Source organism: Arthrobacter sp. DNA4, from assembly GCF_024362385.1.
In the GTDB taxonomy this organism is placed as follows: Bacteria; Actinomycetota; Actinomycetes; order Actinomycetales; family Micrococcaceae; genus Arthrobacter.
Genome location: NZ_CP101466.1, coordinates 3,135,674 through 3,249,677 on the forward strand (window position 1 = coordinate 3,135,674; position 114,004 = coordinate 3,249,677).

The 114,004-nt window shown below is 65.6% G+C and carries 105 protein-coding genes, 1 tRNA gene and 3 pseudogenes (2 of these 109 cut by a window edge); 55 read left to right on the plus strand and 54 right to left on the minus strand.

Going from position 1 to position 114,004, the window contains the following annotated elements; translation table 11 throughout:
• Positions 1-279, plus strand: the 3' portion of a protein-coding gene (locus tag NMQ03_RS14390; protein WP_255172746.1) for a DUF805 domain-containing protein. The gene continues 246 nt to the left of window position 1, outside the view; only the last 279 of its 525 coding nucleotides appear in the window; the start codon falls outside the window, past its left edge; it ends in the stop codon at positions 277-279.
• Between the two features lie 84 nt (positions 280-363).
• Here NMQ03_RS14390 and ychF read toward each other — a convergent pair whose 3' ends face one another.
• The gene (gene ychF, locus NMQ03_RS14395) at positions 364-1,449 is read right to left on the minus strand and encodes a redox-regulated ATPase YchF (protein ID WP_159631466.1); all 1,086 of its coding nucleotides are present in this window, start codon (positions 1,447-1,449) and stop codon (positions 364-366) included.
• Positions 1,450-1,539: 90 nt separating this feature from the next.
• Between ychF and NMQ03_RS14400 the strand changes: the two genes are divergently transcribed.
• Complete coding sequence (locus NMQ03_RS14400) at positions 1,540-2,769, plus strand: DNA recombination protein RmuC (protein ID WP_255172747.1); 1,230 nt, start codon at positions 1,540-1,542, stop codon at positions 2,767-2,769.
• 94 nt (positions 2,770-2,863) lie between these two features.
• On the opposite strand, the gene NMQ03_RS14405 is transcribed toward NMQ03_RS14400, so the two are convergent.
• Entirely contained in the window at positions 2,864-3,943 is a 1,080-nt protein-coding gene (locus tag NMQ03_RS14405; RefSeq protein WP_255172748.1) for a 4-hydroxy-3-methylbut-2-enyl diphosphate reductase, read from the minus strand.
• Between the two features lie 9 nt (positions 3,944-3,952).
• A complete protein-coding gene (locus NMQ03_RS14410) occupies positions 3,953-4,804 on the minus strand; it encodes a hypothetical protein (RefSeq protein WP_255172749.1) in 852 nt (283 codons plus the stop codon).
• A gap of 161 nt (positions 4,805-4,965) precedes the next feature.
• Here NMQ03_RS14410 and xseA point away from each other — a divergent pair, with 161 nt between their 5' ends.
• Together xseA and NMQ03_RS14420 are read left to right on the plus strand one after the other, a co-directional pair.
• Positions 4,966-6,318, plus strand: a complete 1,353-nt coding sequence (gene xseA / locus NMQ03_RS14415) for an exodeoxyribonuclease VII large subunit (RefSeq protein ID WP_255172750.1) — start codon at positions 4,966-4,968, stop codon at positions 6,316-6,318.
• Positions 6,315-6,533 carry an exodeoxyribonuclease VII small subunit gene (locus NMQ03_RS14420; protein ID WP_056334565.1) on the plus strand — a complete coding sequence of 73 codons (219 nt, stop codon included), beginning with the start codon at positions 6,315-6,317 and terminating at the stop codon, positions 6,531-6,533. The genes xseA and NMQ03_RS14420 overlap by 4 nt, the downstream gene beginning before the upstream one ends.
• A gap of 77 nt (positions 6,534-6,610) precedes the next feature.
• Here NMQ03_RS14420 and NMQ03_RS14425 read toward each other — a convergent pair whose 3' ends face one another.
• The 6 genes from NMQ03_RS14425 to NMQ03_RS14450 all read right to left on the minus strand — a co-directional run bounded on the left by NMQ03_RS14425 (position 6,611) and on the right by NMQ03_RS14450 (position 12,409).
• Entirely contained in the window at positions 6,611-7,465 is an 855-nt protein-coding gene (locus tag NMQ03_RS14425) for a PPK2 family polyphosphate kinase (RefSeq protein ID WP_255172751.1), read from the minus strand.
• 51 nt (positions 7,466-7,516) lie between these two features.
• Entirely contained in the window at positions 7,517-8,737 is a 1,221-nt protein-coding gene (locus NMQ03_RS14430) for a pyridoxal phosphate-dependent aminotransferase (protein WP_255172752.1), read from the minus strand.
• Positions 8,738-8,878: 141 nt separating this feature from the next.
• The gene (locus tag NMQ03_RS14435; protein ID WP_255172753.1) at positions 8,879-9,841 is read right to left on the minus strand and encodes an ABC transporter substrate-binding protein; all 963 of its coding nucleotides are present in this window, start codon (positions 9,839-9,841) and stop codon (positions 8,879-8,881) included.
• The gene (locus NMQ03_RS14440) at positions 9,838-10,584 is read right to left on the minus strand and encodes an ABC transporter permease (protein ID WP_255172754.1); all 747 of its coding nucleotides are present in this window, start codon (positions 10,582-10,584) and stop codon (positions 9,838-9,840) included. Before NMQ03_RS14440 ends, NMQ03_RS14435 begins: the two co-directional genes overlap by 4 nt.
• Positions 10,581-11,309: an ABC transporter permease gene (locus tag NMQ03_RS14445; RefSeq protein WP_255172755.1), complete on the minus strand. Its 729-nt coding sequence runs from the start codon at positions 11,307-11,309 to the stop codon at positions 10,581-10,583. The genes NMQ03_RS14440 and NMQ03_RS14445 overlap by 4 nt, the downstream gene beginning before the upstream one ends.
• Positions 11,309-12,409, minus strand: coding sequence for an ABC transporter ATP-binding protein (locus tag NMQ03_RS14450; protein ID WP_303693487.1), 1,101 nt, complete (start codon positions 12,407-12,409; stop codon positions 11,309-11,311). The genes NMQ03_RS14445 and NMQ03_RS14450 overlap by 1 nt, the downstream gene beginning before the upstream one ends.
• A gap of 238 nt (positions 12,410-12,647) precedes the next feature.
• Between NMQ03_RS14450 and NMQ03_RS14455 the strand changes: the two genes are divergently transcribed.
• The gene (locus NMQ03_RS14455; RefSeq protein WP_255172756.1) at positions 12,648-13,667 is read left to right on the plus strand and encodes a pirin family protein; all 1,020 of its coding nucleotides are present in this window, start codon (positions 12,648-12,650) and stop codon (positions 13,665-13,667) included.
• Here NMQ03_RS14455 and NMQ03_RS14460 read toward each other — a convergent pair.
• Positions 13,664-14,614: an N-acetylglucosamine kinase gene (locus NMQ03_RS14460; protein WP_255172757.1), complete on the minus strand. Its 951-nt coding sequence runs from the start codon at positions 14,612-14,614 to the stop codon at positions 13,664-13,666. The two genes, NMQ03_RS14455 and NMQ03_RS14460, sit on opposite strands and share 4 nt — an antisense overlap.
• Positions 14,615-14,699: 85 nt before the next feature.
• Positions 14,700-15,674, minus strand: coding sequence for a LysR family transcriptional regulator (locus NMQ03_RS14465; RefSeq protein WP_255172758.1), 975 nt, complete (start codon positions 15,672-15,674; stop codon positions 14,700-14,702).
• A 99-nt stretch (positions 15,675-15,773) separates the two neighbouring features.
• On the opposite strand from NMQ03_RS14465, the gene NMQ03_RS14470 reads away from it, so the two are divergent.
• Both NMQ03_RS14470 and NMQ03_RS14475 read left to right on the plus strand, forming a co-directional pair.
• Entirely contained in the window at positions 15,774-17,012 is a 1,239-nt protein-coding gene (locus NMQ03_RS14470) for an MFS transporter (protein WP_255172759.1), read from the plus strand.
• Positions 17,013-17,151: 139 nt separating this feature from the next.
• A complete protein-coding gene (locus NMQ03_RS14475; RefSeq protein ID WP_026265760.1) occupies positions 17,152-17,655 on the plus strand; it encodes an Lrp/AsnC family transcriptional regulator in 504 nt (167 codons plus the stop codon).
• 28 nt (positions 17,656-17,683) lie between these two features.
• On the opposite strand, the gene NMQ03_RS14480 is transcribed toward NMQ03_RS14475, so the two are convergent.
• Positions 17,684-18,931 (minus strand): MFS transporter, encoded by a 1,248-nt coding sequence (locus tag NMQ03_RS14480; RefSeq protein WP_255172760.1) that lies wholly within the window; start codon positions 18,929-18,931, stop codon positions 17,684-17,686.
• Between the two features lie 169 nt (positions 18,932-19,100).
• Between NMQ03_RS14480 and NMQ03_RS14485 the strand changes: the two genes are divergently transcribed.
• Complete coding sequence (locus NMQ03_RS14485; protein WP_255172761.1) at positions 19,101-19,592, plus strand: Lrp/AsnC family transcriptional regulator; 492 nt, start codon at positions 19,101-19,103, stop codon at positions 19,590-19,592.
• On the plus strand, positions 19,593-20,588 hold the full coding sequence (gene corA / locus NMQ03_RS14490) for a magnesium/cobalt transporter CorA (RefSeq protein ID WP_255172762.1): 996 nt from the start codon (positions 19,593-19,595) through the stop codon (positions 20,586-20,588).
• On the opposite strand, the gene NMQ03_RS14495 is transcribed toward corA, so the two are convergent.
• From NMQ03_RS14495 to NMQ03_RS14505, 3 genes are all read right to left on the minus strand, one after another.
• Positions 20,585-21,322, minus strand: a complete 738-nt coding sequence (locus tag NMQ03_RS14495) for a Pr6Pr family membrane protein (protein WP_255172763.1) — start codon at positions 21,320-21,322, stop codon at positions 20,585-20,587. The two genes, corA and NMQ03_RS14495, sit on opposite strands and share 4 nt — an antisense overlap.
• A gap of 103 nt (positions 21,323-21,425) precedes the next feature.
• Positions 21,426-21,578, minus strand: coding sequence for a hypothetical protein (locus tag NMQ03_RS14500; RefSeq protein ID WP_018760353.1), 153 nt, complete (start codon positions 21,576-21,578; stop codon positions 21,426-21,428).
• Between the two features lie 122 nt (positions 21,579-21,700).
• The gene (locus NMQ03_RS14505) at positions 21,701-24,175 is read right to left on the minus strand and encodes a PEP/pyruvate-binding domain-containing protein (protein ID WP_255172764.1); all 2,475 of its coding nucleotides are present in this window, start codon (positions 24,173-24,175) and stop codon (positions 21,701-21,703) included.
• Positions 24,176-24,353: 178 nt separating this feature from the next.
• On the opposite strand from NMQ03_RS14505, the gene NMQ03_RS14510 reads away from it, so the two are divergent.
• Entirely contained in the window at positions 24,354-25,430 is a 1,077-nt protein-coding gene (locus tag NMQ03_RS14510) for a DUF2235 domain-containing protein (protein ID WP_255172765.1), read from the plus strand.
• 43 nt (positions 25,431-25,473) lie between these two features.
• Here NMQ03_RS14510 and NMQ03_RS14515 read toward each other — a convergent pair.
• From NMQ03_RS14515 to galU, 4 genes are all read right to left on the minus strand, one after another.
• Positions 25,474-25,549: transfer RNA gene (locus tag NMQ03_RS14515), tRNA-Ala, on the minus strand.
• A 132-nt stretch (positions 25,550-25,681) separates the two neighbouring features.
• Complete coding sequence (locus NMQ03_RS14520; RefSeq protein ID WP_255172766.1) at positions 25,682-26,623, minus strand: hypothetical protein; 942 nt, start codon at positions 26,621-26,623, stop codon at positions 25,682-25,684.
• Between the two features lie 81 nt (positions 26,624-26,704).
• Positions 26,705-27,280 carry a GNAT family N-acetyltransferase gene (locus NMQ03_RS14525; RefSeq protein ID WP_255172767.1) on the minus strand — a complete coding sequence of 192 codons (576 nt, stop codon included), beginning with the start codon at positions 27,278-27,280 and terminating at the stop codon, positions 26,705-26,707.
• 49 nt (positions 27,281-27,329) lie between these two features.
• On the minus strand, positions 27,330-28,235 hold the full coding sequence (gene galU, locus NMQ03_RS14530) for a UTP--glucose-1-phosphate uridylyltransferase GalU (protein WP_255172768.1): 906 nt from the start codon (positions 28,233-28,235) through the stop codon (positions 27,330-27,332).
• Positions 28,236-28,338: 103 nt separating this feature from the next.
• Between galU and NMQ03_RS14535 the strand changes: the two are divergent.
• The 3 genes and pseudogenes from NMQ03_RS14535 (at position 28,339) to NMQ03_RS14545 (ending at position 30,176) form a co-directional block, all read left to right on the plus strand.
• A pseudogene (locus NMQ03_RS14535) lies at positions 28,339-28,954 on the plus strand (5-formyltetrahydrofolate cyclo-ligase).
• A 111-nt stretch (positions 28,955-29,065) separates the two neighbouring features.
• Positions 29,066-29,338: an FmdB family zinc ribbon protein gene (locus NMQ03_RS14540; RefSeq protein ID WP_255172769.1), complete on the plus strand. Its 273-nt coding sequence runs from the start codon at positions 29,066-29,068 to the stop codon at positions 29,336-29,338.
• Between the two features lie 220 nt (positions 29,339-29,558).
• Positions 29,559-30,176, plus strand: coding sequence for a Flp pilus assembly protein CpaB (locus tag NMQ03_RS14545; protein WP_255172770.1), 618 nt, complete (start codon positions 29,559-29,561; stop codon positions 30,174-30,176).
• Positions 30,177-30,187: 11 nt separating this feature from the next.
• Here NMQ03_RS14545 and NMQ03_RS14550 read toward each other — a convergent pair whose 3' ends face one another.
• From NMQ03_RS14550 to NMQ03_RS14580, 7 genes are all read right to left on the minus strand, one after another.
• The gene (locus NMQ03_RS14550) at positions 30,188-34,387 is read right to left on the minus strand and encodes a DUF4011 domain-containing protein (RefSeq protein WP_255172771.1); all 4,200 of its coding nucleotides are present in this window, start codon (positions 34,385-34,387) and stop codon (positions 30,188-30,190) included.
• A 129-nt stretch (positions 34,388-34,516) separates the two neighbouring features.
• Positions 34,517-36,106, minus strand: coding sequence for a glutamine-hydrolyzing GMP synthase (gene guaA, locus NMQ03_RS14555; RefSeq protein WP_159631439.1), 1,590 nt, complete (start codon positions 36,104-36,106; stop codon positions 34,517-34,519).
• A gap of 103 nt (positions 36,107-36,209) precedes the next feature.
• On the minus strand, positions 36,210-36,716 hold the full coding sequence (locus tag NMQ03_RS14560; protein WP_255172772.1) for a DUF3817 domain-containing protein: 507 nt from the start codon (positions 36,714-36,716) through the stop codon (positions 36,210-36,212).
• Positions 36,713-37,597 carry an SURF1 family protein gene (locus NMQ03_RS14565; protein WP_255172773.1) on the minus strand — a complete coding sequence of 295 codons (885 nt, stop codon included), beginning with the start codon at positions 37,595-37,597 and terminating at the stop codon, positions 36,713-36,715. Before NMQ03_RS14565 ends, NMQ03_RS14560 begins: the two co-directional genes overlap by 4 nt.
• 80 nt (positions 37,598-37,677) lie before the next feature.
• Positions 37,678-38,166 carry a PTS sugar transporter subunit IIA gene (locus tag NMQ03_RS14570; RefSeq protein ID WP_255172774.1) on the minus strand — a complete coding sequence of 163 codons (489 nt, stop codon included), beginning with the start codon at positions 38,164-38,166 and terminating at the stop codon, positions 37,678-37,680.
• 38 nt (positions 38,167-38,204) lie between these two features.
• Positions 38,205-39,944 carry a glycerol-3-phosphate dehydrogenase/oxidase gene (locus NMQ03_RS14575; RefSeq protein WP_255172775.1) on the minus strand — a complete coding sequence of 580 codons (1,740 nt, stop codon included), beginning with the start codon at positions 39,942-39,944 and terminating at the stop codon, positions 38,205-38,207.
• A 104-nt stretch (positions 39,945-40,048) separates the two neighbouring features.
• Positions 40,049-41,185 carry a GuaB3 family IMP dehydrogenase-related protein gene (locus tag NMQ03_RS14580; RefSeq protein WP_255172776.1) on the minus strand — a complete coding sequence of 379 codons (1,137 nt, stop codon included), beginning with the start codon at positions 41,183-41,185 and terminating at the stop codon, positions 40,049-40,051.
• 163 nt (positions 41,186-41,348) lie between these two features.
• Between NMQ03_RS14580 and NMQ03_RS14585 the strand changes: the two genes are divergently transcribed.
• The 6 genes from NMQ03_RS14585 to NMQ03_RS14610 all read left to right on the plus strand — a co-directional run bounded on the left by NMQ03_RS14585 (position 41,349) and on the right by NMQ03_RS14610 (position 45,367).
• On the plus strand, positions 41,349-42,242 hold the full coding sequence (locus NMQ03_RS14585; RefSeq protein ID WP_255172777.1) for a WXG100 family type VII secretion target: 894 nt from the start codon (positions 41,349-41,351) through the stop codon (positions 42,240-42,242).
• A 52-nt stretch (positions 42,243-42,294) separates the two neighbouring features.
• Positions 42,295-42,927, plus strand: coding sequence for a hypothetical protein (locus NMQ03_RS14590; RefSeq protein ID WP_255172778.1), 633 nt, complete (start codon positions 42,295-42,297; stop codon positions 42,925-42,927).
• Positions 42,924-43,571, plus strand: a complete 648-nt coding sequence (locus tag NMQ03_RS14595; protein ID WP_255172779.1) for a hypothetical protein — start codon at positions 42,924-42,926, stop codon at positions 43,569-43,571. The genes NMQ03_RS14590 and NMQ03_RS14595 overlap by 4 nt, the downstream gene beginning before the upstream one ends.
• A gap of 29 nt (positions 43,572-43,600) precedes the next feature.
• Entirely contained in the window at positions 43,601-44,218 is a 618-nt protein-coding gene (locus NMQ03_RS14600) for a hypothetical protein (RefSeq protein ID WP_255172780.1), read from the plus strand.
• 70 nt (positions 44,219-44,288) lie between these two features.
• The gene (locus NMQ03_RS14605; protein ID WP_255172781.1) at positions 44,289-44,855 is read left to right on the plus strand and encodes a hypothetical protein; all 567 of its coding nucleotides are present in this window, start codon (positions 44,289-44,291) and stop codon (positions 44,853-44,855) included.
• 173 nt (positions 44,856-45,028) lie between these two features.
• Positions 45,029-45,367, plus strand: a complete 339-nt coding sequence (locus NMQ03_RS14610) for a hypothetical protein (RefSeq protein ID WP_255172782.1) — start codon at positions 45,029-45,031, stop codon at positions 45,365-45,367.
• Positions 45,368-45,402: 35 nt separating this feature from the next.
• On the opposite strand, the gene NMQ03_RS14615 is transcribed toward NMQ03_RS14610, so the two are convergent.
• From NMQ03_RS14615 to NMQ03_RS14630, 5 genes and pseudogenes are all read right to left on the minus strand, one after another.
• Complete coding sequence (locus NMQ03_RS14615) at positions 45,403-47,262, minus strand: ABC transporter ATP-binding protein (RefSeq protein WP_255172783.1); 1,860 nt, start codon at positions 47,260-47,262, stop codon at positions 45,403-45,405.
• 27 nt (positions 47,263-47,289) lie between these two features.
• A complete protein-coding gene (locus tag NMQ03_RS21225; RefSeq protein ID WP_369693185.1) occupies positions 47,290-47,949 on the minus strand; it encodes an HNH endonuclease signature motif containing protein in 660 nt (219 codons plus the stop codon).
• Positions 47,950-48,059: 110 nt separating this feature from the next.
• Positions 48,060-48,803 (minus strand): annotated as a pseudogene (locus NMQ03_RS21230) (DUF222 domain-containing protein); the annotation flags it as partial.
• 128 nt (positions 48,804-48,931) lie between these two features.
• On the minus strand, positions 48,932-50,443 hold the full coding sequence (guaB, locus tag NMQ03_RS14625) for an IMP dehydrogenase (protein ID WP_159631427.1): 1,512 nt from the start codon (positions 50,441-50,443) through the stop codon (positions 48,932-48,934).
• Between the two features lie 223 nt (positions 50,444-50,666).
• Positions 50,667-52,739: an acyltransferase family protein gene (locus NMQ03_RS14630; protein ID WP_255175622.1), complete on the minus strand. Its 2,073-nt coding sequence runs from the start codon at positions 52,737-52,739 to the stop codon at positions 50,667-50,669.
• Positions 52,740-52,863: 124 nt separating this feature from the next.
• On the opposite strand from NMQ03_RS14630, the gene NMQ03_RS14635 reads away from it, so the two are divergent.
• Positions 52,864-53,832: a DUF389 domain-containing protein gene (locus tag NMQ03_RS14635; protein WP_255172784.1), complete on the plus strand. Its 969-nt coding sequence runs from the start codon at positions 52,864-52,866 to the stop codon at positions 53,830-53,832.
• A 9-nt stretch (positions 53,833-53,841) separates the two neighbouring features.
• On the opposite strand, the gene NMQ03_RS14640 is transcribed toward NMQ03_RS14635, so the two are convergent.
• Positions 53,842-55,365 (minus strand): ATP-dependent DNA ligase, encoded by a 1,524-nt coding sequence (locus tag NMQ03_RS14640; protein WP_255172785.1) that lies wholly within the window; start codon positions 55,363-55,365, stop codon positions 53,842-53,844.
• 70 nt (positions 55,366-55,435) lie between these two features.
• On the opposite strand from NMQ03_RS14640, the gene NMQ03_RS14645 reads away from it, so the two are divergent.
• Positions 55,436-56,038 (plus strand): dihydrofolate reductase family protein, encoded by a 603-nt coding sequence (locus NMQ03_RS14645; RefSeq protein ID WP_255175623.1) that lies wholly within the window; start codon positions 55,436-55,438, stop codon positions 56,036-56,038.
• Positions 56,039-56,129: 91 nt separating this feature from the next.
• On the opposite strand, the gene groL is transcribed toward NMQ03_RS14645, so the two are convergent.
• The 3 genes from groL to NMQ03_RS14660 all read right to left on the minus strand — a co-directional run bounded on the left by groL (position 56,130) and on the right by NMQ03_RS14660 (position 58,748).
• Positions 56,130-57,740 carry a chaperonin GroEL gene (gene groL, locus NMQ03_RS14650; RefSeq protein ID WP_255172786.1) on the minus strand — a complete coding sequence of 537 codons (1,611 nt, stop codon included), beginning with the start codon at positions 57,738-57,740 and terminating at the stop codon, positions 56,130-56,132.
• Positions 57,741-57,819: 79 nt separating this feature from the next.
• On the minus strand, positions 57,820-58,113 hold the full coding sequence (gene groES / locus NMQ03_RS14655) for a co-chaperone GroES (RefSeq protein WP_003805290.1): 294 nt from the start codon (positions 58,111-58,113) through the stop codon (positions 57,820-57,822).
• Between the two features lie 254 nt (positions 58,114-58,367).
• Entirely contained in the window at positions 58,368-58,748 is a 381-nt protein-coding gene (locus NMQ03_RS14660; RefSeq protein WP_255172787.1) for a hypothetical protein, read from the minus strand.
• A gap of 54 nt (positions 58,749-58,802) precedes the next feature.
• Between NMQ03_RS14660 and NMQ03_RS14665 the strand changes: the two genes are divergently transcribed.
• Positions 58,803-60,041 carry a class I SAM-dependent methyltransferase gene (locus NMQ03_RS14665; protein ID WP_255172788.1) on the plus strand — a complete coding sequence of 413 codons (1,239 nt, stop codon included), beginning with the start codon at positions 58,803-58,805 and terminating at the stop codon, positions 60,039-60,041.
• A 6-nt stretch (positions 60,042-60,047) separates the two neighbouring features.
• Here the strand turns inward: NMQ03_RS14665 and NMQ03_RS14670 are convergent, their stop codons facing one another.
• Together NMQ03_RS14670 and NMQ03_RS14675 are read right to left on the minus strand one after the other, a co-directional pair.
• Positions 60,048-60,845, minus strand: a complete 798-nt coding sequence (locus tag NMQ03_RS14670; protein ID WP_255175624.1) for a shikimate 5-dehydrogenase — start codon at positions 60,843-60,845, stop codon at positions 60,048-60,050.
• Between the two features lie 64 nt (positions 60,846-60,909).
• A complete protein-coding gene (locus NMQ03_RS14675) occupies positions 60,910-62,358 on the minus strand; it encodes a glycoside hydrolase family 3 N-terminal domain-containing protein (RefSeq protein WP_255175625.1) in 1,449 nt (482 codons plus the stop codon).
• Positions 62,359-62,732: 374 nt separating this feature from the next.
• On the opposite strand from NMQ03_RS14675, the gene NMQ03_RS14680 reads away from it, so the two are divergent.
• Both NMQ03_RS14680 and NMQ03_RS14685 read left to right on the plus strand, forming a co-directional pair.
• A complete protein-coding gene (locus NMQ03_RS14680; protein WP_255172789.1) occupies positions 62,733-63,878 on the plus strand; it encodes a glutamate--cysteine ligase in 1,146 nt (381 codons plus the stop codon).
• A 171-nt stretch (positions 63,879-64,049) separates the two neighbouring features.
• Entirely contained in the window at positions 64,050-64,727 is a 678-nt protein-coding gene (locus NMQ03_RS14685) for a CPBP family intramembrane glutamic endopeptidase (RefSeq protein ID WP_255172790.1), read from the plus strand.
• 11 nt (positions 64,728-64,738) lie between these two features.
• Here NMQ03_RS14685 and tsaD read toward each other — a convergent pair whose 3' ends face one another.
• Genes tsaD through NMQ03_RS14715 form a run of 6 tightly spaced genes read right to left on the minus strand, consistent with a single transcriptional unit; the run spans position 64,739 to position 69,977 of the window.
• Positions 64,739-65,830, minus strand: a complete 1,092-nt coding sequence (tsaD, locus tag NMQ03_RS14690; protein ID WP_255172791.1) for a tRNA (adenosine(37)-N6)-threonylcarbamoyltransferase complex transferase subunit TsaD — start codon at positions 65,828-65,830, stop codon at positions 64,739-64,741.
• Entirely contained in the window at positions 65,827-66,297 is a 471-nt protein-coding gene (gene rimI / locus NMQ03_RS14695; protein WP_255175626.1) for a ribosomal protein S18-alanine N-acetyltransferase, read from the minus strand. Before rimI ends, tsaD begins: the two co-directional genes overlap by 4 nt.
• 44 nt (positions 66,298-66,341) lie before the next feature.
• Positions 66,342-67,013, minus strand: a complete 672-nt coding sequence (gene tsaB / locus NMQ03_RS14700) for a tRNA (adenosine(37)-N6)-threonylcarbamoyltransferase complex dimerization subunit type 1 TsaB (RefSeq protein WP_255172792.1) — start codon at positions 67,011-67,013, stop codon at positions 66,342-66,344.
• Positions 67,007-67,594, minus strand: coding sequence for a tRNA (adenosine(37)-N6)-threonylcarbamoyltransferase complex ATPase subunit type 1 TsaE (gene tsaE, locus NMQ03_RS14705; RefSeq protein ID WP_255172793.1), 588 nt, complete (start codon positions 67,592-67,594; stop codon positions 67,007-67,009). Before tsaE ends, tsaB begins: the two co-directional genes overlap by 7 nt.
• Positions 67,591-68,829 (minus strand): alanine racemase, encoded by a 1,239-nt coding sequence (gene alr / locus NMQ03_RS14710; protein ID WP_255172794.1) that lies wholly within the window; start codon positions 68,827-68,829, stop codon positions 67,591-67,593. Before alr ends, tsaE begins: the two co-directional genes overlap by 4 nt.
• 56 nt (positions 68,830-68,885) lie before the next feature.
• Complete coding sequence (locus NMQ03_RS14715; protein ID WP_255172795.1) at positions 68,886-69,977, minus strand: carbohydrate kinase family protein; 1,092 nt, start codon at positions 69,975-69,977, stop codon at positions 68,886-68,888.
• Between the two features lie 91 nt (positions 69,978-70,068).
• On the opposite strand from NMQ03_RS14715, the gene NMQ03_RS14720 reads away from it, so the two are divergent.
• The 4 genes from NMQ03_RS14720 (at position 70,069) to NMQ03_RS21235 (ending at position 75,659) form a co-directional block, all read left to right on the plus strand.
• The gene (locus NMQ03_RS14720; RefSeq protein ID WP_255172796.1) at positions 70,069-71,481 is read left to right on the plus strand and encodes a 6-phospho-beta-glucosidase; all 1,413 of its coding nucleotides are present in this window, start codon (positions 70,069-70,071) and stop codon (positions 71,479-71,481) included.
• Positions 71,482-71,557: 76 nt separating this feature from the next.
• Positions 71,558-72,823 carry a D-inositol-3-phosphate glycosyltransferase gene (gene mshA / locus NMQ03_RS14725; protein WP_255172797.1) on the plus strand — a complete coding sequence of 422 codons (1,266 nt, stop codon included), beginning with the start codon at positions 71,558-71,560 and terminating at the stop codon, positions 72,821-72,823.
• 117 nt (positions 72,824-72,940) lie between these two features.
• Positions 72,941-74,617: a formate--tetrahydrofolate ligase gene (locus tag NMQ03_RS14730; protein ID WP_255172798.1), complete on the plus strand. Its 1,677-nt coding sequence runs from the start codon at positions 72,941-72,943 to the stop codon at positions 74,615-74,617.
• A 484-nt stretch (positions 74,618-75,101) separates the two neighbouring features.
• A complete protein-coding gene (locus NMQ03_RS21235) occupies positions 75,102-75,659 on the plus strand; it encodes an endonuclease domain-containing protein (protein ID WP_369693186.1) in 558 nt (185 codons plus the stop codon).
• An 82-nt stretch (positions 75,660-75,741) separates the two neighbouring features.
• Here NMQ03_RS21235 and NMQ03_RS14740 read toward each other — a convergent pair whose 3' ends face one another.
• The 8 genes and pseudogenes from NMQ03_RS14740 to glmS all read right to left on the minus strand — a co-directional run bounded on the left by NMQ03_RS14740 (position 75,742) and on the right by glmS (position 88,544).
• The gene (locus NMQ03_RS14740; RefSeq protein ID WP_141159814.1) at positions 75,742-76,827 is read right to left on the minus strand and encodes an inositol-3-phosphate synthase; all 1,086 of its coding nucleotides are present in this window, start codon (positions 76,825-76,827) and stop codon (positions 75,742-75,744) included.
• A 162-nt stretch (positions 76,828-76,989) separates the two neighbouring features.
• Complete coding sequence (gene mgrA, locus NMQ03_RS14745) at positions 76,990-78,030, minus strand: L-glyceraldehyde 3-phosphate reductase (RefSeq protein ID WP_255172800.1); 1,041 nt, start codon at positions 78,028-78,030, stop codon at positions 76,990-76,992.
• Positions 78,027-79,817 (minus strand): malto-oligosyltrehalose trehalohydrolase, encoded by a 1,791-nt coding sequence (gene treZ, locus NMQ03_RS14750; protein WP_255172801.1) that lies wholly within the window; start codon positions 79,815-79,817, stop codon positions 78,027-78,029. Before treZ ends, mgrA begins: the two co-directional genes overlap by 4 nt.
• A complete protein-coding gene (treY, locus tag NMQ03_RS14755) occupies positions 79,814-82,141 on the minus strand; it encodes a malto-oligosyltrehalose synthase (RefSeq protein ID WP_255172802.1) in 2,328 nt (775 codons plus the stop codon). Before treY ends, treZ begins: the two co-directional genes overlap by 4 nt.
• The gene (glgX, locus tag NMQ03_RS14760; RefSeq protein ID WP_255172803.1) at positions 82,138-84,396 is read right to left on the minus strand and encodes a glycogen debranching protein GlgX; all 2,259 of its coding nucleotides are present in this window, start codon (positions 84,394-84,396) and stop codon (positions 82,138-82,140) included. Before glgX ends, treY begins: the two co-directional genes overlap by 4 nt.
• A gap of 69 nt (positions 84,397-84,465) precedes the next feature.
• Positions 84,466-86,047 (minus strand): annotated as a pseudogene (locus tag NMQ03_RS14765) (NAD(P)H-hydrate epimerase).
• Between the two features lie 15 nt (positions 86,048-86,062).
• The gene (locus tag NMQ03_RS14770) at positions 86,063-86,410 is read right to left on the minus strand and encodes a holo-ACP synthase (RefSeq protein ID WP_159631405.1); all 348 of its coding nucleotides are present in this window, start codon (positions 86,408-86,410) and stop codon (positions 86,063-86,065) included.
• Between the two features lie 241 nt (positions 86,411-86,651).
• Entirely contained in the window at positions 86,652-88,544 is a 1,893-nt protein-coding gene (gene glmS, locus NMQ03_RS14775; RefSeq protein ID WP_255172804.1) for a glutamine--fructose-6-phosphate transaminase (isomerizing), read from the minus strand.
• Positions 88,545-88,649: 105 nt separating this feature from the next.
• Between glmS and coaA the strand changes: the two genes are divergently transcribed.
• Genes coaA through mscL form a run of 3 tightly spaced genes read left to right on the plus strand, consistent with a single transcriptional unit; the run spans position 88,650 to position 90,937 of the window.
• Positions 88,650-89,645 carry a type I pantothenate kinase gene (gene coaA, locus NMQ03_RS14780; protein ID WP_255172805.1) on the plus strand — a complete coding sequence of 332 codons (996 nt, stop codon included), beginning with the start codon at positions 88,650-88,652 and terminating at the stop codon, positions 89,643-89,645.
• 5 nt (positions 89,646-89,650) lie between these two features.
• Complete coding sequence (locus tag NMQ03_RS14785; protein WP_255172806.1) at positions 89,651-90,508, plus strand: D-alanyl-D-alanine carboxypeptidase family protein; 858 nt, start codon at positions 89,651-89,653, stop codon at positions 90,506-90,508.
• A 24-nt stretch (positions 90,509-90,532) separates the two neighbouring features.
• The gene (mscL, locus tag NMQ03_RS14790) at positions 90,533-90,937 is read left to right on the plus strand and encodes a large conductance mechanosensitive channel protein MscL (protein ID WP_255172807.1); all 405 of its coding nucleotides are present in this window, start codon (positions 90,533-90,535) and stop codon (positions 90,935-90,937) included.
• Positions 90,938-90,999: 62 nt separating this feature from the next.
• On the opposite strand, the gene glmM is transcribed toward mscL, so the two are convergent.
• The gene (glmM, locus tag NMQ03_RS14795) at positions 91,000-92,361 is read right to left on the minus strand and encodes a phosphoglucosamine mutase (RefSeq protein WP_255172808.1); all 1,362 of its coding nucleotides are present in this window, start codon (positions 92,359-92,361) and stop codon (positions 91,000-91,002) included.
• A 184-nt stretch (positions 92,362-92,545) separates the two neighbouring features.
• Between glmM and NMQ03_RS14800 the strand changes: the two genes are divergently transcribed.
• The 4 genes from NMQ03_RS14800 to NMQ03_RS14815 are packed head-to-tail and all read left to right on the plus strand — an operon-like array spanning position 92,546 to position 97,678.
• Positions 92,546-93,790: a bifunctional glycosyltransferase family 2/GtrA family protein gene (locus NMQ03_RS14800; protein WP_255172809.1), complete on the plus strand. Its 1,245-nt coding sequence runs from the start codon at positions 92,546-92,548 to the stop codon at positions 93,788-93,790.
• Complete coding sequence (locus NMQ03_RS14805) at positions 93,787-95,760, plus strand: glycosyltransferase family 39 protein (protein ID WP_255172810.1); 1,974 nt, start codon at positions 93,787-93,789, stop codon at positions 95,758-95,760. The genes NMQ03_RS14800 and NMQ03_RS14805 overlap by 4 nt, the downstream gene beginning before the upstream one ends.
• Positions 95,761-95,770: 10 nt before the next feature.
• The gene (locus NMQ03_RS14810) at positions 95,771-97,060 is read left to right on the plus strand and encodes a glycosyltransferase family 39 protein (RefSeq protein WP_255172811.1); all 1,290 of its coding nucleotides are present in this window, start codon (positions 95,771-95,773) and stop codon (positions 97,058-97,060) included.
• 6 nt (positions 97,061-97,066) lie between these two features.
• A complete protein-coding gene (locus NMQ03_RS14815; protein ID WP_255172812.1) occupies positions 97,067-97,678 on the plus strand; it encodes a hypothetical protein in 612 nt (203 codons plus the stop codon).
• A 65-nt stretch (positions 97,679-97,743) separates the two neighbouring features.
• Here the strand turns inward: NMQ03_RS14815 and rpsI are convergent, their stop codons facing one another.
• Together rpsI and rplM are read right to left on the minus strand one after the other, a co-directional pair.
• The gene (rpsI, locus tag NMQ03_RS14820; protein WP_175316342.1) at positions 97,744-98,247 is read right to left on the minus strand and encodes a 30S ribosomal protein S9; all 504 of its coding nucleotides are present in this window, start codon (positions 98,245-98,247) and stop codon (positions 97,744-97,746) included.
• A 38-nt stretch (positions 98,248-98,285) separates the two neighbouring features.
• Positions 98,286-98,729 carry a 50S ribosomal protein L13 gene (gene rplM / locus NMQ03_RS14825; RefSeq protein ID WP_015937805.1) on the minus strand — a complete coding sequence of 148 codons (444 nt, stop codon included), beginning with the start codon at positions 98,727-98,729 and terminating at the stop codon, positions 98,286-98,288.
• 264 nt (positions 98,730-98,993) lie between these two features.
• Between rplM and NMQ03_RS14830 the strand changes: the two genes are divergently transcribed.
• From NMQ03_RS14830 to NMQ03_RS14925, 20 genes are all read left to right on the plus strand, one after another.
• A complete protein-coding gene (locus tag NMQ03_RS14830; RefSeq protein WP_255172813.1) occupies positions 98,994-99,689 on the plus strand; it encodes a prepilin peptidase in 696 nt (231 codons plus the stop codon).
• 279 nt (positions 99,690-99,968) lie between these two features.
• Complete coding sequence (locus NMQ03_RS14835; protein WP_255172814.1) at positions 99,969-100,169, plus strand: Flp family type IVb pilin; 201 nt, start codon at positions 99,969-99,971, stop codon at positions 100,167-100,169.
• 23 nt (positions 100,170-100,192) lie between these two features.
• Positions 100,193-100,393, plus strand: coding sequence for a Flp family type IVb pilin (locus tag NMQ03_RS14840; RefSeq protein ID WP_369693187.1), 201 nt, complete (start codon positions 100,193-100,195; stop codon positions 100,391-100,393).
• A gap of 82 nt (positions 100,394-100,475) precedes the next feature.
• On the plus strand, positions 100,476-100,874 hold the full coding sequence (locus tag NMQ03_RS14845; RefSeq protein ID WP_255172815.1) for a TadE/TadG family type IV pilus assembly protein: 399 nt from the start codon (positions 100,476-100,478) through the stop codon (positions 100,872-100,874).
• A complete protein-coding gene (locus NMQ03_RS14850) occupies positions 100,862-101,827 on the plus strand; it encodes a TadE/TadG family type IV pilus assembly protein (protein ID WP_255172816.1) in 966 nt (321 codons plus the stop codon). The genes NMQ03_RS14845 and NMQ03_RS14850 overlap by 13 nt, the downstream gene beginning before the upstream one ends.
• 19 nt (positions 101,828-101,846) lie before the next feature.
• On the plus strand, positions 101,847-102,617 hold the full coding sequence (locus NMQ03_RS14855; protein WP_255172817.1) for a Flp pilus assembly protein CpaB: 771 nt from the start codon (positions 101,847-101,849) through the stop codon (positions 102,615-102,617).
• Positions 102,614-103,813 carry an AAA family ATPase gene (locus NMQ03_RS14860; protein ID WP_255172818.1) on the plus strand — a complete coding sequence of 400 codons (1,200 nt, stop codon included), beginning with the start codon at positions 102,614-102,616 and terminating at the stop codon, positions 103,811-103,813. The genes NMQ03_RS14855 and NMQ03_RS14860 overlap by 4 nt, the downstream gene beginning before the upstream one ends.
• Before the next feature lie 128 nt (positions 103,814-103,941).
• Positions 103,942-105,255, plus strand: coding sequence for a CpaF family protein (locus NMQ03_RS14865; RefSeq protein WP_255175628.1), 1,314 nt, complete (start codon positions 103,942-103,944; stop codon positions 105,253-105,255).
• On the plus strand, positions 105,256-105,522 hold the full coding sequence (locus tag NMQ03_RS14870; RefSeq protein ID WP_255172819.1) for a hypothetical protein: 267 nt from the start codon (positions 105,256-105,258) through the stop codon (positions 105,520-105,522).
• Positions 105,523-105,537: 15 nt separating this feature from the next.
• Positions 105,538-106,170, plus strand: a complete 633-nt coding sequence (locus NMQ03_RS14875; protein WP_255172820.1) for a type II secretion system F family protein — start codon at positions 105,538-105,540, stop codon at positions 106,168-106,170.
• A gap of 49 nt (positions 106,171-106,219) precedes the next feature.
• Positions 106,220-107,092, plus strand: coding sequence for a type II secretion system F family protein (locus tag NMQ03_RS14880; RefSeq protein WP_255172821.1), 873 nt, complete (start codon positions 106,220-106,222; stop codon positions 107,090-107,092).
• A gap of 8 nt (positions 107,093-107,100) precedes the next feature.
• Positions 107,101-107,313, plus strand: a complete 213-nt coding sequence (locus NMQ03_RS14885) for a Flp family type IVb pilin (RefSeq protein ID WP_255172822.1) — start codon at positions 107,101-107,103, stop codon at positions 107,311-107,313.
• Positions 107,314-107,576: 263 nt separating this feature from the next.
• On the plus strand, positions 107,577-107,780 hold the full coding sequence (locus NMQ03_RS14890; protein ID WP_255172823.1) for a Flp family type IVb pilin: 204 nt from the start codon (positions 107,577-107,579) through the stop codon (positions 107,778-107,780).
• Positions 107,781-107,866: 86 nt separating this feature from the next.
• Positions 107,867-108,238 (plus strand): TadE/TadG family type IV pilus assembly protein, encoded by a 372-nt coding sequence (locus tag NMQ03_RS14895; protein ID WP_255172824.1) that lies wholly within the window; start codon positions 107,867-107,869, stop codon positions 108,236-108,238.
• Positions 108,226-109,275 carry a TadE/TadG family type IV pilus assembly protein gene (locus NMQ03_RS14900; protein ID WP_255172825.1) on the plus strand — a complete coding sequence of 350 codons (1,050 nt, stop codon included), beginning with the start codon at positions 108,226-108,228 and terminating at the stop codon, positions 109,273-109,275. The genes NMQ03_RS14895 and NMQ03_RS14900 overlap by 13 nt, the downstream gene beginning before the upstream one ends.
• Before the next feature lie 23 nt (positions 109,276-109,298).
• Positions 109,299-110,048 (plus strand): Flp pilus assembly protein CpaB, encoded by a 750-nt coding sequence (locus NMQ03_RS14905; protein ID WP_255172826.1) that lies wholly within the window; start codon positions 109,299-109,301, stop codon positions 110,046-110,048.
• On the plus strand, positions 110,045-111,238 hold the full coding sequence (locus tag NMQ03_RS14910) for an AAA family ATPase (RefSeq protein WP_255172827.1): 1,194 nt from the start codon (positions 110,045-110,047) through the stop codon (positions 111,236-111,238). The genes NMQ03_RS14905 and NMQ03_RS14910 overlap by 4 nt, the downstream gene beginning before the upstream one ends.
• Positions 111,238-112,722: a CpaF family protein gene (locus tag NMQ03_RS14915; RefSeq protein ID WP_255172828.1), complete on the plus strand. Its 1,485-nt coding sequence runs from the start codon at positions 111,238-111,240 to the stop codon at positions 112,720-112,722. Before NMQ03_RS14910 ends, NMQ03_RS14915 begins: the two co-directional genes overlap by 1 nt.
• Before the next feature lie 10 nt (positions 112,723-112,732).
• Entirely contained in the window at positions 112,733-113,665 is a 933-nt protein-coding gene (locus NMQ03_RS14920; protein WP_255172829.1) for a type II secretion system F family protein, read from the plus strand.
• A gap of 7 nt (positions 113,666-113,672) precedes the next feature.
• Positions 113,673-114,004 carry the beginning of a type II secretion system F family protein gene (locus NMQ03_RS14925; protein WP_255172830.1) on the plus strand. It continues 553 nt past the right edge of the window, so only the first 332 of its 885 coding nucleotides appear in the window; the start codon lies at positions 113,673-113,675; the stop codon falls past the right edge of the window.

Consider the following 114,004-nt stretch of genomic DNA (forward strand, 5'->3'; position numbering starts at 1 on the left):
GGTTTGTGGTTTCTCGCCACCGTTGTCCCGTCACTCGCGGTGGCGTCCCGGCGCCTCCACGACGTGAACCTCAGCGCCTGGATGCTGCTGCTCGCCCTCATCCCCGTGCTTGGATGGATTGTGCTCATCGTGCTGCTCGCACAGCGGGAGAACCCGTATGGCCAGCGTTTCGACAAGTACCCTGCACCGGAGCGTGGGCAGGCATCATCCGCTCCCCCGTCCTGGCCTCAGCAGCAGCCTCCCTACCCGCCAGGTCCCGCGGGTCCGACCGGGCCGTAGGCCAGGGCAGACCTCCGGCAGTTTTTCGGCCTGGACAGTAGCCAGCATGATTCCGGGGCGGCAGTGCGCCTGTTCCTGCGGAAATCAGACGTTGAAGCGGAACTCCACCACGTCGCCGTCGGCCATGACGTATTCCTTGCCTTCGATCCGGACTTTGCCGCGGGATTTCGCCTCAGCCATGGATCCGGCGTCCACAAGGTCGTCGAAGGAGACTACTTCGGCCTTGATGAAGCCGCGCTGGAAGTCTGAGTGGATGACGCCGGCTGCCTGCGGTGCCGTGTCACCCTGCCGGATGGTCCAGGCTCGCGCTTCCTTGGGGCCCGCCGTGAGGTAGGTCTGCAGCCCCAGGGTGTGGAAGCCCACGCGTGCCAGCTGGTCCAGGCCGGATTCGTCCTGGCCGTTCATCTCCAGCATCTCGCGCGCCTCTTCCTCGTCCAGCTCCACAAGGTCGGCCTCGAGTTTGGCGTCAAGGAAGATACAGTCTGCCGGGGCAACCATGGCGCGCAGTTCTTCCTGCTTTTCCGGGCTGCCCAGGATGCCTTCGTCGGCATTGAACACGTAGATGAAGGGCTTGGCAGTCAGCAGGCCCAGCTCCTTGAGGTGTTCCATCTCCAGTTTGTCGCTCTTGATGGAGGAGTAGATGGTGTCTCCCCGCTCCAGCACCGCCTGCGCTGCCTTGATGGCGGCGAGCTCGGCGGCTTCCCGCTTCTTGATCTTGACTTCTTTTTCGATCCGCGGGATGGCTTTTTCGATGGTCTGCAGGTCCGCGAGGATCAACTCGGTGTTGATCGTCTCCATGTCCGAGCGGGGATCCACCTTGCCGTCGACGTGGATTACGTCGGGGTCATCGAAGACCCGGACAACTTCGGCGATGGCTTCAGCTTCGCGGATATTGGCCAGGAACTGGTTGCCAAGCCCCTCCCCCTCCGATGCGCCCTTCACGATGCCGGCGATGTCGACGAAGGATACCGCGGCGGGCAGGACGCGCTGGGAGCCGAAGATCCCGGCGAGCTTCTGCAGCCTGGGGTCCGGGAGGTTCACGACGCCGACATTGGGTTCGATGGTGGCGAACGGATAGTTCGCGGCCAGGACCTGGTTGCGGGTGAGCGCGTTGAACAGGGTTGATTTGCCGACGTTGGGCAGTCCGACGATGCCAATAGTAAGAGCCACGAGGATTGATTCTACCCGCCGGACCCCGCCGCCCTGTACCCGGGAATGTCACTGCCCATGATTGTCAGAGCCCCGTGCAACAGTGAAGCCATGGATGCTTTTGCCTTGATTCTGGCCCTCTTCATGCTGCTGCTCGGTGCGCTTGCCGGCGCTGCAGCCACCTATTTCTCATTGCGCCGGAACTCGCACGCCCTGGAGTCGGACTTCGACCAGGTGTCGTCCCGCCTGTCCGATGTCACGGCGCAGCTGGCAGCGGCCGACGCCGAGCGGCGGCTTTTGGCCGCACAGAACCGTGAGCTGGGTGAGGCCCGGACACAGGACGGCAGCGTGCTGCGTGCCCTGGCGCCCGTGGCCGAGAAGCTGTCCGCGGTGCAGCAGCAGGTGGCACTGCTGGAGCGGGACCGGGTTGAGCAGTACGGCCAACTGGCCCAGCAGCTGCAGGAGGCCAGGCTGTCCGATGAACAGCTCATCCGTTCCACGCATGCCCTGGAATCGGCGCTGCGTTCCAACAGCGCCAGAGGCCAGTGGGGCGAGGTGCAGCTCCGGCGCGTAGTGGAGGCTGCCGGCATGCTCCGCCACGTCGACTTCGTCGAGCAGGTCCACAGCGCAGGCCACGACTCAGCTGTGCGGCCGGATCTGGTGGTGCAGCTGCCGGGTGAAAAGCAACTGGTGGTGGACGCAAAAGTCCCGTTGTCGTCCTACCTTGAGGCACAGGAACTGGACGCGGTGGACCCCCGCCTGGCACGGGCCGCCGGGCCACAGTCGGCAAACGACGGCCGGAACCGGCAGGCCCTGCTGGCGGCACACGCCAAGGCGCTGAGGGCGCACGTCGACGCGCTGGGTACCAAGAAATACTGGGACATCCCCGGGAACTCCCCGGAACTGGTGGTCTGCTTCATCCCGGCCGAATCCATCCTCGCAGCGGCATTGACTGCTGACGCCGGACTCCTGGATCACGCGCTGTCACGCAACGTTGTCCTTGCGTCACCGAGCACCCTCCTGGCCGTGCTGAAGTCCGTGGCGTTCACGTGGCGCCAGGACGTCCTGACGGACAGTGCACGCGAGCTCTTCGAACTTGCGCGGCAGCTGTACGACCGGATGGGCACGCTGGGCGAGAATGTCACCAAGCTGGGATCGTCACTGAAGACCTCAGTGGACCGTTACAACGCCATGGTTGGCACACTGGAAGCCAGGGTCCTGCCCACAGCGCGGAAGCTCAACAGCCTGGAGGAGTCCGGCCTGGTTGCACCTTCGCTGGTGGAAGTTACCCCGCGGGCGTTGGTGGCACCGGAACTGCAGGGCGACGACGAAGCGGCCTGAGACGGCCGCCGGCATGCGGAAAGGGCCGGGCAGCGTGGTGGCTGCCCGGCCCCTTCCGTTGAGATGTGGTGACGGTTGAAATGTGATCGCGGTTTTAGCTGCGGGACCGGCGTCCGCCCAGCGCGCGGCTGACATCGCCGGCCTGCTTCAGGGTGGCCCGGAGTTCCTTGGGCAGCGAGAAGAGGAGGTCTTCCTCGGCCGTAACCACTTCCTCCACGGCTCCGTAGCCGTAATCAGCCAGCAGCCGCAGCACGTCCTGCACCAGCACCTCGGGAACGGATGCCCCCGAGGTCACACCCACGGTTGCGACGCCTTCAAACCACGCCTCGTCAACCTCGTTGGCGAAATCCACCCGGTACGAGGCCTTGGCACCGTATTCGAGCGCCACCTCCACCAGCCGGACAGAGTTGGACGAGTTGGCCGAACCCACCACGATCACCAGGTCCGCCTTGGGCGCAATTTTTTTGATGGCCACCTGGCGGTTGGTGGTGGCGTAGCAGATGTCGTCGCTGGGCGGATCCTGCAGGGTGGGGAACCGTTCCTTGAGCAGCCGGACGGTCTCCATGGTCTCGTCCACGCTCAGCGTGGTCTGCGAAAGCCAGATGACCTTTTCGGGGTCGCGGACAGTGACCTGGTCCACTTCGTGCGGGCCATTAATGATCTGGATGTGCTCCGGCGCCTCCCCTGAGGTGCCTTCCACTTCCTCATGGCCGTCGTGGCCGATCAGGAGGATATCGAAATCGTCCTTTGCGAAGCGGACGGCTTCCTTGTGCACTTTGGTGACCAGGGGGCACGTGGCGTCAATGGTGCGCAGGCCCCGGGTTTCGGCGGACTCGACCACTGCCGGGGACACTCCGTGGGCGGAGAAGATCACGAGGGCACCTTCGGGTACTTCGTCCGTTTCGTCCACGAAGATGGCGCCCTTTTCCTCCAGCGAGCTGACCACGTGGACGTTGTGGACAATCTGCTTGCGGACATACACGGGCGGCCCGTAGTGTTCCAGCGCCTTTTCGACCGCGATCACGGCCCGGTCAACGCCTGCGCAGTATCCGCGGGGAGCGGCCAGCAGCACCTTCTTGGTTCCGTTTACGGGGGCTGCGGCTGCTACCTCCTCAGGCGAGCGGCGCCTGCGCGGAATGGTTGGCATCGAAAGGGATACAGCCGAGGTGGTCATTCCTCCATGTTACCGGCTGGTCCCCACCCGTTTCCGGGATGCGAACAACGTCACAATGCCCACCGCCACCAGGACGCCACCGGCAACCCCGGCCGCGGCGATCCACGTTTGGAAGTCCGCGCCGGCAGCGGCAAGGAAATGGTCACGGAACATGTTGGCCACCGCATTGCCGGTGTCCGTGGCCTGGGCGCGGGCTGACCCCAGCTGCAGTCCCAGCCCCCACAGCCCCGCGAGCGCCAGTCCCCCAAGGCCGGCGGCCAGCAGCACCGTCCCGCGGCGGCGTGCCGCCACGAGCGCCAGCAGGAACGCTACGGCCGACCCGATGGCCAGGATGTAGCCCATGGGCGCGTAGGTGGCCAGCCGTTCAGTCCACTCCTTTTGCGCAGGCTGGCCTACATTGATCAGCGTCTGTTCCGGCGGGTCGAGGGGAAGCCTGGTGGTGCGGGAGATCTCCTCCGAGCCCAGGGCAACCAGCGGGGCAACGTCGAGGGTCAGGGACGACGCCGACGCTCCTCCCTGGGATGCCGCGGCAGGATCGGCAAAGCTGAGGCGGTGGCTTCTGCGGAGGGTCTCCTCCCAGGCCGCCGGATAGCCGGGCAACCCGGTCAGTGACTCCGCCGCCTTTTCAAGCATTGGCTCCACCAGACCCGAGAGGAACCCGGGAACCGCCCCGGTATCAATCGTTCCCACTGCGGCGGCGGCCAGCTTCTTTTGAAATTCCGTGTCCCTGCCAAGTGGAGCTGCAAGACGGACGAAGCCGTCTTCCTGGACGATGTTGCGGTCCACCCAGATGGCGGGAACGGCAACGGCGGCGAGGAGTATGCCCAGCACGGTGGCGATGGCAGAGATAAAAGTGCGCACAACAGGTCCTTAGGGGTTGGGGGCCTTATCCCATCCTAGGCAGGGTCCAGGGGCTGCCCCTGTCAGTCCCCGGTGCTAGACCTTATGGATAAGGTTGATTGACCGCCCACGACAGTTGAAGGACCGCATGCCCGCAGCACCAGCCTCCCACCGGCGTCCGCATGTCTGACCAGGCCTCGTTACCGGGTACTGCCCCCACTACGTTGCTTACCACCGCGGCGGAAACCAGCCCGGACAACCCGTGGCCGCTGCAGCTGCTGTCGCAGAAGCTCAAGGCCCACATCGACCGCACCCCGTCGGCGTGGGTTGAAGGCCAGGTCATTGAACTGAACCGGCGCGGGACCAACGCCTACATCACGCTTCGGGACGTGGACGCGGAGGTGTCGCTGCCGGCTTCCGTCTGGACCAAGGTCCTGGAGCGGCAGAACCTTCCACTGGAGCGCGGATCACGGGTGGTGGCCCTGCTGAAACCGGAGTTCTGGCTGAAGACGGGCCGGCTGAACATGCTGGTGCGGGACATCCGGCCGGTCGGACTGGGTGACCTGCTGGCCCGGATTGAGCGGCTGCGCCAGGCCCTCGCGGCTGAGGGTCTTTTCGCCGATTCCCGGAAGAAGCGGCTGCCCCTGCTGCCGCACCGCATCGGCCTGATCACGGGTCGGGATTCGGACGCCAAGAAGGACATCCTTCGCAACGCGGCCCTCCGGTGGCCGGCGGTGGAGTTCGAGATCCGCGAGGTGGCCGTCCAGGGAAACACGGCCGTGTCCCAAATAGTCCGTGCCCTGCGTGAGCTGGACGCCCGGCCTGAGGTGGATGTCATCGTCATCGCCCGGGGCGGCGGGGCACTGGAGGATCTCTTGCCCTTTAACAGCGAGGAGCTGATCCGTGCCGTGGCCGCGGCCAACACGCCCGTCGTGAGCGCCATTGGCCATGAGGCGGACCGCCCGCTGCTGGATTACGTCGCCGATCTCCGGGCCTCCACCCCCACCGACGCCGCGAAGCGGATCGTGCCGGAGGTATCCGAGGAACTTGCCGGGGTGCGCCAGGCGCGGGAACAGCTGCGGCGCTGCGTGGAACGGCTGGTGGACCGGGAGTCGGACCGGCTGGCGGCACTGCATTCGCGGCCCGTCATGGCGGCGCCCGAGGGCATGGTCTCCGTCCGGGGCGAGGAAATCGAACGGCTGCTGCGGCGCTCCTCCGCCGCGGTGAGCTCCACGGTGGTGCGGGCAGCGGACCAGCTGGAGCATCTGAAAGCCCAGGTCCGCGCGCTCTCACCGCAGAAGACCCTGGACCGGGGGTACGCCGTCGTCGAACTGGCAGGAGACCAGGCCGCACGGATCGCCGAGGCCGGCCACGCCGTCGTCCGCAGGCCCGCCGAAGCACCTGCAGGTGCCCCCTTGTCCATCCGTGTGGCGGAGGGACGCTTCGGGGCCACCTCCACCGGCCCTGCGGAGTCCACCAGGGCACCGCACCCAGGAAACCCAGACCAGCACCAGGAAGTGGAAGAGAAGGCATGACCGAACAGAAACCAGAATCCGACGTTGCCGCGCTGAGCTATGAGGAGGCCCGGGAGCAGCTCATCGCCGTGGTGGGCAGGCTGGAGGCCGGAGGGGCAAGCCTGGAAGAATCCCTGGCCTTGTGGGAGCGCGGCGAGGCACTGGCCGCGCGGTGCGAGGAGTGGCTCGAGGGAGCACGGAAGCGGTTGGCCGCTGCCCGCGACCAGCCGCTGTAAACAACCGCCGGACCAGGCCAGCCCTTGGGACCGCGGCTTTGTACCGGGCCACACTGCTCCGGCCCCAGGGCCCGGGCTCAGGAACGGGCTACGAGCTCCCGTTCGATGTCGACGTCGAATTCAGCCTTGGGCCACTCCAGGCGGAAATCGGACAGCGCCGACATCACCAATTGCTGCACGGCGATGCGGGCGAACCATTTCTTGTTGGCGGGAACCACGTACCATGGGGCAATCGCTGAACTGGTCTCTTCGAAGGCGGCCTGGTAGGCGGCCATGTAGTCATCCCAAAAGGCCCGTTCCTTCAGGTCGCCACTGCTGTATTTCCAGTGCTTGGCAGGGTTGTCCAAGCGGGCCAGCAGCCGGGATTTCTGCTCATCCTTGCTGATGTTGAGCATCACTTTGATGATCTTGGTGCCGGCGTCGGTTTGGCGGGCTTCGAATTCGTTAATGGCCCGGTAGCGCCGGTTGATTTCTTCCGGGGTGGCCCAGTTGTGGACGCGGTGGATGAGGACGTCCTCGTAGTGGGAGCGGTCAAAGATCCCTACCATCCCGGCTGCGGGGACCTCCTTCTCGATACGCCAGAGGAAATCGTAGGACTTCTCCTGCTCGGTGGGGGCCTTGAACGCCTTGAACTGGACGCCCTGGGGGTCCATGGTGGCCATGACGTGGTTGACGATTCCGCCCTTGCTTACTGTATCCATGGCCTGGAGGACCAAGAGGATCCGTTTCTTGCCGCCGACCCGTGATTCGGCGAACAGCTGTTCCTGCAGCTCCGACAGCGTCCCGTCCATCTCAGCCAGCAACGCCTCGCCGTCGGCCTTGTTGCCGCTGTAACCCGGAGTGGCGTCCGGGTCCACCGCGGCCAAGGAAAATCCCTTTCCAACGCGCAGGGTCTCAGACGGATGCTGGTCGAAGCCAACGACGCGGGCCATGGGGTTCCTCTCCGCAGGGGGTACACGGGCCCGGTGGCCCGTGAGCACAGGCTAGTTCCCCTGGTACCTGCTTAGGAAGTCCCCCATGCGCCCGATAGCCTCTTCGATGTCCTTCACGTTGGGCAGCGTCACCATGCGGAAGTGGTCCGGGCGCACCCAGTTGAAGGCACGGCCATGCGATACCAGGATCTTCTGTTCCCTCAGGAGGTCAAGGACAAATTTCTCGTCATCCCGGATGTGGTAGACCTCGGGGTCAAGCCGCGGGAACAGGTACAGGGCGCCTTTGGCCTGCTGAGTGCTGACTCCGGGAATGGCGTTCAGCATGTCGTAGGCCTTGTTGCGCTGCTCCAGCAGCTTACCGCCCGGGAGGATGAGGTCGTTGATGCTCTGGTAGCCACCCAATGCCGTCTGGATGGCGTGCTGGGCCGGCACATTGGCGCACAGGCGCATGTTGGCCAGGAGGTTGATGCCTTCCAGGTAGTCGGCGGCATCCTTCTTGGGTCCTGAAATGGCCATCCAGCCTGCCCGGTAACCGCAGACGCGGTAGGCCTTGGACAACCCGCTGAAGGTCAGGCACAGGACGTGGTCGCCGGTGAGGCTTACCAGGTTCACGTGGACGGCGTCCTCGTACAGGATCTTTTCGTAGATCTCGTCGGCAAATATCACCAGGCCGTGCTTTTCGGCCAGGGCCACGATGCGCTTCAGGGTCTGTTCCGGGTACACAGCGCCGGTGGGGTTGTTCGGGTTGATGACCACGATGCCCTTGGTGCGGGGTGTGATCTTGGCTTCCAGGTCCTCCAGGTCAGGCTGCCAGCCGGACTCTTCATCGCAGAGGTAGTGCACCGGCTTGCCGCCGGCGAGCGCCACGGACGCTGTCCAGAGCGGGTAGTCCGGCGTGGGGATGAGCACCTCGTCGCCTGAGTCCAGCAGCGCCATCAGGGACATGGTGATGAGCTCGCTGACACCGTTGCCCAGGTAGATGTCGTCAACGTGGATGTTCTGGATTCCGCGGGTCTGGTAGTACTGCGAGACGGCGGTGCGCGCCGAAAAGATGCCACGCGAATCGCTGTAGCCCTGGGCGTGGGGCAGGTGGCGGATCATGTCCACGAGGATGGCGTCCGGTGCCTCGAAGCCAAACGGCGCCGGGTTCCCGATGTTCAGCTTGAGGATCCTGTGGCCCTCCGCCTCCATCTGCTGGGCGGCTTCAAGGATCGGTCCACGGATGTCATAAAGGACGTTGTTGAGCTTCGTGGACTGCCTGAATTCTGCCATCCCTCAAATATGCCACAGGAAGGATGCATGGCCGTTGAGACATCCGCCACATGGCCGACGGCGGCTGCCGGACCTTCGAAAGTCCGGCAGCCGCCGTCGTCGTCACCTGCGTGTACCTGCCCAGGGGCAGGGATCGCGGACCTACTTGACGATGCCCTTCTCCTTGAGCCAGTTGGTTGCTGCCGTCTTGGCGTCCTGCTTCTGGCTGCCGCTGACGGCACGGTTGAGGTTGATCAGGTCATCCGTGGTGAGGGTGCTGGACACCGAATTCAGTGCCTCCTTGGCCTTGTCCGTCATCTTGGCCTTGTTGTACAGCGGCAGGACCTGCTGGGCGATGAAGTTGTTCTTGGGATCGTCCAGCACCACGAGGTCGTTGTCCGCGATGGACGGCGTGGTGGTGTAGATATCGGCCACCTGCACCTGGTCCTCCAGCAGCGCCTTGAGCGTCACCGGGCCACCGCCGTCGCTGAAGGGTTCCAGCTTCTTGGGCTCGCAGTTGTAGTTCTTCTTCAGCCCGGGCAGGCCGTAAGCGCGCTCGGCGAAGGTGGCCGGGGCTCCCACGACAATCTGGCTGCAGACCTTGGCCAGGTCCTCAATGGACTTCAGCTGGTACTTCTCCGCGGTTGCCTTGGTGACCACCATGGCGTCCTTGTCCTCAGCTTTGGAGACGTCCAGGACCCCGAGCCCGTCCGGCAGCTTGCCAGGCAGCGCCTTGGCGATGTCCCCTGCGGAGACTTCCTTGGCTTCCTTGTCCACGTACAGCAGCAGGTTGCCGCTGTAGTCCGGCACCACATCCACCGAACCGTCCTGGACGGCCTTGAAGTAGACCTCGCGGGAGCCGATGTTCGGTTTGGTGGTGGCGGTGATTCCGTTGGCGTTCAAGGCGCCCGCGTACAGTTCGGCGATGATCTGGCTTTCCGGGAAGTCCGCGGAACCCACCACCAGGGATGTGGCTCCGCCGGAAGCGCCGGCACTGGATGCGGGCGCGTTCTTCAGCGGATCGGACGAACCGCCGCAGGCTGACAGCGCCACTGCCAGGCCAAGCCCGGCGGCAAGGCCGCTGAACGCCCGCCTGCCGAGGCGCTGGGGACGGCTATCTTTCATGACTTACCTCCTTGTACAACAGTCTCCGCAACTACGGGGTCTGTGAGTTCAACCGCGGCCTCCTGGCTGCGGTGGGACAGTCTTGAGGCGCCCTGGGTGAGGAACAGCCTCTGGAACAGGGACAGGACGAGGTCGACGGCGATCGCCAGCACAGCGATGAGGAGGGAACCTCCCAGCATCTGGGGGAAGTCGCTGAGGACCAGTCCGTCAAAGAGATACCGGCCCAGTCCGCCGAGGTTGATGTACGCCACCACCGAGACAGTGGCGATCACCTGCAGCACGCCGGTCCGGAACCCGCCGAACATGACGGTGAGGGCGTTGGGCAGTTCGGCCCGGAGCAGGACCTGCAGCTCCGTCATGCCCATGGCGCGGGCAGCATCAACCACGTTCCGGTCCACACTGGAGATCCCGGCGTAGGTTCCGGCCAGGAGCGGCGGGACTGTGAGGATCACCAGGGCCCATATGGGGGGCATCAGTCCGATGCTTACCAGCAGTACGAACAGGATCAGCAGGCCGAGGGTGGGCAGGGCGCGCAGGGCACCGGCCAGGGCAACGACAGCAACGCGTCCCCTTCCCGTATGCCCCACGAAGAGACCAACGGGAACCGCGATGGCGGTGGCGATCAGCATGACCAGCCCCGTGTACTGCAGGTGCTCCCCCAGCCGGACGGGGATGCCCATGCTTCCGGACCAGTGCAGGGGATCCGAAAGCCAGGCGAAGGTATCGGCGAAGACGTTACTCACGCGTTGCCACCGCCGGTCTCCGGCCGTGCAAAGCGCTCCGCTGCGGCAGGTGCTTCCGATGGGAGACGCCCTGAACTGCGGTCCCGCCGGCTTCCGGCCCGCTCCCAGGGAGTGAGCACGCGTTCCAGCAGGACCAGGATGGCGTCCATGAGCAATGCGAGGATCAGGATGGCCACGATGCCCACCACTACCTCGGTGACGAAGTCGCGCTGCAGCCCGTCGGTAAAGAGCATGCCCAGGTTGCCGACGCCCAGGAGGGCCGCAACGCTGACCAGCGAGATGTTGCTGACCGACACCACCCGCAGACCGGCGAACATGACCGGCAAGGAGAGGGGCAGGTCAACCTGCAGGAACCGGGCCACCGGCTTGAACCCCATGGCCTGCGCGGCCTGGCTGACATCCGCGTCAACGGAATCAAAGGCATCCAGGGCAGCGCGGACCAGCAGGGCCACCGCATAGATGGTCAGCGCCACCACCACGTTGAGGGGATCGAGGATCCGGGTGCCCAGGATGGTGGGCAGGATGATGAACAGCGCGAGGGACGGGATGGTGTACAGGAGGGATGACGCTGTCAGCACCACGGAACGCAAGGCGCTGTTTCGCCGCGCCAACTGTGCCAGCGGGATGGAAATGAGCAGGCCCAGGACCATAGGGACCAGCGCCAGCACCAGGTGCTGGCCGCCGCGCTCCAGGATCATGCCGGTATTGGCCAGGAACCATTCCATCAGAGGGCAGCCTGCCGCACCTGGCGCGCTTCTTCGATCAACGCCAGGACCTCACCGCCGCGGACCACCCCCAGGACCACGCCGTCGGCGTCCACGGCAACGCCAAGGCCGGACGGCGAGGACAGGGCCGCATCCAGGGCGCGGCGGAGGCTCTCTCCGGGACGGAACAGCGAGCCCCCGGGGATCAGTTCAGTCTCCGTGCCGGGTGCCGACCATCCCAGCGGACGCTTGTCCGCATCCACCACCAGCTGCCAGCCGCCGGCAGCGCTGGAATCCGACTCGTACCCTCCCGAGGCCCGGATGATCGTGGGCACCGGGTGGATCGCCACGCCGTCGGACGGGGAAAAACCCAGGTGCCGGAAGCCGCGGTCGCGCCCCACGAAGGATGCCACAAAGTTGTTGGCCGTCGCCCGCAGGATCTCCTCGGGCGAGGCGTACTGGGCCAGCCTGCCGCCGGTGGCAAAGACAGCCACCTTGTCGCCCAGGATGGTGGCCTCATCGATATCGTGGGTCACGAAAACTATGGTCTTGGCCAGATCCTTTTGCAGTCGCAGCAGCTCGTGCTGGAGTTCGTCGCGGACAACGGGGTCCACCGCGCTGAACGGCTCATCCATGAGGAGCACGGGCGGGTCCGCAGCGAGGGCGCGCGCCACGCCCACACGCTGCTGCTGGCCGCCGGAAAGCTGCGACGGGTAGCGCCCGCCAAGCGACGGCGCCAGGCCCACCACGTCCAGGAGTTCGCGGGCACGCTTCCGGGCGTCCGCTTTGGAGACCCCGTTCAGGCGCGGAACGGTGGCGATGTTGTCCAGGACGGAGCGGTGGGGCAGGAGCCCGGCGGACTGCATTACATAGCCCATGGACCGCCGCAGTTCCGCCGCCGGCACCGAGGTGACATCCCGGCCGTCCACGGTGATGGTGCCTGATGTGGGTTCCACCATCCGGTTGATCATCCTGAGGGACGTTGTTTTGCCGCAGCCGGAAGGACCCACAAAGACGGTGACGGAACCTTTGGCGATGGACATGGACAACCCGTCCACAGCCGGCTGGCCGCCCGGATACTGCTTGGTAACGCTCTGGAACTCGATCATCGCCTGGTCCATGGTGCGGACTTACCTGTTCTCTTGGACGGGCTGTTCCCAGCACCGCGACATTGCCATAAGCACGCTGATAGTTACGGTAGCCCAAACGGTGGCAGGCTTCAGCAGCTGAGGCCCTAATCCGCGCAAAGGAATCCCTACTGTAACCATTCGGAACCCCAACCGGGATGGATGGGTTCCGCAGGATCCGCACACACAGCGGCTCCTGTCGGGGCGCCGCAGCCCGGCCTAAAGTGGAGGCGTGACCAACTTGGAAGTTTCGCCGCAGCAGGAAGTTTGCCCGCCCGCCCCCGCAGGAGGGACGTCCGGCCCCTGCCTGCAGCTGTGGCCTGAACGCGAAGTGCCCCTGGGCGGGGTCCGCGCCATGAACGTCAAACGTACGCTGCCCCAGCGCGGCCTCCCCACCATCGGGGCCTGGTGCTTCCTGGACAGTTTCGGCCCGGACCGGACTGCGATGTCCGTCCTTCCCCATCCGCACATCGGGCTGCAGACGGTGACCTGGCCGCTGGCAGGGCACATCCACCACCGGGACAGCGTGGGCAGCGACGTGGTGGTCCGTCCCGGGGAGCTGAACATCATGACAGCAGGCCACGGCGTATCCCACTCCGAGTTCGCTGTGTTGCCTGCCGGCGGCGGGGAGTTGCCGCTGCAGCAGGGCCTGCAGCTGTGGGTTGCCCTTCCTGACGGGGACCGGCATCGGGAGCCTGCATTCGAGCAGCACCGCGAACTGCCGCGCGCCGCCGGCCCGGGCTTCACGGCGACCGTCATGGTGGGAGAGCTTGCAGGGGTGGCCTCCCCCGCAACAGTGTTTTCGCCGATCGTTGGCGCGGACGTTTCCTGCCAAGGGGACGCGGTGCTGCCGTTGAACCCCGGCTTTGAGCACGGCATCCTGGTGCTCGACGGCGGCCTGGCGGTGGACGGCCAGGACCTGCCCGCGGGACCGCTGGGCTACCTGGGCACCGGCCGCAGCGAACTCAGGGTGGAGGCACTCCCCGGTACGAGGTTCCTGCTCATCGGCGGGGAGCCGTTTGGTGAGGAACTGCTGATGTGGTGGAACTTTGTGGGCCGCACCCATGACGAAGTGGAAAAGGCCAGGGACGACTGGGAAGCGCAGGCCGGCCTGCCGGACGCTGAAGCGGCTGCAGCCCGCTACGGCCTGGTGCCGGGCCACGGCCCGGATGCCGGGGCGGAGGCCGGCCGGATTCCCGCTCCCCCACTCCCCGGTGTCCGGCTGACGCCCCGGAAGCGTTCCGTGGGCTAAGCGGGTTCGGCCACCAACTGCAGCACGCCGAACACCGGTTCCTGGTCCAGCACCCTGACCTCCGTCACACCGGTTTCGGCAAGGTTCCGGCGGAAGGACTCCTGCAGGGGCGCCACGTTCATGCCGAGACCGCCACCCAGGATCACCGGACCTTCGATTTTCAGCTGGCCCAGCACCTGACCGGCCAGGGCAGCGAGGTCCTGCCCGGCCTGCTCCAGCAATATTGCGCTGTCCCGGTGCCCGGTGGCCGCGGCTTCCACGACGTGCCTGGCCTGCTGGGCCCAGAAGCGCCTCCCGGTGTTCGGTGAGTGGAACAAGGCGATGAGCTTGTTGGGATGGTCCAGACCGCAGGAGGCCAGGAGGGCCGCGGTGAGCTGGTCGACGGGCAGGCCCTGGTTCATCCTGCGCAGGCTGTGCCGGACCGCCTCCCTGCCCAGCCAGTAGCCGCTGCCTTCATCCCCCAGCAGGTAGCCCCAACCGCCGGCCCTGGCCTCCCTGCCGTCGGCATTGCGTCCCCACGCGGCCGATCCAGTGCCCGCAATGACCGCTACTCCGGTGACTGCGCGGCCCGCGGCCAGCAGGAGGCGGGAGTCATGGACCACGGTGACGCGTGCTTCGGGAGCCAGGGGCTGGATCAGCGCAGCCAGGGCGGCCGCGTCTTCATCGGTATCGATTCCGCCGGATCCCGCGTACACCCGGTCCACGTGTCCTCTGCCGATCCTGGCGAACAGGTCCGCAAGGTTGCGTGCCGCCTGCTCGCGGCTGACATTCTGGACGTTGGAGCTTCCGGCCGACTCGTCGGCCACGGGGAGGCCGTCCTCGAAACGGATGCCATGGGTCTTGGTGCCGCCGATGTCCAGCCCGATCGTGATGCCGTGCAATGGACTGGCCGGGGAGCCTGCCGCTTGGTCAAAAGGAGTGGCAGAGGGGTTCTGGGTGTTTGTCACGTCACAAGGGTACTTGCCCCATGATGTTTGGCGCCCCGCCGCCCCGGCACCGGAAGCCAGCAGCCGCCGTCGGACATTTTCCGGCTCAACGGCCTGCCTTGGTGACCAGCCCGGCCAGCAACGCCGGCCCCTGCCCCACCACCAGTTCGCGGAAAAGCCGGGCCGGAACCGGCTCGCTTTCCGGTTTCCGGCGCCGCCAGCTGACGCCAACTTCCCGGAAGGCGAGTGCCGAGTCAAGCGGAACCTCCACCCACCCCAGGTCCCCGGTTTCGGGACGCGGAGTCCGGCCAGGGGCGTCCCCGCCCGGCGGCAGGATGCTGACGCCAAGGCCGGCAGAAACCAGGCCGCGGACGGTGTGGGAATCCTGGCTTTCGAAGGCAATCCGCGGACGGTACCCGGCCTCGCGGAAAAGAGCGTCGGTCAGGGATCGCAGCCCATAGCCGGGCCCGAGCACCACCACCGGCTCCGTCCGGATGTCGGCCAGCCGGGCCATCCGCTGCCGGGCGAGCGGGTGGGCGTGATGCACCACCAGGCGCAGCGGCTCGCGGTACAGCGGCGCCGAGTCGAGGTTCTTGCCGGGCGGCGCCACCGGTGCAGTGAGGGCCAGGTCCGCCTCCCCCGCTGCCAACTCGTCCAGGCAGGTGTCCCGGGCGCCCTGGCTGAGCCGGAAGCCGGTCCCGGGATGCCGGGCACGGAAGGCGCTGATCAGCAGCGGCAGGGTTGCCTCGCCGAAGGTGTGCTGGAAAGACACGGCCACGGTGCCCCTGACCACCTCGGACTCATTGCGCACCAGGTCCAGTCCGGCCTGGAACTCCGCGAGCGCCTGCTCGATGTAGGGCAGCAGTGTCCGGGCGGCAGGAGTCAGCCGCACTCCCCGGCCGTCCCGGACCAGGAGTTCCGTGCCCACGGCGGCGCTTGCCCTCGCCAGTGCCCGGCTCACCGTCGACTGGGGTACTCCGAGGAGCTCCGCCGTCTCCGTCACATGCTCCGTCCGGCCCAGCTCAGCGAGTACCGGCAGCAGGGGCAGCAGCTGCGCCAGCTGTTTCCGGTCGGGTTCCATGACGGCCTCTCCCTTTGCGGCAAGCAATCCAATCCTGCTATCAGTTTTGCATGAGGTATGCATTGGAAGCATCCATCGAGGGCGGACTACGCTGGGCGGATGCCACCGAACGCAAGCGCCGACACTGACGCTTCCCCCCTCTGGAACGGCCATACCAAAGGATCCAGGGCCTACGGGCGGATCCTGGTAAGCCTGTCCTGCGCGGGTGTGGCCACCTTCGCCCAGCTCTACTCCACCCAGGCGGTCCTCCCCCTCCTGGCGGCCGACCTGCACATCACGGCCGCCGAGGCCGCCCTCACCATTTCCCTCGCAACCGTTGGCCTGGCTGCCACCGTGATCCCGTGGTCCTTCCTGGCGGACCGGATCGGCCGGGTGAAGGCCATGATGTGGGGCATCACCGCGGCCACCATCCTGGGGCTGCTGGTGCCGATGTCCACCAGCTTCACCATGCTGCTGGTCCTGCGGCTGCTGGAGGGAATGGCCCTGGGCGGCATACCCGCCATTGCAATTGCCTACCTGAACGAGGAGGTCAGCAAAGCCCACGCCGCCCTGGCCGCGGGAAGCTACGTGGTAAGCACCACCCTGGGAGGACTGTCCGGCCGGCTGGTGGCGGGGCCGGTCGGCGAGCTCTGGGGATGGCGGTCCGCGGCGCTGGCCGTGTCCCTGCTGGCGACCGTTGCCGCCGTCGAATTCCTTGTCCTGGTGCCCCGCGCCCGGGGTTTCGTCCCGGCCCCGGCTTCCGGCCTCCGCAGTGCCATCAGGACCCTCGGCGGCCACCTGCGGAATATCAGGCTGCTGGCCCTGTACGCCCAGGCATTCCTGATGATGGGCGGGTTCGTGGCGGTCTACAACTACCTGGGCTTCCGGTTGTCCGGTGCGCCGTTCGGGCTCCCGGCCACGGTGATCAGCCTGATCTTCCTGGCCTACCTTTCCGGCACGTTCTCCTCCCGCTGGGCGGCGGGGATGACCACGCGGTACGGCCGCCGGAACGTGCTGCTGGCAGGACTTGCGCTGGCCCTGGCAGGACTGGCCCTGACACTTACCCAGTCCCTGGTCCTGATCCTGGCCGGGCTGGTGGTGTTTACGGGCGGCTTCTTTGCATCCCACAGCATCGGCTCCGGCTGGACGGGCGCCATCGCCAGGACCGGACGGGCGCAGGCGGCGTCACTGTACAACCTCGCCTACTACCTGGGTTCCAGCCTGCTGGGCTGGGCCGGCGGCCTGGTCTTCCAGGCCTGGGGCTGGAACGCCCTTGCGGGAGCCGTCATGGTCCTGGCGTGCCTGACTGCGGCAACTGTCGCCGTCGTCCATCCGCCGGCGGAACAACGCGCCTCCTGAGCAGGGGCGCCGCGGGCGAATTAACCAACTTCACAAGGCCTCGTGAGGGTTTGGATGTTCGGCTTGACGCGCGCCTGCTGCGCAGCTCGCGGCGATTCTGCGGTCTAGGATGAACCAGGACCGCTTGGAAGGAACCGCAGTGAGCACGAATGCAAGGAACACCAGGCCCGGGGCGCACCTGGAGCCGCTGGACGCCATCGACGAGCGTCTCCTCGCCGCACTGGTGGCGGATGCCAGGATTTCCAACAAACAGCTTGCCGAGATGGTGGGGATTGCGCCCTCGACGGCACTTATGCGTACCCGTGCCCTTTCGGAGCGGGGCATCGTCCAGGGCTACGAGGCGAAGCTGAGCCTGTCAGCCATCGGCAGGTCCGTGCAGGCACTGGTGGCCGTCCGGCTCCGCGCCCACGACAGGGACCAGATCGACCGTTTCACCGCCCGCGTGCCGCACCTGCCCGCCGTGCTGTCCACCTTCCACACCTCAGGTTCGGTCGACTACCTGCTGCACATCGCCGTCGGGAGCACCGAAGACCTGCGGGACTGGGTGCTGGACAACCTGGCCACCGATCCTGTGGTGGGGCACACCGAAACCACCCTCGTCTTCGAACACATCCAGGGCAACCACGGCCCGCTTCCGGACTAGAAGCGGAAACGGCGCCAGCGGCCATGGCTCAGGCGGCGGCGTGCCGCCTTGCCGACTGGACCAGCGTCACCCCGGCAAGGCCAAGGGCCGCTGCGCCGCACAGCAGGACGAAGCCCTGTACGGCCACTGCCATGCCGAACGCGGCGCTGGCCCAGCCCAGCCCCAGGACCGGCACCGCGCTTCCCAGGTAGGTGATGACGTAGACGGTGCTGATGATCTGCGCGTGGCGGGCCGGTTCCACCCTCGCCGCCACATCGTTGAAGACGGTCCGGAATGCAAGCCCCTGACCCACCCCGGCGGCAACGGCGGCGCCCACCAGCATCACGGGGCTGTGCCAGGTCCCGGCGGCCCCCAGCAGCATGACGGAGACGCCCAGGACGGCCAGGCCGGCGGGCACGGTCAGACGACCCCGCACGGTGACCAGCTGGCTCAAGGCCGAGGCACCCAGCGGCAGGCCCGCGAGAACACCGATCAGCGGCCGGGAGTCCGTGCCCAGGACCTGGGCGAAGTAACCCGGGGCCAGGGACAGGGAGAAGCCAAACACGGCAAAGCTGAGGAAGCCGACGCCGGATGCCAGCCAGAAAGCACCCCTCGCCTGGCGGGACACGGAGGGCCGGCGCGGCGCAAGGACATGCAGCGGCCGGGACACCGCGGGAACCATGATGGCGGGGCGGGCACGGATCAGGTACAGCGGCACCAGGAGCCCGGCGAGAAGCAGCGAATGGACGGCATAGGGAGCGGTGGTGGCGCCGGGAAGCAGGGACAGCAGGCCGCCGATGACAGGGCCGGCTGCAACTCCCCCTGAAGAGGCCAGCAAGGTAAAGCGCGAGGCCCATTCCGGCCGCGAGGGAAGCAGCTCACGCAGGGCAGCCGCGCTGGCTCCCGTGGCAAGCGCCACTGCGATACCCTGCAGGGCCCGGCCGTCGCACAGGGCCGCCAGCGACTGGGCTTCGGCAAATATTCCGCCGCCCGCCAGTCCGGTCAGCACGGCGACCAGGAGGGCGGCCCGCTTACCGATATGGTCCGACCAGTGCCCGGCCAGGAGCAGGGTTCCCACCAGTGCCAGGACATAGCTGGCGAAAGCTGCGGTCACCTCCAGGCTGGACAGTCCCAGGTTGGCCTGCAGCAGCGGGTACAGCGGCGTGGCAAGGTTGGCGCCCACCAGGAGCATGAAGATGGCCGCCCCGGAAATCACCAGCCGCGCCGTGGTGGAGGCATTCCACCCGGTGGGCGTGGCCGGTACCGGACGCATGCGCAGTTCGCTGAAGACCGTCATTGTGCCGCCTTAGGGATCGCCGCGGCGGGTGGTCCTTGTGGGAGCCCGGCGCGGATACAACAGTGTTGGTTCAAGAGTGCGGCACCGCTGCGCTATCCATCCGAAATGAGGTGGATAATTGAGCAAAATCATCAACTTACGGATCACCGCATGATGGAGAGTGACGATCTTGAACAAGTTGGACCCCACAGACCTGAAGATCCTCCTGGCCCTCATCAGGGATCCCCGGATCCAGATCGGAGAGCTCAGCGACTCCCTGGGCATCGCCCGTAACACCGCCCAGTCGCGCGTGCGCCGCCTGCTCCGCACCGGCGTACTGCGCCCTGGCGGCCGCGAAGTTGATCTCGAAGCGGTGGGCTATGACGTGGTGGCTTTCGTCACCATCGAAGTCTCCCACCGTGAGCTCGACGGCGTCGTGGCGGCGCTGCGCCTCATCCCGCAGGTCCTGGAAGTCCATGAGATCTCCGGCCGCGGGGACGTCTGGTGCCGGGTGGTTGCCACCGACACCCACAACCTCCAGTCCTCCTTGCGCCAGGTCCTGAGAATCAAGGGAGTCATCCGGACAGAGACCGTCCTGGCCCTGCACACCCATATTCCGTACCGGACCGAGCCGCTCATCAGTGGCCTTAGCAGTGCCGCCGCCCCGGCTAGGATTTCCTGAATGACCATCATCGATAACGCCGTCTACGTCAACGGCGTCCGCCACACCGAGCCCGAAAGCCTGGAGCAGACCTTTGAGACCCTGGCCCGGCACGGCGGCATGGCATGGATCGGGCTCTACCGTCCCACTGCGGAAGAAATGACCGCCGTCGCCAACGAGTTCGGGCTGCACGCCCTCGCGGTGGAGGACGCCGTCTCGGCACACCAGCGGCCCAAGCTGGAACGGTACGACGACAACCTCTTCACCGTCCTGCGTCCGGCCCGGTACCTGGATGTGGACGAGACCGTGGAGTTCGGCGAACTCCACGTCTTCACCGGGAAGAACTTCGTCGTGACCGTCCGGCATGCGGAAACGGCAGGCGTAGCCCGGGTCCGGCAACGGCTGGAGGCACGGCCGGACCTCCTCCAGCACGGGCCTGAAGCTGTTCTTTACGCCCTGCTGGACCGGGTGGTGGATGACTACGCGCCGGTGGTGGCGGGCCTGGAAAATGATATTGACGAGATCGAGGACCAGCTGTTCAGCGGCGATTCGTCGGTATCGCGCCGGATCTACGAACTGGCACGGGAAGTCATCCAGTTCCAGCGCGCCATCCACCCCCTGCCGGAAATGCTGGACCAGCTGAAGCGGGGCTTCGAGAAGTACGAGGTGGAAACCGAACTGCGGCACAACCTGCGCGACGTGGAGGACCACGTGGAGCGGGTGATTTCCCGGGCCGACTCGTTCCGGGACTTGCTGCAGAACGCCCTGACCCTGGACGGAACCCTGACCGCCAACCGGCAGAACGAGGCCAGCGCCGAGCAGAACGAACAAGTCAAGAAGATCTCTTCCTGGGCAGCAATCCTGTTCGCGCCGTCATTCGTGGCCGGTATCTACGGAATGAACTTCGACAACATGCCCGAGCTCCACTGGGCCGCCGGCTATCCCTACGCCTTGGTCCTCATGGTTGCCGCCGGGGCCCTCATGTACGGAATCTTCAAAAAGAAGGGCTGGATTTAGGGGTTTCGGCCCCGCCGTCCCTTTCCCGCCGCCAGCGCCGCCCGCGCGTTGCCCGCCGCGTGGACGAGGACCGAGACAACCAGGAACGCAACCAGGACCTGGGCCGTGGAAACGAACACCCGGGCCCACCCGCCGTCGAGCGTGGGATCAAGGAAGTCGTAGACGTACCACCCGTCAAGGCCCCCGCGGATCCAGGAGAACGCAAGGAAGGCCACCGGATAGCCCAGCCAAGCGAGCGGCCGCCACCACGTCCCGCGGACCGTCCGTGTCACCAGGAGCCAGTCGAGCGCCGTCACCAGCGGGGCCAGGCGGTGGTGGACCATCTGGGGCCAGTACAGATCCCAGCTCCACCACGGTTCTCCCGGCGGAGCCACCAGCACCACATAGATGATGCCCGTCATCACCAGATACAGGACCAGGGCTCCGAAAAGGTGGTCCCACCAGCGCGGAAGCCGGGCCCGCCGCCGGACGCCCGAAACAATCAAAACGAGCCCCAATACGAGGTTTCCCTGGACGGTAAACTCCGAGTACAGCTGGGGAACATCCACGTCATTGCCGGGGAGGGTGGCGTCGAACGTCTTCTGGACCAGTGCAGCGAGCACAAAGAGTCCGACAGATATGCGGACGGACCGGATCCAGGGACGGTCAGGGTGCAGGGCGCGGTTGGCAGGGGTATCCCGGCGGACCGGTGGGACCAACGCCAAAGGACCGGCGGCGGGCTCTATGAGGCTCATGGAGAAAGCGTGGAGCCGCGGATGCGGAAGGGCTAGGGCCTTTTGGCAGTAAGGAGTTCACCGTACCGGACCGGCAGCCATTGGCCAGGCGGCGGATATGCCGTCAGGCGTTGGTTCTGCGCTTTAGCCAGCCCCAGACGCCGGTGGCGACGAAGAGGACCAGGCCGATGATGGCGAGCCAGAGCAGGCCCTTCACGACGAAGCCGACGATGGACAGGATGAGCCAGATGACCAGCAGGCCGATGATGATTCCCATGGGCCCCACTCTAGGCCCCCATGATTCAATCGGGCCGTCCATCGGGCCCGCGTTTTGCCAAGTGGATTTTGCCCAGTGGACTGCCCGCATCGTCCGCGCCCGACCGACAGTGTGGCCTTGGGTCAGGCCGCGGTGACCCGCCCCGTGCTTCCGTCCACCATCACGGCCTGCCCGTCGGACAGGGCGCTGGTACCGTTGCCCGTGCCCATGACAGCCGGGATGCCGTACTCCCGGGCGACGATCGCGGCATGGGAGCCGGCACCGCCCAAATCCACCACCACCGCAGCAGCACGCTGGAACAGTGGTGTCCAGGATGGGTTGGTGTAGGGGCAGACCAGGATTTCACCGCTCCTGAGCAACCCGAATTCCTCCGGGCTGCGGATCACCCGCACTGTCCCCGTTGCCTGGCCGCGGCTGGCCGGCATGCCGCTGGCCAGCACCCCGTGTGGCCGCCGGGAGCCGGCGAACAGGGAAACGGGGTCCAATAGCGGGATACCGTCGAGCTCCCTGCGCTTGGCAGCCCTTGCCAGCACCAGGCGGCGGTACCGTTCCCGCTCGTCCGCCGGCAACGCGCCGCCGTCGGGCATTGCAGCCAACTCCTCGAAGCGCAGGTGGTTGACCTCCCGGGGGTCCGCCAAAACTCCGGCGACGCCCAGGCGGCGCCCCAGCTCCAGCAGCGCCCGGCGCAGGGGCGGCAGCACTTTAGTGGCATGGAAGTGGCTGTCCTCCCGCAACGCCATCCCGGCTTTGGCTGCCTGGACAGCGGACAGGACGTGGCGGCGGAGGACGGGCACGCGGAGGGCAGGATGCCGCATCAGGTCCGCGAGCGCCTCGCCGGTCTGGTCCCGGACCGGCGGGCGGTCACCCATCATCGACGTGATGAGCCCGAGCACCACTTCAGGGGCGTCCGACCAGGTGGGTGCGCTGCTAAGCACAACACTCACCGTTTCGCGGTGTCCGTACTCGGCCAGGAAACCTTCGAACGCGGACCGGAAGCCAGCGAACTCCTGGCGGTGCTCAAGGGCGGCCAGCAGTTCGCCCGGTGGGAGGCTGCTGAAGGCCTGTTTCAGGGCCGGACTGGACCTGACCTGGCCAGCCAGATTCTCCAGCGCCGTGTTGGCCTGGCTGGTGCGGGTTTCCGCACCCGCGATGAGTGCGGGTGCAAGCTTCAGCTTGCCCAATGGCAGCAGCATCAGGCGCAATTCCAGTTGCGGAAGGAGTATCCCTGGAAGGTACGAGATCCTCAGTTCGGTGATCCCCCGCATGGTGGTGAAGGCCTCAGTGGCGAGCGAAACGACTCCCGGCCAGGAGAGCGGGCGCGGGTCTTGGGCCGCCAGCCCGCTGACGTTGTCCAGAAAGGCCGTGAACCTGCTGTCGAGGGTCCACCGGGAAGGGTCGTAGCGCCTGGCCCGGCGGATGAGGGACAGCGGGGCTGCCAGCGTCCGCAGGGTGGGCCGGGGTACCGGCGGAACCAGCCGCACCACCACGCCGTCCTCTTCGGGCAACAGCTTCTCCAGGGGCGGGAATGACACACCCACGCTGCCTGCTATGCCGTGGAGCATGGCCAGGATGCCGCGCTGCATCCATCCGGAAACGTCCAGGGGGTAGGGGCGGACCTGGAACATCTCCAGCAAAAAGGGAGCCAGCAGGCGCTGGATCGGGTTGAGCCGCAATGGCTGCGGGGGCAGGGCGGTTATGGGCCGGGCCTGCACCAGGAATACACGGCCGCCCGCAATCACCCATTCGATGTCCTGGGGTCGGCCGAAATGGCCCTGCACGCCCACCGCCAACCGTGCCAGCTCAGCCGCCTGGCCGCTCCCGAGTCCGGGTACGGATTCCCCCGCCCCAACGGACCTCTCAGTACCGCCTTCGGTCCTTGCCCGGATAACCACCTCATGCCGGCCCGGCCTGAAAGCGCGTATCCCGCCCGCCCGGTCCAGGACATACCGTTCAGGGATGACCTCGCCCGCAACCACTGCCTCGCCCAGTCCGGGGCTTGCATCGATGAGGATTTCGTTGCGCTCACCCGTTATGGGGTTGGCGGTGAACATAACGCCCGCTACGTCGGCGCGCACCATTTCCTGGACGACGACGGCCATGGCTGCACCGCCGGGGTCCACGCCCTGCCTGCCGCGGTAGGCAATGGCCCGGTCCGTCCACAGCGACGCCCAGCAATCCACCACTGCCTGGACCACCGCCGCCCCGCCATGGATATTCAGGTAGGTGTCCTGCTGCCCGGCGAATGTGGCGCCTGGCAGGTCTTCGGCGGTGGCGCTGGAACGGATCGCCACCGGACTCCCGCCCAGGGCTGCATAGGCCCCGGCAATGTCCTTGCGGACACGGTCCGGCATCTTTGCCTCCGTGAAAAGACTACGGATCTCCGCCGGCGCCGCGCCGCCCTTGAGCAACCGGCCAAGCTCGCCGCCCACCCCGGATTCCTCCAGCATGGCAACGTATGCCCTGGTGGTCACTATAAACCCGGGCGGAACCGGAAAGCCGGCGCGCACCAGTTCGCCAAGGTTGGCGCCTTTTCCACCGGCCAGGGCCACGTCACGGGCACCGAAATCCCTCAGGGCGCCGACCGTTGTCCCATTCATCCCGGGGCTCCTGACACTGTTCCGCCCGCTGCTCACTCCAAGCTAAGCCCCCGGGACCGGGCACACAACAACCCAGCCGCCGGCGTTAAAGCATGTATGGACGGGAAGCCCGTGCGGGTGTATACCGATGGAAGCCGTGACCGCGGACAGGCGAGGGTCGGATTCCCAGGAAGACGAAATGGCCAAGCGCATAGTAGTTTGCTGCGATGGAACGTGGGCAACCCCCGACCAGGCGGACGACGGGCAGCCGTGCCCTACCAATGTCACAAAACTCGCCCTGGGGATCGCCCCGGTAAGCAGGGACAAGAACGGCACCGACATTGAACAGAAGGTCTTCTACCATCGCGGCGTGGGCGCCGGACGACACGACCGTCTCGGTGGAGGCGCTTTCGGCGCAGGGCTCTCCTACGACATCCTTGCCGCCTACCGTTTCATCATGGGCAACTTCCAGCCCGGGGACGAGCTGTTTCTGCTGGGCTTCAGCCGCGGCGCCTACACAGCCCGCAGTACCGCTGGACTAATCAGGAACGCGGGCATCCTGCGCCGGCGTTTCCGGGGACGGCTGGGCGACGCCTACAGCCTCTACAGGGACCGGACTGCCACCACCAACCCGCGTTCGGTGGAAGCCACCCTCTTCCGCCGGTCCTTCTCCCATGAGACCCGGATCCATTGCATCGCGGTCTGGGACACCGTGGGGTCGCTCGGCATCCCGCTCACCGGGGTACCTGTCATTGACAGGTACAACCGCAGGTTTGCCTTCCACGACACCGCGCTGTCCGCTACCGTCGACAACGCGTTCCAGGCCTTGGCAATCGATGAGAAAAGAAAGCCTTTCGCCCCGACACTCTGGCAGCCGCAGGGCGACCCGGGCAGCCAGAGACTGGAACAGGTATGGTTCACCGGAACGCACGGCGACGTAGGCGGCGGAAACCGGAGCACCCTGCTGTCCGACATTGCCCTGGCATGGATCGTTGAACGCACCCGGAGCGCAGGGCTTGCCTTCCGCCCCGATGCCTCCGGGGTCGTGCCAGGTGCGCCGGCTGAGCCATCCGACCAGTATCCGCCGATCCAGGAATCCCGCGTTGGTTTTTGGAAAATGCTTCCTGCCTACGTCAGGCCCATAGGGTCAACCGATCCCGCGCACGAACGGGTGGCAGAGTCGGCTCTGAAGCGGCATGATGCCGATCCCACCTACCGGCCGCCCAACCTCGTGCGCTATCTGGGGGAAAGGTCCGGGAATCCCTCGTTGTCCTGAGGGGGGACCAGGCAGCCGTCGGAACCGGCCGGGTGCCTACAAATGGTGGAGCTAAGGAGATTCGAACTCCTGACCTCTTCGATGCGAACGAAGCGCTCTACCAACTGAGCTATAGCCCCGGACGTATCCACGCCTTGACGGGCATCTGCCCGCCGGTGCGGAACCGGTGTCCCTAGGCTACAAATTTTCCCCGCTCAACGCCAATTGACGCGCGCAATGCGCGGGAGAGGAACGCAAGGCGCGGCCGGGCCCTATGCGCGGCGGCGCTGCAGGACGTCGTCGAGGTTGCTGAGGGCGCTCTGAGCCTTGGACAACTGCTGTGCTTCCGCCGCAGCAACTGTCTCTGCCGCCGGCGCCGCGGAAGCACCCTGCTTCAGCGAAGGCTTGCCAACTGCTTTGGGCGCTTCGGGAAGCTCAAGCGGCTTCGGCTCGGGGCGCTCAGCCTTTGGGGCTTCCACGTAGATGGGCTTGGGGACCTCCACCGGCTCCCAGGGGGTGCTGGCGGGAGCGGCCGGAACAGCTGCCGCTGCGCTGGTGTCGCCGGCAGCCACGGCGACGGCGAGGGCGGCTTCGCGAAGCTCCATGGCGGTCAGCGGCTTGGCCTTTGGCTCCCCCGCCTCGGCGTCGAAAAGCTGGCTTTCCGGCAGTACGGGGGCGGCCTCGGGCTTCACCGGCAGGGCTACGGTGTCTTCCGGCCGGCGCGCGGGTGCACTCATGGCAGAGCGGAAGGCAGCGTTCACCCTCGCCTTGCGGTCGCGGACAGCGAGCCACCGCAGCAGTGCGACGGATGCGACGGTCACCAGGGTGCAGGTAATCGGCAGAGCCGGCGAACCGATGCCGAAGGGAAGCAGCACACCTGAGATGAATGCGGTCCCCAGGGAGAGGAGTCCCACAAGGGCGAGGCCAGTGCGGCCGTAGCGTATGCGGAACGGCGCCGCAGGTGGGGTGCTTGCAGTGCCGTCAACGGATGCAGCACTCTTCCTGGGTTCCATGGCTTTCTCCTGCTGGGCGGCGACGTTCAGGACCAGGCCGGCATGCGGATCCGGCCTTTCATCGGCGGGGGCGTCTGCCAGGAACTCGCCGGCGGGCTGGAACTGGTGCCTGCGGTTCCGGAGGACGTAAGGGGCAACCCATACAATCCAGAGCGCGACGGCAACCACAAGGATCACTGAGCTGCTAAGGGGGAAGTCCACACTCAAAACCGTATGAGCATCATGCCTGCTCAGGCCGCATTAGCTGCGGTGTGTCGTGCCCCCACTGGCAAACCGTTGGATTTATGACCGGCGCGACGCCAGCCACGGACCCAACAGGCCTTCCGGGACCTCTTCGGAGGTGAGGGCGAACGAACGGTGGTCCGCCCATTTGCCGTTGATGTGCAGGAAACGGGGACGGTACCCCTCGTCCCGGAACCCCAGCTTTTCCACCACCCGCAGGCTGGGTCCGTTCTCGGGCCGGATGTTGATTTCCATCCGGTGCAGGCCAAGCGTACGGAAACAGTGGTCCGTTACCAGCGCCACGGATGTGGGGGCTATCCCCCGTCCCGCCCGGGATTGGTCCACCCAGTACCCCAACGTTGCCATCATGGCCGAACCCCAGACGATGGAAGACACCGTCAGTTGGCCCACGATGGCCGGATTCCTCAGGCCCGGCCTCCACTCCGTGATGACGAAGGGCAGGGCGGTAGCCTGTGCAGCCTGCAGGTTGAGCGAGCGGACCATGTGCCGGTAGTCCGGGAGCCCGCCGGACGGGTCCGGGTTGGAGGCCTCCCACGGGGCCAGCCACTCACTGTTCCGCGACCGTACTTCAGTCCACTCTTTCTTGTCCCGGTACCGGATGGGCCGCAGGACCAAGTCGCCGCACTCGAGGGTGGCCGGTCAGATGGGACCTGTGCGCACGGCGCTACCGGGAGAGGCCGGCGGTGAAGCCCGGCAGCCATTCCCGCAGGCCGGGTCCCAGGTCATCGCTGTCGATGGCCAGCTGGACGCAGGCCTTGAGGTAGCTGAGCTTGTCGCCGGTATCGTAACGGCGGCCCCGGAACACCACGCCATACACGCCATGTCCCTCGCCGTCACCGGAGGCAAGTTCCTGCAGGGCATCCGTCAGCTGGATTTCGCCTCCGCGGCCCGGCTCCGTGTGCTCAAGGACTTCGAACACGGCGGGGTGCAGGACATATCGGCCGATCAGCGCCAGGTTGGACGGGGCTTCCTCCGGCGAGGGCTTTTCGATTAGCCGGTTGACGCGAACATAATCCTCGCCCTCGATGGCCTGGACGTCGGCGCAGCCGTAGGCGCTGATTTGGGAGGGTTCCACCTCAATGAGGGCGACGACGGACCCTCCGGTTTTCGCCTGTACGTCAATCATGATGCTGAGGAGTTCGTCGCGGGCATCGATGAGGTCGTCGCCCAGCAGCACCGCGAAGGCTTCATCGCCCACGTGCTGCTTCGCCCGGAGGACGGCATGCCCCAGGCCGTGGGGATCGCCCTGCCGGACGTAGTGGATGTCACCCAGCTGGCTCGCGGCCTGGATGGACGCAAGCTTTTCCGTATCGCCCTTGTCCTCGAGGGTCGATTCGAGGGATGGCACCCTGTCGAAGTGGTCTTCGAGGGCGCGTTTGTTGCGGCCGGTAATCATCAGCAGGTCGTTGAGGCCCACGTGGACGGCTTCCTCCACCACATACTGGATGGCAGGCTTGTCCACGACGGGAAGCATTTCCTTGGGCATGGCCTTGGTGGCAGGCAGGAACCTGGTGCCCAGGCCCGCTGCGGGAATGACGACTTTGCGGACTCTGGGATTACTGGTGTTCACCGGACTAATCTAACGTCAGCGTCAAGTATTTCAGTAACCCCCGGCACCGAACGCCGGCACGGGGCTTCAACGCCGCGGAACACCGGGCTTCAGGGAGGACAACATGCTGCAGGAGACTAACGCTGTCAAGGACAGGATCCGGGCCGCCCACCGGCACCGGCGGGCAGGCCTGATGCCGGCACAACTGGAAGCTTCAGGCCCTGGCCACCCATGGGGAAGCCTGGGCTGGATCGGTGACGCAAGGCCGTCCCGGGATAGCCTGCGTATACCTTGGCGTGGGGCAGGAACCACCCACCCTGCCGCTGATCAACGCCCTGCACCGCAGCGGCCACCAGGTCCTGCTTCCGGTGTGCGAACCGGCCAGGGAGTTGAGCTGGGTGTTCTGGACTCCGGACACCGGCTTCGAGCGCAGCAGGTACGCGCCCATCCTGGAACCTGCGGGGCACCGGCATGGGCCCGAAACCGCCGGCGACGCCGCTGTGCTTTTCATTCCCGCCACAGCCGTGGACCTGGTAAGCAACAGGATTGGCCAGGGCGGCGGCTACTACGACAAGTTCCTGGGGCACCTCGCTACGGCCGGGAAGGAAATTCCGCTGGCCGCTGTTATCTACGACGATGAATTGCTGCCCGCCGGACGGATCCCGGCCGAGGAGTTCGACCGTCCGGTCCCGGCCGTCCTGGTTCCTTCCGGGTACCGGCCCCTGGCGGGTGGCGCCTGAGCACGGGCGTTCCGTGCACAGTGATAGAATTAGCACTCAGGCCCTGCGACTGCTAATGGTTTACCAGGTGGCAGCACGGGACCTCTCGTTTGCCCAAGAGGAGGAGCACCAGTGCCAACATATGCTTACGCCTGCAAGGATTGCGGCCACGCCTTCGACATCGTCCAGTCGTTCTCGGACAGCAGCCTGACGTCCTGCCCTGAATGCGAGGGGACGCTGCGTAAGAAGTTCAACAGCGTCGGTGTCGTCTTCAAGGGCTCCGGTTTCTACCGCACGGACTCCCGCGATTCCAAGGGCAGCTCGGTTTCCCCCGCGCCCGCCGCGGCTCCGGCCGCGCCTGCTGCTGCCCCCGCCGCGCCGGCGCCCGCAGCCGCCGCGAGCTAGTCCGGCACAGACTTCACGACGGCGGCCGGCGCTTTCCAGCGTCCGGCCGCTTTTGTCCACATAGGCCTCATCCCGGCCCCCTTGCGCGTGCGCCCGGAGTTAGCGTGGGCGCATGCCCTTACTTCCCCGCCGCCGCGCCGCCCTCCGGTATTCTTCGGGCCCTGCAGGGGCTGGCCGCAGCCCCAGGAACCGCCCACTGGCCGCGCGTGTTGCCGCTTGGTTGAGCCGAAACCGCCGGCTCGCCGCTGCACTGTTGTTGTGCGCAGCTGCCGCGATCGCCGTCCAGCAGCTCACTCCTGCCCCGCTCTCCACCGCCACGGCCCTGGCCGCTACCCGGGATCTTCCTGCCGGTACCGCCGTATCGGACGCGGACGTGGTCCGAGTCCAGGTGCCCCCTGGCATGGTGGCCGACGGCTTCCTCCGGGATGACGCCGCCGCCACCGGCAAACAGCTCGCCGCACCCATGCGCAAGGGCCAGCTCCTCACCGATGCCCAGCTGGTGGGTCCCGGGCTCCTGGCAGGTACGCCGCCCGGTTCAGCCGCAGTTCCACTGCGGATGGCGGATGCCTCGTCGATTCAGCTGGTCTCCCCCGGACAGCTGGTCAACGTTGTGCTCACATCAGCCAACGGGTTCGACCAGCAGGGCCCGTCGGAGGTGCTGGCGTCGGCAGTCCCCGTACTGTGGACCTCCAACAAGGGCGGCCAGAGCGGCCAGTGGCTGGGCACCACGGAGACGGACGGACTGATCGTGGTGGCAGCCACCGCCGAACAAGCATTACGCCTGGCCGGAGCGTCAACCCAAGGCCGGCTGTTCTTCGTCCTGGTCGGGCCGCCGTAACCTTGTGGCGGTCAGCCCCAGTGCGGCGGCTTCTGTTCCTTCAACCACGTGTCGTGGTCATCCTCACGGTCACCCCAGTTGCGGGCGTCGTCCTCTGCGGCCTTGCTCGGGAGGATCTCTTCAGCGCCGCCTGTTACCGTCCGGGTCGCCGGACCCGTTTCGGCCGGGCCTGCAGGAACGTCCCCGCCGGTAACTGTTTCTGCCTGCCCGTCCTGGATCTTGTCCTGGCGCATGTCTTCCTCGCGGCCGTCTTCCTCAAGCCTGCCGTGTGCAGGTTTCTTTTCCTCGGTCATGGATCCCGCTTCCTGGTTTCCGCTGTCACCGTTCCGGCCTGTGCCGGGATCCCCGGGCAGGTAGGAAACTCCGGCGGACGGCGCGGCGTCAATTCCATTGAGCGCCTGGTCAACGTCGTCGTCAAGGAAGCCCACAGACTGGTGGGTCCTTCCCGGCAGCACCATGTTCTCCAGGCCCAGATAGCCTGCAATGCGGTCTGCGCAGGACGACGGGTCCGTGAACACTTCGATGGTCCACAGCGGCATGTACCGCCAGCCAAGGCGTTCCAGCAGTTGCGGACGCAGCCTGCTGCGTTCACGCACGCTCATGGTGCGGTACTGCGCAGTGCCGTCGGACTCGATGGCCACAGGCCGCGGAATCTCGGAGTCCTCCTGGCCCATGGTATTCAGGGGGTCGGCGGCTGCCACTACATCGATTGCCCCGTCGTATTGGTGCCAGACCCTTGCGCCCCGGGCACGCAGCCGGTCGCCCAGGTCCGCCACCAACGGGTCCGCGCCAAGCGCCTGTTCGCTGGCGGCGGCGCGGGACGCGGGGGTGCCAAGATCCGTGTTGCCGGAAAGTTCCCGGTCCAGCAGCGCGTACAGGTCCACCGCCCCATGGGTGAGCCGGGTGTGGTCCAGGTCCTCGGGCCGGAAGCACGTGAGCACGTGCAGGGAACGGCGGGCCCGGGTCATGGCCAGGGCAAACTTCTCCCGGCCGCCTTCAGCAGACAGCGGCCCGAAGTTGTGGAGGGCCCGCCCGTGCGGGGTCCGCCCGAATCCCGGCGAGAAGATGACATGGTCGCGGACCAGGCCCTGGGCGCGTTCCAGGTCCACCACCCGGAAGGACTCCGGGCCGGCGCCGAAGAATCCGGCCAGGCCCGGCTGGTTGGACAGCTGGAGCCGGATGGACTCGCCAATCCTGGCCGCGTGCCGCAGGCTGGCGGTCACGACCGCGAGGGACGTCCGCGGACGCAGGCGGGCGTGCTCGAAGACCAGCTCCACTACCCGGTTGACCTCGGCCACCACGGACTCCACGCCCTCATGGTCGGCACTGGGAAGGCCGGTGCCGTCCGGCAGGTATTCCACCAGCAGGGACCGGTCCAGCCCCGTGGCCGACTGGCCTTCGGGCAGCCGGCGCAGGCCGCCGTCGTAAAAGTTCTTGCTGAGCTGCAGGACCAGGTCCTCGTCCACTGCGCGGTACACCACGTTGAGCCGCCACACCGGCAGCACTGCGGAGAGCGCGGTGAAAGCGCTCTCGACGCGGTGGTGGGCGGACTCGCCGGGTGCAAGCCGCTCCACCCCAACCGTGAACGTCCGCGGCGTGGCGATGCGCGGATCGCCAAAGGCGATCACCTGCCGTGCCCGGGCAATCGACGGCAGGACGGCCTGCAGGGAGGTGGCCTCCGCGTCGAGGATCACGACGGCGTCGAAGTGCTGTTCTGCCGGAAGCAGGCCCGTCATCAGGTACGGGCTGACGGACCAGACCGGGACGAGCGTGCCGATCAGCTCAGGCGCCTGCGCGGTGAGGGAAGGCAGGGACACCCGGCCGTCCTTGAGCAGGCTGCGGAGCAGGTCTGCCTGGCGCGGCTGGGCAGCGATGGCTGTCCGCCACCGTTCCGCGAGGTCCCAACGCAGGCGGGCGGCGCCGCTGGCAATGTGGGCGTTGTCGGCCAGCCGGTATTCCGCTTCCAGCTGGCGCAAGGCGTCGCCGTCGGACATCGCCAGGTAGTCGTCGCCGCTGATCATTGCCTCAAGCGCGGACTGCCACCATGCCAGCTCCAGCTCCGCGGCGACGGATCCTTCCGGAACTTCCCGTTCGGCGAGGTCGGCCAGGAGTTCGCCCAGGCCGTGTTCGCGCATGTTCTCAATGAGGAGTGTGCGTTCGGGCAGCGTCTTGAGCGTATCGGTGTCCGCCACCAGGCGTTCCAGCCGGTCCATCAGCTGCGCATAGGGAACGGTGGACAAAGCCCCGCCGTCTTCGGAGTGCTGCAGGGCCTCGCCCAGCTGTGCCAGCTCCTGGTCCAGGGACCGGTACATGGCGTTCATCTCGGCCAGGCCGGAGGGAACGGCGGGATGGCGCTGCGTGGTGGCGTAGCCCGCCCAGAGGGCACGCTGTTCCTGGACCAGCACCAGGGACGAGTGCAGGTCCGCGATGTGGACGCCCGGACGCACGTATTCCTTGGCTACACGGCGCAGCCTGGAACGCTGCATGGCGGTCAGCTCGATGCCCCGCTCCCGCCGCCACGCGGACGGCGCCGTGGCGGAGATCAGGTCTGTCACGGGCCGGTCGAAGATGTCCGGGGTGAACTTGTCCAGGCTGCCCCGGACGGCAACCAGCAGTTCCAGCTGCTCGCCCCACTCCGCGAAGGATTCGCCCAGGCGGATTTCGGCGTGCTCGGCAACGGCGTCCATGCGGTCGCGCAGGACGGGGAGGCTCTTGGCCACCGAGCGGACCAGGTCCTGGGCTTCCTCGGTTTCCTTCCGGGTCAGCAGCCTGGCTCCGTGCCAGGGGCTGGTGGTGGCCGCCTTGCTGAAGCTGCCCAGTTCCGCGGCGCGCCGCAGCCGGCCCGCCAGCTCCTCGCGGTCCCGGATGCTGTCCAGGACGCTGCGCTTGAGCCGGACGGTGGTGGCCGGGGCAGGATGGATCGAGGTGAGCTCAGCGAGCGACTGCATGGCCTGGTACGGCGAGCAGCCCCACCTCTCGCGGACGTTGTGGAGCGATGCCACGTGGTCCATCAGGGCGTGCCGGTGTTCGGTCAGGGTGGTGTGCAGGTTCCCCAGCTGGGGTTCCAGGGACTTTTCATTGCGGACGATTGCCCGGACCAGTTGGCCTTTCAGCTGTTGGGCGGTGACGTTCCCGGTCAGCTGGAAGAGGATGGACTCCAGGCCCAACGACTCCAGGTGCCCGGAAACCTCGTTCAGGCTGGCGCGGCGATCTCCCACCACCAGCACTGTCTTGCCGGCATCCACCAGGGCGCCGATGGTGTTGATGGCGGTCTGGGTCTGGCCGGTGCCGGGCGGGCTGCTGACCACCAGGGAGTCCCCAGCGCGGGCCGCATCGACCACGTACTGCTGGTCCGTGTCGGCATCCAGCAGCAGCAGCTCATCCTTGGGGTTCCTGTTATCCAGGTGCGGGAAGCGGGACGGATCCGGTTCCTCAACGTCCACCACTTCGCCGCCGGCGGCGGTGGCCAGCGCAGAGACGATGGGGTGGGAGTCGTTGATCCAGGGGTCGTCGAGGTTGCCGGAGAGGTCCGCAAAGGTGGAGACCAGCAGGTTGTGCTGGGTTTCAGCGCCGTGGATGGGCCGGATCAGGGTGGCCAGCCGGTCCAGGACGGGCTGGGGGTCAAACCGTGCAGTGCTGTAGGCCAGCCGGGTCACGGCGTTGACGTCGAACACGATCCCGTGGATGTTTTTCAGGTGCCGCACCAGGGCGGGGTTGATCTGCGCCTGTTCGGTGAGCTGCAGTTCGAAGTCGTCCTCCCCGGGGCGAACCGTCAGGGAGATGGCGGTCAGCATGACCGGGGCTGACACGCGCTGGGGTTTGCCCCCGACGGCGGATGTCCACACCACAGTGCCTGCCGACAGGTATCCGGCGTCGATGCCGCGGTCGTTGGCGAGCTCGAAGATCTTTGACCGGATGTTGCGCGACGCCCTCGCGGCCACCACGTACTGCTGCCGGTCACGGATCAGGGTGGACAGGCGTGTGCGGCGCCCGGCCATGAGCTGGGCAAGGCCCGAGGGGTGGGCCGAGGTGAGGTCGATGGAACCTTCCGGCGTCTTGGTGAAGCGGAGCATCGTGTCCGCGCCGGTGACGGGTTTGAGCCCGGACAGCCATTTACGAAGCTCCTCCGAGCCTTCCGGGTGGCCTTGACCAACTGACACTTCTGCCTTCTTTTCTGCGTTTGCACGTGACGTCCTGGACCATACCGGCATAGATTCGAGAGTAGCCGCTCCGGCGCCGGACTTGAGCGACCGCAACACTGGGGCACCGGAAATTGCGGAGGAATTCGCTGGGAAAAAGCAGTGGCCGGCCCCCGCTGTCGGAGGCCGGCCACTAGGATGCTATTCCCACTCGATGGTTCCCGGCGGCTTGCTGGTGACGTCCAGCACCACCCGGTTGACGCCGTCCACCTCGTTGGTGATCCGGCTGGAGATCCGTGCCAGCAGGTCGTACGGCAGGCGCGACCAGTCGGCAGTCATGGCGTCTTCGGAGGACACCGGACGGAGCACGATGGGGTGGCCGTAGGTGCGGCCGTCGCCCATGACGCCGACGCTGCGGACGTCCGCGAGCAGGACCACGGGCATCTGCCATACCTCGTTGTCCAGCCCGGCCGCGGTCAGCTCGGCACGCGCGATGGCGTCCGCCTTGCGCAGCAGGTCCAGCCGTTCCTTGGTGACCTCGCCGACGATCCGGATGCCCAGGCCGGGGCCCGGGAAGGGCTGGCGGCCGACGATTTCCTGCGGCAGGCCGAGCTGGGCGCCCACGGCACGGACCTCGTCCTTGAACAGGGCGCGCAGCGGCTCAACGAGCTCGAACTGCAGGTCCTCGGGGAGGCCGCCCACGTTGTGGTGGCTCTTGATGTTGGCTGCACCTTCGCCGCCGCCGGATTCGACGACGTCCGGGTACAGGGTGCCCTGGACCAGGAACTTGATCTTTTCGCCGTGGGCTGCGGCCTCGGCGATGATGGCCAGTTCGGCTTCTTCGAAGGCGCGGATGAATTCCCGGCCGATGATCTTGCGCTTGGTTTCGGGATCGCTGACACCGGCCAGGGCCGAGAGGAAGCGTTCCTGTTCGTTGGCCACGTACAGCTTCACGCCGGTGGCGGCCACGAAGTCGCGTTCAACCTGCTCCGCTTCGCCTTCACGCAGCAGTCCGTGGTCCACGAACACACAGGTGAGCTGGTCGCCCACAGCCCGCTGCACCAGGGCTGCCGCCACTGCCGAATCCACGCCGCCGGAGAGACCGCAGATGACGCGGGCATCCCCTACCTGCTGGCGGATGCGCTCCACCTGTTCTTCGAGGATGTTGCCGGTGGTCCAGTTGGGCTCCAGCTTGGCGCCCTTGAACAGGAAGTTTTCGAGCACTTGCTGGCCGTAGGCGGAGTGCTTGACTTCGGGGTGCCACTGCACGCCGAAGAGGCCCTTTTCCTCGTTGGCGAAGGCTGCGACTTCGGCGCCCGCCGTCGTGGCGAGGACATCGAATCCTGCAGGTGCTTCATGCACGGAGTCGCCGTGGCTCATCCAGGTCTTCTGGTGCTGGGGCATGCCCTCTAGCACCGAGCGGCCGTCGCCGAGGATGGTGGTCTCCGTGGATCCGTACTCCCGCAGGCCGGTCTTGTCCACCTTGCCGCCCAGGGCGTTGGCCATGGCCTGGAACCCGTAGCAGATCCCGAAGACGGGGACGCCGGCTTCGAAGAGGTCGGCACCCACGCTGGGGGCGCCGTCGGCATAGACGCTGGAGGGGCCTCCGGACAGGATGATGGCGGCAGGGTTCTTGGCCAGGAGCTGCTCGGTGGAGTAGGTATGCGGAACCACTTCCGAATACACATTCGCTTCCCTGACGCGGCGTGCAATCAGCTGCGCGTACTGGGCACCGTAATCAACAACCAGCACCGGCTTCTGGGAAGTCTGGGATGCAGTGGGAGTAGTCACCGTAATAGCCTACTTTGCGCCCTTGCACCGGCGCACCTTGAGAAGCCGCGCTGTGACGCAGTAGACGTCCGACGGCGGGTGGCCGGTGCGCGCCAGGCCCGTTTCAGTAGCGCTGGGGAGCCTGCGGATTGGCGGCCAGTTCGGCTTCCACCTCTGCGTGGAACTTCTTCTCCACGATGAAGGACAGGAACGGCACGACGCCGCCCAGTGCCAGCAGCACCAGTTTCAGGAAGGGCCAGCGCATCAGGGACCAGAGCCGGAAGTTGGAGATCAGGTACACAACGTACATCCAGCCGTGCACGATCAGCACGGTGACGGAGACGTTCATGCCGTTGAGCACCCCGGGCGGTTCCGCGTCGGCGAATCCGAAGCCGAACGGCTGGCCGGTCACCGCGTTGGTGCCGCCCGCGAACAGGTACTGCCCGAAGCCGTACCGTGCCACCAGTTCCGCACACAGCAGCAGGAGCATGGTGCCGGTGAGGTAGGCCATGACCTTGTAGAACTTCAGGGCGGACCGGATCTGGGCCTCGGTACCGCCGAAACGGCGTTTCTTCCCGGATGTCTTGCCGGCGGCCTGCGATGAGGGGGTGGCCGGTTTCGGATCAATCATGGCTGTACCTTCTGCTGGTGCTGTTCAGGCTGCTGGTGCTGTTCGGCCTGCTGTGGAAGCTGGTGCTTTTCGTCGTGCCCGTCATCATCGTCCCCGGCGTCGTTAAGGGCCTCCTCAAGGTCCCGGTGGTAGTCGTCCTTGACCAGCCGCCACCAGATGAAAAGGGCGAACCCGGCGAAGACAACCCACTCGATGGAGTAGAAGAGGTTGAGCCAGTTGATGTGCTGCGCCGGCGGCTGCGGACCGATGTCCAGTGGAAGGAGGTTCCCCGGAACCGCTGCAGCGCTGACGTCCTTGCCGCCCACCACTTCCGCGGTGGCAGACACAAAACCGGGGTAGCTGCTCACCTCCCAGTAGTTGATGAGCTCCGCCACGGAGACGGCCGAGGCCTCCCCCGGTTTCGGAGCTTTCCCCGCCACCGGCGCTTCGGACGGCAGCAGCCGCCCGGTCAGTTCGACAAGGCCCGACGGCGGTGCTGCCGCGTCCCCGGGCTGGGCGACCCACCCGCGTGCCACCGGGATCCACGTCTGTGGTGAGGCGCCTGCTCCGGTCAGGGCGGGGGCGCCGATGACGGCGAAGGCTGAAACAACCCAGTAGCCGGTTTTGCCGTCGTGGAGCCTCCCGGGAACCAGGACCTGCTTGTCGGGACTGTACGTCCCCTGGGCAGTGACCATCTGGTCGGCAACGCTGCCGTGGAAGAACTCACCCGGCTGCAGGGTGCCGGTGAGGGGCTGCACCTGTTCGGTGGCGGGGTTGACCGGAACCTCGGGTTGGGTGGAGCGGCCGAACTGCCACTGGCTCAGCAGCACGAAGACCCCGGAGAGAGCGATCGCGAAGATAAAGCCTGCGATCCATCGGGGCTTAAGGGCTGTTTTCCACACGTCTTAACCGTACTTCGTACTTCTGTAGAACAACTAAACGCCAAGGGCGTCCGGGCCCGGAAGCGGGACCGGGGATGCGCCTAGTGGTCGAAGAACACCAGGCTGGAGTTGATGAGCTCGGCGATTACTTCGGCGTCATAGGCACGCCGCAGCGATTCGCGGAATGATTCCTTGGAGAGTGACCTGGCCAGGGTGGCCAGGACTTCCAGGTGGTCGGAGAACGAGCTGGCCGGGGTGGCGATCAGCAGGATGACCGTGGCAGGACCGTCGGCTGCCCCGAAGTCGAGCGCGTGGCCGTACTTGGTGATGCCGACGGCGATGGAGGTTTGGGACACGAATTCGCTGCGGGCATGCGGCAGTCCGATGCCGCCCGGGAGCCCCGTGGCCAGCTGGTGCTCCCGGGCATTGACGTTCTTCAGGAACCCGTCAAGATCCGAGATCCGCCCGGCGGCGTGAAGCCGCTCTGCCAGTTGGTTGGTGGCCTCGGTCTTGTCCTTCGCCTCCATTTCCAGGATCACCATGTCGGCGGTGGTCAGGTGGGCGTCATACGGGTCCAGTGGTTCCGCCAAGGCGTTTCCCTTCGGTCAGCAGTGGGGCGAACGGCCCCTCAACGCAAGGGCACGATATCTTCCGCGCCCAGGCGGGCGGCGTCTGCGGATTCGTCGTCCGGCTGTTGCTGGCTGAGGCGTTCGGCCTCCACGCGGGCAAGGTAGTGGCGGACTTCGTTTTCACGCTGCGTGTCGCTCCAGCCAAGGACGTCACCCATCAGTTTAGCGACAACGGGGGCGGCGGACACGCCGCGGTCCCATGCTTCGATGGAGATCCTTGTGCGCCGGGTCAGGACGTCCTGCACATGGCGGGCACCTTCATGGCTTGCGGCGTAGACGGCCTCTGCCTGCAGGTAGTCGTCGGCACCCGGTAGTGGTTCCGCCAGTTCCGGGTTCTGCTCAATGATGGCCAGGACCTCGGGTGTCATGGACCCGTACCGGTTGAGCAGGTGCTCGATCCGGGCCACGTGGACCCCCGATTCCTCCGCGGTGCGGTTGCGGCGGTTCCAGGCGGCCCGGAAACCGCTGGCGCCCAGGAGCGGAATGGTTTCGGTGCAGCTGGGCGGGACCCGTTCGTCCATGGTGCGGGTGGCCTCGTCGACGGCATCCTTGGCCATGACACGGTAGGTGGTCCACTTTCCGCCTGCCACCACCACAAGTCCGGGAACAGGGTGCGCCACCACGTGCTCGCGGGACAGCTTGGCGGTCGAGTCGTTTTCGCCGGCCAGAAGCGGCCGCAGGCCGGCATAGACCCCTTCGACGTCTTCGCGGGTCAAGGGCCGTTTCAGCACCTGGTTGACATGCTCCAGGACGTAGTCGATGTCCTTGCTGGAAGCCGCGGGGTGGGCCTTGTCCAGGTGCCAGTCAGTGTCAGTCGTGCCGATGATCCAGTGCCGTCCCCACGGGATGACGAACAGCACGGACTTCTCGGTACGCAGGATCAGACCCACCGTGGATTGGAAGCGGTCGCGGGGAACCACCAGGTGGATGCCCTTGGAAGCGCGGACCTTCAGCTGGCCGCGGTCTGTCACCATGGCCTGGGTTTCATCGGTCCACACGCCGGTGGCGTTGATGACCTGCTTGGCGCGGATGCTGAACTGCGTCCCGTCCTCGCGGTTTTCCACCTTGGCGCCCACCACCCGTTCGCCTTCGCGGAGGAAGTCCACCACCTTCATCTGGTTCACGGCATGGGCGCCGTAGTAGGCGGCCGTGCGGACCAGGTTGGCGCAGTATTTGGCGTCATCCACCTGGCCGTCGTAGTACCGGATGGACCCGACGAAGGCGTCGTTCTTGAGGCTGGGGGCGGCCCGCAGGGTGCCGCGCCTGCTCAGGTGCTTGTGGAACGGCACTCCCCTGCTGTGGTAAGCGGAAACGGACATCGCGTCATAGAGTGCGATGCCGGCCCCCACGTAGGGACGCTCGATGAAGGGTTTGGTCAGCGGATAGAGGAACGGCACCGGCCGGGCGAGGTGGGGTGCGATTTCGGAGAGGAGCAGCCCGCGTTCCTGCAGGGCCTCCTTGACCAGGGCGAAGTCCAGCATTTCCAGGTAGCGCAAACCACCGTGGATCAGTTTGGACGAGCGCGAGGACGTACCGGCCGCCCAGTCGCTTGCTTCGACGATGCCAACGCTCAGCCCGCGGGTCACGGCGTCAAGCGCAGCCCCCGTGCCAACGATGCCGCCGCCGACGATCAGGATGTCAAGTTCCTGGCCCGGTTCGGTGGTGGCGCGCAGCCGCTGGATGGATGCTTCCCTGGCTTCCGGGCCAAGGACCCCGCCGTTTGCAGGAACACTCTTCATTGAACGCCTCCAGTGCCTCTAGTGCCGTAGTAAACCCACACTACTTGCTAGGGGCGTGCTTTGGGCAGGGCGGGAGGGCGCCCGCCCCGCCCTGCCGGGGCGTGTCAGTTCCCTGCGTACGGCGACACGACGACGTCGACCCGCTGGAATTCCTTCAGGTCCGAGTAGCCGGTGGTGGCCATGGAGCGCCGCAGGGCGCCGATGAGGTTGGATGTGCCGTTGGTGTGGTGGCCGGGTCCGAAGAGGACTTCCTCCAGCGGGCCGACGGTGCCGACGTTGGCGCGGTCTCCGCGGGGCAGCTCGGTGTGGTGGGCCTCCTGGCCCCAGTGCCAGCCCTTGCCGGGGGCTTCTTCTGCCCTGGCCAGGGCGCTGCCCAGCATGACGGCGTCGGCGCCCATGGCGATCGCCTTGACGATGTCACCTGAGGTGCCCATGCCGCCGTCGGCAATGACGTGGACGTAGCGTCCGCCTGACTCGTCCATGTAGTCCCGGCGGGCGGCGGCGACGTCGGAGATGGCTGAGGCCATGGGCGAGTGGATGCCCAGGGCACGGCGCGTGGTGGTGGTTGCACCGCCGCCGAAGCCCACCAGTACGCCCGCAGCGCCGGTGCGCATGAGGTGCAGCGCCGGAGTGTAGCCGGCAGCGCCGCCGACGATGACGGGGACGTCGAGTTCGTAGATGAACTGCTTGAGGTTCAGCGGTTCGTGGTCCTTGGAGACATGCTCTGCCGACACGGTGGTGCCGCGGATCACGAAGATGTCGACGCCGGTCGCGAGGACCGTCTTGTAGTGCTCCTGGGTGCGCTGCGGGGTGAGTGACCCGGCAACGGTGACGCCGGCGTCACGCATTTCGGCGAGCCGGGACGTGATGAGTTCGGGCTGGATGGGTGCCTGGTACAGCTCCTGCATGCGCGTGGTGACGGCCGGGCTGTTGGTTTCATCCTGGAGCGCCGCGATCTCATCGAGGATGGACTGCGGATCCTCATACCGGGTCCAGAGGCCTTCCAGGTCCAGCACGCCGAGGCCGCCCAGCTTGCCCAGGGCGATAGCGGTGGCCGGTGACATGGCCGAGTCCATGGGGGCCGCGATCACCGGCATCTCGAACTGGTACGCATCGATCTGCCAGGAGACGGAGACGTCCTTGGGGTCGCGGGTGCGACGGTTGGGGACGATTGCTATGTCATCCAGGGAGTAGGCACGACGCCCACGCTTGCCACGGCCGATCTCGATCTCATAAGTCACTGCTCTAGGTTATCCCAGTGGCTTCGGTGGCTTTGCCTGGGCCGTCCCTGGCCGTGTGCAGATGGGCAGGGGTGCCCATGGCAGGGCAGTCGGACGACACGTAGCCTAAGGGCCGGGGGCATCGGTGAACGCTCCCGTGCCGATCTTCCGAGGAGAACCAACCATGGCCCCTGGCCTCTACGGCGCTGACATTGAGCAGTTGCGTTCCCTGTCCAAATCCATGGACCGTTCCGGGTCCCGCCTGATGGATACGGAACGCCAGATCACCAGCCTGGTAGCAAGCATCGAGTGGAAGGGCAACGACGGCGGGCGCTTCCGGCGCGAGTGGAGTGACACCTGGCGCCCCATGATGAGGCAGACGTCCCAGTCTCTGCTGGACGCTTCGAAGACGCTCCTCACGCAGGCTGACGAGCAGGAACAGGCCAGCACCGGCCGGGCCGGACCATCTGGGGGTCCCGTGGGCCCCTCAACCCCCGGGGTGCCGGGCACCGCGGCGCCCGGGCCGTTGGACGCCGTGCTCGGCGTTGCCGCAAGTCCCGGGTGGTGGGGAGCCAACACTGCGGTGACCACGGCTGGGCTTTATACGGACGATCTTATGGCCACCATGGCCAAGGGCGGCCTTCTCACAAAACTGACCGACTGGCCTTGGCTCACCGCGCAGTACGCCCAGGTTCGGGGCATTGGATACGTCCGCGGAACACAAGTCCTCAACGGCACGTCCATGCTCGGACGCCTGTCGGGCGGGCTGGGGATTGTCACGGGTGGGGTCCAACTGCTGCAGGGTATGGAGACCCGCAATACCGGCATGGCGGTCGACGGCGGCATCTCCGCCGTCCTTGCCGCCGGAAGCTTTTTCCAGGGGCGGCCGTTCTTCGCCGTGGCCGGCATCGCCTGGGGCGGCCTGGGCCTGCTCGCCTCGAACCTCGGTTACGGCTCGGCCTCCGAAATGGTGGCAGATGCGGCCACAAAGACCGTTGATGCGGTGGCCGACGGCGCCAAAAAGACCGTCGATGCCGTTGCAGACGGAGCTAAGAAGGTGTGGGGCTGGCTCACCTGACATCCAGGCTTCCCTAGACTAAAACCCGAGACCTGTCGACCCTAAGGCTGCTGTGACTACCCAAGAAGACGCACCCCTGCTCATCACCGAACACGAACTGATCGCCCTGATTGCCCTGGCCGGAACCACCGGCGCCCTGAAATGCCAGAGTCTTTTCCGGCTTGACCAATCCGCCGGTGCACCGCTTGAACAGGCCGGGGTGGCCACCCTCCTGGAACGCGGGCTCATGACCATCGAAGCGGAAAGCCTGGTACCCGCAGGGCCGGCAATCGGTGTGGCGGGAGTCCTGGCGGATTCCGATGCGTGGCTGGAGGTGGCCCTGGTGACGCCCAAGGCTGAACACGTCTATTTCCTGTTCGGGTCAGGCAACGGGGCTTTGGTCCTCAGCCTCAGCAAGTACGGTGTCCATGAACTGCGCCCCGTGACCGACGCTGACGGAATGTTCACCACCGCCATCGAAATGGTCCGTTTCTATCTGGGCACGGCGCCGGACGGGCTGCCCGCGGCCGGCACGCTCCGCCGGCACCTCGCGGACGGCACCTTCCACGCCGTCCACGTCAAGGCGGCGGCGGACGGTTCCCTGGAGATCGTCATCGGCGACGACGCACAGCCTGCCCCCGCGGCGCTGGGCGCGGAGGACCTCAGGGACCGGCTGCGCCAAGGACTGGGCCTGCTCCCGGCATGACACAGCACATTCCTTACCCCGCCGATTTGCCCGTGCATTCGCTCGACTACTGGCTCTCCCCCGAACTGGCCAGGATCAGCCCGCCGGATGCCCCCTCCCGGCTCCGCGAGCTGGCCGATGCCCAGGGCACCCTGGCCGCCGGCTGGAGCGGGGCGATCGCCGGCGGCCCCGTCCTGGCCCTGGCAGGCGCCTTCACCTCCGTGATGTCGGGGAATCCCGCGGCAGCGCTTGTCTTGGTCCCGCTGGGGGCCATCCTGGTGCTGCTGGGCCTCTTCGGGTGGAAACGGGTCCGATCCGTCCTGCCCCGGACTGACAAGGCCCTGATCACCCGTGGCCCCGGATCTGCCCGCGGCGGCATCGGCATGGTGTCGTTCCTGGCTGTCGTTCTCGGCGGGATCATTTACCTGTACCTGCCCTCCGCCATGGCAAAGGGTGCCGGTGAGGTCACAATCGTGGTGGGCATCTACGTGCTCCTCCTGGCCCTGCTGGTCGCGTGCATCATCGTCCCGTCCGCGGTCCTGGGCCGGGCCCGGGAGTCGTTCCGCCTGCGGGTGCAGACCAACCCGGGCCTTCGAAGGGCAGTCGAGGAGGACCTGGCAGTCTGGCGCGATCCGTACGGCAACGCCGCCTACGGGCCGCTGTGAGGCGCCGCGCTTCCGGTTACAGTGGCGTGGTGAGCAGCCGCTGGACATTTGACGGGCACATCGCCGGGATTGGCACCGCCTCCGGGCTGCGCGCCGTGGTGGGCATGTGGCAGGACTCCCCCTTTGGGTCCTTCTCGGACGTCATGGTGCAGCAGCCTTCCGGGCACCGCCTGCTGCTGGCACCCACACCCGACGTGGCCGGCTTTATCGCCGCCACCTACAGCTTTGACGAGGTGCAGGTGGTTGACGTCGCCGCCTCGCTCGACCGCCACAACTTGACGGTCGACGCCGGCCCGCTGGCGATCCGGGCCATCACCGGCGCGAGGACCCTGCTGGGAACAGCGCTGCGGGCAGTACCCCGGCGCCTTGCAGTCCATCCCCGCTGGCTCGCCGCGGTCAATCCGTTCGCTGCCCTCGCGGCACCCGGCGCCCGCACCTACGGAACTGCGGGCAGCGGAAGGACGGAGTTCTATGGGGTGACGGACCTGCAGCACGTGACGTCCGCCGTCGTCCGCTGGAATGGTGCCGATGCCGGAGCGCTGGCCCCCATCCGGCCAGCCGTCACGTTCGGCTTCAGCAGCGTCCCTCCCCGCCCGAGCATCGCCCGCGTGCGCACCACCGTGGTGGACGGCAGGCACGGAGGATAGATCTGCCCATCGCTGCATGCGCGGGCCTGTATTAGCTTTGGCACCGGAAAAGTGATTTTGGGGGAACAGCGTGGCACCGGGCGATGACTCAAGGGCATCGGCTCCTTTCGGTTCCGGCATCAGGGATCTGGGAGGGGTGCCGGACGCGACGGCTTACGGCTACGCCCAGCGCCGGTCCTGGATCTTTTTCGCCTGGTGGTACCCGGCAGTGCTGGCCATCGCCGGCCTGCTCTACGCCGTGCTCGCGCTGGCACTGGGCCAGAGCGCCGAAACCGGCATCGTTATGGCCGTTCTGGGGGCAGTGCTGGCTTCCACGGGTTGGGCCTTGACCGCCTGGCTCCGGTTCACCCGCAGGCCGCCGCGCCCCGCTTCCGACCTTCTGCGGGTGGAGCGGGGGATCCGGGGCACCCCAGTGATGGTCTGGACTATTCTGGTCGCCACCACGGCCGCCGTCGTGGCCTTGATCCTGTTCACCCCCAACGGCGCCTCTCCGGAAAATTTGCCGCTGCTCGGGCTGCTGGTCACGGTTCCCCTCGGCTCGGCCGCCGGCCTGCTGCACACCCGCCGCCTGATGTGCAACAGCGCCGGACTCTACGCCCGCTGGCTCGAACGCCGTTCCCTGACGGAGCATTCATGAGGGGTGGCGTGGCTTCGCCCAGCACTGAGGACGCACCGCAACTAGCCCTGGGCCACGCCCACCGCCGGGCCCGTGTCTTCTGGTTTTGGTGGATGGGTATGGTCTTCGCCGTACCCGGCGCGGTTCAGGCGATTGTATTGGCCGGCACTGGCCAGAATCCTGAGAATGGACTCGTGCTGGCGTTCCTGGGCGTTGGCATCTCCGGGGCGGGCTGGCTGATGGCAGTGGGGCCGCGGTTTACGCGCAGTGCACCCCGCCCGGCCAACGACGCTAACCGTGCCGAGCAGTACATCCGAATTGTTCCCGGAACCGTGATCGGCATGGTGGTGGCGATGCTGGTGCTGGTTTCACTCCTGATGGTGGCCACGCCGCGCGGAACCTCACCCGACGTCCTGCCCATCCTTGCGTTCCTGGCTGCTTTTCCCTTGCCTATTGGAACAGGAATGCTGTATTCGCGGCACCTGCACCAGCACCGCGACCGTCTCTACGCCGCCTGGTTGCGGCGCCGCTGACGCAACCACGCGGCTCACAGTCTCCGGCGGGCACGTCAGACTTCTTCAGGTTCCTCCACGGAAAGCTGGGACTCGAACATCCTGAAATACCGGCCGCGCAGGGCCACCAGTTCCTTATGGGTGCCTTTCTCCACAATGCAGCCATCCTCCAGCATGTACACCACGTCCGCCTTCTCGATCGTGGCGAGCCGGTGGCTGATGGCGATGATGGTGCTGCTGCGGTCCGCGAAGAGACGCGTGAAGATACGATGCTCCGCCAGGGCATCAATGGCGGAGGTGGGTTCATCCATGACCATGAAGGACGCGTCCCGGTAGAAGTTCCGGGCCATCGCCAACCGCTGCCACTGGCCGCCGGACAGGCCGCTTCCCTTCCGTCCCCGAGGATCCTCCATCCAGTTGCTCACGTGGTTGTCCAGGCCGTTGGGCAGTTTGTTGATGAATTCGAGCGCTTCGGCGTCGGCTGCAGCCTTGCGGACGCGGGCGTCGTCGCGCGGCGAATCAACGTCGCCGAAGTAGATGTTGTCGGCCGCAGTGGCGAACTCGTACTTCAGGAACTCCTGGCTGAGCACGGCAAGGTGGCGGTGCCAGGAGGTGACGTCGACGGCGGCGAGATCCACGCCGTCGAGCAGTACCTGGCCTGAGTCGGGCCGGTAGAGCCCTGCGAGGATCCGGATCAGCGTGGACTTGCCCGCACCGTTCTCCCCCACGATGGCGATGTGCTGGCCTTGGCGGATGGTGAGGCTGATGCCCTTGATCACCTCGATCTCGCTGCCTGTGTACGTGAAGCGGATATCCTTCAGCTTCACTTCCCTGGGCGCTTCCAGGAGGGGCGGGGCATGTTCCAAGTGGACGGGCATGGCCATGAACAGCTCGTAGTCCTTCAGGTTGGCCAGGTCTTCATCAATAGAGCTGAGCGAGGACACGAGGTTGTTTGCGGTGGACAGGGCACGGCTGACGATCTGCTGGACGTAGAGGAACTGGCCCACCGGGGCTGCGCGGGCAATAATCCGGCCCACCACCCAGATCAGGGACACCACTTCGGCACCGTACTGCAGCGCGTCCGCCGCCAGCTGTTTGGGGATGTACCGACGCTGGTAGTCGAGGCGACGGCGTTCGTCCGCGTCCCGGAGCCGGGAACGTAGCTCCATGAGGAAACCGACGATGCCGTAGAGCCTCATTTCGGCAATGTGCTGCGGGCGGAGGAGGTTGGTCTCGATCATGCGGCGCTGGCGGCGCGAGTCCACCTGCGTGTTCCAGTGCGCAATCTGTTCCCTGGACAGCTTGAACTGTAGGTACACGCTGGGCACGATGGCCACCAGGACGATGACGGCGATCCACCAGCTGACCAGCAGCAGGGCGACTACAGCCAGGATGACCGAAACAAGCTGGGTGAAGATCGCGGCAATCCGGTCCAGGACGCGGGCGTAGGAGTCGGAGAACCGTTTGGCGCGGTCGTAAAGGTCCACCGTCTCCTTGTCGTCGTAGCGCCAGAACTCCAGGGAGAGGAAGCGCTCGTACATCTGGTCCCCCACGATGGCGCCTACTTTGAAACTCATCAACTGCTGGATGTAACGGTCCACGCTGTTGAAGGCGCCCCAGAACAGACCCAGCGCGGCAGTGACGATGACGTAGACGATGGCAAGGCGCCCCGCTCCGCCGTCGCCCGCGTACGCTGCCGCCAATGCTGTGGTGGTGAGGGACGCGTAGAAAGTGGTGACCAGCGGCAACACAGCGGAGATCAGGGAACCGAGCACCTTCATGACCACCGCGCCCGGGGAGGCACGGAAGCTCACCCGGAGCACTTGGGCCACGGCCTTGGCATAGGGGCGCAGGGCAAGCCGCTTTTGCGGGTCGCGTTTAGGGGTCAGTTCCGCCGGATGGCGCGGTTGGGACATGGAATCAGCCTAGTGCCGGTCGGTCCGTCATGATGTGGAATGGAGACAGCGCAGCAGGGCATCTTCGCCTGGCGAGTGTGCCATGTAGTGGAAGTCCGGCCGCCCACCAACCAACCGATGTGCTCCCCCGCTGTGGGTTGCCGCTCTCATCCACTCCTGGCCCAGCCATTGTGGCCAGTGGGTTGGTTCGGCATCCTGGTGTTCGGGCTTGTAGTGCCTGCCTGTTGGTGAGGTCCAGCCGGGTGGCTCATTCTTGTTGGCCGGGTCCGGTGTCCATCTGCCGTGATGTTTGAGCCGATGATGCTTGGGGCAGAGCTGTGCCAGGTTGCTGGTTCCGGTGGTGCCGCCGTGTTGCCACGCGTGTAGGTGGTCTGTTTCGTTGTCGGGGGTCTTGTTGGTGCAGCCGGGGAAGGTGCACTTGGCATCCCGCAGCCTGATCCAGCGTTTGATGGCCTCGGTGAGCCGGTAGCTTTTGCGGCCGATTTCCAGGGGTGCCCCGTCCCGTGGGTCGACCAGGACCCGGTAGAACGAATCCGCCCCGTCCGCGACGAGATTGCGTGCCATGGATGCCGGGATCGGGCCGAAACCATCCAGTACGGCGGGTTCATCGGTCTGGCCGAGGAGGGAGAGCACGGGCACGGTGACCAGGACGTCGGCCCGCGGGGTAGGGACCTGTCCGACCTCCATGGGTTTCCCGGTTTGTGTGGTATGCCCGGCGCCGAGGAGGATGCTGCGATGTCGGGGCGGAGTTGGGTGAGGGTGCGGGGTTCGTCCGGGCCTTGGAGGCCGCGTGCGGTGGCGGTGGTCCGGTTCCAGACAGCACAGGCGGTGTCCCCGGGCAGGTAGAGGGAGACCCAGGCCATGCCGTCCCGGTCGGGGGTGTATTCCATCCGCCGGTCCGCCGCACCCTTTACATGGCGCTTCTCGATGGAGTCGGGATGGTGGCGTTCCCGCCACCCACGGACCTTGGCCCGGAACCGTGACGGGACGAGCTCACCGGGGGCGGCAGCGCGGGCGGGGTGGGGTGCGTCGGGGTCGAAGAAGTGCGCCACCAACCCGGCGGCACCAGCGGCATCGAGGCTTTCGGTTTCGTCGGCGATGATCTTTGCGTGCTGCCAGGACATCACGCCGGCGGCCAGTGCGTCCATGACGGGTGGCAGGGAACAGACCCTGCGGGATTGGTCCACGAACGCGGCCGCGGCCGCGGAACTGATGGTCAGGACCCCGGCGATCTCCTCCATCACCGACATCCCGGCGTAGGTGCGGTCCTGCACGGAGGCGTCAGGCGGTGTCATGGCCTGCTGGAACTCCACTGCCTCGGCAGCGTCCTGTGCCTGCCCGGCCGCGAGTTGCGCCGTGAGCCGGGACCGGAGTTCCATCCTTTCCAGCCGGATCTCATACCGGCGCTGCAGCACATCAACACCGGAACCCGCACCCACTCTGGCAGCTATAAATGCGTCTTCACGGTCCAGCGCATCCAGGGCAGCAACAGAGGCACGAACACCCTCCAAAACCACCCCAACCCCACCGCTGGATTCCATATGGACATCATGCAGCGGGGGTCCGACATTCAGGCCGACAGCACCCTCCGGTACCCAACAACAAGAGGAGGCGGGAAAATCCCGCCTCCTCTTTCAAACGCCTCAGCGTGAATAAAACCCTTCGCCGTTTAGCGTGAGCCGTAGTTGGGCGCCTCGACGGTCATCTGGATGTCGTGCGGGTGCGATTCCTTCAGGCCGGCGGAGGTGATCCGGACGAACTTGCCGCGGACCTTCAGCTCGGGAATGGTGGGCGCTCCGGTGTAGAACATGGTCTGGCGCAGGCCGCCCACCAGTTGGTACGCCACTGAGGACAACGGGCCACGGTATGCCACGCGGCCTTCGATGCCTTCGGGGATCAGCTTGTCGTCACCGGACACGTCGGCCTGGAAGTAGCGGTCCTTGGAGTAGGAGGTGTTCTTGCCCCGCGACTGCATGGCGCCCAGGGAGCCCATGCCGCGGTAGGACTTGAACTGCTTGCCGTTGACGAAGATCAGGTCGCCCGGAGACTCGTCGCAGCCAGCCAGGAGGGAGCCCAGCATGACTGTGTCGGCGCCGGCCACCAGGGCCTTGCCGATGTCGCCCGAGTACTGCAGGCCGCCGTCGGCGATCAGCGGCACGCCTGCCGGAATGGCAGCCTTGGCGGATTCGTAGATGGCCGTGATCTGCGGGACACCCACGCCCGCCACCACACGGGTGGTGCAGATGGAGCCGGGACCAACGCCCACCTTGATGCCGTCGGCGCCGGCGTCAATCAGTGCCTGGGCACCTTCACGGGTGGCAGCCTGGCCGCCGATAACGTCCACGTGCGCGGCGACGGGATCGGACTTCAGCCTGCGGATCATGTCCAGGACACCCTGGGAGTGCCCGTTGGCGGTGTCCACGAACAGGGCGTCCACGCCGGCGTCCACCAGGGTCATGGCGCGCTCCCAGCCGTCGCCGAAGAAGCCGATGGCGGCACCCACCCGGAGGCGGCCTTCATCGTCCTTGGTGGCCAGGGGGTACTGCTCGGCCTTGGTGAAGTCCTTGGTGGTGATCAGGCCCTTGAGCCGGCCCTGCTCGTCCACCAGCGGGAGTTTTTCGATCTTGTTGGTGGCCAGCTTGTGCGAGGCTTCCTCGCGGCTGATGCCCACGTGCCCGGTGACCAGGGGCATCTTGGTCATGACGTCGCTGACCAGCCTCAGCGGGAAATCGGACTCCGGCACAAAACGGGTGTCGCGGTTGGTGACGATGCCCAGAAGGCGGTTGTCCTCATCCACCACGGGGAGGCCGGACACGCGGTAATGGGCGCAGAGATCATCGAGTTCGCGCAGCGTTGCCTCGGGGCGGATGGTCAGCGGGTTGGTGATCATCCCGGACTCGCTCCGCTTGACCCGGTCCACCTGGTCCGCCTGATCGGCGATGGACAGGTTGCGGTGCACCACGCCCAGGCCGCCCTGGCGGGCCATGGCGATGGCCATGCGGGACTCGGTGACCGTGTCCATCGCCGCGGAGAGCAGCGGGGTCTGAACGGTGATGCGCTTGGAAATTCGTGAGGACGTGTCTGCCTCGGACGGGATGACGTCGGTGTGGCCCGGCAGGAGCAGGACGTCGTCATAGGTCAGGCCGATGAAGCCAAAGGGGTTGTGTTCGGGCTCGGTCATGAGTGCGCCTCTTACCTTGGTTGCTGGGTCACGGGTAGGGGTTGCAGCCGATGACCAGCCCGTAATTACGGAACTGGCCTGTGCAGACGATCCTGCGGGAGCACCGTGCAGCACGGCGTTCCGGGGGCAGAAAGTGTTGAGTAAATATTAGAACCTCGGCGCCAATCCCCCTATTCCACGCCGGCAATGTGAGCAACCCCACGGGCCCGGCAGGCGGAATGGTTCAGCTCCAGCCGGTGGCGGCCAGCAGCCGCTGCTCGAACATCGGGATCATGGTTTCCACATACGTCCTGGTGAGGTGGTTGTCGTCCTTGTAGACGTACACGTTTCCCACCACGGCCGGGCAGACGCCCCGGGCACAGATGAAGTCGCTCATGTCCATCAGGTGCAGCCCCGGCAGTTTGCCGCGGTAGTTCTCCAGCGGTGACGGCTCCACCAGGGACTCTGCCAGCGGCGGGTTGCAGGCAGGGGCGCTTGCCCCGTTCCGCTGGGCACACTGCGGCATGTTGAAGGTGAACCGGGGGTTGTCCCGGATGCCCACGATCTCGATTCCCGCATCAGCAAAGGGCCGGACGCCCTCGAGGTAGCCGGGCACTTCGGTCTCGAACGGGGCGTCCTCGTGGGTCAGTGACGCCACGGTGAACACTGCGTCCGGCCGGTGTTCCAGGACATAGGCAGAGCTGGCGCGGTTGTAGGCGTTGCATTCGGCGTTCCTGGTGTCCGATTCGGCGCCGAAGCGGCAGGCAGGCATCAGCAGCGTTACCAGTTCCCAGCCACGGGCCGCTGCCACGGGCGCCAGGGCGGCGAGGTACTGCTGGGCGTGGGAGTCGCCCAGGACCACGATCCGCCGGGTGGCCGGTTCCTCCGGCAGCTCCTGCCGGCAGCCCTCAAGGACCGGATCGCCGGTGGCGTTGGCTCCTGTGCAGGGTGAATCGATGCCGGCCCAGTCGTTGTCGAGTGCGGTGGGTCCGGGGATGGTCCGCGCCCTTGGTGCGGGCGAGTTCTCGTTTTCCGGGGTGAGCACCAGGGCACCTGGCGTAAGGTTCCGCGGTTGGGCCGCCGTCGCGCTTTCCTCTGCGGTGAGCGTCGTCTGCCAAACCGCGACGGGCCCGGCCAGGACGGCGCCGCAGGCGACGATGACGACGGCGGTCCGCCAGGCGCGCAGCTTGGGCCAGTGCCAGTCGCGCAACGGCTTTTCCACGAAGCGCGTGGTCAGGACGGCAAGCACGATGGAGGCCCCGACGATGCCAAGACCCTGTTTGAGGTTCGGCGCTTCGACGCCGGTGGCGGCCAACACCAGCACCAGGACGGGCCAGTGCCAGAGGTACAGGGCGTAGGAGTTGTCCCCCAGCGCGACGGCGGGCCGGCTGCTGAGGAGGCGGTCCACCCCGAACCGGCTGCCCGGCTGGCCCGCGACGATGATCGCTGCTGCCGCAAGGGTCGGCCACAGGGCCACATATCCGGGGAAGGAACGGTCAACGGTGAGGACCAGCCCGCAGGAGACCATGGCGGCCAGGCCGGCCCATCCCAACGCCACGCGCAGGACGCGGCCGGGCTTGAGGTACGGCAGCGCCAGTGCCAGCAGGGACCCCAGCGCAAACTCCCAAAGGCGGGCCCGGGTATCGAAGTAGGCGTACGCCTGGTTGGTGGCGGTCTGGTCAATGGAGTAGGCCAGGGACACCGCAAAGACCGTGCCGAACACCAGCGCCAGCAGGCCCCGGTACGTCAGCCATTGCAGGCGGGGCACCCTGCGGAGCCCGGCCAGCACGGCTGCCGTGGCGGCAAAGACCAGCGGCCACAGGATGAAGACCTGGCCCTGGATGGACAGCGACCAGAAGTGCTGCAGGGGGCTGGCACCGGCGTGGTCCTGCGCGTAATAGTCCACGGACAAATCGGCAAGGAGCCAGTTTTGGCGGTACAGCAGTGACGCCCAGGCCTGGTCGAGCACCTGCGGCCACCGGCCCTGCGGCAGGATCAGCCAGGTGCCGGCGAGCACTCCGAGAATCACCACGACGGCGGCTGGCAGCAGTCGCTTGAACAGGTGCAGCCAGTGCGCCAGGAGCCTGAAGGGTTTGCCTGATTCCGCCTTGCGGACGAAGGACAACGTGAGCAGGAAGGCCGAAACCAGCAGGAAGATGTCCACGCCGCCGGACACGCGGCCCAGCCAGACGTGGTAGATGACAACCATGAGGACGGCAAGGGCCCGGAGACCCTGGACCTCCGGCCGGAAAGTGGGCTTCCGCTGGCGGGGTGCGGCGCCGGGGCTGGGCTCGGGTGCCTTCGGGGTTTCCGTTATCGACACTAGAACCTCTCACAACGCCCGCCAGCCAAAACCCCAAGCCTAGCCAACGCGCTGTGCAACAGCCAATCACGCCGCCGGTTCCAGACTATGCTGGCCCCAGTCGTGGAAGGGAGCGGGCGTGGTTGTCCAGCTGCGGATTTGTGTGCCCGGGGAGCTGTCCGACGTGACCCGGCAGACCTGCTGCGACCAGCGCGGAACGGCAGAAGTCGCTGTGGTCCGGGGCGCCTCCGTGGTGCCGGAGGGCGATGTCATTGAAGTCCTGATCGCCCGGGAATCAGTGGAGGAACTTCTCGAAAAGCTGGAGATCCTCAAGGTCCGGGACCTGGGTTCCATCGCCATGGCCACACCGGAATTCGTCCTGTCCCGGAACGCTGACCGGGCCGAGCGCGCCGCCCCGGGCGAGGGCGCGGATGCCGTGATCTGGGAGGATGTCACCCGCCAAACGGGCGAGGACTCCCGGTTGACCTGGAACTTCCTTGCCTTCCTGGTGCTGGCAACCCAGCTCGCCGGAATCGGCATTGTGACCGACTCCCCCATTGCGATCGTGGGCGCCATGGCAGTGGGCCCCGAGTTCGGACCGCTGGCCGCGCTCGCGGTTTCGATCGCCACCCGGAAGTGGAGGCTCGGCCGCCGGGCTGCGGTCGCCCTGGCCGTGGGCTTCCCGGTTGCCATGCTGCTGGCGGCGCTGACGGCGTGGCTCTCGATCCCGCTTGGCCTCTTCCCGCGCGATGCCCTGGACAAGGGATCCGCCGTCGAGTTCATCTACCATCCTGGGCCGTATTCGTTGATCGTTGCCATCCTGGCCGGAATCGCCGGAATGCTTTCCATCATCGGCCGCCGGTCCGCAGCACTGATCGGCGTGTTCATCTCCGTGACCACGGTGCTTACCGCCGGGTACGTGGCGGTGGCTTTGGTGCTGGGCGAATACCAGAAGGCCGCCGGTTCCGCCCTCCAACTGCTGCTCAACCTCGTGGGCATCGTGGTGGCCGCCCTAGCGGTGCTGCTCTTTTACCGGGTGGTCGCACGGCGCCTGCCCGATGGGGTGGCGCGCAGCCTGAAGCGCCAGCGGACCGGGACGGGCCGCTGACCGCTTGCCCTAGGAACGCAGCAGGGCGCGCAGGGTTTGGATGGTGTCCGCTTCCGCCGGGGCCTTGTCGTCCCGGTAGCGTTTGACGCGCGCGAACCTCAAGGCGATCCCGCCCGGGTAGCGAGGCGACTGCTGCACGCCGTCGATGGCTATTTCGACGACGGTGACCGGTTCAACCCAAACAGTGCCTGCCGTGCGCCGCACCTCAAGCTCCTGGAACCGCTCCGTCTGCCAGCGCAGCAGTTCATCGGTGAGTCCCTTGAAGGTCTTGCCGACCATCACGTAGCCGCCGGGTTCGCCGAACTCCCCGGTGGGGTCAAGGGCACCCAGGTGCAGGTTGGAGAGCATTCCCGTGCGGCGTCCGGAGCCCCATTCGCACGCGAGCACCACCAGGTCATAGGTGTGGACCGGTTTCACCTTCACCCAGTTGGATCCGCGCTTCCCGGCGGCGTAGGTCGATTCGATCGCCTTCACCACCACGCCCTCGTGGCCCGCGGCGAGTGCATCCCGCGACACCCGTTCGGCAACGGCCGGATCAGCGGTGACCTCCCCGGGAATCCGGTGCGCGGGTGCAACGCGTTCCAGGACGTCGATGCGGGTGGAGAGCGGTTCGTCCAGCAGGTCACGTCCGTCGATGTGCAGCACATCGAAAAACCAGGGGTGGAGCAGCGTTTCCCGGACTGCATCAGCGCCGAAGCGGGACATCGTTTCCTGGAAGGGCCGCGGGGCGCCGTCCTCATCCAGGGCGAGTGTTTCGCCGTCGAGGATCACGTCCTGCACGGGCAGCCCGCGGACCAGGTCAACCACCTCGGGCAGCCGGTGCGTGACCTCCGCGAGGTTCCGGGTGTAGATGCGCACGTCGTTGCCGGAGCGATGCACCTGGATGCGGGCGCCGTCGAGCTTGTATTCCACCGAGGCCTCCCCCGTGGCTTCGAGGGCTGCCCCGGCACTGCCCGCGGTGGCGGCGAGCATGGGCTGCACCGGACGCCCCACCACCAGGCCGACGGCGTCGAGCTCATCCGGGGTGCCGGTGAGCGCCAGGAGGGCCGTCCCGCCGAGGTCCCCGGAAAGCATTGCCGCACGGCGTACCGCCTCGACGGACCTGTCTGCGGCGCGGGCAATGGCCTCGGTCAGCACTCCTTCCAGGGCGCCGGTGCGCAGTTCCCCGAGCAGCACGCCGGCAATGAATGACTGCTCCGACGCGGTGGCCGCTCCCATCAGCGTCCTGAGGATGGACGTCCGCCCCGCACCCGACCCGCCACCCGCTGTTGCCAGGAGCCGGTCCAGTGCGGCATCAAGATCCGCCACGGTGAGGCTTGGCCCCGCGGCGGGTTCTTCCTTGGCCGCCGCCACGGCGCTCCAACCGACGCCAACCCGGCCCTGACGGGGCTTGGCACTGAGCCAACCCACCGCCGTCGGGATCTCCGCGGGTTCCAGCCGGCGCAGGAGATGGGCCAAAGCATCCACTTTCGCGAGCCGGGACCGGGTCGATGCGACGGTTTTCGTGGTGTCCACGAGCTCAAGGAGCAGCATGGCACCATCCTGCCACGGGCACCGGACAGGGACACTGGACACAGCCCCGGTGCGGGTCCACAATGTGCGCGTGGGGATCATCGTGGCGAACCTGTTCATCACCCTCGACGGCGTTTACCAGGCGCCGGGCGGCCGTGAAGAAGACCCCGAAGGCGAATTCGCGTTCGGCGGCTGGCAGGCCCCGGTGTCCGACGACGAGGCCGGCGCCTCGATAGCGGACGAGATCAGCCGGATGGATGCCCTCCTCCTCGGCCGGAAGACCTATGAAATCTTTGCGTCCTACTGGCCGCACCAGTCCGGTGACATTGCCGATGCCCTCAACCGAGTGCCCAAGTTCGTTGTCTCCGGCACGCTGGCGGACCCGGACTGGGCCGGCACCACTGTCCTGCCGGATGCCGCGGCCGCGGGCGGCCTCCGGGACGGGTTCGGGCAGCTGCACATGTTCGGCAGCGGGGCCCTGATCCGGTCCCTCATGGCGGCAGGAGTGCTGGACCGGCTCCACCTCTGGCTGTACCCGCTGGTCCTGGGCCAGGGAAAGCGTCTATTCGATGAGGGAACGGTGCCCTCCACCTTCACGCTGGCCGAGCCGTCCCGCAGTTTCCCGAAGGGGGCGGTGTCGCTGGTGTACGAGCGCGCGGGAGAAGTGGAGACGCAGGAGATGGCGGCCACCTAGTCCCCACCCACCGTCCCAGACAACAACGCAAAAGGCTGGCCCGGCAGACGCCGGACCAGCCTTTTCAGCGGTAAGCCGCCAGGGCGCAGCGTTAGTGGCTGTGGCCTGCGTGCTCGTCCTCTTCGGCCGGCTTCTCCACGACCAGGGTCTCGGTGGTGAGAACCAGGGCGGCGATGGAGGCCGCGTTACGGAGGGCTGCACGGGTGACCTTGACGGGGTCGATGACGCCGGCGCCGATCAGGTCCTCGTACTCGCCGGACTTGGCGTTGAACCCGTTGTTGGTCTCGAGGTCTGCAACCTTGGAGGTGACGACGTAGCCGTCGAAACCAGCGTTCTGGGCGATCCAGCGCAGCGGCTGCACCAGTGCGCGGCGGACGATGCCCACAGCAGCGGCGGCGTCGCCTTCGAGGGCCTTGACGGAAGCGTCCTCATCCAGTGCCTTGAGGGCGTGGATCAGGGCGGAGCCGCCGCCGGCAACGATGCCTTCTTCGAGGGCAGCGCGGGTGGAGGACACAGCGTCCTCGATGCGGTGCTTCTTTTCCTTGAGCTCAACCTCGGTGGCAGCGCCGACCTTGATGACTCCGATGCCGCCGGCAAGCTTGGCCAGGCGTTCCTGGAGCTTTTCGCGGTCCCAGTCGGAATCGGTGCGGGTCAGCTCGGCGCGCAGCTGCGCAACGCGTGCAGCGACGTCCTCGGCAGAACCGGCGCCGTCCACGATGGTGGTGTTGTCCTTGGTGACGGTGATGCGGCGGGCGGTACCCAGCACCTCCAGGCCCACGGAGTCCAGGCTGAGGCCCAGTTCCGGGGAGACAACCTGCGCACCGGTGAGGGTGGCGATGTCCTGCAGCATGGCCTTGCGGCGGTCGCCGAAGCCGGGAGCCTTGACGGCTACGACGTTCAGGGTGCCGCGGATGCGGTTGACGATCAGCGTGGACAGGGCCTCGCCCTCAACGTCCTCGGCGATGATGAACAGCGGCTTGGAGCTCTGCAGTGCCTTCTCGAGCAGCGGCAGGAATTCCTGGATCGAGGAGATCTTGCCCTGGTTGATCAGGATGAGCGCGTCCTCGAGGACTGCTTCCTGGCGCTCCGCGTCGGTGACGAAGTACGGGGACAGGTAGCCCTTGTCGAACTGCATGCCCTCGGTGAGGACCAGTTCGGTCTGGGTGGTGGAGGACTCTTCGATGGTGATGACGCCATCCTTGCCCACCTTGCCGAAGGCCTCGGCGAGCAGCTCGCCGATTTCGTCGCTCTGCGCCGAAATCGCCGCAACGTTGGCCACCTGGGTGCCCTCGACCGGGCGGGCGTTTTCCAGCAGGCGGGCAGCCACGGCCTCAACCGCGACCTCGATGCCACGCTTGATCTGGCCGGGGGCAGCGCCGGCTGCAACGTTGCGCAGGCCTTCCTTGACCAGGGCCTGTGCCAGGACCGTGGCGGTGGTGGTGCCGTCGCCGGCAACGTCGTTGGTCTTGGTGGCTACTTCCTTGGCCAGCTGGGCGCCAAGGTTCTCGTAGGGATCGTCCAGTTCCACTTCGCGGGCGATGGTGACGCCGTCGTTCGTGATAGTGGGGGCGCCCCACTTCTTGTCCAGGACGACGTTGCGGCCGCGGGGGCCGAGCGTCACCTTGACGGTGTTCGCGAGCTTATCGATGCCAGCCTCAAGGGACCGGCGGGCAGCGTCGTTAAACGCAAGCTGCTTTGCCATGGTTTTGTCCTTTCAAAGACAGAAACCCCGCACTGCTTACCAGCGTGAGCATGGTAAGCAGCACGGGGATCCGGAAGAATTACTTGACGACGATTGCCAGGACGTCGCGGGCGGACAGCACGAGGTACTCGGTGCCGCCGGTCTTGACTTCGGTTCCGCCGTACTTGGAGTAGATGACGACGTCGCCAACTGCTACGTCAACGGGAACGCGGTTGCCATCTTCGAAGCGGCCGGGGCCTACTGCGACAACTTCGCCTTCCTGCGGCTTCTCCTGTGCGGAGTCCGGGATGACCAGGCCGGAAGCCGTGGTCTGCTCGGCTTCGAGCGGGCGAACAACAATACGATCCTCAAGAGGCTTAATAGAGACCGACACTCGGACCTCTCCTTTTCGTCAGCAAATTCGTGGACTGGAAAGCTTTCCGCCGTAGCTGGCAAACCGTCGTCGCGGTGCCTGCAGCAGCCTGGCTGGCAGCTCTTCATGTGTTAGCACCCTCCTAGGGAGAGTGCTAATGAAGACTCTATGTAAGGGTTAGCACTCGGTCAAGGTGAGTGCCAACGTTTCGTCATGGGCGTACAGCCTGGAGTGGACGACGGCGGGTGGCCGGGGACACGGGGAAGGCCCTGTCCCTAGCGGCCCAGGTCGTCGAAGTCCACGTCCTCGCCGCCCTCCGTGTCGCCGCCGCCCTGCTTCCGTCCCCGGAAGAGCACCCAGCCGGACACCGCTGCGGCGAGCAGCGCGGCAACGAGGAAGAAGATGCTCCCAGCCCGCGCGCCGTCGTACAGCCCGCGGATGTCCCGGGCCTCCTGGGTGTTGTCCTGGACGTCGTTGCCGCCCACCGAGTAAACGGTGGCGTTGAACGTATCCAGCAGGAAGATGATCACCAGCAACGCGATGGAGACCACGGCCACGACGGCGGCCGCGATCAGCACAGGACGGGCGAACCTGGCCGGATGGCGGTCCCCCGACTCGTGGTCGCCGGTCTCGCGGGGGGCTGCGCTTTCATCCATGGATTCAACACTATCCGCATCCCGGCCACGCGCTCCTCCACTAGGCTGGAACCCATGGCTCACGCTCCCCAGGACCAGATTGCACAGGACCAGATCGCACAATTGCTGACCCCCGAAGGCTGGGAGTTGCTGGCGTCCCTGGGCCCCTACCGGGACGAGGACTCGTTCGAGCTGAACTCCGCGCTCCGGAAAGCCGGGCACCCGCCCGCGCTCGTGTCCGCCGTCCTGACGCAGTCACGGCTCCGCACCAAGGCAGAGGGGAAATTCGGGGAGTTCGCCCGGCAGATGCTGTTCACCCAGGCGGGCCTGGAGCAGGCCACGCGCCTCAACGTCGCCGCCCACCACGCCCAGCGGTTCGCTGCCGCGGGGATCAGCCGCGTGGCGGACCTGGGGTGCGGCCTCGGCGCCGATTCCCTGGCGCTGGCCTCCCTGGACATCATCGTCACGGCCGTCGAAATGGACGAGACCACCGCGGCGTGCGCCACGGTGAACCTCATCCCGTTCCCCAACGCCACGGTGGTGCACGCCGATGCGGAATCGGTTCCGCTGGACGGGATGGACGGCGTCTGGCTGGACCCCGCCCGGCGGGTCACCTCCACCTCCGGCACCAAGCGGATCTGGGACCCTGAGGCATTCTCCCCGCCGTTGTCCTTTGTGGAATCACTGGCTGCCCAGGGCAAGGCCGTGGGAGTGAAGATGGGCCCGGGCATGCCGCACGAATCCGTGCCTGCGGGCTGTGAGGCGCAGTGGATATCGGTGGCCGGGGACGTCACGGAGGTGACCCTGTGGTTCAACGCCGTGCGCAGGCCCGGGGTCCGCCGCGCTGCCCTGGTCCTGGGGCCGCAGTCTCCGGCGGAGCTGACCAGTGCCGAGGACTTCGGCGCCGGCCCGTCAGCGCCGGTGGGCCCGGTGGGGGGATACCTGTACGAACCCGACGGCGCCGTGATCCGCGCCGGACTGGTGGCAGACGTGGCACTGCAGCTCGGCGGACACCTGGTGGACGAACACATCGCCTACATCTGCGCTCCCGAACTCCTGGCCACCCCGTTCGCCCGGGCCTACAAGGTCCTGCAGGTCATGCCCTACAACGTGAAGGCGCTCAAGGCCTGGGTGAAGCAGGAGGGCATCACCGTGCTGGACATCAAGAAGCGCGGCACCGCGGTCACCCCGGAAGAGCTCCGGAAGCAGCTGCTGCCCGGCGGGAAGAACGCCAGGAAGGGCGGCAAAACGGCCACCCTGGTCCTGACGCGCATCGGTGAGGACCGGGTGGCCATCGTGGTGGAACCCGCCTAGCTGCACCTACTGGGCGCGCATGAACTCCTCGGCGGCCCGCACCTGGTCAGGGGTGGGCCGGACGCCTGTGTACAGGACAAACTGCTCCAGTGCCTGGATGGTGGCCACCTCGGCCCCCGTGATCACCGGCTTGCCGGCCGCACGGGCGGCGCGGATCAGCGGCGTCTCGGCGGGCAGCGCTACCACGTCGAAAACCAGGCGGGCCGCCTCGATGGCCTCCGCCGGGAAAGCCACGGTGTCCGCTTCCGTCCCGCCGGCCATCCCCAGCGGGGTGACGTTGATGATCAGGTCAGCCGTCCCGCCGTCGATCGCTGCACGCCATTGGAAGCCGTACTGGTCCGCGAGCGCGCGCCCCGCGGCCTCGTTCCGGGCCAGGACGGTGACGTCCGTGAATCCGGCGTCCCGGAGGGCGGCAACCGTGGCCTTGGCCATGCCGCCGGCGCCCTGCACCAGCACCGAATAGTCCGTGGGGACTGCATTGGTGGCGAGGAGTTGCTCGATCGCGGTGTAGTCGGTGTTGTACGCCTTGAGGTGCCCGTCCGTGTTCACGATGGTGTTCACCGAGTCGATGGCCTTCGCGGAAGGGTCCATCTCGTCCACCAGGGCGATGACGTCTTCCTTGTACGGCATGGAGATGGCGCAGCCACGGATGCCCAGCCCGCGGACGCCGGCGATGGCCTGTTCGAGGTTGGTGGGCGCGAAGGCCTTGTAGATCCAGTTCAGGTCCAGCTGTCCGTAAAGGTGGTTGTGGAACCGGGTCCCGTTGTTGCTGGGACGGGCCGAGAGCGAGATGCAGAGGGTCATGTCTTTATTCAGAATGGGCACCAGACCATTAAACGCGTTCCCGCCGGCGTGGGCGTCCAGGGACTTAGGGGCAGCCGGTTCCCGCGGGGAAAGGCCCGACGGCGGCGGGCAGCTTTCCCGGGGCGGGCGCCTTCCCTACCAGCACCGCGGCCAGCGCGTCGAAGGCGGCGTCGGTCCGGCCATAGAGTGCCACCTTCACCGGCGCACTGGACCCTTGGAGCGGCCACGGAGCGTCGAGGGACACGGCGATGTCCCCACCGGCCGGTTTTCCACCAAAGCCGATGAGGTTGACCAGTGGCCCTGATCCTACGGTGAGCCCGGCGCGCGCTGCGGCGGCTTCGAAGCGCTCCCGGTCCCCCGGTCCCCCGCCGGCCACCCGCACGGAACCGGGCACCAGGGGTCCGCTGCAGGGACCGGATACAACGGTGACGGCCGACGCCGAGACCTGGGCGGACAGGGCTGCCCCGCTTCCGGCCGGTGCACCTGCGCCCGCTGTTCCGGCAGGCGGGGTGGTCCGGGCATGCCAGATCATCATGGTGGCCACGCGCTGCGCTGCCTCATCCAGGCGTGCGGCGGGAAGTGTGCCGGCCGCCAGGGCCTGGACGATGGCGGCGTGCGCCTGCTCCACGTCCGAAGGCATCAGCAGCAGGTCGGCACCGGCGGCCAGTGCCTTCACTGCAGCCGCGCCGGACGGGTACTGCTTGTCAACGGCACCCATGTTGAGGGCGTCGGTTACGGCCACGCCCTTGAAGCCCAGGCCCCTGAGCGCCGCGTAGCTCGGCGCCGAGAGCGACGCCGGCACGCCGGGTTCCAGCGCGGGTACGGCAATGTGCCCGGTCATGACAATAGGGAGGCCCGCGGCGACGGCAGCTTCGAAGGGTTTCCAGTCCCGGCCCCGGAGCACGTCGATGCCTGCCGGCTGGACGGGGAGGCTGAGGTGGGAATCCGCCGTCACCGAGCCGTGCCCGGGAAAGTGCTTGACGGTGGGGAGCACGCCGGCGTCCAGCATGCCTTGGGAGAAGGCGGTGCCCTGGGCCGCCGCCGCGGCAGGGTCGCCGGACATGGAACGCGCCCCGATGGTGGGGTCTGTAGGACCGACGGTCACATCCGTGTCCGGGGCGAAGTCGAGGTCGAAGCCCAGTGGCACCAGCTCACTTGCCAGGCCCTTGCTTACCGTGCGCGTCAGGTCCAGGTTGCCGGCGGCCCCGTAGCTCATGGGAGCGGGCCACTCGGTGAGGGGCGGCCCCAGGCGTGCCACCGAGCCGCCTTCCTGGTCCACGCTCATGATCCCCGGCCAGCGCCGTCCGTCGGCGGCAACCGCCTGCTGCAGCCGCTGGTTTACGGCGGCCATGGCGGCCACGTCCACTTTTCCCTGTGGGTCGCGCGGCACATTGTCGCCCATGATGATCGATCCGGCCAGGTGCAGGCGCTGGATAAGCGCCGCGTGGGCTTCCACCTGGTTGCCCTTGAAGAACGGGAGCAGGACCTGCCCGGCTTTCTGCTCAGGCGACATCGCCGCAACGGCCGCAACGGCGGCGTCCTGGTCCCGCTGCTCCGGGCCCCATCCCAAAGGCCGGGAACCCGGATCAGGCGACGGGGAAGCCGCAGGAGGTGCCGGCGTCGTACTTGCTGATGCGGTGGGGGACGCCCCGGCGGGCGGGGCGGAGGATGAGGGCGGTGCGGTGCTTGGGGCGGCTGAACAGGAGGCCAGCGCCATTACGGACAAGGCCAGGAGGAGAGGGAAGGATTTGGCAGGACTGTGACGCAGGGGGAACGGTGCCATCAGTACGATGCTACCCCTGCACTAGACTTGAACCACCCGTTCGCCTGCCGGCTGCAGCCTGTGAGCGGCATCAGCCAGCGGCAAACCGGACAGTAAGGAAACGTGTGAAGATCGACTTCGCGTCATCGAGGCAATCCACCCTCGGTGTTGAGTGGGAGCTTGCCCTGGTGGACGGGAAGACGGGCGAACTCGCTTCCGTGGCCAACCAAGTGCTCCGCGGGGTGGCGTCGCGCCACCCCGAACTCAACGAAGACGACGAACATCCGCACATCAAGCAGGAACTGCTGCTGAATACGGTGGAACTGGTCACGGGCATCTGCGAAACCGCAGCCGAGGCCAAGGAGGACCTCAGCCGGTCCGTCGCGGCCGTCCGTGAAATCACCGATCCCATGGGCGTGGAGCTGTTTTGCAGCCACCCGTTCAGCCCTCCGCAGCTGCAGCCGGTGACGGACAAGGCACGCTACGCCAAGCTCATTGACCGGACCCAGTGGTGGGGCCGGCAGATGGTCATCTACGGCGTCCATGTCCACGTGGGGCTGGACCGCCGGGACAAAGCGCTCCCCGTCCTGGACGGCCTGGTCAACTACTTCCCGCACTTCCAGGCGCTCTCCGCGTCCAGCCCGTTCTGGGGCGGTGAGGACACCGGGTATGCCTCGCAGCGGGCCTTGATGTTCCAGCAGCTTCCCACCGCGGGGCTGCCCTTCCAGTTCAAGTCCTGGGAGGAATACGAGTCCTACGTCCAGGACATGTTCACCACGGGCGTCATCGACACCATCTCGGAAATCCGGTGGGACATCCGGCCGGTGCCCGCCCTGGGCACCATCGAGATGCGGATCTGTGACGGCCTGGCCACCCTGGAGGAAGTCGGGGCCATCGCGGCGCTCACCCAGTGCCTGGTGGATGAGTTCTCCACCACCCTGGACAACGGCGGAACCATCCCCACCATGCCGCCGTGGCACGTCCAGGAGAACAAGTGGCGCGCTGCGCGGTACGGCCTGGACGCCATCATCATCCTCGACGCCGCGGGCAAGGAGCAGCTGGTCACCGACCACCTGCTGGAGACCCTGAACCGGCTTGAACCGGTTGCCGCCAAGCTGCGCTGCTCCGACGAGCTGGCCGACGTCGAGAAGATCATCCGCCGCGGCGCCGGATACCAGCGCCAGCGCCGGGTGGCTGCGGAGAACGGCGGAAACCTGCAGGCCGTGGTGCTGGACCTGGTCAAGCAGATGCGCAACGGCCCCACTGCCTGACCTTCCCCTTTACTTGCTCCATCAGATATGGCTCCTAAACCGGCGGTTTAGGAGCCATATCTGATGGAGCATCGCAGGGATTGACGGAGGACTTAGGACCCTGCCAAGACCTGCAGCGCGGGGTGATCCTTGTCCCGTAGTCGTGTGGGTTTCGGCGGGAAGGAAGGCCGGATGTCGACCGCTCCTGCCGAGGTTAAGCGTCCCCGCCAGGTCTTGCCACTTTTTGCCGTGCTCCTGGTCCTGTTCGCGGTGGCGGCACTCTGGCCCGTTGTGGGTCGTGTCACCGGCAACGCAGAACTGCCCGTACAAATCGCCGCGAATCTGGCGCCGTTCGCAGTCTTCTTTGGTGCCGTAGCCTTGGCGGCCCGGTTTGAGGGCATCTCCCTGGCCACCGCCGTCGGGTTCTCGACGCGGCATGCCGTGCGGCAGCTTCTCACCGCCCTGGCGCTCTTGGCCGCCACACTGGCCTTAACCGTTGCTGCGGCAGCCCTGGGCTTCCGTATGTTCGGCGAAGGGGAGGGCGGGCTGCTGTTCTTCCTGTACGCGGCCTTCCGCAGTTTCCTGCTGGTGGGCTTTGGGGAGGAGCTCATCTGGCGGGGCTACGTTCTGGGCGCAATGCGCCGAAACATGCACTCCGATGCGGCCGCTGTCCTGCTGTCTTCGGTGCTCTTCGGGGTGTGGCACTACCCTGGCGGACAGGACGTGCTCCAGGTGCTGATGACCATGCTCTTCGGCGTGCTGTGGGGCATGGCCCGCCTAAGGATCCGGCATTGCTCAACGTTCTCCACCGGAACCGCCCACGGGCTGCATGACCTGGCGTTGCTCGTCATCGCCACTCTCACCGCCTGAGTTGCCCGAGGTCAGGCCGGAAGCGACACCGAGGTGACGGGCATCGAGGAGTCCGGGGCGAATTCGATGCCGCTGGGTTCGGCACCGGCCATCACCAGCTGGGCGCCAAGCGCGGCCACCATGGCGCCGTTGTCCGTGCACAAGTCCAGCGGGGGAACGTGCAGCCGGATGCCGGCGGAGGCGCAGCGTTGCCCGGTCAGTTCACGCAGCCGGGAGTTTGCCGCCACGCCGCCGCCCAGCAGGACGTCCTTGACGCCGTGCTCGCGGCAGGCCAGGACCGCCTTGGAGGAGATCACATCCACCACAGCCTCCTGGAACGCTGCGGCAATGTCGGCCACCGGAATCTCTTCGCCACGGGCCTCGAACTGCTCCACGCACCGGGCCACGGCAGTCTTCAGGCCGCTGAAGGACCAGTCGTACCGGTGGGGGCCCGGTTCACCGGCCGTGCCCATGTACTTGGGCTGGGTCAGGCCTCGGGGGAAGCGGATTGCCTTGGGGTTGCCGGTACGGGCCATCTTGTCGATGGCCGGTCCGCCGGGGTAGCCAAGTCCCAGGATGCGGGCCACTTTGTCGTAGGCCTCGCCCGCGGCGTCGTCAATGGTGGAGCCCAGGAGCTCCACATCGCTGGTGATGCTGTTGATGCGCAGGATTTCGGTGTGGCCGCCCGAGACCAGCAGGGCGCCCAGGTTCTCCGGCAGCTCCTGCCTGCGGCCCGTGGCGCGGTCGTCCAGGAGCCCCACGCCCACATGCGCCACCAGGTGGTTGATGGCGTACAGCGGCTTTCCGGTGGCCACGGCAAGCGCCTTGGCAGCACACACACCCACCATCAGCGCGCCGGCAAGCCCGGGCCCGGAGGTGACGGCGATTGCGTCCACCTGTTCCAGGGTGACGCCGGCGTCCGCGAGGGCCTGTTCCAGGGTGGGAACAAAGGCGTCGAGGTGGGCGCGGGAAGCGATCTCGGGGATGACTCCACCGAAGCGGACGTGCTCGTCCATGGAGGAAGAGACCGTGTTGGTCAGGAGGGTGGTGCCGCGGACGAGGCCGACGCCGGTTTCGTCGCAGGATGATTCGATGCCCAGTACCAGGGGCTGCGTACGGTTCATGCCTGGCCTGCCTCCGTTGCTTCGTGTCCTTCAGGGTGTGCCGCGGGCAGCTGGAGCCGCATGATGAGGGCATCCACGCCGTCCCGGTAGTAGCGCGGGCGGACGTGGATCTGTTCGAAGCCGAACCGCAGATAGAGCTGTTGTGCCCGGGGGTTGTCGGCGCGGACCTCGAGCAGGACGTCGGCGGCGCCGCGGTGCCGGGCCTCGTCAATCAGCTGCGTGAGCAGCGTGCTGCCGATGCCGCGGCCTTCGTAGTCGGGGACGACGGCGATGGTCTGGACGTCCGCGATGGGTTCGATGCACATCAGGCCGGCGTAGCCCACGATGCCGCCGCTGGTCTCCGCCACCAGGTAGCGGCGGGTCTCCGGCTGGGAGAGCTCATCCAGGAACATCTGCACGGGCCACGCATCAATGGGAAAGAGCCTGTGTTCCAGTGCACCGACGGCAGGCACATCGTCCAGCGTCATGTCCCGGACGGTGACGTCCGCCGCGCGTGGGTCCGGGGTGCTGCTCACAATGCCCGCTTCCGTGGTCCGGGGACCTGCGCGTCGGATTCCCGCAGGTACAGGGGGGTGGAGTCCAGCAGGGTGTGTCCTGCCGCCAGCCGTGCCAGGGCGAACTGGCCAAGGTACAGGGCGTCCGGCTGCTCCGCGGCGAAATCCGGGTGGGCCTGGAGCACGCTGGCGTAGAGTCCCGCGCCGGCGCCGAACGCAGGCAGGGCAGGGAGGTCAGATGCGAACCCGACGTGGGGGCCATCCTCCAGCACGGGCAGCTGGCCGTCATCCAGGCTGTACCGGGCCCAGTAGACCTCTTTGCGGCGGGCGTCCGTCACCACCAGGAACTCGGATACGGCGGCGGTGGACTCCGCAACTTCCAGGGCCATCGCGTCCAGGCTCACCAGGCCATGCAGCGGCTTGCCCCACACGAAGGCCAGGGTGCGGGCGGTGGCAATGCCGGAGCGCAGCCCGGTGAAGGGGCCCGGACCAACGCCCACCACCAGGGCGTCCACGTCCTGCCCGGTCACGCCCGCTGATGCCAGCATGGCGTGGATTCCGGGGGCAAGCACCTCAGCGTGGCTGCGGGTGTCCTCCGTGGCGAAGCTGGCCAGCACGCTTTCCGGGGCATCATCGGTGACCAGCGCAGCGCTGGCCACCGCCGACGTGTCAATAGCGAGGATCAGCATGCCGCTCCCCCGGCGGGTCCGGCCAGTTCGGGAACGGCGGCCCACCGCGGCCCGTACCCGCGCATCACGATGGTGCGGGGCTCATCCGTGTCTTCGGCGTCGAAGTCCAGGCTTGCGGAGGTGCCCGCTGCGGCGCTGCCCAGGCCGATCGCACGGTGCAGGTCGATCTCCAGCCGGCTGTCGCTCAGGTGCTCCACGCGCTCATGTCCCCACTCCACCACCGTCACCGAGGAATCCATGGTGTTTTCGAGGTCGATGTCATCAATCTCCGCCGCCGAGCCCAGCCGGTAGGCGTCCACGTGCACCAGGTCCGGACCGCCCGGACGCGGGCCGTCCGGCAGGTTGGGATGGATCCGGACCAGGACGAACGTCGGAGAGATGATGCCCGGGCGGACACCCAGGCCTTCGCCCAGGCCCTGGGTGAAGGTGGTTTTCCCGGCACCCAGCTCGCCGGACAGCACCAGCAGGTCCCCGGCCTGCAGTACCTCCGCCAGGCGTGCGCCGAAAGCATGCGTCTGTTCCGCCGTCGTCGCCGTGAAGGTCTTTTCCCAGTTGGCGGGCAGTTCTTCGGGCGTGCTCATGCCGCTCCCGCCTTGCCGGGGACGCCCGCCAGGGTGTGGCCGGCTTCCGCGCGCTCGTCTTCGTTGATGAAGCGGCGGGGAACACGGGGACTGATCCTGGTCACCACCTCGTAGTTGATGGTCCCGGCGGCGCGTGCCCACTCGTCAACCGTGGGTCCGCCGTCGGCCCCGTTACCGAACAGCTCCGCCTCCGCGCCCTGCAACGTGGCACCCGATGCCTCCGGACCCAGGTCGATGACCATCTGGTCCATGGCGATCCGCCCTACTACGGGGTAGGTTTTCCCGGCCACGCGGACGGGGCCGCCGGTGGCAACGCGCGGGACGCCGTCGGCATAGCCCAGCGGAATCAGCGCCAGGGTGCTCGCCGTCCTGGTGCGGTAATGCAGCCCGTAGGAGACGCCCTGCCCCTCGGGCACCTCTTTGCACTGCGACACCAGGGTGCGCAGCGTCATGGCGGGGCGGAGGCCCAACTCCGCGGACGTCTGCCCGTCGAATGGCGAAAGCCCGTAGATGCCCAGGCCCACACGGACCATGTCGAAGTGGGTATCGGGCCGGGAAAGGGTGGCGGGGGTGTTGGCAAGGTGCCGGACCTCAGGATCCACGCCCGCGTCCTCGGCAATGGCCAGGGCCTCCCGGAATGCGGCCACCTGCTGGTCCGTCTCGGGCCGCTCCGGCTCATCAGCCACGGCCAGGTGCGAGAAGATGCCCACCACGCGCAGCAGCCCCTGGTCCTGGTACTCCACGGCCTCCCCCACCAGGCGGTCCCATGCCTCGGGCGTTGCGCCGTTGCGGCCCAGCCCGGTGTCCACTTTGAGGTGCACCCGTGCGGGACGTTCCTGTTCGCGGGCGGCGGCCACGATGCGTTCCAGCTCCCAGCCCGAGCAGCCGATGTCGACGCCGGCAGCCACGGCGGCGCCGAAGTTGCTGTCGGTGGTGTGCAGCCAGGCGAGGAGGGGCGCGTCGATGCCGGCGGCGCGGAGCGCGAGGGCCTCGGAAATGTGCGCCACGCCCAGCCAGGACGCGCCGGCCTGCAGGGCTGCACGGGCCACGGGGACCGCGCCGTGCCCGTACGCATCGGCCTTGACCACGGCCATGACTTTCGCGGGGGAAGCAGCGGCGGCAAGCCGGCGGACGTTGTGCCGGATGGCCTCCAGGTCGATCACTGCGGACCGCTCATGGCGGGGGTCCGGCCCGGAGGCAGCGCTGAATTCACCGGTTGTTGCGGGGTAGGTCACCTAACTGATTCTAGTGCGGGCACTTCGCGCCGAATAATCGGGGCGTCCGGCGCTCCTCAGGCGTCCGACAGGTGCGCGATGGTGGCCGCCGCCCGGCGCTGGGCCGCCAGCGGCACGTCCTCGATGATGTCCGCGAGGAATCCGAAGCGCCGCAGCCATTGGCTCATCTGCCGTTCGGGGCGGGCGTTGGCGCGCTTCCACCAGTCAGCGATGTCCCCCCAGCCAGGGGCGGCCAGGGATCCGCCAACCTCCTGCACGGCCAGGGAGGCGCACAGGTTGGCAAACCGCAGCCTGTCCCCGAGCGGCCAACCGGCCAGGGTGCCCACGATGAACGCTGCGTCGAAGCAGTCACCGGCTCCCGTGGGGTCGTGCGCCTTGACCGGAAGCGACGGGACCCACTCCTCCTCCCCGGTTTCCGAGTCAACGGCCATGGCCCCCTGCGCTCCCAGGGTCACCACGGCCACCGGTACCCGGTCCGCGAGAGCGTAGAGCGCACTCCACGGATTGTCCTTGCCGGTGAACGCCATGGCCTCGCGCTGGTTGGGCAGGAAGGCGTAAAAGTACTGCAGGTTGTCGAGCCGCACGGGCGCCCACTCGCCGCTTGGATCCCACCCCACGTCCCCGAACAAACGCACCCCGGCGGCATGGGCTGCCCGGGCCCACGGCTCAACCTCAAGGCCCACCTCGGCGATGCCGGCGCGCGCCTGGGGCGGGTCTCCAATCAGCTCGGAGTTTGTCACCGGCGCCGAGTGTCCGTGGGTTACCAGGGAACGGTCGCCGTCCACGCAGAGGGACACCGTCACCGGCGAGTGCCAGCCCGGGACGCGGCGGGAGAGGCTGAGGTCAACGTGCTCCTGGCCGGAGAGGATCTTCCAGTTGAAGTCGCCGTATCCGTCGTCCCCGAAAGCCGCTGCCAGGCCGGTGCGCAGGCCCAGCCGCGCGGCGGCGATGGCCTGGTTGGCCACCCCTCCGGGACAGCTGCCCATGCCGTCACTCCAGATTTCCGTACCTGGTTCGGGCCCGTGCGGGAGGCCGGTAAAGATGATGTCCTGGAAAACGGTCCCGGCCAGCAGGAGATCGAATCCGGGTTCCCCCGGCGGGCGGACGGCAGCCAGAGGATCGAAGGGGCGGGCTGGCATCGCGTCCATAGTGCGCAGGATACGCCGCGCGGCAGTGCTCCGGTAGGGGCCTTGGACACGGTATGGACACGGTGTCGGAGGTTGGTCCTAGACTGCATCCATGCGGCTTCTGATTGCCGGCGGCGGGGGTTTCAGGGTGCCGCTCATCTACCGGGCGTTGGTGTCCGGGCCCTTTTCCGGCCTGGTCACGGAGCTGGTGCTGTACGACGTCGATCCCGCCCGCCTGGATGCCGTCACCGCCGTGCTGCGCAGCATGCCGGCAGGCCAGGGTGCACACCTTCCGGTGCATGCCACCACAGATCTTTCCACTGCCCTCTCCGGCACCTCCATGGTCTTCGCCGCGATCCGGCCCGGCGGCACCGCGGGTCGTGTGGCCGATGAGAAGGTGGCACAGGACCTCGGGCTGCTGGGCCAGGAAACCACCGGGGCCGGCGGGATTTCCTACGCTTTGCGGACCATCCCGCACATGGTGGGCCTTGCCCTGCTGATGCGCGAGCACTGCCCGGACGCATGGCTGGTCAACTTCACCAATCCGGCCGGAATAGTCACCGAGGCCTTGCGCCCTGTCCTGGGGAACCGGGTCATCGGGATCTGCGACTCCGCGGGAGGGCTGGTGCACCGGGCGGCACGGGCTGCGGGTGTCCCGTTGCCGGAGGGACGGCTCGACGGCGTGGGCTACTACGGGTTGAACCACCTGGGCTGGCTGTACCGGCTGGAGTCCGGCGGACGGGACGTACTGCCCGGCCTGCTTGCTGACGCCGGGGCGCTCCAGTCGTTCGAGGAAGGCCGGCTCTTCCCGCAACCGTTCCTTGCCGGACTCAGCATGCTGCCCAACGAATACCTGTATTACTACTACCAGCGCGATTCGGCCCGGCAGGCAATGCAGGCCATGGCACGCACCCGCGGGCAGACCATCCACAACCAGCAGCAGGAGCTGTATCCGCGGCTGGCCGCCGCGGGCCCGGACGCATACCGGCTGTGGGAGGCGGCGCGGCGCTCCCGCGAAGAGGGGTACCTGGCCGAGGCCCGGCACGACGGCGAGCGCCGGAACGAGGAGGACCTGGCCGGCGGTGGCTACGAACGGGTGGCGCTGGCGGCGATGCAAGCACTGGCTGGCGGGGGCGATACCCAACTGATCCTCAACACTGTCAACGCTCTGCAGGCCCCGTCGGCACCCCCGCCACGCCCCGGCAACCGTGACCTGCTCCAACCCGCCATTCCCGGCCTGCCGTCGGACGCCGTCGTCGAAGTCCCCTGCACCGTCACCCCGGCCGGAGCCGTGCCGTTGCCCCAGCAGGAACCGCCGGAACCACACCTGGGCCTGCTCCGGCAGGTCAAGGAGGTGGAACGGCTCGTTGTCCTGGCCGCGGGCACCGGCAACCGGGATGCCGCCGTCGAGGCCTTCGCCCGGCACCCGCTCGTGGATTCGGCGGACCTGGCCGCGAAGCTGATGGCCGGTTATGAGCGGGCGTTTCCGGCCTTGGGGAAGATGTGGGAGGGCGGTGGGCGTTAGGGGAAGGAGTAATGTTTTATCGGATGCGCACTGAGCCGGCTCCCCTGACACGCGCCGGCGGCCGGAAGGAGGTCCCGTGGCACTGATCCGCAGGGTCGCTTTGCTTTCCCTCCACACCTCCCCCATGGAACAGCCCGGCTCCGGTGATGCCGGCGGAATGAACGTCTACATCCGCGAGCTGGCCTCGGCACTGGCCGAGGCAGGCGTGGAAGTGGAGATCTTCACGCGGGCCACCTCAGCCGACCAGACCGCCGTCGAGCATCCCGACCCCGGCGTGTGCGTGCACAACGTCCTGGCCGGGCCGCCCAGGAAGATCCCCAAGGAGGAACTTCCCGGGCTGCTGCACGCCATGGTTGCGGAAATCGAGCAGATCCGCCGCCGCCAGCCGCACGGCCGGTACGACGTCATCCATTCCCACTACTGGGTGTCCGGGATAGCGGGGCTGGAACTGTCCGAGCTGTGGGGCGTTCCGTTGGTCCACACCATGCACACCATGGCCAAGGTCAAGAACCTGTTGCTGGAGTCCGGTGAGCAGCCGGAGCCCTGGCGCCGCGAACTGGGCGAGCACCGCATCGTCGACGGCGCGGCCAGGCTTATTGCCAACACCAGCTCCGAGGCCGCCGAACTCGTGTCCCACTACGGCGCCACCTACGACCGCATCGACATCGCGCCACCCGGTGTGGACCTGGCCACGTTCACCCCCGCGTTCCGGGCACGGTCCAGGGCGGAGCACGGCGTCAGCCCCGACACGTTCCACCTGGTGTTCGCCGGTCGCATCCAGCGCCTAAAGGGCCCCCAGGTCCTGGTCAAAGCCGCGGCGCTGCTGCGGAAGCGTCGCCCGGACATTGACCTGCGCGTCACCATCCTCGGTGCGTTGAGCGGCAACAAGGAATTCAACCTCCGCTGCCTGGTGGCGGAAGCAGGAATGGACGACGTCGTCACGCAGCTTCCGCCGGTGAAGGCACCTGAGCTGGCGTCCTGGTTCCGTGCGGCCGACGTTGTGGTGATGCCTTCCTTCAGTGAATCCTTCGGGCTCGTGGCACTCGAGGCCCAGGCCTGCGGGACGCCCGTGGTGGCCACCCGGGTTGGCGGGCTCTCCCGCGCCATCTTCCACGGCCGGACCGGGCTCCTGGTGGACGGCCACCATGCTGCGGACTGGGCCGATGCCCTGGAATCCCTGTACGACGACCCCGCCACCCGCGAGGACCTGGGCCGCGCTGCCGCCATCCGTGCCCAGAACTCCGGCTGGCAGCGTACTGCCGCCATAACGCTGGAAAGCTACCATGCCGCCGTCGACAACTTTGTGGGCCGCCGACTGGCCCCGGTGGTTCCGGCTTCCTGACGGTTCTTCGCAGGCCGCTGCTGGTATCGGGTGCCGTTGGAGCCGGGTGCTGTTAGCTTAGGGGCAGGTCTCCGGCGCCGGTCGGTGCAGGAAAAGACTGCGCAGGAAAGGACAAGGATGTCTGCTCTCCCCTCTGATCTGGAAATAGCCCGCGCCGCCCGCATCCGCCCCATCGGGGACATCGCGGCTGCGGCCGGGGTCAATGCCGATGCTCTGGAACAGTACGGGCGGTACAAGGCGAAAATCGATCCCGCCCGGCTTGCGGCCCCTGCTCCGCACGGCAGGGTGGTGCTGGTCTCGGCCATGTCGCCCACGCCGGCCGGCGAGGGCAAATCCACCACCACTGTGGGGCTGGCGGATTCGCTGGCCCGCGCCGGTCACAAGGTGATGATCGCGCTGCGGGAACCGTCCCTGGGGCCGGTGTTGGGCATGAAGGGGGGCGCCACCGGCGGCGGCTACTCGCAGGTACTGCCCATGGACGAGATCAACCTGCACTTCACCGGCGATTTCCATGCGATCACTTCGGCCAACAACGCCCTGATGGCACTGGTGGACAACCATATCTACCAAGGCAACGCACTGAACATCGATCCACGCAGGATGACGTTCAAACGCGTCCTGGACATGAACGACCGCTCCCTGCGGGAAGTGGTCATCGGACTGGGCGGACCGACGCAGGGCGTGCCGCGGCAGGACGGGTTCGACATCACCGTGGCTTCCGAAATCATGGCTGTCTTCTGCCTCGCCACGGACCTGGCGGACCTCCGCTCACGGCTGGGCCGGATCACGTTCGGCTACACCTACGACCGGGCCCTTGTGACCGTGGCAGACCTCGGCGTGGAGGGGGCGTTGACGCTGCTCCTGAAGGAGGCGGTCAAGCCCAACCTGGTGCAGACCATCGCCGGCACCCCCGCCCTGGTCCACGGCGGCCCCTTCGCCAACATCGCCCACGGCTGCAATTCGCTCATTGCCACGCAGACCGCCCGGCGGCTGGCGGACATCGTGGTCACCGAAGCCGGCTTCGGGGCTGACCTGGGCGCCGAAAAGTTCATGGACATCAAGGCGCGGTACGGCGGCCTGGCCCCGTCCGCGGTCGTGGTGGTGGCAACAGTCCGCGCCCTGAAGATGCAGGGCGGGGTGGCCAAGGACCAGTTGGCGCGCCCGGATGTCGCTGCCCTGGAGGCCGGGGTGGTTAACCTCCGCCGGCACGTGCACAACGTGGAGAAGTTCGGCGTCACCCCCGTGGTGGCCATCAACAAGTTCTCCTCCGATGCGCCGGAGGAACTCGACTGGCTGCTGAAGTGGTGCGCAGCCGAAGGCGTGCGCGCCGCCGTCGCCGACGTGTGGGGCCGGGGCGGCGGGGGCGACGGCGGCGACGAACTCGCGGCCCTCGTTGCGCAGGCGGTGGAGGCGCCCAGCAGTTTCCGCCACCTTTATCCCCTGGAGCTGTCCGTGGAGGACAAGATCCGCACCATCGCCCAGGAGATCTACGGAGCCGACGGCGTGGACTTCTCCGTGCCGGCGCTGAAGCGGCTTGCCGACATTGAGCGGAACGGCTGGGGTTCGATGCCCGTGTGCATGGCCAAGACCCAGTACTCGTTCACGGACGATGCCTCACGGCTGGGCGCCCCCAAAGGGTTCACCATCCACGTCCGCGACCTGCTGCCCAAGACCGGTGCGGGCTTCATCGTTGCCCTTACCGGGGCTGTCATGACGATGCCTGGCCTCCCGGCCGTCCCGGCTGCGCTGCGCATGGACGTGGACGCGGACGGCAACCCGGTCGGCCTCACCTAGCCCCACTCGTTGCTCTATCAGATCTGGTCCCTAAAGCCCGGGTTTGGGAACCATATCTGATAGAGCAACGAGAGGTGTGGATAAGTTCTGCGAGATGACCGGCTTCCGGTAAACAATGATCCCCATGCGTCCTGTTTCGCCCCTGCCGGCCCACCTCGAAGCCATCCCCTTCACAGTCGCTGAGGCGCGGGCAGCCAGCCTCACCCGGGGTCGATTACGTTCTTCCGACCTGGCTTCGGCCGGACGCCTCCTGTATCTGCCGGCAGGCTGGGAGTTCGAACTTCCAGCAATGGCACGGGCCCTCTCCGCGGCGACTCCCGGAGCGTGGATATCCCACGTAACGGCCGCAAAACTGTTGGGGCTCTGGCTCCCGCCGTGGCTCCAGGACTGCCGGGACCTCCATCTCAGCAAACCCCGGGCACTGCCGCAGGTCCGGCGGGTCGGCGTCGTAGGGCACACCGTGCTGGTCCATCAGGATGAGACCATGGACTGGCAGGGCATCCGTATCTCGACACCCGCACGGACATGGCTGGACCTTTGCCGCCTGCTTCCCATGGAACATGCGGTGGCAATCGGCGACCAATTGGTCCGGCAGCCGCACGACGGACTCGAGCTTCGCACCAAGCCTTGGGCAACGATTCAAGACCTGCGGGAGATGCTGAAGCGGCACCCGAAGATGCAGGGCATTGTGAAGGCCCGCGCCGCCGTCGAACTGATCCGCGCAGGTGCGGATTCCGCACCCGAAACCTTTCTACGTCTTGCTCTCGTTGACGCCGGATTGCCGGAGCCTGAGCTTCAGGTTCGGATATTTGCCGATAATGCACACTCGCCGGCCGCGGACCTCGGCTACCGACGGCAAAGGATCGGCATCCAGTACGACGGCGGCCATCACCTCACCCGGGAGCAGCAGTCACGCGACAATCGGCGGGATGCGGTCTTTCACTCTGCAGGCTGGCGGTACTTCAAATTCAATGCCGACGATCTTGCCAGGAATTTCCGCTGGGCGGTGATTCAGATCCGCGCAGCACTGCGGGAGCCTTAAACACCAGTTGCTCTATCAGTTTTGGTCCCTAACCAAAAGGTTTAGGGACCAAAACTGATAGAGCAACCAGGGCTTTAAGCGGTTAGCGTTCCAGGTCGCCGCGGATGAAGGCTTCGACCTTCTCGCGGGCGAGGTCGTCGTTGAACTGCTCCGGCGGGGACTTCATGAAGTAGCTGGAAGCCGAGAGCAGCGGGCCGCCGATGCCGCGGTCCAAGCCGATCTTGGCGGCACGGATCGCATCGATGATCACCCCTGCGGAGTTCGGCGAATCCCAGACCTCCAGCTTGTACTCCAGGGACACCGGGGCGTCGCCGAAGTTCCGGCCTTCCAGGCGGACGAAGGCCCACTTGCGGTCATCAAGCCACTGGACGTAATCGGACGGGCCGATGTGTACGTCCTTGGCGGCCAGCTCGGCCTCCACATTGGAGGTCACGGCCTGGGTCTTGGAAATCTTTTTGGACTCCAGCCGGTCACGCTCCAGCATGTTCTTGAAGTCCATGTTGCCGCCGACGTTCAGCTGGTACGTGCGGTCCAGGGTCACGCCGCGGTCTTCGAACAGCTTGGCCATGACGCGGTGCGTGATGGTTGCACCGATCTGGCTCTTGATGTCGTCGCCCACGATCGGAACACCGGCGGCGGTGAACTTGTCAGCCCACTCCTTGGTGCCGGCGATGAATACGGGCAGGGCGTTGACGAACGCTACGCCGGCGTCGATCGCAGCCTGGGCGTAGAACTCGGCAGCCTGCTGGGAACCCACGGGCAGGTAGCAGACCAGGACGTCAGCTTTGGCGTCCTTCAGCGCCTGGACCACGTCCACGGGCTCTTCGGTGGACTGCTCGATGGTCTCGAGGTAGTACTTACCCAGGCCGTCCAGGGTGTGGCCGCGCTGGACCGTGACACCCGTCGGCGGAACATCGGCGATCTTGATGGTGTTGTTTTCGCTGGCCAGGATGGCATCGGACAGGTCCACGCCGACCTTCTTGCCGTCTACATCGAACGCGGCGACGAACTCGACGTCACCCACGTGGTACTGGCCAAACTCAACGTGCATCAGGCCCGGGATGGTTTCTGCCGGGTCGGCATCCTTGTAGTAGTGGACGCCCTGCACCAGCGAGGCGGCGCAGTTGCCCACGCCAACGATTGCAACACGAATGGGATGTGAAGACACAGAACTCCTTTGGGGACAAACGTCAGCCGGCCTGGTTGGCCTCCGAGGAATGGACGACGGCGGTAAGCTGGCTTGGCGCCGCGCGGCGCCTTTTCATACTACCCAACACAGCGGGACCGGCAGTTGTTCCGCCGGTCCCGCTGTGTAATGGAAACAAGCGCCTCAGGCGTTCTGCTTCCAGAGGTTGATATCGGATTCCACGGCGAATTCATCGATCGCCGTGAGCTCCCCATCAGTGAAGTTGAGGTTATTGATGGCGGACAGCGTGTCCTCCAGCTGCCGGACGCTTGAGGCTCCCACCAGGGCCGATGTGACGGGTGAACCCTTCGGCTGGTCGCGCAGGATCCAGGCAATGGCCATCTGGGCCAGGGACTGCCCGCGGCCCTCGGCGATCTCCCGCAGTCCGCGGACCCGGTCCAGCTTCTCCTCCGTAATGGAGTCCTCGGAGAGAAAACGTGCCTTGGCTGCCCGGGAGTCTTCCGGGATGCCGTGAAGGTAGCGGTCCGTGAGCATCCCCTGTGCCAGGGGCGAGAAGGCGATCGACCCGGCGCCCACCTGGTCCAGCACCTCGTACAGGTTCGGCGAGCCGTCCTCGGTCCAGCGGTTGAGCATGGAGTAGCTGGGCTGGTGGATCAGCAGCGGCGTACCGAGTTCCTTGAGAATCCGGGCAGCCTCAAGGGTCTGTTCCGGCGTGTAGGAGGAGATTCCCGCGTACAGTGCCTTGCCGGACCGTACAGCGTAGTCCAGGGCGCCCATGGTTTCTTCCATGGGCGTTTCGGGGTCCGGGCGGTGGCTGTAGAAGATGTCCACGTAGTCCAGGCCCATCCGTTGCAGCGACTGGTCCAGGCTGGAGATCAGGTACTTGCGGGAACCCCATTCTCCGTAGGGGCCGGGCCACATGTAATAGCCGGCCTTGGTGGAGATGACCAGTTCGTCGCGGTAGGGCTTGAAGTCGTCCCGCAGGTGCCGGTCGAAGTTCGTTTCCGCGGATCCGTCCGGAGGGCCGTAGTTGTTGGCGAGATCGAAGTGGTTGACGCCCAGGTCGAAGGCGCGGCGGAGGATGTCCCGCTGTTCCTCGAAGCGCTTGTCATCGCCGAAGTTGTGCCACAGTCCCAGGGAGATGGCCGGGAGCTTGAGGCCGCTGCGGCCCACCCGGCGGTAGGGCATGGTTTCATAGCGGTTGTCCGCTGCTGAATAAGTCATGCGTTCTGTCCTTCCTGTTGGGTTGCGATGATCGCTGCACTCCAGGGCGCCATGGCCAGGGCGTCACCGTCCAGCCCGGTTCCGTCGTCCGTGGCCAGCAGGACGCTGCCGGAAGCGCCGTCGAGCCGTACCTTCGAGTCGGAGAAGTTCACCAGCACCTCGACGGAACCGCGCCGGAAGCGCAGCCAGCCTGCGTCGTCGTCGAACGAAACGTCTGTCCCGTCAAAGCCAGGCCCGGCCAGGTCCGGATGGGAGCGGCGGAGCGCCGTCAAGGACCGGTACAGGTCCAGGAGCCGCGCATGGTCGCCCGCAGAGGCCTCGGCCCAGTCCAGCTTGGACCGGCGGAAGGTTTCCGGATCCTGGGGATCGGGCACGACGGCGGGATCCCACCCCATGCGCTCGAATTCCTTGATGCGCCCTTCCGCGGTGGCCTTTCCGAGCTCCGGTTCGGGGTGCGAGGTGAAGAACTGCCACGGTGTGGAGGCCCCGTATTCCTCGCCCATGAACAGCATGGGCGTGAACGGCGAGGTCAGCGTGAGCACCGCGGCGACGGCCAGCTGCCCGTAGGACAGCGACTGGGAGAGCCTGTCCCCCGTGGCGCGGTTGCCGATCTGGTCGTGGTTCTGGTTGCAGACCACCAGCGCCGCCGGGTGCACCAGCGAGGCGTTGATGGGGCGTCCGTGGTGCTTACCGCGGAAGCTGGAATAGCTGCCGTCGTGGAGGAACCCGTCCTTGAGGACCTTGGCCAGCACGGCCAGGGATTCGAAGTCCGAGTAGTAGCCGGTGGTTTCGCCGCTGACGCTGACGTGGACGGCGTGGTGGAAGTCGTCGCTCCATTGCCCGGCCAGGCCGTACCCGTTCACGTCCCGGGGGTAGATCAGGCGTGGGTTGTTGAGGTCCGATTCCGCAATAAGGGTTTTGGGCAGCCCGGTTTCGGCCGAAATGGCGTCGCCCAGGGCCCCCAGGTCCTCCAGGATGTGGATGGCCCGCTCGTCCCGCAGCGCGTGCACCGCATCGAGGCGGAGCCCGTCCACGTGGTAGTCACGCAGCCACAGGGCGGCGTTGTCCAGGATGTATTCACGCACTACGTCCGAGCCGGGACCGTCCAGGTTTACCGAATCGCCCCACGTATTGGCGTCGCCCTGTTTCAGGTACGGGCCGAACTTGGGGAGGTAGTTGCCGCTGGGTCCCAGGTGGTTGTACACCACGTCCTGGATGACGCCCAGTCCTGCAGCGTGCGCGGCGTCAACGAACCGCTGGTAGCCAGCGGGCCCGCCGTAGCCTTCGTGCACGGCGTACCACTGGACGCCGTCGTAGCCCCAGTTGTGGGTGCCGTTGAAGCCGTTGACCGGCAACAGCTCCACGAAGTCGATGCCCAGGTCTGCCAGGTAGCCCAGCTTCTCCACGGCTGCGTCAAGGGTTCCTTCAGGGGTGAAGGTGCCCACGTGCAGTTCGTAAATGACAGCGCCCTGCAGGTCCTTGCCGCGCCAGCCGGAATCCCGCCACGCGTAGGCGGCGGGATCGTAGGTCCGGGACTGTTCGTGCACACCTGAGGGGAGCCGGCGGGACCGGGGGTCCGGAACAGGGGTGGTGTCCCCGTCCAGCAGGTAGCCGTAGTCCACATCCCCGTCGGCCGGGGCGTCAGGTGCAGTCCACCACCCTTCGGAACCGGGCGCCGTGTCCTTCTTCCGCATGGGGTATTGCTTACCATCGGCCAGCAAAACCACCGATGAAACGTCCGGCGCCCACACATCGAAACGCTCGGGTCCTACGTTGACCAGGGTCATGCCTTTTCTCCATCCACAGGTGCCAGCAGGGCCACGGGGTAGGTACCCAGGACCTCTGCCACCGAAACCTGGCCGGGGCCAAAGCTGGCTCCAGTGAGTTCGTCACGCATGGCAGTGGAAAGGTCGACGGCGGTGTCCCGCCACCCGCCGGCAGCTTCCAGCCCGGCGGGAAGCCGGGTGGCAAGCGTCAGGGCACCGGAGGTTGCATCGGTTCCGCGGGTGAACGCGAGCAGGTGCCCGGCTGCGGCACCGGTGGCCGCCACCGGCGTGTAGCCCTGGAACAGCTCCGGACGGTCACGGCGCAGGCGCAGCGCCCGCGACGTGACCAGCAGCTTGCTGGCCTCTGTGCCCGCGTCCGGCAACGCGCCGGCGTCGAGCTTTGCCAGCTCTGCCTGCCGTGCGGCGAAGTCCACGGGCCGGCGGTTGTCCGGGTCCGTGAGTGACCGTTCCCAGAACTCGCTGCCCTGATAGACATCCGGGACGCCCGGCATGGTCAGCTGGACCATCTTGGCGGACACCGAGTTGGCGGCCGAGTAGGCGTCGATGCGGGCCACGAAGTCCGCAACCACCTTGGCCACCTTGACGTCGTCGAAGGCCGCATCCACGGCAGCCTCGACCGTGGCCTCGAAGTCCTCGTTGGGGTCGGTCCACTTGGTGGAGTTGCCGGCCTCCCTGGCCGCCTTTTCCGCATAGCCCTGCAGCCGTTCCCGGCTTGCCGGCCAGGCCCCGACGATTGCCTGCCACAGCAGGTTCTCGTAGGGACCGTCCGGAATCGGCGCCAGTCCACGCAGCGTCTCCAGCGTTTCCGCCCACTCCTGCGGCAGCTCGGCGATGACCGAGATCCGCGCCCGGGCATCCTCGCTGCGCTTAGTGTCGTGGGTTGACAGGGTGGTCATGGACAGCGGCATCTCCTGCTGGCGCCGCTGCATCCTCTGGTGGAATTCCTCCGGCGCCACCGCGAACTCAGTGGGCTCGGCACCCACCTCGGTCAGGGTTCCCAAGCGGGTGTAGCGGTAGAACGCGGTGTCCTCCACGCCCTTGGCCATCACCATGCCGGAGGTCTGCTGGAACCGGACGGCGATGGGATTGGCAGGGTCCAGCAGCAGCGGCAGGAGGGTCCCCACCGCTACGTCCAGATCCGGCCGGTGCGCCGCGGCGGACTCGCAGGCTTCCTTGAGGACATCGGCGCCCACAGGCAGGTAGGACCGGTAGACCGGGAAGGACGCGATGATCTCCGCGATGGCATCGGCCGCCTGATCCATAGTGATCCCGTAGGACTCGGGAACCAGCCGCGCCAGGCGCAGCACCTCGGAGCGCAGGATGCCGTCGGCGATCATGCGCTTGGTGCCACGGATCATCTCTGCGTAATCGGCGGGCCCGGACGCTCCCCGCAAGGACGCGTCCAATGCATCCAGGGTTTGCTGCCCGGCAGGGTCAACAAACACCCGGTCCACGTCAGCCAGTGCGTCGTAGCCGGTGGTCCCCTCGCAGGCAAAGTCCTGCGGAAGCACTTCGCCCGGTTCGAGGATTTTCTCCACGAGAACGTACGCGCCACCGCTGAGGTCCTTGAGCCAGCGAAGGTAGCCGTCGGGGTCAGCAAGACCGTCCGGGTGGTCCACGCGGAGCCCGTCCACCAGGCCTTCGGTGAACCAGCGGCCCACCTCGGCATGGGCCTTCTCGAAGACGGACGGATCTTCCACCCGGATGCCGGCGAGGGTGGTGACCGCAAAGAAGCGCCGGTAGTTCAGCTCGGCGTCGGCACGGCGCCAGTCCATGAGCTGGTAGTGCTGGCGGCTGTGGACGTCCTGCGGGGAGTCACCCTCGCTGTACGTTCCCTCGGCCAGCGGGAACCGGTGGTCGTAGTAGTGCAGCTCGCCATCCTTGACCTCGAGCTTGTCCAGGTCGGCGTCCGAGCCGAGCATCGGCAGCCGTACCTTTCCGCCGCCCAGGTCCCAGTCGACGTCGAACGCTTCGGCGTACGGTGAACCGCGGCCTTCCTTGAGCAGCGACCACCACCACGGGTTCTGCACCGGAGTGGCCACGCCCACGTGGTTGGGAACGATGTCCACCAGGACGCCCATGCCGTGCTCGCGGGCTGCCTTGGAGAGCGCCAGCAGGCCTTCCGGGCCGCCGCGGTCCGGGTCCACCGCGGAAGGGTCGGTCACGTCGTATCCGTGGTCCGAGCCCTTCTCCGCCGTGAGGATGGGAGACAGGTACACCCAGTCCACGCCGAGGTCCTTCAGGTACGGAACCTTGTCGGCGGCGTCAAACAGGGTGAAGCTGCTGCGGATCTGCAAACGGTATGTGGAGACCGGAGTCCTCATGCTTTAGCTTTCTTGTCTGCGCCCGTTGCCCTCGCCTCGCTCGCTTCCGCGGCCTTGGTCTGGGCCTCCGCCATCTCCTCCTGGGCCTCCTCGTGCTCGGCCATGGAGGCCAGTGACGCAGCCGCGGACGTGTCCACTTCGGCTTCGGGGCCGGAGTAGGCGCGCAGTACCACCATGGACTTCGCGTCCAGCGTCAAAGTGGCGCCGGTCTTGAGCGGTTCGTAGGCGTCGGCCTGGGCGGCAGTGTCAATCAGGACTTCCCAGTACTGCGAGTACTCGTCGGACGGAACGCAGAAGTCCACCTCATCATCGTGGGCGTTGAAGGCCATGAGGAAGCTGTCGTCGGTGATCCGGCGGCCGCGGGAGTCCTGTTCCTGAATGCCGTCGCCGTTGTAGAACACGCCGATGGTCCGGCCGAAGCCGCTCCCCCAGTCTTCGGGCAGCATTTCGGTGCCGTCGGTCTTGAGCCAGACGATGTCCGGCAGCTTCTCGCCTTCGCCGCGGCGCACGGGGCGTCCGTCGAAGAAGCGGCTGCGGCGGAAGGTGGGGTGGTCGTGCCGGAGCTTGTTGACGAAGGCCGTGAACTCCACCAGCGGCTGGTCCATGGCTTCCCAGTGCACCCAGCTGAGCTCGGAGTCCTGGCAGTAGGTGTTGTTGTTGCCCTGCTGCGTCCGGCCGAGCTCGTCACCGTGGAGCAGCATGGGCACGCCCTGGGAGAGCAGGAGCGTGGCGATGAAGTTCCGCTGCTGCCGGGCACGGAGGGTCAGCACCTTCTCGTCGTCGGTGTCTCCCTCCACGCCGCAGTTCCAGGACCGGTTGTGGGATTCGCCGTCGTTGTTGCCTTCGCCGTTGGCGTCGTTGTGCTTCTCGTTGTAGGAGACCAGGTCCCGCATAGTGAAGCCGTCGTGGGCGGTGACGAAGTTGATGGAGGCCACCGGCCGCCGGGCGGAGCTCTCGTACAGGTCCGCGGAGCCGGTGAGGCGGGAAGCGAACTCGCCCAGGGTGGAGGGTTCGCCGCGCCAGAAGTCACGGACAGTGTCGCGGTACTTGCCGTTCCATTCCGTCCACTGCGGCGGGAAGTTGCCCACCTGGTAGCCGCCGGGGCCAACGTCCCACGGCTCAGCGATCAGTTTGACCTGGGAGACTACCGGGTCCTGCTGGATGAGTTCGAAGAAGGTGGAGAGCTTGTCCACGTCGTAGAACTCGCGGGCCAAGGTGGAGGCGAGGTCGAAGCGGAAGCCGTCCACGTGCATCTCGGTGACCCAGTAGCGCAGGGAATCCATGAGCAGCTGCAGGGAGTGCGGGTGGCGCACGTTCAGCGAGTTGCCGGTGCCGGTGTAGTCCATGTAGTGCTTGAGGTCGTTGTCCACCAGGCGGTAGTAGGCCTGGTTGTCGATGCCCTTGAAGGACAGCGTGGGGCCCAGGTGGTTGCCTTCGGCCGTGTGGTTGTAGACGACGTCGAGGATCACTTCGATGCCGGCGCGGTGCAGGTCGCGGACCATGGCCTTGAATTCCTGGACCTGGTGCCCCACATCGCCCGTGGAGCTGTAGGTGTTCTGCGGCGCGAAGAAGCCGATGGTGTTGTAGCCCCAGTAGTTGTTGAGGCCCTTCTCTTCCAGGGTGCCGTCGTTGACGAACTGGTGCACGGGCATGAGCTCAATGGCGGTGACGCCGAGCTTCTTCATGTGGTCGATGACCGCGGGGTGTGAAACGCCGGCGTAAGTGCCGCGCTGCTCTTCGGGGATCTCCGGGTGGAGCTCGGTGAGGCCCTTGACGTGGGCTTCGTAGATCACCGATTCGTGGTACGGGATCTTCAGCTGGCGGTCGCCGTCCCATTCGAAGAACGGGTTGATGACCACGCCGTGCATGGTGTGCGGTGCCGAGTCGGCGTCATTTTGCGAATCGGGGTCGCCGAATTCGTAGGAGAACAGCGCGGGGTCCCAGTCGATCTGGCCCTGGATGGCCTTGGCGTACGGGTCCATCAGCAGCTTGTTCGGGTTGAAGCGGTTGCCGCCGGCGGGGTCGTACGGCCCGTGCACCCGGTAGCCGTACTTCTGGCCGGGCTGGATGTGGGGCAGGTAGCAGTGCCACACGTAGCCGTCCACCTCGGTCAGCTCGATCCGGGTCTCGGTCAAGTCATCGGCCAGGAGGCAGAGTTCGACCCGCTCCGCCCGTTCGCTGAACAGGGCGAAATTGGTGCCGGTGCCGTCAAAGGTAGCTCCCAGCGGGTAGGCAGTTCCAGGCCAGACTTCCATCGTGCTCCTCATTTATTGGTCAGCAGCAGACGGCATTGGAACGCCCCTGCTGCTGGTGCGAACTAATGCCTACCGTAGTGGTTGGCTGTGACTATTACGTTTCCAGGCTTCATAGTTACTAAGCATGCTGACTTTACCCCAGGTTTCGGGTAGGGCATCTGCAATTCCGCCAGCGGCGATCGGCCCGCCGGACGCCGCCTCCGATGCCGCCCTCCCTGCCCTGCCGTGCAACGCGGCACCCAGCGCGGCGATGGCAGCCCACCGACTGTCCCCTACGATGCCCAGATCCCGGAAGCGGCCGACGTCGGACCCGTCCTGGGCGAGCAGCGCACCGATGACGCCGGCCAGGACGTCCCCGCTGCCGGCGGTGGCGAGCCAGGGCGTGCCGTCCGCCTGGCTGAAGGTGGTGCCCCAGGGAGCGGCAACGAGGGTTGTGGCACCTTTGAGCAGGACGGTGGCCCCGGTGCGAACAGCCGCCTGACGGACTGCGGCGAGCGTGCCTGCTTCCACAGCTTCCCTGTCCTCCTCGTGGCCCAGGCGCTGGAACAGCGACGCCAACTCACCGGCGTGCGGGGTCAGCACCACGTGCGGCGCGAGCATGGCAGGCAGGGCGGGCAGCGCACCGGCATCGGCCACAACGGGAAGGTCCGATGCAATAGCGTCCCGGGCGCGGGTCAGCTGTTCGTGGTCGTGCGGGCCCATCCCGGAGCCCACCAGCCAGGCCTGCACGCGGTTCTCCGCGACGGTTCCGGTGCTGCAGACCACCTCGGGACAGGACCGGCGGACCAGGTCGGCCACGGACGGCGGACCGAGGTACCGGACCATGCCCACTCCTGCTGCCAGTGCTCCCCGGCAGGCGAGGACCGCAGCGCCGGGGTAGTCCTCGGATCCGGCCACTACGCCCAGGACGCCGCGGGAGTACTTCTGGGCGCGCCGGGCGGGGCGCGGCAGGAGCCGGGCCATGTCGGCTTCCTCGAGCCGACGCAGGGAGGGTTCCGGCAGGTGCTCCTCAATCCCGATGGGCACAACCAGCACGCGGCCTGCGTAGTCGGCGCCGGGGTCGGCCAGCAGTCCGTTCTTCGCTCCCCCGAACGTGACAGTCAGGTCGGTAAGCAGGACGGGCGCGGCGGCCTCGCCGGTGTCCGCGTCGACGCCGCTGGGAAGGTCGCAGGCCACCACAAGGCCGCTGCGGTGTGCGTCGGTGAGGGCCTGGACCAGGTCCGCGGCGCTCCCCCGCAGGCCGCCCTTGGCGCCGGTTCCCAGCATCGCATCGATCACGACGTCGGCGCGGGCGGCTTCGGCCGCCAGTCCGGGCAGCGCTTCTTCGGAGAGCCGCTGCACCCGGCCGCCGGCGCGCTCGAAGGCTGCCAGTCCGGCCGGATGGGCCGCATCCCCGGTGAGCACCGCCGTCGTTCGCATTCCCCGGGCGGCCAGGAAGGCGCCGGCGAACAGGCCGTCGCCGCCGTTGTTGCCCGTGCCGGCCAGCACCACCACCCGCGAGCCGTTCAGACGGCTGCCGCGGGATTTGAGTTCATTGACGACGGCGGTGGCCAGCCCGTGTGCGGCGCGCTGCATGAGCACGTCCCCTGGTAGCAGCCAGGAGGGGTTCCTCGGCGGCCCGGACCTGCGTTCCGGTGTAGGCGCTGATCATGCGGCGGAGGCCTGGTCAGCCCTCGGCCAGGACCGTGGCGGTGGCGATGCCGCCGTCGTGGCTGATGGACAGGTGCCAGCGCTTGACGCCCTTGGCCTCGGCAACCGCAAGGACGGTGCCCTTCACCTGGACCGTGGGTCCATTCCGGTCGAGGCCGATCCAGCAGTCCTGCCAATTCATGCCGGCGGGCGCGCCAAGGACCTTGGCCACCGCTTCCTTGGCGGCGAACCGGGCAGCCAGGGAGCGGGTGTTCAGCTCACGTTCCGCGGGCACGAACAGTCGGTCCCTCAAGCCCGGCGTCCGTTCCAGCTGGCGGCCGAACCGCTCGATGTCTACTACGTCTACCCCAATGCCAACGATCATGGGTGCCATTCTACGGTGAGGCTCCCTGCGGGAAGCGGGCGCGCGCCGGTCATTCGGGCTGTCCGCCATCAGCGGAAAAGCGTGACTTTCAAGCTGACCGCGCGGAGCGCACCCTGACATCCAAGGACTTCCGTGGCCGAGGCGGGTCAAAAGTTACGCAAACCGTTTCGACCGGAGGGCGTTAACGCTGAAGCCCCGGACCATGGTGGCCCGGGGCTTCCGTTGTCCTGCAGTGCGCCGGTTATTCGACGGTGACGCTCTTGGCGAGGTTGCGGGGCTGGTCCACGTCGTAGCCCTTGGCTGCGGCGAGTTCTGCAGCGAAGATCTGCAGCGGAACGGTGGTCAGCAGGGGCATCAGCAGGGTAGGGGTCTCGGGGACGTAGAAGACGAACTCGGCGTAGGCCTTCACGGCCTCGTCGCCTTCCTCGGCGATGACCAGGGTCCGGGCGCCGCGGGCACGGACTTCCTGGATGTTGGAAACCACCTTGGCGTGCAGCGAGTCACGCCCGCGCGGGGACGGGACCACCACGAACACCGGCTGGCCTTCATCGATCAGGGCGATCGGGCCGTGCTTGAGCTCACCGGCGGCGAAGCCTTCGGCGTGGATGTACGCGATTTCCTTGAGCTTCAAAGCACCTTCGAGGGCCACCGGGTAGCCCACGTGCCGGCCCAGGAACAGCACGGACTTCTCGTTGGCCATGGACCGGGCCAGCTCGCGCAGCGGGCCGGCGTTGTCCAGGATGGTCTGGATCTTCGCGGGGATCTTGTTCAGGTCCGCCAGGACGTCCTTGATCTGGCCCGAGAAGATGTTCCCGCGCAGCTGCGCCAGGTACAGGCCCAGCAGGTACGCGGCGGTGATCTGGGCCAGGAACGCCTTGGTGGAGGCCACAGCGATCTCCGGACCGGCGTGCGTGTAAAGCACGGCATCGGATTCACGCGGGATGGTGGAGCCGTTGGTGTTGCAGATCGAGATGGTCTTCGCACCCTGCTCCCGGGCGTACCGGACGGCCATCAGGGTGTCCATGGTCTCCCCGGACTGGGAGATGGAGACCACCAGGGTCTTCTCGTCGAGGATCGGGTCCCGGTAACGGAACTCGTGCGCGAGCTCCACCTCGGTGGGGATCCGGCACCAGTTCTCGATCGCGTACTTCGCCACCATGCCCGCATACGCGGCGGTACCGCAGGCCAGCACGATGATCTTGTTGACCTGCTTCAAAAGCTCCGGGTCGATCCGCAGCTCATCCAGGGTCAGCTTGCCGTCCAGGTCCGACCGGCCCAGCAGGGTCTGCGCCACGGCGTCAGGCTGGTCATGGATTTCCTTCTCCATGAACGAGGAGAACCCACCCTTTTCGGCCGAGGCCGGGTCCCAGTCCACGTGGTATTCCTTGCCCTGGGCCGGGTTGCCAAAGAAATCGGTGATCGTGACGGTGTCGGCGGTGATCGTGACGATCTGGTCCTGGCCCAGCTCCACCGCGCGGCGGGTGTAATCGATGAACCCGGACACGTCCGAACCCAGGAAATTCTCCCCCTCACCCAGGCCAACCACCAGCGGTGAGTTACGGCGGGCGGCCACGACGACGTCGGGCTGGTCCGCGTGCACGGCCAGCAGCGTGAAAGCACCTTCAAGGCGCTGGCACGCCAGCTCCATGGCCCGGGTCAGGCCACCGTTCGCGGTGTCCCCGCCCAGCTGGTTGCGCAGGATGTCCGCCAGCAGCGCGGCAGCGACCTCCGTGTCCGTCTCGGACAGGAACGTCACGCCCTTCTCCAGCAGCTCGAGCTTGAGCTCGGCGAAGTTTTCAATGATGCCGTTGTGGATCACGGCGAGCTTGCCGCCATCAGCCAGGTGCGGGTGCGCGTTGCGGTCCGTCGGGCCGCCGTGCGTCGCCCACCGCGTGTGGCCAATACCGGTCAGGGTCTCCGGCAACGGCCGGGCCTCCAGCTCACCAATCAGGTTGCTCAGCTTCCCGGACTTCTTCCGCGACTCGATAGCCCCCTGGGACACCACAGCCACACCGGCAGAGTCATAACCGCGGTACTCCAGGCGCCGCAGCCCCTCCAGGACAACATCCAACGCACTGTGACCATTAATTGCACCGTCAACCGAACGGCCTACGTAACCCACGATTCCACACATAGGCACAAGACTATCGGCAGCGTGCCACTTGCTCTAAACCGGGAGGCCTCCGGGGGGCGCCTCGGTGACGGGTGCCGCCGCACTGAGCAGGGGCGTCATTTCGCGATGGGCCGGGAGCGGGGCAGAATCTTTAGCGTGACTTCGCAACGCAATGAAGCGAACGGGGAGGGTGCCTCGCCGTTCGTGGAGCTGGACAGGCATACCTGGTCCCGCCTCGCAGCCCAGATGGAACAGCCCCTTAATGAAGAGGATGTGCTGCGCCTTCGCGGGCTCGGCGACCCCCTGGACATCAACGAAGTCAGGGATGTCTACCTGCCGCTCTCACGGCTCCTGCACCTGTACGTGGAGGCTGCCGGGCAGCTGCACGCGGCCACCACCACGTTCCTGGGCGAGCAGACCCAGCGCACCCCGTTCGTGATCGGCGTGGCGGGCTCTGTTGCCGTGGGCAAGTCCACCATCGCCCGCGTGCTGCGGGAGATGCTTCGCCGCTGGCCGGGCACCCCCAACGTGGAGCTCATCACAACCGACGGGTTCCTCTACCCCCTGGCCGAGCTCAAGCGCCGGCAGCTGCTGGACCGGAAGGGTTTTCCCGAGTCCTACGATCGCCGGGCGCTCCTGCGCTTCGTGAGTGAGATCAAGGGCGGCGCCGAGGAAGTGCGCGCGCCCTGGTACTCACACGTCACGTACGACATCGTGCCCGGCAAGGAAGTGGTGGTCCGCCGCCCGGACGTGCTGATCGTTGAGGGCCTGAACGTGCTGGCCCCTGCCCGCCCCCGGCATGACGGACGCCAGGGCCTGGCCCTGAGCGATTTCTTTGACTTCTCCATCTACGTGGACGCCAAGACCTCCTACATCGAGGAGTGGTACGTGGACCGGTTCCGGAAGCTGCGCAGCACCGCGTTCGCGCAGCCGGAGTCCTACTTCCACCGCTACGCCACGCTGTCCGATGAGGAGGCAGAGAACACCGCCAGGGACATCTGGAAGCGGATCAACGAGCCCAACCTGGAGGAGAACGTGCTGCCCACCCGCGGCCGGGCCCAGCTGGTGCTGACCAAAGAGGCGGACCACTCCATCCGCCGCATGCTGCTCCGGAAGGTGTAGCACAGGTGTGCTACCAATGCGGTTCTTCCAGCCGGCGCAGCTTCACCCGCTTCCTCGCGGCGGGGGCCGGACTGACCGTCCTGGCTGCCTGCACACCGGAGGCACCCAAGGCGGCGCCGCCGTCGTCCTCTGTTCCTTCCCCTTCCCCCTCCCCTGCGGCCGCCACCGCGTCAGCGGGCCCGACGGCGGAAACGGCTGCCGTGGGCCAGCCGCCTGAGGCGCCGTCCCCCACACCGTCGCCATCGGCGGCCTTGGCGCGGCAGTTTTCGCTCGATGATCCGGCGAGCCCCTGGGTCATCGTGAACAAGCACCGGCCCCTGAAACCGGCGGACTATGTGCCGGCTGACCTGGTGCGTCCCGCCGTCGCGATCTCCGCCGCGGGTGAAGCGGCGCTGCTGAACAGCACTACGGCGGCAGCGGCTGAGGCGATGTTCGCGGCGGCCGCGCGGGATGGCGTGGCAATGGTCCTGGCCAGCGGGTACCGCTCGTACAGCACGCAGGTGACCACCTACAACGGGTACGTCGCGGCCCGGGGACAGGCCGACGCCGACACGGCCAGTGCGCGGCCCGGCCACTCGGAACACCAGACCGGGTGGGCGTTCGACATCGGGGACGGCGGGGGTGCCTGCAGCTTCCAGCCGTGCTTCGCGCAGCAGCCGGCGGCCACCTGGGCGAAAGCGAACGGGCACCGGTTCGGGTTCGTGGTGCGGTACTCGTGGATGCTGCACCCCGTCACGGGGTACTACTACGAGCCGTGGCACCTGCGGTACGTGGGGGTGGAGGCAGCCACGGACATGCTGAACCGCGGCATCGGCACCCTCGAGGAATACTTCGGGCTGGAAGCGGCACCAGCGTACCTGTAATCCCGGTGCGCTAGGTTGGTTCTCATGCTTAGTGGATTCAAGAACTTCATTATGAAGGGCAACGTTGTTGACCTTGCCGTGGCCGTCGTCATGGGTACCGCGTTCGGAGCGGTGGTCACGGCGCTGGTGAACAAGGTGCTGATGCCGTTCATCTCCGGCCTGGTGGGTGCACCCAATTTCGACAGTTTTGCGAAGGTAAACCTGAACGGCAACGCCATCGAATTCGGGGTGCTGCTGACTGCAATCGTGAACTTCCTGCTGATCGCGGCGGCCATCTACTTTGTGGTGGTGATGCCGATGAACATGATGATCGAGCGCCGCAACCGTCGGCTGGGGATCAACAAGGACGTCAAGAAGGATGCTGCCGAGGACCCTCAGGTTGCGCTGCTGACCGAAATCCGGGATGCGCTGAAGGAGCGCGCGCTCTGAGTTTTTCCAAACGCAAGTGGCCCGTCTCCCTGCTGGGAGGCGGGCCACTTTTCTTGCTGTGCCTAGTTTGAGGCGAGTTCCAGTGCGAGTTCGGTCCGGACCACCTGGGCCAGGTGTTCGCCGATGGACTGGGCAGTCTCTTCGTCGGCGGCCTCCACCATCACGCGGACCACCGGCTCGGTGCCGGAGGGACGGAGCAGGACCCGGCCGGTGTCGCCGAGGGCGGCTTCCGCCGCGGCCACGGCCTGGGCCAGGACGTCGCTACTGCCCACGCGGCTGCGGTCGACACCCTTGACGTTGATGAGCACCTGCGGGAGCTTGGTCATCACCGTGGCGAGTTCTTTGAGCGGCTTGCCGGTCAGGGCCACCTGCGCGGCGAGCTGAAGCCCGGTGAGGAGGCCGTCGCCGGTGGTGGCGTGGTCGGAGAAGATCACGTGCCCGGACTGTTCGCCGCCCAGGTTGTAGCCGCCGTCGCGCATGCCCTCCAGGACGTAGCGGTCCCCCACTGCGGTTTCCAGTATGGTGATGCCGGCGTCGCGGAGGGCGATCTTGAGGCCCAGGTTGCTCATGACGGTGGCCACCAGGACATCGTCCTTGAGCTTGCCGGCCTTCTTGAGCGCTACGGCGAGGATGGCCATGATCTGGTCGCCGTCCACCTCGTTGCCCTCGTGGTCAACGGCCAGGCAGCGGTCAGCGTCGCCGTCGTGCGCGATACCCAGGTCCGCTCCGTACTTGACCACGGCTTCCTTGAGGGGTCCCAGGTGGGTGGAGCCCACGCCGTCGTTGATGTTCAGGCCGTCAGGATCCGCGCCGATGACGATGAGATCGGCGCCGGCGTCCTTGAAGAGCTGCGGTGAGCAACCGCTGGCGGCACCATTGGCGCAGTCCAGCACCACGGTGAGGCCGTCCAGGCGGTGCGGAAGCGTGCGGAGCAGGTGGACGATGTAGCGGTCCTCTGCGTCGGAGAAACGCTGGATCCGGCCGACGTCGGGGCCTGTGGGGCGGACGGCTTCCTTGCTCATCTGGGCCTCGATGGCGTCCTCGACGTCGTCCGGCAGCTTCTGGCCGCCGCGGGCGAAGAACTTGATGCCGTTGTCCGGCGCCGGGTTGTGGGAGGCGGAGATCATGACGCCGAAGTCGGCGTCCAGGTCCGCGACCAGGTAGGCGGCGGCGGGGGTCGGCAGGACGCCGGCGTCATAGACGTCGATGCCTGAGCTGGAGAGCCCGGCTTCCACGGCGGCGGCGATGAATTCACCGCTGGCGCGCGGGTCCCGGGCCAGCACGGCGCGGGGCCGGGAGCCGCTGGAGTTGCGGTCGTGACCAAGCACGACGGCGGCCGCCTGGGCCAGCTGCAGGGCCAGCTCTGCTGTCAGCAGGCCATTGGCCAGCCCCCGGACACCATCAGTTCCAAATAATCTAGACACCGGTCAAGTGTAGAGGATGGGTGCTGCCAAGATCTGCGTAGGCGGCGTTCCGCGGCTGGCCCTACCTGTTGAGTACCTGCTCACGGTCTGGGCAGATTACTGGGACTACTTGGTTTTTTTCCTTGCTACCTGTCTTTACTCGAAACCCTCGCCACGCCTATTTGGCGGCCCCTACGATCCATGCATGACACCTAGCTATGGGGGCTTGGCGCTCGAAATTGTAGTACCGGTCTACAACGAAGAAGCGGTACTGGAACGCAGCATCACAAGGCTCGCCGAATATCTGACGAATGAAATGCCGTCGACGTGGAAAATCACCATCGCCGATAATGCAAGCACTGACCGGACACCGGTGATTGCCGCTCGACTTAGTGAGCACCTGCCAAACGTTGAGTATCGGCGCCTTGAGGTCAAAGGACGCGGGTACGCGCTAAGGGATGCCTGGTCTGCCTCGAATGCCAAAGTCCTGGCCTACCTGGACGTTGACCTCTCCACGGATCTGGCAGCGCTTCCACCTTTGGTGGCCCCCCTGCTGTCCGGGCATTCTGACATTTCCATCGGCACCCGTTTGGGCCAGAGTTCCCGGGTGAGCCGGGGGCCCAAGCGTGAATTCATTTCCCGGTCCTACAACTTTTTACTCCGCCGCACCATGCAAGTGAGGTTTTCCGATGCACAGTGTGGTTTCAAGGCGATCCGCGCCGACGTAGCCCAGCGGCTACTTCCCCATATTGAGGACAACGGCTGGTTTTTCGACACGGAGCTTCTGATTATTGCTGAGCGTTCAGGCCTTCGCATTCACGAGATTCCTGTCGACTGGGTGGACGATCCGGACAGCCGGGTGGACATCAAGCAGACGGCTCTAGATGATCTCAGAGGGATGGTGCGCGTAGCGGGATCCCTTTTCAAGGGGGTCATTCCGGTTCAAGCCATCTACGCCGAGCTTGGCCGGCGTCCCATTACGTCTGCAAGGCGGCCAAGCTTCTTTGGTCAAGTACTCCGTTTCGGGCTTGTGGGGATTGCCTCCACCGTGGCGTTCGGCGTGCTCTACCTCATCTTGCAGAGCCCATTTGGATCCCAGGAAGCGAACTTCCTGGCCTTACTTCTGACCGCTGTTGGCAACACCGCAGCGAACCGGCGCTTTACCTTCGGGATCGTCGGGCCTTCGAGACTAGTAACCCAGCAGATTCAAGGACTGATTGTTTTCCTGCTCGCATGGGGCATCACTTCTTCGGCCTTGTTCATCCTTCATGCCGCCAAGCCGGATGCACTCCCGAGCGTGGAACTACTGACGTTAACAGGCGCCAATGTCCTTGCGACCTTATTGCGGTTCGTCCTCCTGCGCCTGTGGGTCTTCAGGAACGGACGAAATCAGAAAATCCAGCCACGTCTTGTCGGGGCGCCTATAACGGTCGATGGACGCGTCTCATGAGCCGCCTGCTAAATAGCGCCCACGTTTCCACAGCTACCGACAGAAACAGCGGGTATATCGGTGCAAAACGCACAAGCCCGTGGGAGTGGAACCACCAACTGTTGTTCGTTTTGCACAGAATCTGGCGCGGCCCGGACGAGACCGAGCCATGGGAGAGGCGGGCGCTTTTTGGCCTGCTAAGTGTTATTGCAGCCCTGTACCTTTGGGGGCTGGACGCGAACGGCTGGGCCAACCCCTACTACTCGGCGGCTGCTCAAGCGGGAGCTCAGGACTGGAAGGCCTTCTTTTTCGGATCCTTCGAGTGGGGCAATCTGATAACGGTTGACAAGACCCCGTTGAGCATCTGGGTCATGGCCCTGTCAGTTCGGCTGTTCGGTCTCAGCAGCTGGAGCATCCTGGTTCCCCAAGCCCTGATGGGAGTGGTTACCAGCTACCTTTTGTACCGCTTGATGCGGCGGGGTTTCGGTCCGCGCACTTCTCTTTTTTGTGCAGCCGTCTACGCAACCACGCCTGTTGTCATGCTGATGTCAAGGTTCAACAATCCTGAACCGTTGATGGGCTTGCTGACAGTGTCGGCAGTATCCATAACTCTGAAGGCAATGGAGTCCGCCAAGCTGCGAACATTTGCGTTGGCAGGGCTCCTCTTGGGGCTTAGTTTCATGGCTAAACAGGTTCAAGCCCTCCTAGTTTTGCCTGCGCTTGGCATTTCCATCCTTGCCTTCGGCCAAGGGCAGTTCCGGCACAGGCTTCAGCAAGGGATGGTCGCATCGGGAACCCTTCTAGCCACTTCGTTAGGGTGGCTCATTACCGTGGACCTAATTCCCGCTGCCGATCGTCCCTACATCGGTGGATCGGTAAATAACAGCGCACTCGAACTGACTATGGACTACAACGGTCTCGCACGGTTTCTTCAAATACCGCTGAATTCCCAAGGCAACAAAGTTTCAGGTACAGCCAGCGACGCCGTGGAGTTCGTCGGGGGCCTACCTCGGCTCCTTAACGGCAACTTCGCACAGGAGATCGCCTGGTTGTTAGTAACCGGGATCTTCGCGAGTATCGTACTTGTCGTCCTGCATCGCACTCTTAACTTGAGCCGCGGTCAGCGGAACATCGTTGCAGTTTCAATACTTTGGTTCAGCACAGCGCTTCTGGTGCTTTGCTGCATGGGCACGATGATCCATACCTATTACACGTACTCCCTGGGTGCACCTCTTGCTATGACCGTAGCCTTGGGGATCGCGTCCCTCTGGAAACTCCGCTATAGAACGGTTCTTCGCGTCCTGGGGGCCATCTTGATTGCGTCTTCGGTGTACGTGGCTATGAGAGTGATGGAATACAGCAATGAGTGGCCTTTGTGGCTGCGCATCGGCTTGTCTGCTCTCGGTTTAGTCGGCGCAATGCTTTGGGTTCTACAACCGACTCGTCGTCACCTCGATCTTCTTACCTCGGCCGTTCTTGCCTGTAGCCTCTTGGCCGCCCCTATAGCAACCAACATATACACGATGTCAACTCCCCAATGGGGCACCAATCCCATGTCAGGGCCAGTAAGCAATGATCCCGGCTCTTTGACAAAACTCATGGCAGCTTTGAAGAAGGGGGAGATCCGGTGGGCGCAGCAAACAGCGCTCGGAGTTACCGTTCCAGAGGTGACGGAGATGGTCAGAACCCGAACCTCAAACCAAAAATGGGGAGCCGCAACCTTCACCGCACAGAATGCTGCTCTTTACCAGCTGCAATCCGGAAGGCCAGTAATTCCCCTGGGAGGTTGGCTCGGAAGCGATCCAGCACCAACACCGGAGCAGTTTAGGACTCTAGTGGCAGAAAATCAGATCGGGTACTTTATTTTGTCTCAGGACTTGCTGGAGCGGGGCGGTCTAAGTACTCAAACCCAGGAAATCACAGAATGGGTTCGCCGCAACTTCACAGAAGAGGTGGTGGACGGTGTCAGCATCTACGATCTCCGGAGATGACAATAAGTCAGTGATCAAGTTCAAGCCTGCAGTGCCCGTTTCGAGGATTCAGGCGGCAGCCCGGCACTTCCTGCGAGGTCGTGCTGCAGATCCCATCTGGGAGCGACCGGCGCTATTATTGATTCTCGCGGCAAATGCCCTCCTGTATTGCTGGAATTTGGGGATCAACGGATGGGCCAATTATTTCTACAGCGCTGCAGTTCAGTCTGGCCTTCTGGACACGTCGTCCTTCTTCTTTGGATCCTCGGATTGGGGAAACTCCATAACGGTTGATAAGCCGCCCTTGAGCCTTTGGATTATGGGACTATCTGTTCGACTATTTGGTTTCAACCCAGTGGCCATGCTGCTTCCCCAAGCGTTCATTGGCATTGGAAGCACACTGCTTATCTATGCAATTCTCAAACGATGCGTTGCCGGGGTTGCCGCACTTTTTGGTGCAGTAGTCTTTTTCACTACGCCGATCGTGACCCTGATGTCCCGCTACAACAATCCTGATCCGCTGATGCTGCTCTTGATGCTGGGAGCGTTATGGTGTGTGCTCCAGTCAATTGAGTCGCGGCGCGCTCTGCCTTTCGTAGCGGCTGGCATATTGCTGGGTTTGGCCTTCATGACCAAGCAACTGCAGGGAATGCTAAGCCTTCCCGGCCTGGGATTGGCTTACCTGATCTACAGCCCTCAGCCGTGGATTCGACGCATCCGCGTACTCGCCGCCGGGACGGCTGCACTGGTTCTTACTGGCGGTCTGTGGATGACAATCGTCGATTTGATTCCCGCTGGGAGCCGTCCATATATCGGGGGCTCCCCCAACAACAGCGTTCTCGAGCTGACGCTTGGCTATAACGGACTTGACCGAATAGCCGGCAGCGGCGTTGTGCCTGATGCGATGCAAGTCCCGGACACGTATCGAACAGTCGAAAGCGATGCAGGATTGTTCCGGCTTCTCAACGCAAACTACAACCAAGAGGCCTCATGGTTGCTTTTTGCGGCACTCTCGTCCATTCTGCTAATGCCCCTCATGTGGAAGAGGATCACCAGGCGGCAGGCCGTCTCCAAAGCGTTGTTCGTGATCTCGACGGTGTGGCTATTGACCGCATATTTTTTGCTCAGTTTCATGGGTAACCAGATACATACCTACTACACAGCCGCGGTGGCCCCACCCTTGGCGCTGACGCTGGGCCTGGTATGTGATTATGTAGTGACGAATCGTCGCTCAGCGCTAGCACGCCTTCTCGGAACCTTCATCGCGTCGATTGGGCTTTTATCATCTTGGCTTATTCTCCAAGGAACTCTAGGTTGGTAAGCCTGGATGCCGGTTGCCGTGCTTGGCACCGGACTTACTGCAATTGCTGCTTTGATTGTGCGACCACCAACACAGGTCATTCAAGCGTTTGCTGCCGGGGTGCTCGCCACAGCAGTACTCTTCGGTCCAGTAGTGACCTCGATTCACAATGTCACTTTGAGCTTCACAGGTTCTAATCCCCTATCGGGCTTCCCGTCGAAGAACCCTGCTGGGATAAGCCACCTTCTTGAATCGCTCAAGAATAACGAACTGCCGTGGGGCCACGACATCGCCTTCGGCCGCCAGCCCGATACCGCCGTTGTGAGCACACTGAGCATGAGCCGGGGATGCACCTGGGCGGCAGCGAGCTACGCTAGCCAAACTGCGGCCAGACTACAGTTGGAATCCGGTCGTCCCGTGATGCCGTTAGGAGGCTTCGCGGGCAGCGACCCGTCCCCAACATTGGAGGAGTTCAAAGCCGACGTTGCCGCTGGCAAGATTTGCTATTTTGTCCAGCAAGAGTCCTTTGTGGAGGTGCAAGCAAATGAGTCTCAATCCACTTTGATCTCAAAGTGGATTGAAGGTAACTACCAGCCAGAAAGGCTCGATGGAACAACGGTATACCGCCTCAGAAACTAGAACTGAGACCAAACGATAGAAGCCCGCCCCACCAACCGGTGGGACGGGCTTCTGTGCAAGCGGATTTAGCGCTTGGAGTACTGCTGAGCCTTACGGGCCTTCTTGAGACCGGCCTTCTTACGCTCGATGACACGGGCGTCGCGGGACAGGTAGCCGGCCTTCTTCAGCGTCGGACGGTTGTTCTCAACATCGATCTCGTTCAGCGAACGGGCGATGCCGAGGCGCAGGGCGCCGGCCTGGCCGGAGATGCCGCCACCGTGGATGCGGGCGATGACGTCGTAGGCACCTTCGAGATCAAGGATCTTGAAGGGCTCGTTGACGTCCTGCTGGTGCAGCTTGTTGGGGAAGTAGTTCGCCAGCTCGCGGCCGTTGATGGTCCACTTGCCGGAACCGGGTACGACGCGAACGCGTGCAACGGCTTCCTTACGGCGGCCAACAGCCGCGCCGGCAACGGTCAGGGCCGGGCGCTCCTTCTTGGGCGCAGCTTCAGCAGCTGAGCTTTCAGAGGTGTAGCTGGTCAGGTTTTCCTCGGCCTCGACAGCCTCGGTGGTCTCTTCGTTCTGAGCCACGATTCTCCTTGTATAGATAAGTTGTTTGGTGGCCAGGACTACTGGGCGACCTGGGTGATTTCGAAAGTCTTGGGCTGCTGGGCGGCGTGCGGGTGCTCAGCACCGCGGTACACCTTCAGCTTGCCGAGCTGCTGGGCAGCAAGGGAGTTCTTGGGGAGCATGCCCTTGATGGCCTTCTCAACGGCGCGGACCGGGTTGGATTCCAGCAGTTCCGCGTAGTTGACGGAGGTCAGGCCGCCCGGGTAGCCGGAGTGGCGGTATGCCCGCTTCTGCTCCAGCTTGGCGCCGGTCAGGGCTACCTTCTCGGCGTTGATGATGATGACAAAGTCGCCCATGTCCATGTGGGATGCGAAAGTGGCCTTGTGCTTGCCGCGCAGCAGGATTGCGGTCTGGCTTGCAAGACGACCAAGGACAACGTCGGTGGCGTCAATGACGTGCCACTGGCGGTTGATATCGCCGGGCTTCGGGGTGTACGTACGCACGGTGTTTGCCTCGTTCTTGTTCTGGCGTTCTTGTTTAGGTGTCGCTAGCTCGCGCACCTACTGTCTGCGCGCTACCGGAACAGAGGTGAGGGCTCCATGTAACCAGTCATCCTGAAGTTCCGAATGTGCACGTTGAGTAGTTATCCTGCAACCGGATCCTCAAGCGGGCACGCACCATCGGAATAGGACACGCACAACGACTACCAAGATTAGCGCGTCAGGTGGTTCGGGGTCAAAATGAGGTAGCCGGAGGCCGCTGGGGCCATGCCGGCCCAATCAACGCAGGGGGATGCAGTGCTGTCAGCGGCGAACGGGGATCCCACCAGCGCACTGCTAGTTGTTGGCGCCGGGATCCTGGGAGGCATCCTCTCCCCCATCGCCGAACTCCTGATTGCGAAGCTTCTTCCGAGGCTCGGCGAGACGCCGGGACTGCAGGCAAGAATTACGACGGCGGCGCTCACCGGCATCGCATGTGCGGCCTTTGCCGCGCATTTCGGCAACGCATTGAGCCTTCCAGCCTTCCTTTTACTTTCCGTACTGGGCACCCAGCTGGCACGCATAGACATGGCGCTCCATTTGCTGCCAAATCCCCTCGTGTTAATACTGCTGGTAAGCGGTCTTTTACTGCTTTTACTGCCGGGACTATTTGGTAAGCAATCTGATGATTTGCTCCGCGCAGCCCTTGGAGCGGTTATTTTGTTCGCCTCCTACCTGATTTTGGGACTAATTTCCCCCGGCGGCATCGGGATGGGCGACGTGAAGCTCGCCGCGCCTGTCGGCCTTTACCTGGGGTACCTAGGTTGGAGCCACCTCCTGTACGGGGGGCTCGTCGGCTTCGTCTTGAATGGGGTTGTGACTGTGCTGGTGCTCAGCCGAAAAAGCCGGACTAAAGCCACCGAAGTACCCCACGGCCCCTCGATGCTCGGCGCCGTCATAGCCGTCGCATTCTTCATCGGGTAGCGAAACGGGCGCACCCCCGTCCAGGCCCCATCGTCGTTGCGTCAACAGCCCTGAGTAGTTCGTGGTCCACCTGCCGACACTGACTGAGTACTGAGCCGCGTATTCGAGTACGTACTTTCAGCATCCGCTAGAAAAGTCGAGTACCACTACGCATTGTTGCCCGCTACCACCCAGTGACAATCTCTTATTAGCGAAGTCCAGCCGCTAATAAGATTTATGGGGGCAGCTGGAAATTCGTTGAAATCACTAAATCCAATTTCACCGAATTAAGGAAATACAATGACTTCTCTCATGGTCTCGATGATGGCTTTCGTCGCCGGCGTCAAGGATCGTTTTGACTCTGAAAAGGGTGCAACCGCCACAGAGTACTCACTGCTGGTCGGACTCATCGCCCTGGTTCTGGTTGTCGGCGTCGGCTTCTTTGGGCGGACCCTCAACACCTGGTTCAGCACGCTGGGTACCACCGTCAGTGGTTGGTAACTCCACCGGATAGGAGCACTGCAGTGAAAAACATACTTTTGGCCATAACCGCACTGCAAGCATGGGCGGAGACCAACATCAGGTCTGAAAAAGGGGCCACTGCTACTGAATACGCACTGCTCGTGGGTCTGATCGCGCTCGTTCTTGTTGCCGGCGTCGGCTTCTTTGGAACAACGCTCAACACGTGGTTCAGCACTCTCGGTACCACCGTCAGCGGCTGGTAAGTCGATGCATCATCGGTGTGCCGCGCTCCGCAGCGCGGCACACCGCTTCCATTTCACGCTGCAGAATGTCCAGGGGGACTCTTTGAAACGCAGCCACAGAACTTCTGATAGCGGTGAACATGGTGCCGTTGCAGTCGAATTCGCGCTCGTCGCCCCGATCCTGATCGCTCTGATCGTCGCCATCGTCGAATTCTCGAATGCTTACAACATCCAGGTTTCCGTCACCCAGGCATCACGCGAAGCGGCCCGAACCATGGCGATCACCCATGATGCCGCGAAAGCGATCGCAGCTGGCAAAGCCGGGGCTCCATCGATCAATACGAGCTTGCTTAGCTTTGACTTATCCTCTGCTACCTGTCCTGCGGCCACTCCACCGGCCACTGCATCTGTCACAGCTACGTACTCTGGCACGTCACTTACCGGATTCTTCGGATCCTCGTTGGTCCTTAAAGGCAAGGGGGCAATGCAATGCGGCGGCTGAGAAATCCACGGGTCAAGGATTCGCGTGAGCACGGAGCGGCGGGCGTTGTGGTCGCCGTCATGATGCTCGTCCTCATTGGCGCGGGCGCAATGGCGGTGGACGTCGGTCAGATATACGCCGAGCGTGCGCAGCTGCAGAACGGCGCGGACGCAGGTGCACTTGCTGTCGCAAGAAGTTGCGATCCTGGTCCATGCACGGCATCACTGGCCGCGCCGCTTGCCAACGCGAACTCGAACGATGGCAGCAGCGACGCTGTTGTGGACCTAAGCGTCGCAGGCAAGGTAACGGTCACAACCTCAACGAGGAATGGTTCGAACAGCTTTCTGGCAAAAATGTTTGCCAGTGCCCTGAACAGCAGCCCGGTGACCGTGGGGGCGACAGCGACGGCAACCTGGGGCCATCCTGGATCTGGGCCAGCGACTCTCCCCATCACGTTCGCGCCTTGCCAATTCGATGTCGACGGAAGCTTGCACACGATCCTTGTTCATGGGAGCCAGACCTGCGTCAGCGATAACCCTTCTGGGGCAGCCGTTGCCGGCGGGTTCGAATGGCTCTCACCGGACCCGGGGAAGTGCGGCACCACTGTATATCCCGATGATCCTGCTACTCCGGGCTTAACGGATCCGTATGCGAAGACAGACACCGGGCTTAACATGCCAAGCATTTGCAAGCCCGTCATTGAGAGCTACCTCAACAAAGTTGTTCTCATTCCCGTTTACTCGAGCGTCACGGGGACGGGCTCAAACGCCAAGTACTACATCAAGGGATTTGCGGCCTACCTGCTGGTTGGTTACAACTTCCCGGGCATGAGCGGCGGCGACCTGACCGGGCTGGGCGGCAGCGATAAAGGAATCCGGGGAAGGTTCGTCAGCTGGGTCGCCGATCCGTCACTGTACGGCGACGGCGGCTATTCCGGTGGCGGCGCGGATCTACCGCCGCATCTCGTTAAGTAGAAAGCCTAAGGGGAAAGTAATGAAAGCACGCCTACTGGGAGGCATTGCCGCGCTGGTTGTTGCAGTCATCGGCACGGTCCTTCTCTTCAATTACGTCCAAGGCGCGGACCGACGCGCATTGGCGAACACCGAAACAGAGGACGTACTGGTTGTAAAGCAGAGCATCCCGGCCGGAACGCTTACCAGCCAACTCGCGCAGTACGTCGCCACCAAAACAGTGCCACGTAGCGCCGTCGCAGCCGATGGAGTTCACGATCTAAGCTCCCTGGGATCGACTGTTACTTCAGTGGCGTTGGTGCCCGGCGAGCAACTCCTCAGCAGTCGCTTGGTTGATGCAAATGCCTATCTCGGCCCCTCCCGGGTTGCTGTTCCTGCCGGGCTTCAGGAGATCACTCTTCGCCTTGGTATAGAGAGGGTCGTGGGCGGCAAGATTCAGGCCGTCGACACAGTGGGCGTCTTCATCTCCATGGCCGACTCCACGGGAGGCGGAAACGGAACCCAGCTGACGTTCCATAAGGTTCTCGTCACGGCCGTTCAGTTCAGTTCGGGAGCCGCCGCGCAAACGCAGGCGCAATCGACCCAAGGGAGCTCGTCGGGTGCCCTCAACGCCGCCAGCGAGAACAAGCCGGCAACAACCGACACTTACCTCATCACGTTCGCCAGGGACGCCGTTGACACCGAAAAGCTCGTATATGCCGCTGAATTCGGGAAGGTTTACCTTTCGAAGGAACCGGCAGACGCGACCGAGGGAACCAACGGTGTAGTCAACCAAACGAAGGTATTCAAATGAGCCGGTTCATCCTGATCTCACCATCCGTGGACTACGAGCGGAAGGTTCGGTCGTCCGTGGCGCCGCTCAGCGGCTCGTTGCAGTACTTCCAAGCCGCCTACCTCCCGGACTCACCCGACGATATCCTGCGGCAGCAAGCAGGCGAGCCTCCGGAAGTGCTCATTCTTGGCCCTGGTCTTCCGCAGGAGGACGCTCTCAAGTTCGCCGCGGTCATGGACCTTCAATATCCGGAAATTAGCATCGTCCTGGCGGCGGATGACGACGGCGAGCTTGCCTTGAACGCGATGCGATCAGGCATCCGCGACCTGATCCCGCCGACAGCCGACATGGACCAGGTCCGGGCACTGGTGGAACGGGCAAGCCTTGCCGCGGCCGGACGTAGGCGCGGCTTGGCCCCTAACACTGCTGAGCGTCCTGCCGCTGAAGGAGGACGGGTCATCGCCGTTATGTCGCCCAAAGGCGGCGTAGGGAAGACGACGGTCGCAAGCAATCTGGCGATCGGCTTGGGGCTGGTATCACCCATGAGCGTCGTGATCGTCGACTTGGATCTCCAGTTCGGGGACATTGCCAGCGGCCTGATGCTGGATCCTGAATTCACGATCACGGAGGCCGTAGTCGGTGCCGCCAGCCAGGACGCGATGGTGCTCAAGACATATTTGTCGCTGCACCCCAGCAACATTTATGTCCTGTGTGCACCTCGCAATCCCATCGACATGGATCGGATATCCGGCGAAAATATCAGCCACCTGCTGCGCCAATTGCGGGCCGAATTCCAGTATGTGGTGGTCGATACCGCACCCGGCCTGGGCGAGCATGTGCTGGCAACACTGGAGCAGGCGACAGACGCTGTTTGGGTGTGCGGCATGGACGTTCCCAGCATTCGTGGATTGCGAACTGGGTTCCAAATCCTTTCGGAACTCGATCTACTCCCCGATAACCGGCACGTTGTCCTCAACATGGCCGATCGGCGGACAGGCCTTACGGTCCAGGACGTGGAGGCCACCATTGGCGCTCCGGTTGACGTTGTCCTACCTAAGTCCCGCGCGGTGCCGTTCTCCACGAACAAAGGAGTCCCCCTTCTCCAGGACGGAAGCCGGGATGGAGCGGCCAAGGGCTTGCGCAAATTGGTCGAGCGTTTCAAACCTAACTGGGAAGCGCCACGCAAGAAGGTTCACAGAAGGGCGGTAGTGCAGTGACTCTCTCAAATCGATTTGCAAAGCTGCGTGGCGAATCCGACCCCCCAGCGTCACAATTCTCCCCACATGCCGCGTCGACTTTGGGGGCCATCCAGCAGGCCCAGGCAGCAGAGCAAGCCCAAGCCCCGGTGACAGTGGAAGTTACCGGCGGGATTGCGAGCGAAGCGCTTACAGGCCTTAAGGAGCGTGCGAGCCAGGCACTATACGAAAGGCTTGGCTCCCGGATCACTGACTCATCCCTTGAGGAGACGGAACTCCATCAGTTTGTGAAAGATGAACTGAAGGCAGTCGTTGATGAGGAACAGGTCCCACTGTCACAAGGTGAGCGACAGCGACTCACGCGGGAGATCATCGACGATGTCCTGGGACACGGGCCGCTGCAGCGGTACCTGGATGACCCGTCAGTCACAGAAATCATGGTGAACAGGGCGGACCAGATTTATGTAGAGCGAAACGGCCACCTGTTCCTCACTGACACTAAGTTCAGTAATGAGGAGGCGCTGCGGAGGGTCATCGAACGGATTGTCACCCGAATTGGTCGGCGGATCGATGAATCCTCCCCGCTTGTGGATGCACGGCTGGCAGATGGATCGCGCGTGAACGCCATCATTCCCCCGTTGGCCGTCAACGGAGCGTCTCTGACTATTCGAAAGTTCGGACGTGAGGCGCTGACGGTACAAAAACTGATCAGCTTTGGAAGCCTGTCTCCGGAAATGGCCGAACTACTCCAGGCTTGTGTCCTGGCCCGGATGAACATCATCGTCTCCGGCGGTACCGGCACCGGTAAAACGACCATGCTGAATGTCCTTTCGTCCTTTATCCCTGCCACAGACCGCATTGTGACCATTGAGGACGCCGTGGAACTGCAGCTCCAGCAGGACCACGTGGTCAGGCTGGAAAGCCGGCCGGCGAACATTGAGGGCAAAGGTGAAGTGTCCATCCGTGACCTGGTCCGCAACTCCCTCCGCATGAGGCCGGACCGGATCGTGGTTGGTGAGGTCCGCGGGGGCGAATCTCTCGACATGCTGCAAGCGATGAACACGGGTCACGACGGTTCAATCTCGACCGTGCATGCTAACTCACCACGGGACGCGGTGGCCCGGCTGGAAACCCTCGTCCTGATGGCGGGGATGGACTTGCCCCTCAGGGCGATCCGGGAGCAGATCGCCTCAGCGGTCAACCTGATCGTGCATATCTCCCGGCTCCGCGACGGAACCCGCCGGGTTACTCACATAACTGAAGTGCAGGGCATGGAGGGCGACATCGTCACGCTTCAAGATGCTTTCGTCTTCGACTACTCTGCGGGCATTGACGCGAACGGCCGATTCCTTGGGAAACCTGTACCCACTGGAGTCCGGCCCCGCTTCACGGACAGATTCGAGGAACTGGGTATCAAAATCTCGCCTGCCGTTTTTGGCGCACAAGTGCCAAGGAGTCGATAGATGGAAATTCCAGAAGCCCCGGTCACGGTCTTGATCGCGGGAGTGCTGCTTATCTTCGCCTCGATCATTGTGACCTTCGTCGTCGTACTGAAACCCCGGCACGCGATCCCCCTATCACGCCGGCGTCCGGACGCGGCCGCAAGTACTTCCAGGCTGACCCTCCTCACCAATACGGCGGTTGGCGCCATCAACAAACGTATGAAAGGAAGAAATGACTTCCTCGTCAGCCGCGACAAGCTGGAACGGGCCGGACTAAAAACCCAGTAAGCCGACTTCCTGCTCATGATGGGCGCGGGCGCCCTGGTAAGCAGCGTATTCGGTTTTCTGCTTGGGGGGTTCTTCTTCGCAATCATTCTGTTCGCAGTTGTTCCCGCCGGAATTCTCGCCTATCTTTCGGTACTCACCGCAAGGCGCAAGAGCAAGTTCGACGAGCAACTGCCGGACACCTTGCAGATGCTGACGGGAAGCATGCGGGCTTACCACTCACTCTTACGGGCTATTGATGCGTCGGCACGGGAAAGCGACGCCCCTATGTCGGAAGAACTAAGCAGGATAGTCAACGAGACCCGGATCGGTCGTGATCTGGGGGAATCCATGACGGAAGTTTCTACCCGTACCGGCAGTGAAGACTTTGGGTGGATCTCACAAGCCATTGAAATCCACCGCGAAGTAGGCGGAGACCTGGCAGAAGTGCTTGACCATGTCGGGGAAACCATCCGCGATCGCAACCAGATACGCCGGCAGGTAAAAGCCCTAAGCGCCGAAGGAAAGATGTCGGCTGCCGTTCTCATGGGGCTGCCAGTGGTTTTGTTCTTCGCGTTGATTCTGATTAACGGTCAATACGCAAAGACGTTTACGGGCACAGTCCCAGGGTTCCTCATGCTGGGCGCAGCAGCTGTAATGCTCACTGCTTAAGCGGGTTCTGGCTCAGTAGCTGATCAAGCCAAAGTACTAGGAGCGCGACATGTCACCCATAGCACTCGGGGCGATTCTGGCCATCGTTCTACCCGTCTCATATCTGGTTTGGTCGGTAGCCGCTACGGACAGGGTTGCCATCCGGAACATACAGGCCAACCTGGGCCAGCGCGCCAGGAACGATGCCCCCCAAACCCTGTCGCTGGAATTCAGCGCCTTCACCCGCAAGGTCACGCCAGTCCGCTACGTCGCCTGGTTGGACAAACAGCTCGCTGCCCTGGGGCGCCCCAAAGAGTGGCCCCTCGAACGCCTCCTGGCCGTAAAACCGCTGCTGGCGCTCGGAGCCGGACTCCTCGGCCTGTTCCACTTCTTTGCCTCGCCGGAGCCGTCGCGCTTCGCGATCCTCCTTGCCGCTATAGCGTTTGGGTACTTCGCTCCTGACCTGCTGATACGCACTAATGCTGAGAAACGGAGAGACAAGATCCGGCAGGAGCTGCCGAACACACTTGACCAGATGCTGATCTCCGTTCAAGCGGGCCTCGGATTTGAGGCTGCGATGGCCCGTACGGCTCAAAACGGTACAGGCCCGTTAGCGGACGAAATGACACGAACGCTGCAGGACATGCAGGTGGGGCGTTCCCGCAAAGAAGCCTACTTGGCCATGTCCGACCGTGTTGACGTTCCGGACCTGCGCTCATTCATACGTGCCATTGTGCAAGCGGATGCATACGGAATCGCCATCGCAAAAGTTCTTAAAGTTCAGGCCCATGAAATGCGCATGAAGCGCCGCCAGAGGGCTGAGGAACACGCCATGAAGATACCGGTAAAGATTCTCTTTCCATTGATTTTCTTCATCTTTCCGACCCTCTTCATCATCCTGTTGGGGCCGTCAGTCATGAACATCATCGCTGCATTCTCCTAGGAGGAGATATGAAGAACCTGGTCACAGCCTTGTCCCTGGCCCGAAGCATAACAGAGCGGTTCAGGAGTGAAGAAGACGGGGCCACCGCCACCGAATATGCGATCACAGTGGGTCTCATTGCCATCGTGATTGTGGCCGGTGTGGGCCTATTTGGAATTTCGCTCAACGGCTACTTTGGCAACTTCACCACCGGGATCAAGACGGCGCTGGGTATTCCGTAAAAGAAGCGCCAGCGCCGCGACCCATGGCGCCCAAAGACCGGACCCCCTCGGCACCCAGAACCGAGGGGGTCCTTTTGTGTGTCCAGCCCTGACAGAAATCCATCAACAGCACAGGACAAACCCAGTAAAAGCGCAGGGAGAGTGCACTTCGTAAAGGCTTTGCCAAGGATGCTGCAAGTTCCGGTCAAGACCGCCAAAGCCGTTGCTAACTTCGTTTCAGCGCTGGTGCAGGGCCAGCCAATCCGTCTCGCTCAGGAGTCAAAATGCTTTCTCTCTACACCAACCTCATGATCCGCCTGCGCAGCGAAAAGGGCGCAACTGCCGTTGAATACGGCATCATGGTCGCCCTCATCGCGGTCGTCATCATCGTCGCGGTCAGCACGCTCGGAGGCCAGCTCGGCACCCTCTTCAGCGGCGTCACCAAGGACATTGCACACCCCACCTCCACCCCCATCCCCTCCCCGTAACACCCCCGCCAGCCGTTCCGGACCCCATATCGAAACGGCGGCACACTGCCAAGCAGAACCGAGCAATCCAAGAGGAGGTGCAGCTGGTGAAACGTGATTCGGAGCGCGGCGCGGCCGCCGTCGAATTCGCGATCCTGCTGCCCCTCCTCTTGATGCTTGTGCTGGGAACCATCGAATTTGGCCGGGCGTACAACGCCCAGATCACCCTGACCAACGCAGCCCGCGACGGGGTGCGCGTCATGGCGATCAACAACGATCCAGCCGCCGCCAAGACAGCAGCCCAGAACGCGGCGGCATCGGTCAGCACCATCCCCGTCTCAAACATCACGCTCAGCACCACCACGTGCAGCACAGGGAACCAGGTAACGCTGACCATCAACTACACGCTGTCCACCATCACCGGCATCGCCGGCCCGTTCCCGATGACAGGCAAAGGGGTAATGCTGTGCGGCGGCTAGGCAGGAACAAACGGACCGCACAGCACAGCGAGCGCGGCGCTATCAGCGTCATCGTCGCCATTCTGCTGGTGACCCTCCTTGGCTTCGTGGCCATCGCCGTCGACGTCGGCGTGATCTACTCGGAACGCGCCCAACTCCAAAACGGCGCGGACGCTTCCGCAATCGCAGTCGCCCAGAAGTGCGCGCGCAACCCAGCAGACGCCCTGTGTTCGACGACGTCCCCGCTCGCCGGCAGCCTGGCGAACCAAAACGCGCTGGACGGTATGAGCAACATCAACAACATCCAGTTGGACACAACGGCCAGGACAGTTTCGGTCACCACCGCATCCAAGCAAGAGGGAGCTCCGGACAATTCGGTCTCCCTCTTCTTTGCCGGAGTGCTGGGCATTCCCTCCAAAGAGGTTGGTGCAAAGGCGTCGGCTGTTTGGGGCAGCCCCAAAGCTGGCCGCACTGCATTTCCGCTTGCTTTTTCCATCTGCCAGGTCAAAGGATATGTCGACGGCGGGTTGCAGCTTCTCCAGGACCATGGCCAGAATGCCAATGCCTCCTGCAATTACGGCCCCTCAGGAGCGGCGGTATCCGGCGGCTACGGATGGCTGGTCCAGGACACCGGAAAGTGCGGCGGCACCATTGACCTGGCGGTGAGCGAGGGCGGCAGCGACCCGGGCAACAACGCGCCCGGCAACTGCGATGCCACGCTCAACGGCTGGGGGGCGGACATCGCAGCGGGCAAAAAGGTCATCGTGCTGCTCCCCGTCTTCAACAAGATCACCGGCACTGGATCGGGAGCGATCTACAGCCTGGTCTCCTTTGCAGCCTTCGACGTCACCGGCTGGAAGTTCAGCGGCGGCACAGGCCTGCCATATGAATTCCAAAGCACCAAGTCCACAACTACAGGGGTTACCACGGCTACCCAGTGCACCGGAAACTGCCGCGGCATAATCGGCAAGTTCGTCACCTACGTTTCCCTCGCCGACGGCTACACGCTGGGTCCCGTTGACCCCTATGGCGCCACCATCGTCCGTCCTACCCTCTAGCGCTACCCCCATCAGGAGAAAAAGTGAAGTCTCGCATGCTCGCAGGCACGGCCGCCGTAGCCCTGGCACTTGTGGGAGCCCTCCTCATAATCGTCTATGCAAACGGCGCCGATGCACGGGCGATGGCCAGCACAAACCCAAAAAAGGTGCTGGTCGTCCAAAAGGCCATACCCGCCGGAACGCCGGTGAATGACATGACGGCCTCGCTCGTCATTGAGGACGTTCCCGCAGCCGGTGTGGCTGCCACCGCGCTCACGTCACTCGATGGCAAGGGCGGAACAGTGGCTGCCGTAAACCTGGTCCCCGGCGAACAGCTCCTCGCAGAACGCCTCGTCGCGCCAGCAGATGCCAAGACGAGCGGCGCCCCAAAGGTACCCGCGGGACTCCAGGAAGTGACCTTCGAACTGGAACCAAAGATGGTTGTCGGTGGCCGTCTCGAAGCCGGGGACCATGTGGCCATTGGATTCAACTTTGCGAGCGGCGCGGACAAGAGCAAGCCCGGTGAGCCCACCACCCAGCTCTCTCTGCGCAAGGTTCTCGTCACAGCCGTCCAGCGGGCCGCACAACCAACTGCCAAGCCCACCGACGGCACAAACCCGCAGGACACCACCCTTCCCCAAGGATCCTTCATCGTGACCGTGGCAGTGAGTGACGTGGACGCCAGCAAAATCATCTTCACCACCATCAATGGCAGTCTCTGGCTTACCAAGGAACCCCTCGACGCGCAGGACAACGGCGGCTTCATCGCCAGGAAGGACACGGTGTACAAATGAGCCGTTTCGTCCTCCTCTCCCCCAGCGCCGAGTTCGACCAGAAGCTGCGCGCCGCCGTCGCCCACGGTCTTCGCGGCACCGTGCAGACCATCGCGAGTGACATCCTCCCGGCGGGCCCTGCGGAGCTGTTCGCCCTCCTCAACCAGGAGCAGCCGGAAGTGCTGATCATCGGCCCGGACGTCCCCTACGAGGAGGCGCTGCGGTTCGCCAAGGTCTTCGACGTCCAGCTCCCCGGCCTCAGCCTGGTCCTGGTCAGCGACGTGGACCCGGACTACCTCCTCTACGCCATGCGCGCCGGCATCCGCGACATCCTCAGCCCGCAGGCCGACGCCGCAGAAATCAGGGTGCTGCTGGAGCGCGCCTGCCAGTCCTTCGCCACCCGCCACCGCGGCCCGGAGACCCAGCAGGCAGAGAACGGCAGCGGCCTGGTCATCGGCGTCTTCTCCCCCAAAGGCGGCGTCGGCAAGACCACCCTGGCCACCAACATCGCCATCGGCCTGGGCCAGATCGCGCCCATGAGTGTGGTCATCGTGGACCTGGACTTGCAGTTCGGCGACGTCGCCTCCGGCCTCTACCTCAACCCGCAGCACACGGTCACGGACGCCGTCACCCCCGCCGCGGCCCAGGACTCCCTGGTCCTCAAGGCCTTCCTGACGGTCCACCCGGCCGGCATCTACGCGCTGTGCGCCCCGCCCAACCCGGTGGACGCGGACCACATCACCCCGGAACAGGTCAGCCACCTGCTGGAGCAGTTGGCCCAGGAGTTCCAGTACGTGGTCATCGACTCCGCCCCGGGCATGCCGGAAATCGGCCTTGCCGCCATGGAACAGTGCACCGACGTGGTCTGGGTCAGCGCCATGGACATCCCCAGCCTGCGCGGCCTCCGCTCCGGCCTGGAAGTCCTCCGCCAGCTGGACATCATGCCGGAATCCCGCCACGTGGTCCTGAACATGGCCGACGCCAAATCCGGCCTGAACGTCCGGGACGTCGAGTCCACCATCGGCGCGCCCGTGGACGTCAGCGTCCCCCGTTCCCGCGCCGTGGCCCTGTCCACCAACCGCGGCATCCCCGTCCTCCAGGAATCCAAGAAGGACCCGGCCGTCAAGAGCCTCCGCCAGCTGGTGGAGCGCTTCAACCCGGCATGGCGCACGCAGGCCCAGCGGAAACTTCACCGAAGGGTGGTCATCTGATGAAACTCTCTGAACGCATCAACGCGGTCCAGTCGCGCAACCAGGCGGCCGGGACCGCGCTGCTGGAGCCGCCCCGCCCGGCCCCCGCGCCTTCGCCGTCCCCCGCGGAAAGCACTGAGCGGCACCAGCCGGCGCACGCCGCCGTCGTGCATTCAACGCACGACGGCGGCACACCCTTGGTGCCCGCGGCACCCAGGGTGGACGTCTTCGCAGCCATGAAGGACAGGGCGGCCACTGCGCTTTTCGAGCAGATGGGAACGCGGTTCAACGACGGCGCCGTCACCGAGCAGGAACTGCGGAGCACCGCCAAGAAGGAACTCACCCGCATCGTGGACGCCGAGCAGGTGCCGCTGACACCGGAAGAGCGCACCCGCCTGGTCCAGGACGTTGCCGATGACGTGCTGGGTTACGGGCCCCTCCAGCGCCTCCTCGACGATCCCGCCGTCACCGAAATCATGGTCAACCGCATGGACCAGATCTATGTGGAGCGCAAGGGAAAGCTCACGCTTAGCGAATCCCGGTTCAGCTCCGAGGAGCACCTGCGCAAGGTCATCGAACGCATCGTGTCCAAGGTGGGCCGCCGCATCGACGAATCCTCCCCGCTGGTGGACGCCCGCCTGGAGGACGGCTCGCGCGTGAACGCAGTCATCCCGCCACTGGCCGTCGGGGGTTCCTCGCTGACCATCCGAAAGTTCAGCAAGACCCCGCTGACGGTCCGCAACCTCATCGACTTCGGCACGCTGACGCCGGAAATGGCCGAGCTGCTGAACGCGTGCGTCAAAGCCAAACTGAACATCATCGTCTCCGGCGGCACGGGCACGGGCAAGACCACGCTCCTTAACGTCCTGTCCTCCTTCCTGCCACATGACGAACGGATCGTCACCATCGAGGACGCCGTGGAACTCCAGATCCAGCAGGACCACGTGGTGCGGCTGGAAAGCCGGCCGCCCAACACCGAGGGCAAGGGCGAAGTCACCATCCGCGAGCTCCTCCGCAACTCCCTCCGCATGCGCCCTGACCGGATCGTGGTGGGTGAGGTCCGTGGCGGTGAATCGCTGGACATGCTCCAGGCCATGAACACCGGCCACGACGGCTCCCTCTCCACCGTGCACTCCAACTCGCCCCGTGACGCCGTGGCCCGCCTGGAAACCCTGGTGCTCATGGCCGGGATGGATCTGCCGCTGCGCGCGATCCGCGAACAGATCGCCTCCGCCGTTAACCTCATCGTCCAGATCTCCCGCCTCCGCGACGGCTCCCGCCGCATCACCCACGTCACGGAGGTCCAAGGCATGGAAGGCGACATCGTCACCCTCCAGGACGCCTTCGTGTTCGACTACTCGGCAGGCGTGGACGCACAGGGCAGGTTCCTTGGCAGGCCGGTGGCCACCGGCATCCGGCCCCGCTTTATTGACCGGTTCGAAGACCTCGGCATCCATGTGTCCCCCGCGGTGTTCGCCACCCCGCTGGGTCCAGGCGCGAAGTAGGGACGGGCCCATGATCATCGCCATCGGAAGCGTCATCCTCCTCGCAGCCATCTGCCTGCTGGGCGTGGCCGTGCTCCTGCCCAGCGCCCCCTCGGTGCCACTGGACCGCCGTCGCCCGTTTGAACCCGAGCCGCCCTCCTCGCTGACCCGCCTGGCACTTTCCGGCGTCAGGTCATTCGAACGCCTCCTCGCCGGCCGGAACGTCAAGCTGTTCTGCCGCGCGGAACTGGAAAACGCGGGCCTGAGGCTCAGCCAGGCCGAGTTCTTCCTGCTGGTGGGGATCGGCGCCTCCGTCGGCATGCTGGTGGGCCTGGTGACCGTGGGCCCCTTCATGGGACTGCTGCTCGCTCTGCTGGCACCGTTCGTGGGCAAACTGGTCCTCGGCTTCCTGGTAAGCAAGCGGCGCACCGCCTTCGACGGCCAGCTGGGCGACACGCTGCAGCTGCTCTCCGGCGGCCTGCGCGCGGGCCACAGCATCCTGCGCGCCATCGACGCCGCCGCGAACGAGTCGCAGAAGCCAACGTCCGAGGAGATGCGGCGGGTGATCACCGAGACCAGCCTCGGCCGCGACCTGCTCGCCGCCCTCAACGACACCGCCGACAGGATGAAGAACGAGGACTTCGTCTGGATCTCACAGGCCATCCAGATCAACCGCGAGGTGGGCGGCAACCTGGCCGAGGTGCTGGACCAGGTCAACGAGACCATCCGCGAGCGCGCGGAGATCAAGGGCCACATCAAGGCCCTGGCAGCGGAGGGCAAGTTCTCCGCCTACATCCTGATCGCCATGCCGTTTGGCATCGTGGCCATGTTGCTGGCAGTGAGCCCCAGCTATATGAATTCGATGTTCACCCATCCGCTGGGCTGGGTGATGATCGGTGCTTCCTTTGTCCTGATGACCATCGGTGCGCTGTGGATGCGCAAGATCATCGACCTGAAGTTCTGAGGACCCCATGAACCTCATCGTCCTGCTCTCCGTCCTGCTGGTCTGCCTCCCCCTGGGGGCCGTGGCCTGGTCCGTCCTCACCGTGGACAAGCAGGGCCGCGTCGCGGTCACCGACCTGCTCTCCCGTGGCGCCCCGCCCGTCGCAGCTGCACCCACCGGAGCGCCCGCACGGCTTGAAGCCCTGGGCCGGCGCCTCACTCCCCCGGCCTACGTCGCGTTCCTGGACCGCCTCTTGTCCCTCGCCGGCCGGCCCGCCTCCATGCCGCTGGGAAAGGTGCTGGGATTCAAACTCGCCCTCGGCCTGGTAAGCGTGGCCATGGGCGGCTACCTCGCGGGGAT

Bases quoted from the DNA above. Each gene is read 5' to 3' on its own strand.
- NMQ03_RS14920 (WP_255172829.1), top strand. From the start codon at position 112,733: ATGATCATCGCCATCGGAAGCGTCATCCTCCTCGCAGCCATCTGCCTG.
- NMQ03_RS14405 (WP_255172748.1), bottom strand. From the start codon at position 3,943: ATGACCACCTCGGCTGTATCCCTTTCGATGCCAACCATTCCGCGCAGG.
- tsaE (WP_255172793.1), bottom strand. From the start codon at position 67,594: ATGAGCACGCCCGAAGAACTGCCCGCCAACTGGGAAAAGACCTTCACG.
- NMQ03_RS21225 (WP_369693185.1), bottom strand. From the start codon at position 47,949: ATGGAGGTCGGACAGGTCCCTACCCCGCGGGCCGACGTCCTGGTCACC.
- NMQ03_RS14880 (WP_255172821.1), top strand. From the start codon at position 106,220: ATGTCACCCATAGCACTCGGGGCGATTCTGGCCATCGTTCTACCCGTC.
- NMQ03_RS14480 (WP_255172760.1), bottom strand. From the start codon at position 18,931: ATGACGGTCTTCAGCGAACTGCGCATGCGTCCGGTACCGGCCACGCCC.
- NMQ03_RS14830 (WP_255172813.1), top strand. From the start codon at position 98,994: ATGCCGGCCCAATCAACGCAGGGGGATGCAGTGCTGTCAGCGGCGAAC.
- NMQ03_RS14445 (WP_255172755.1), bottom strand. From the start codon at position 11,309: ATGGAATGGTTCCTGGCCAATACCGGCATGATCCTGGAGCGCGGCGGC.
- NMQ03_RS14685 (WP_255172790.1), top strand. From the start codon at position 64,050: ATGTCGACCGCTCCTGCCGAGGTTAAGCGTCCCCGCCAGGTCTTGCCA.
- NMQ03_RS14500 (WP_018760353.1), bottom strand. From the start codon at position 21,578: ATGGGAATCATCATCGGCCTGCTGGTCATCTGGCTCATCCTGTCCATC.
- rimI (WP_255175626.1), bottom strand. From the start codon at position 66,297: ATGACGCTGGACGATGTGCCTGCCGTCGGTGCACTGGAACACAGGCTC.
- NMQ03_RS14715 (WP_255172795.1), bottom strand. From the start codon at position 69,977: ATGGACGCGATGCCAGCCCGCCCCTTCGATCCTCTGGCTGCCGTCCGC.
- tsaD (WP_255172791.1), bottom strand. From the start codon at position 65,830: ATGAACCGTACGCAGCCCCTGGTACTGGGCATCGAATCATCCTGCGAC.
- NMQ03_RS14800 (WP_255172809.1), top strand. From the start codon at position 92,546: ATGACACCTAGCTATGGGGGCTTGGCGCTCGAAATTGTAGTACCGGTC.
- xseA (WP_255172750.1), top strand. From the start codon at position 4,966: ATGTCTGACCAGGCCTCGTTACCGGGTACTGCCCCCACTACGTTGCTT.
- treY (WP_255172802.1), bottom strand. From the start codon at position 82,141: ATGAGGACTCCGGTCTCCACATACCGTTTGCAGATCCGCAGCAGCTTC.
- mscL (WP_255172807.1), top strand. From the start codon at position 90,533: ATGCTTAGTGGATTCAAGAACTTCATTATGAAGGGCAACGTTGTTGAC.
- NMQ03_RS14675 (WP_255175625.1), bottom strand. From the start codon at position 62,358: ATGTCGCCTGAGCAGAAAGCCGGGCAGGTCCTGCTCCCGTTCTTCAAG.
- glmS (WP_255172804.1), bottom strand. From the start codon at position 88,544: ATGTGTGGAATCGTGGGTTACGTAGGCCGTTCGGTTGACGGTGCAATT.
- NMQ03_RS14850 (WP_255172816.1), top strand. From the start codon at position 100,862: ATGCGGCGGCTGAGAAATCCACGGGTCAAGGATTCGCGTGAGCACGGA.
- groL (WP_255172786.1), bottom strand. From the start codon at position 57,740: ATGGCAAAGCAGCTTGCGTTTAACGACGCTGCCCGCCGGTCCCTTGAG.
- NMQ03_RS14425 (WP_255172751.1), bottom strand. From the start codon at position 7,465: ATGGCCCGCGTCGTTGGCTTCGACCAGCATCCGTCTGAGACCCTGCGC.
- NMQ03_RS14875 (WP_255172820.1), top strand. From the start codon at position 105,538: ATGATGGGCGCGGGCGCCCTGGTAAGCAGCGTATTCGGTTTTCTGCTT.
- coaA (WP_255172805.1), top strand. From the start codon at position 88,650: ATGGGCCGGGAGCGGGGCAGAATCTTTAGCGTGACTTCGCAACGCAAT.
- NMQ03_RS14430 (WP_255172752.1), bottom strand. From the start codon at position 8,737: ATGGCAGAATTCAGGCAGTCCACGAAGCTCAACAACGTCCTTTATGAC.
- NMQ03_RS14575 (WP_255172775.1), bottom strand. From the start codon at position 39,944: ATGAAGAGTGTTCCTGCAAACGGCGGGGTCCTTGGCCCGGAAGCCAGG.
- NMQ03_RS14470 (WP_255172759.1), top strand. From the start codon at position 15,774: ATGCCACCGAACGCAAGCGCCGACACTGACGCTTCCCCCCTCTGGAAC.
- NMQ03_RS14615 (WP_255172783.1), bottom strand. From the start codon at position 47,262: ATGTCCCAACCGCGCCATCCGGCGGAACTGACCCCTAAACGCGACCCG.
- treZ (WP_255172801.1), bottom strand. From the start codon at position 79,817: ATGACCCTGGTCAACGTAGGACCCGAGCGTTTCGATGTGTGGGCGCCG.
- NMQ03_RS14805 (WP_255172810.1), top strand. From the start codon at position 93,787: ATGAGCCGCCTGCTAAATAGCGCCCACGTTTCCACAGCTACCGACAGA.
- NMQ03_RS14435 (WP_255172753.1), bottom strand. From the start codon at position 9,841: ATGAAAGATAGCCGTCCCCAGCGCCTCGGCAGGCGGGCGTTCAGCGGC.
- NMQ03_RS14450 (WP_303693487.1), bottom strand. From the start codon at position 12,409: ATGGACCAGGCGATGATCGAGTTCCAGAGCGTTACCAAGCAGTATCCG.
- NMQ03_RS14560 (WP_255172772.1), bottom strand. From the start codon at position 36,716: ATGATTGATCCGAAACCGGCCACCCCCTCATCGCAGGCCGCCGGCAAG.
- NMQ03_RS14595 (WP_255172779.1), top strand. From the start codon at position 42,924: ATGACACAGCACATTCCTTACCCCGCCGATTTGCCCGTGCATTCGCTC.
- tsaB (WP_255172792.1), bottom strand. From the start codon at position 67,013: ATGCTGATCCTCGCTATTGACACGTCGGCGGTGGCCAGCGCTGCGCTG.
- NMQ03_RS14660 (WP_255172787.1), bottom strand. From the start codon at position 58,748: ATGGATGAAAGCGCAGCCCCCCGCGAGACCGGCGACCACGAGTCGGGG.
- NMQ03_RS14495 (WP_255172763.1), bottom strand. From the start codon at position 21,322: ATGAGCCTCATAGAGCCCGCCGCCGGTCCTTTGGCGTTGGTCCCACCG.
- NMQ03_RS14400 (WP_255172747.1), top strand. From the start codon at position 1,540: ATGGATGCTTTTGCCTTGATTCTGGCCCTCTTCATGCTGCTGCTCGGT.
- NMQ03_RS14585 (WP_255172777.1), top strand. From the start codon at position 41,349: ATGGCCCCTGGCCTCTACGGCGCTGACATTGAGCAGTTGCGTTCCCTG.
- NMQ03_RS14720 (WP_255172796.1), top strand. From the start codon at position 70,069: ATGCGGCTTCTGATTGCCGGCGGCGGGGGTTTCAGGGTGCCGCTCATC.
- NMQ03_RS14885 (WP_255172822.1), top strand. From the start codon at position 107,101: ATGAAGAACCTGGTCACAGCCTTGTCCCTGGCCCGAAGCATAACAGAG.
- guaB (WP_159631427.1), bottom strand. From the start codon at position 50,443: ATGACCGAGCCCGAACACAACCCCTTTGGCTTCATCGGCCTGACCTAT.
- NMQ03_RS14730 (WP_255172798.1), top strand. From the start codon at position 72,941: ATGTCTGCTCTCCCCTCTGATCTGGAAATAGCCCGCGCCGCCCGCATC.
- mgrA (WP_255172800.1), bottom strand. From the start codon at position 78,030: ATGACTTATTCAGCAGCGGACAACCGCTATGAAACCATGCCCTACCGC.
- NMQ03_RS14890 (WP_255172823.1), top strand. From the start codon at position 107,577: ATGCTTTCTCTCTACACCAACCTCATGATCCGCCTGCGCAGCGAAAAG.
- NMQ03_RS14670 (WP_255175624.1), bottom strand. From the start codon at position 60,845: ATGACCCTCTGCATCTCGCTCTCGGCCCGTCCCAGCAACAACGGGACC.
- NMQ03_RS21235 (WP_369693186.1), top strand. From the start codon at position 75,102: ATGGACTGGCAGGGCATCCGTATCTCGACACCCGCACGGACATGGCTG.
- NMQ03_RS14770 (WP_159631405.1), bottom strand. From the start codon at position 86,410: ATGATCGTTGGCATTGGGGTAGACGTAGTAGACATCGAGCGGTTCGGC.
- glgX (WP_255172803.1), bottom strand. From the start codon at position 84,396: ATGGAAGTCTGGCCTGGAACTGCCTACCCGCTGGGAGCTACCTTTGAC.
- NMQ03_RS14855 (WP_255172817.1), top strand. From the start codon at position 101,847: ATGAAAGCACGCCTACTGGGAGGCATTGCCGCGCTGGTTGTTGCAGTC.
- NMQ03_RS14640 (WP_255172785.1), bottom strand. From the start codon at position 55,365: ATGCTGCTCCTTGAGCTCGTGGACACCACGAAAACCGTCGCATCGACC.
- NMQ03_RS14420 (WP_056334565.1), top strand. From the start codon at position 6,315: ATGACCGAACAGAAACCAGAATCCGACGTTGCCGCGCTGAGCTATGAG.
- NMQ03_RS14815 (WP_255172812.1), top strand. From the start codon at position 97,067: ATGCCGGTTGCCGTGCTTGGCACCGGACTTACTGCAATTGCTGCTTTG.
- NMQ03_RS14550 (WP_255172771.1), bottom strand. From the start codon at position 34,387: ATGCCGGTATGGTCCAGGACGTCACGTGCAAACGCAGAAAAGAAGGCA.
- NMQ03_RS14665 (WP_255172788.1), top strand. From the start codon at position 58,803: ATGGCTCACGCTCCCCAGGACCAGATTGCACAGGACCAGATCGCACAA.
- NMQ03_RS14910 (WP_255172827.1), top strand. From the start codon at position 110,045: ATGAGCCGTTTCGTCCTCCTCTCCCCCAGCGCCGAGTTCGACCAGAAG.
- NMQ03_RS14860 (WP_255172818.1), top strand. From the start codon at position 102,614: ATGAGCCGGTTCATCCTGATCTCACCATCCGTGGACTACGAGCGGAAG.
- NMQ03_RS14915 (WP_255172828.1), top strand. From the start codon at position 111,238: ATGAAACTCTCTGAACGCATCAACGCGGTCCAGTCGCGCAACCAGGCG.
- NMQ03_RS14870 (WP_255172819.1), top strand. From the start codon at position 105,256: ATGGAAATTCCAGAAGCCCCGGTCACGGTCTTGATCGCGGGAGTGCTG.
- NMQ03_RS14510 (WP_255172765.1), top strand. From the start codon at position 24,354: ATGGCCAAGCGCATAGTAGTTTGCTGCGATGGAACGTGGGCAACCCCC.
- NMQ03_RS14505 (WP_255172764.1), bottom strand. From the start codon at position 24,175: ATGAATGGGACAACGGTCGGCGCCCTGAGGGATTTCGGTGCCCGTGAC.
- NMQ03_RS14835 (WP_255172814.1), top strand. From the start codon at position 99,969: ATGACTTCTCTCATGGTCTCGATGATGGCTTTCGTCGCCGGCGTCAAG.
- NMQ03_RS14465 (WP_255172758.1), bottom strand. From the start codon at position 15,674: ATGGAACCCGACCGGAAACAGCTGGCGCAGCTGCTGCCCCTGCTGCCG.
- corA (WP_255172762.1), top strand. From the start codon at position 19,593: ATGACCATCATCGATAACGCCGTCTACGTCAACGGCGTCCGCCACACC.